Here is a 113724-nt window from a genome sequence, read left to right as displayed (position 1 = left end):
AGCCACTTCGGCGCCGAGCACCACTTCGAACGGATCGGTGGCAAAGGCACGGCCATCGGCCAGTTCCAGGTGTTGTTGATGGCCGTACTGGTAATGCTCGAAGTACGCCTCGGTGGTGCCCATCACCCGATAACCGCGATGGGAATCGCCGAGGGACATCGGGATCGCCCACTTCACTTTCGGGTTGTTGGCGAAGTGTTCGAAGCTGTCCCAGCGGATGTTGTTGGTGGCGTTGCCGATGCGGAACACCGAGTACAGCAACAGGTTCACCGAGCCGGAGCGGGCGCCGACGATCAGGTCGGTGCCGCTGATGGTGCTGGCGAAACTGGCCTTGGCTTCGGTGCGCACGCGTTCCACGGCCAGCAGCAGGCAGACCGACAGGGCGATGGCGAATGCAGTGAGGATCGCGGTGAAACGGCGGTTAGCCAGGCTGGCCATGGCTAGACGAAACAAATACATCTCAGACCTCGGACGGAGTGGCGGCGCGATTGAGATCGGCCAGCGACAGGTGGCGATCGAACAGCGGCGCGAGGCTTTGGTCGTGGCTGACAAACAACAGGCTCGACCCGGCTTCGCGGCATTCGGCGAACAGCAAGCGAATGAAGTTTTCGCGGGCGTCGTAATCCAGGGCGGAAGTCGGTTCGTCGGCGATGACCAGTTCCGGCTGACCGATCAAGGCGCGGGCGGCAGCGACGCGTTGTTGCTGACCGATGGACAGCGAATCGGCGCGGCGGCTGAGGATGCTTTCGTCCTTCAGGCCCAAGTGGGCGAGGAGGGTGGCCGCCGCCTGATCGACGCTGCCATGGCGCTGGATCGCCCTCTGGGCGCGCAGCTTGGAGAAGTGGCAGGGCAACTCGACATTCTCGCGCACCGAGAGAAACGGCAGCAGGTTGAACTGCTGGAAGATGTAGCCGGTGTGATCCACGCGAAAGCGATCACGCGCGCCGGCGCCGAGTTCAGTCAGTTCCTGGCCGAGCAGGCGAATGCTGCCGCGATCCGGCTTTTGCACGCCACCAAGCAAGCCGAGCAGGGTGGTCTTGCCGCTGCCGCTGGGGCCTTTGAGGAACAGGGTTTCACCCGGTTCCAGGCGAAACGCCGGGATGTCCAGCAGTGGCGGGTGACCGGGCCAACTGAAGCCCAGGTCGGACAGTTCGATGAGTGCTTGGGTCATGGCGCCGGTTTCATTGGGTTTAGTTACTTGTCTCAATCTCAAATCCAACACACCTCCTGTAGGAGCGAGGCTTGCCCGCGAAGGCGATTTACCAGCCGACATCAATGTTGAATGTGATGGCCTCTTCGCGGGCAAGCCTCGCTCCTACAGGGGATCTTCGGTGGATTCAAAATTTGAGGGCAGCAGCCTTGGCCGTCACTTCAACCCCTTGCTGCCCGCTTGGGCTGATCAGTTGTACCTGAATTTTCTGGGTCGCCGGGAAGGTGTTGAAGATGTTCGCCAGGTCCAGGGTTTTCAGCGCACCCGGCGCCGCGCAGGTGAATTGATAGTGCGCGTGGATTTCGCTGTGATCGTGGTGATGTGCGTCTTTGGCATCGTCGTTGTCGTGATCGTCATCGGCGTCTGGCTTGTCACCAAACAGCGGGCTTTCCAGTTCCTGGGTCGCCACCACACAACCGGCGGCTTTCGGCAGGTTGAACAGGGCCAGCGGTTTTTCCAGCTGCGCGCGGACGGCGGCGACTTTGGCCTTGTCGGCGTCGGTGGTGGCCGCGTGCTCGAACCCCACCAGGTTCATCGCCGGGCTTTCCAGTTCCAGCTCCAGGGTCTGACCGTCGAGCGCTGCGTTCAGACGACCGACGCCATGTTCGTGGGCGCCAAGGCTGCCGTGCTCATGGTCATGTTCATCAGCGGCGTGGGCGACAGCCAGCGGCAACAGGGCAAACGGCAAAGCGAGCAGCAGACGACGCATGGCGGGTCTCCGAAAGTAAAATGAATAAATTGTTATGTAATCTTATAACGTAAGTGCGGAGAGTTTGACCGCCCGCTTGGCGTTGCACAAGTCCCATGGGAGCATGTGGGTCAGAAATGTGCAGGAGCAGACTTATGTTGCGGATACGCGGAAGCATCGGCGACTGGCCGGTGGATTTGACCCTGGAGATGGACGACGGTGACTGGGCACGGCTCGGCGCGCAATTGCAGGTGGTCAAGCCTGAAGCCAGCGTAGCGCCGGCAAAACCGATCAATCAGGATGATGCGCAGTGGCAGATCGCAAAGGATTTGCTGCGCAAGGCCGGGCAGTTGAGCGGGCCGGATTTGCTGGAGCAGTTGGAAGGGCTGACAGGCAGCGCTGCGTCGGGCAAGCGTTTGTTGGTGCGTTTGCGCCATTGCGCCGATGTGAAGGTATCGAGCGGCGGGGATACGCCGCTCTACAGCTGGATCGAACCAAATTTGTAGGAGCGGAGCTTGCTCGCGAAGGCGATCTCAAGGACGCCTTCGCCGGCAAGCCGAGCTCCTACAAAGTTGCGGTCAATACAGCGCGGCAAACAGCTTGCGGCGATACGTGGTCACCAGCGGGTGATCATTGCCCAGCAGTTCGAACACCTGCAGCAAGGTCTTGTGCGGCAAGCCTTCGTTGTAGCTGCGGTTGCGGATGAACAGCTTGAGCAACGCATCCAGCGCGGCGTCGTACTGCTGACGGGCCAGTTGCTGGATCGCCAGTTGATACACCGCTTCATCGTCCTGCGGATTCTTCGCCAGACGCGCTTTCAGGTCCGCGGCGTCCGGCAGGTCTTTGGCCTGGCCGAGAAACTGGATCTGCGCTTTTGCGCCGGCCAATGCAGCCTTGTGTTCGTCGCTTTTCACCGCGTCGAGCACGGTTTGCGCTTCACCCAGTTCGCCGCGTTCAGTCAGGCAGCGGGCATAAAGTATCAGCGCCTTGGCATTGGTGTTGTCTTCGCCCAGCAGCACTTTGAGAACGGCCTCGGCGTCAGCGAAACGACTCTCGTCGAACAGCGCCTGAGCCTGTTCGAACGGATCAGCCGCCGCCGGTGGCGGCATTTGTACGTGAGGCTCAAGCATCGCCCGTACGGCGGATTCTGGTTGTGCACCGGCAAAGCCATCCACCGGCTGGCCATCCTTGAACAACACCACGGTCGGCAGGCTGCGAATGCCGAAGCGGGCGACGATGTCCTGTTCGAGGTCGCAGTTGACCTTGGCCAGCAGCAACTCGCCCTGATAGCTCTCGGCGATGGTCTGCAGCATCGGCATCAGCACTTTGCAGGGCGCACACCATTCGGCCCAGAAATCCACCAGCACCGGTTTGTGGAAAGAGTTCTCGATCACCGACTGGTCGAAATCGGCAGTCGTGGCGTCGAAGATGTACGGCGTTTCCTGACTCATGGGGGATCTCGTAAAAGCGTGAATGGGGCAACTATACGGCTTGGCGGGGTGTGGCCGGAAGCGGGGTGGCCTATGAGAGGTGTGTTGCCTGACCGGACGCCTTTGTGGGCAAGCCTCGCTCCTACAGGTCCGCGTCGTTATTGAGAGCGGCGCTGGACCTGTAGGAGCGAGGCTTGCCCGCGAAGCTTTTAAGCGCGCCGCGCGTGATACAGGCTCACATGCCGAAACTCTTCCGGCTCACACAGATCCGGCAAAGTCATCGCTTCCAGCATTTCAATGCGCCGATACAACGGATGACGAAAATCCCGCACCCGCGAATCCGCCACCAGCGCTTCCCGCCCACGGCTCAAAAACTCGTCGAGCAGCGGCAGGTTCGCCCGGTCATACAACACGTCGGCCACCAGAATCAGATCAAACCGATCCGCCTCGGCGAAAAAGTCCGTCGAGTAGCTCAGTTCCACTTCATTGAGTTCGGCATTCGCCCGGCATGCGGCAATCGCCAGCGGATCCAGGTCGCAGGCCACTACTTCCAGCGCCCCGGCCTTCACGGCGGCAATCCCCGCGACCCCGGAACCGGCACCGAAATCCAGTACCCGCTTACCTTTGACCCACTCGGGGAATTCGGCGAGATAGCGCGCCACTGCGAGCCCGCTGGCCCAGCAGAAACTCCAGTACGGCGGTTCATGCAGAATCCGTCGGGTTTCTTCCGGACTGAAGGCGCGATCCATGTTGTCGCCGTCGATCAGCCAGAGTTTCAGCTCGGTATCGGGCAATGCGACAGGGACAAGCTGGGCGTCACCCAGCAGTTCACTTAATGCCTGTTGCAGGTCGAGCGGTGAAATCATGGCGCTTTGACGAATTGCAGCTGACCCAATACCTGCGTGGTTGGCTGTGTAATGGTCTGTGACGGCAGATGCAAAATCAGCTGGCCGGACTGGCTGGCGCGACCCCGCAGTTCAACGCGGGCGCCGACCGGGAAAGATTCCGGGTTGAAACGCAGATGAAACGGCAACACTTGATTGGTGCCGATCAGGCTCGAACTGGCGAGCAATTGCTGCGGGCGGTCCTTTTCGTCGATCACCAGCAGCGCCAGTTCGACTTCGGCGCCGGCCGGCACGCCTTGCAGGGTGCCGCTCAATTCACGCTGATACGCGGGCAGCGGGCCGAGGTTGGCGGACTCTTTGGCTTTCTTCTGCGCCGCCTGCGGGGCAGGCCCTGGCGTCGGCGGCTGGGGCTTGGGTGCATCGCTGCTGCAGGCCACCAACAGGCTGAAAAGGCTGAGCAATACGAGCGGTCTGAGGGACATTTGCGGCTCCAGCAAGGTGAAATCCATGGATCGTTCTATATAGCCAGTCTGTATACCGCAAACCCTATGGCTTGTCTTGCCACCGGGATGCGCTACCATGGCCCTCCCTTTTTTTGTTGCCTGCCACCATGCACTGTCCCTTCTGCGGTGCCAACGACACCAAGGTCATCGACTCGCGTCTGGTCGCCGAGGGCGAACAGGTGCGCCGCCGGCGCGAATGCCTGGCCTGCGGCGAGCGTTTCACGACGTTCGAAACCGCTGAACTGGTGTTGCCGCGCCTGATCAAAACCGATGGCAGCCGCCAGCCGTTCGACGAAGAAAAACTCCGTGCCGGCATGCAGCGTGCGCTGGAAAAGCGCCCGGTGAGTGTCGAGCGCCTCGAATCGTCGCTGGTGCACATCAAACACAAGCTGCGCGCCACCGGCGAGCGTGAGGTCAAGTCCCTCGTGGTCGGTGAACTGGTGATGGCCGAGCTGCAAAAGCTCGACGAAGTCGCCTACATTCGTTTCGCCTCCGTGTATCGGCGCTTCCAGGACCTCAACGAGTTCCGCGAAGAGATCGATCGCCTGGCCCGTGAGCCGGTGAAAGAATGACCACCTCCCCAGAACTTGCCATCCTCGACGCCCATTACATGGCCCGCGCCCTGGAACTGGCGCGCAAAGGCCATTACACGACACACCCCAACCCGCGTGTTGGCTGTGTGATCGTGAAGGACGGGCAGATTGTCGGCGAAGGCTGGCACGAGCGCACCGGCGAACCCCACGCCGAAGTCCACGCCCTGCGCGCCGCCGGTGACAAGGCCCGTGGCGCTACCGCTTACGTGACCCTCGAACCGTGCAGCCACCACGGCCGCACGCCGCCTTGCGCCGATGCGCTGGTGAATGCAGGCGTGGCACGCGTGGTCGCGGCGATGCAGGACCCGAACCCGTCGGTGGCCGGTCGCGGCATGCAGCGTCTGGCCCAGGCGGGCATCGCTATCGAAAGCGGCGTGCTGGAAGGGGAGGCGCGCAAGCTCAATCAAGGCTTCCTCAAACGCATGGAGCACGGGTTGCCGTTCGTGCGGGTCAAGTTGGCCATGAGCCTCGACGGCCGTACGGCGATGGAAAGCGGCGAGAGCCAATGGATCACCGGCCCGGCTGCACGCTCGGCGGTTCAACGCCTGCGCGCCCAGGCCAGCGTGGTGCTGACCGGCGCCGACACGGTGCTGGCGGACAACGCCCGTTTAACCGTGCGCGCTGACGAGTTGGGACTGGACGCCGGGCAAACCGCTTTGGCCATGAGCCGTCCGCCGCTTCGCGTGCTGATCGACGGCCGTCTGCGAGTGCCGCTGGACGCGCCGTTCTTCAAGGCCGGCCCGGCATTGGTCGCCACTTGCATGGCAATCGAAGAGCAATACGCCAACGGTCCGGAATGCCTGATCGTGGCGGGCGAGGATGGTTTGGTTGACCTGCGCAAGTTGCTGGTCGAACTGGCCAATCGCGGCGTCAATGAAGTGCTGGTCGAAGCGGGCCCGCGTCTGGCGGGTGCATTTGCCCAGCAAGGTCTGGTGGATGAATTCCAGATCTTCATCGCCGGCAAGTTCCTGGGTTCTTCAGCCCGGCCGCTGCTCGACTGGCCGCTGGCGCAGATGAAAGACGCGCCCGAGCTCAAAATCACCGAAATCCGCGCGGTTGGCGATGACTGGCGAGTCATTGCCATTCCTGCGCCAGCGGCGAGCGTATAATTCCGGGCCTGCGCCACGCGACGGCCCTGTTCTCGAGGAGGACTCCATGTTTACCGGCATCATCGAATCCATCGGCAGTATTCGTGCATTGACCCCAAAAGGCGGAGATGTGCGGGTACACGTAGAAACCGGCAAGCTCGATCTGAGCGACGTCAAACTGGGCGACAGCATCGCGGTCAACGGCGTGTGCCTGACTGCCGTTGAATTGCCGGGCAATGGCTTTGCCGCGGACGTCAGTCGCGAAACCCTCGACTGCACCGCCATGAACGACCTGAAAAGCGGCAGCCCGGTCAACCTGGAAAAAGCCCTGACCCCGACCACTCGCCTCGGCGGGCATCTGGTCAGCGGTCACGTCGATGGCGTGGGCGAAGTGGTTGCCCGCACCGAGAATGCGCGCGCCGTGGAATTCCGCATCCGTGCGCCGAAGGAACTGGCCAAGTACATCGCCCATAAAGGCTCGATCACCGTCGACGGCACCAGCCTGACCGTGAATGCGGTCGATGGCGCCGAGTTCCTGCTGACCATCATTCCGCACACCCTGAGCGAAACCATCATGGCGTCTTATCAGCCAGGTCGCCGGGTGAATCTGGAAGTCGACTTGCTTGCCCGTTATCTGGAACGCCTGCTGTTGGGCGATAAGGCCGCAGAGCCTACGAAGTCCGGGAACATCACTGAAAGCTTTCTGGCCGCCAACGGCTACCTCAAATCCTGACCCAAGGGGGTGCCTTGTGGCGCTCAATAGCATCGAAGAACTGGTTGAAGACATCCGCCAAGGCAAGATGGTCATCCTCATGGATGACGAAGACCGCGAGAACGAAGGCGACCTGATCATGGCCGCCGAGTGCTGCCAGCCAGAACACATCAACTTCATGGCCAAGCACGCCCGTGGCCTGATCTGCATGCCGATGAGCCGCGAGCGCTGCGAACTGCTGAAGCTGCCGCTGATGGCACCGCGCAACGGTTCCGGTTTCGGCACCAAGTTCACCGTGTCCATCGAAGCCGCCACCGGCGTGACCACCGGCATCTCCGCCGCCGACCGTGCGCGTACCGTGCAGGCTGCCGCCGCGAAAGACGCCAAGGCTGACGACATCGTCAGCCCGGGCCACATCTTCCCGCTGATGGCCCAGGCCGGCGGCACCCTGGCCCGCGCTGGCCACACTGAAGCTGCCTGCGACCTCGCGCGCATGGCCGGTTTCGAGCCGAGCGGCGTGATCTGCGAAGTGATGAACGACGACGGCACCATGTCCCGTCGCGCTGAACTGGAAGCGTTTGCTGCCGAGCACAACATCAAGATCGGCACCATCGCCGACCTGATTCACTACCGGATGATCCACGAACGTACCGTTCAGCGGATTGCCGAGCAGCCGCTGGACAGCGAACTGGGCCAATTCAACCTGGTGACCTATCGTGATTCCGTGGAAGGCGACGTGCACATGGCCCTGACCCTGGGCAACGTGTGCGCCGAAGAACCGACCCTGGTTCGCGTGCACAACATGGACCCGCTGCGCGACTTGCTGATGGTCAAACAGCCTGGCCGCTGGAGCCTGCGTGCCGCCATGGCCGCGGTTGCCGAGGCTGGCAGCGGTGTGGTGCTGTTGCTCGGTCACCCGCTCGATGGCGACGTGTTGCTGGCGCACATCCGTGAAACAGCGGAGCACGCACCGGCGAAAAAACCGACCACCTACAGCATTGTCGGTGCCGGTTCGCAGATCCTTCGGGACCTGGGCGTGCGCAAAATGCGCCTGATGAGTGCGCCGATGAAATTTAATGCGATATCCGGTTTCGATCTGGAAGTTGTAGAATACGTGCCCTCCGAATAAGACACCGGGTTTCGGCATCGTTGTTCACTTGAAGCTTGTTTGATTTACTGTGGCGAGGGAGCTTGCTCCCGCTTGGGTGCGCAGCGCCCACAAGAGGGGCCGCTACGCCCGAGCGCGGACCGGCCCCGCGGGAGCAAGCTCCCTCGCCACAAAGTGAACGTCGTTGCGGAATTTCCGGCGCTGTATTCGCGGTTCAAATATCACTGAGGGACGCGTAGAAGACGCGTCCCGGCTCTTTAAGAGATCTAACGAATGACCCTGAAGACCATCGAAGGTACCTTCATCGCCCCTAAAGGCCGCTACGCTTTGGTAGTAGGCCGTTTCAACAGCTTCGTCGTTGAAAGCCTGGTCAGCGGTGCAGTTGATGCCCTGGTTCGCCATGGCGTGAGCGAAAGCGACATCACCATCATCCGTGCGCCTGGCGCCTTCGAAATCCCGCTGGTTGCGCAGAAAGTCGCTCAGAAGGGCGAGTTCGCAGCCATCATCGCTCTGGGCGCGGTCATTCGTGGCGGTACTCCGCACTTCGAATACGTGGCGGGCGAATGCACCAAGGGCCTGGCCCAGGTGTCCATGGAATTCGGCGTACCGGTCGCTTTCGGCGTGCTGACCGTTGATTCCATCGAGCAAGCCATCGAACGTTCCGGCACCAAGGCCGGTAACAAAGGTGCTGAAGCTGCCCTGTCCGCTCTGGAAATGGTCAGCCTGCTGGCGCAGTTGGAGGCCAAGTGATTAGCGACGATAGCGATCGTTTCAACCCGCGCGATCCAAAGCCTGCGGATGCCGGCAAGCCATCGAAAAGCGTCAAGCGTCGCGAAGCCCGTCAGCTCGCGACTCAGGCGCTGTACCAATGGCACATGGCCAAGCAGTCGCTGAACGAGATCGAAGCGCAGTTCCGGGTCGATAACGATTTCAGCGATGTCGACGGCGCCTACTTCCGCGAAATCCTCCACGGAGTTCCCGCGCAGAAGGACAAGATCGACGCCGCGCTCAAGCCTTGCCTCGACCTGACCATCGAAGAGCTGGACCCGGTTGAACTGGCGGTATTGCGTCTGTCCACCTGGGAACTGCTCGAGCGCGTCGACGTGCCGTACCGCGTTGTGATCAACGAAGGTATCGAGCTGGCGAAAGTCTTCGGTTCCACCGACGGTCACAAATTCGTCAACGGTGTACTCGACAAGCTGGCCCCGCGTCTGCGTGAAGCTGAAGTGAAGGCGTTCAAGCGCTGATCGGCGCTTGAACTCTTTGTCTCAGCCATGGGTGAGTTTGAGCTGATCCGCAATTTCTTCGCCGCCGCGCCCTGTGCGCAGGGCGGCGAAGGCGTTGCCCTCGGGATCGGCGATGACTGCGCCTTGCTCGCTGTTCCCGCAGGGGAGCAGTTGGCGATTTCCACCGACACGCTCGTGGCCGGTGTACATTTCGCAGACCCTTGCGACCCGTTTCTGCTCGGTCAGCGCTCGCTGGCCGTGGCCGTCAGTGACCTGGCTGCCATGGGCGCCACCCCCATTGCCTTTACCCTTGCCCTGACCTTGCCTTCGGCGACCGCCGATTGGCTGCAAGCGTATTCCCGTGGTTTGAGCCTCATGGCGCAGAGCTGCGGCGTGGCGCTGGTGGGCGGCGATACCACCCGTGGGCCGTTGAGCCTGACCATGACAGTGTTCGGGCGTGTGCCGAGTGGTTTGGCGCTGACCCGCAGCGGTGCGCAGCCAGGCGACCTGCTGTGTGTCGGCGGTGAGCTGGGCAACGCCGCCGGTGCCTTGCCGCTGGTACTCGGTCAGCAAACCGCCGAAGCCGCCATTGCCGATCCGTTGCTGGCGCATTACTGGTCGCCGCAACCGCAACTCGCGTTGGGTCAGGCTTTGCGCGGCAAGGCGACTTCGGCGCTGGACATCTCCGATGGCCTGCTGGCCGACTGCGGGCACATCGCGTTGGCGTCGAAGGTGGGCATTCAGGTTGAACGGGACCGATTGCCGCTGTCGAAGGCTTTAGTGGCCTTCCTCGGTCAATCGGGCGCCGAACACGCCGCCCTGAGCGGCGGAGACGATTACGTGCTGGCCTTTACCTTACCGTCCGTCGAGTTGCCGCAACTGGTGGCCGATGGCTGGCCGATCCATGTGATCGGGCGCGTGGTGACGGGGCAGGGCGTCGTGCTGCTGGATGCTGCCGGACAAGACATCACCCCGCAGACACGGGGCTATCAACATTTTCGGGAGACACCGTGACAGATCATCCCAAACAGGTTCCGGCGGAATTCGTACCGCCGTCGGTCTGGCGCAATCCATGGCATTTCCTGGCGTTCGGCTTCGGTTCGGGCACCTTGCCAAAGGCACCGGGCACCTGGGGTTCGTTAGTTGCGCTACCCTTTATTCCGTTGTGGCAGATGCTGCCCGACTGGGGTTACTGGCTGATGCTGGGCATCACCATGCTGTTCGGCTTCTGGCTGTGCGGCAAAGTGGCCGACGATTTGCGGGTGCACGACCACGAAGGCATCGTCTGGGACGAAATGGTCGGGATGTGGATCACCCTGTGGCTGGTGCCGGAAGGCTGGTACTGGCTGCTCGCGGGTTTTGTGGTGTTCCGATTCTTCGACATTCTCAAACCGTGGCCGATTCACTGGATTGACCGGCATGTGCACGGTGGTGTCGGGATCATGCTTGACGACGTATTGGCCGGGGTGTTCGCGTGGTTGGCGATGCAGGGGCTGGTATGGATTTTCGCCTGATGCTTGGCGGAGCCGGAGACTAGGATGGCTCGACGCTGGTTGGCTGTGATGGGTTTCGCCCTGTTTGCTTCGCTTGCCCAGGCGGGGGAGGCCGTGACAACGCCATCGGTGATTCATCTGGCCAGCGAAGACTGGGAAGACTACACCGCCGCCGATGGCCATGGCCTGGGTTGGGACGTGCTGCGTGAAGTCTTCGAGCCGGCCGGGGTCAAACTGGACATCCGCACCGAACCTTACATTCGCGCCATCGGCCTGGCCCAGCGTGGCGAAGTGGACGCCTGTGTCGGCGGCTATCGCGATGAAGTCAGCGACCTGCTGTATCCGCGCTGGAATTACGACACCGATCACATCTATGCCCTGGGGCTGGCCAGTAATCCGGCACCGACTCCGGAGACCCTGGGCAATTATCGACTGGCCTGGGTCCGCGGCTACGATTTCCAGAATTACCTGCCCAACGTTAACCGCTATAACGAAGTTGTTCGGCGCACCGGCATTCTGTCGATGCTGACCCACAACCGCGCCGACTACTACATTGATGCGCTGACCGAAATTGATTACGTGGTCCGCCGGGCCAAGGATCCGTCCCAGTTCCGGCGCACGCATATAGCGGAATTGCCGCTGTACCTGTGCTTTGCCGATACGCCCAAGGCGCGGAAGTTGATGGCGTTGTTCGACCAACGAATGGAGGTGTTGGTCAAAAACGGCCGGCTGAAACCGATCTTCGAACGCTGGAAACAGCCTTATCCGCTCTACACGAACTGAACACCAATGAACCCTGTAGGAGCAGAGCTTGCTCGCGAAGGCGTCCGTACCGTCAACATCAACGTTGAATGTCGGGACGCCTTCGCGAGCAAGCTCTGCTCCTACGGGTTTAGAGGCGGGCCTGAAATCAAACTTTTAGATCGTTATGCTCCATAATTCAGCCTAAGCGTCTGTAGGAACGTGCTGTTACAATGCCGCGTCTGCGAATCTCCAGTACTTATTGATCAGGAGCACACCGGTGCCTGTCGTTTTTGTCGCCGCTTCCAAGCTGCCAACGCCTTTTGCGCAATTCACCATGCACGGCTTTCTCGATGAAGAAAACGGGCGCGAACACGTCGTGCTGAGCCTGGGTGAGTTCGACGACGGTGCTCCGGTACTCGGCCGCTTGCACTCCGAATGCCTGACCGGCGATGCCTTGTTCAGCCAGCGCTGTGACTGCGGCTCGCAACTCGAAGCCGCGTTGCAGGCCATCGCCCGTGAAGGCCGTGGCGTGTTGCTGTACCTGCGTCAGGAAGGCCGCGGCATTGGTCTGCTGAACAAGATCCGCGCCTATGAATTGCAGGACGGCGGCGCCGACACCGTTGAAGCCAACGAGCGCCTGGGCTTTGCCGCCGACCAGCGAGACTACGCCATGTGCCTGCCGATGCTTGAGCACTTGGGCGTGAAATCCCTGCGTCTGATGACCAACAACCCACGCAAGGTCAAAGCGTTGACCGACATGGGCATCGTGGTCGCCGAACGCGTGCCGTTGCACACCGGCCACAACCCGCACAACAAACTCTACCTGGCCACCAAGGCCAGCAAGCTTGACCACATGATGGGCAACGAGCACCAGGGCGAGGTAGACCGGGCGTGACCCGCGGTCAGGTGCGGCGGCGACTGTCCGTCAACTGGTGGCAATACCTGGCGCTGGCCTTGTTGCCGCTGTTCGTGATCAACGGCGTATTCGGCCAGGGCGAGGCACTTCTGCCGGTGTTGGCAATGCCGTTGTTCATCGCCGGTGTGGCCTCGATGTTTGTCAGCCTGAAGTTTTTCGGTGGCTACAAACACGCGCTGATCGCCACCCAGAAATCCCTCGATACCCCTGAAGAGCCTGCCGCGTGGATTGTCCTGGCTGCCAAGCGCCGTACTGCGTTTCTGGCCGCCGCTTTACCGGCCTGGATCGGTGCGTTGGCTGTCTTCGTGGGGCTTGAAGCGGTGCCGTTGGTGCTGTTGGCGCTGTCGACGACGGTGCTGTTCTACCTCTACCGTATTCCGCGTCAACTCGGCTGATGTGTCGCATCGGGCTGGCGGTTTTGCTGCTGGCCGTCAGCGGCCTGGCCTCTGCTGTCGAGCGCGTCGTCAGCCTCGCGCCATCTCTGTCTGAAATCGTTGTTGAACTGGGTTCGACTGATCTTCTGGTCGGTGTGCTCGATGCCGGTGATCGTCCTGCTGAACTCAAAGACCTTCCTTCCGTTGGCCGCTACGGCCAGTTGGACATGGAACGGCTGCTCAGCCTGAAACCCGATTTGCTGCTGCTCTGGCCCGCAAGCGTCGGCCCGGCGCAGCGTGAACAACTCAAGCGCTTGAACATCCCCACGTACGTAGCCGACTCCCACAATCTTGAGCAACTGACCGCGCAAATCGAGACGATCGCCCTGCAACTCGGTCGTCCCGAGCGTGGCATTGCATTGGCCAGCGATCTGCGTCAGCGCCTCGATGCACTGCGCCAGCGCTATCGACGGGACGAACCGTTGCGGGTGTTTTATCAGGTCTGGGATCGGCCCCTGTACACCGTCGGCGGGGGGCAGATCATCAGTGATGCGCTGCAAGTGTGCGGTGCGCGCAATGTGTTTGCCGACCTGACGCTGCCGGCGCCGCAGGTCAGTGTGGAGGCGGTGTTGCAGCGTAACCCCGAGGTGATTCTGGCCAGCGATCAGGCGCAACTGGAGGCGTGGAAGGCCTGGCCGCAGGTGGCGGCGGTGGCGCAGGGGCAATTACGGTTGGTGACCGACAAGGGCCTGGAGCGGCCGAGTGGGCAGATGATCGAGGCGACGGCCAAGCTTTGCCAAGTCATCGCGCCTGACCGCTGACCTGTGGTGAGGGAGCTTGCTCCCGCTGGGCTGCGAAGCGGCCCCAAATCTGTCAGTGGGTTACTTCAGATGGGATTGCGTCGGCCGGTTTTGCGACTGCTGCGCAGTCGAGCGGGAGCAAGCTCCCTCGCCACAGGTGACCGAGTTGCTCTTAGAGCTCCGGCGTCCAGGTCACCCCAAACATCCACGCCCGACCTTCCTCGCGATACCCGAACTGGCTGCCGTCATGACTGTACAGCGCCCGGCTGTAACCCTTGTCCAGCAGGTTGTCGACCTTCAGCTCAAGCTTGATCTCACGATTCAGCGCCCAACTGCTGCGCAATCCCAGCAACGCATAACCGCCTAACGGCTGCTGATTGTTCTCATCGTCATAACTGCTGCTCACCGCTTGCCAACTGGCGCCGAGACCCAGTCGATCGAACTGCCGATCCAGATCCAGGCTTAGCGTCCGCCGAGCTCGACGCGCCAGGGTGTGGCCACTGTCGCGATCCCGCGGGTCGATGATCGCCACGCCAAGAGCGCTCTGCCAGCCGAACAGCTCCTGCTTCAACGCCGCTTCAAACCCGTTGATCCGCGCCGAGGCGACGTTCTGTGGGCGGTTGTTGCTGCCGAAGATAATCGCGTCCTTGAGGTCGGTGCGATACAGCGAGGCTTCGAGGCGGCTGATATCGGTCAGCTGACTGCGCCATTGCAGCTCATAGCTTTTCGAGGTTTCAGGCTTCAGGTCCGGATTGCTGTATTTCGGGTAATACAAGTCATTGAACGTCGGTGCGCGAAAGCCTTCGCTGTAGGTCAGCAGCACATCGTTGTCCGGGTTCAACGGCAGGGTGAACGTGCCGCTCCAGCTGTTCTGACTACCGAACTGCTGGTTCTGGTCGCGGCGCAGGCCCAGTTCCGTGGAAAAACTGTCTGCCTGATAGCGATGCTGGATAAACGCCGCGCGGTTCCAGCGGCTGTCCTCGTCGAACGCTGTGCTGCTGTTGATGCGGTCTTCGTACCAGTCACCGCCAAGGATCAGGCTGTTGCGCGCGTCGAGCGTCAGGTCGTTCTGCCAGTTCAGCGAGTCGCGGTAAGTGTTGAACACGCCGCGTTCGTCGCTGAGCTTGTCGAAGGACTTCTCGCGGTTTTCGCTGTGGCCGAATTCGACGCGGGTTTTCCACAGGTCGTTGATGCGCGCATCGACGTAACTGCTGAGGCTGCTCACCGTGAACTCGTTGTAAGGCTGCTGCTGGACCGATTTGAAGGTGGTGCTGTCGAAGCGGCCGAACGGGTTGTCGAATGCACTCTTGCCACGGTTATCCAGCAGGTTGGCGCCGATTTCGATGTCATCGGTGAGGGCGTGACTCAGGCTCAGACTCAACGACTTGTTGCGATACTCATCGTGATCGCCATCGCTCGGGTACGACTCGTGGGTGCGATTGATCCCGGCGGTTTCATCAAGGCTGGCACCCAGGTTGAAGCGGGTTTGCTCATTGCCCCCGGACACGCCGAGGCTGCGCTCCCAGGTCTGGTTGCTGCCGAAACCCGCATGCAGACGCGGTTGCAGGCCTTGTTCGGTGCCACGACGGGTGAAAATCTGGATCACCCCGCCAATCGCATCGCTGCCGTAAATTACCGAACGGGAGCCGCGCAGCACTTCCACGCGCTCGACCTGTTCGATGTTGAGGTGTTGCAGGTTGCTGTCGCCGGAAGTCGAGTTGCCGATGCGTTGACCATCCACCAGCACCAGACTCTGCGCCGACTTCGTCCCCCGAATGTAAATCCCCGGCAGGCTGCCGCGCCCGCCGGTTTGCCCGACTTGCACGCCCGGCACACGAAGCAGCAGGTCAGTGACGCTGCCGGGTTGCAGACGGTCGATGTCTTCGCGGGTGAACACGGTGTTGGCGGCGCTGCTGTCGTTGCGGGCCTCGACCTGGCGGTTGGCGCTGATCAGCACGTCGGGCAGCTTCAGGGCCTGGTCGCGTTCGAAAGTGTCAGCCAGGAGTGGGCCGGACGGCAGAAGCGTCAGCGTCAGGGCGAGGGGGGAGAGTTTCATGGGTAGTCCGTTGACGCTTTAAAGCGAACACTTTTTAGAGGTTGCACACACTCATGTGGGAGCGGGCTTGCCCGCGATGACGGTGTAACAGTCAAAGAATCAGTTGACTGTCACTCCGCTATCGCGGGCAAGCCCGCTCCCACAGGGTTTTGTAGATGTCTGGTGTTTAGATGTTCAGCAATTGCAGCCGCTGACGCACCGATGCTTCAATCCCGGCTTCATCCAACCCGCACTCGGCCAGCATTTGCGCAGGCTTGGCGTGCTCGACATAGCTGTCCGGCAAGCCCAGGTGCAGCATCGACTTGAGGATGTTTTCCCGGGCGAGGAATTCGCTGACGGCGCCGCCGGCACCGCCCATGATCGCGTTTTCTTCGATGGTCACCAGCAACTCATGGCTGCCGGCAATCTCGCGAACCAGCGCTTCATCCAGCGGTTTGACGAAACGCATGTCGACCACGGTGGCATCCAGCGTCTCGGCGACTTTCAGCGCTTCGGCCAGTTGCACGCCAAACACCAGCAGGGCGACTTTGCTGCCCTGGCGGCGAACCACGCCTTTGCCGATTTCGATCGGTTGCAGGTCTTTCTCGATCGTTGCATTCGGGCCATTGCCGCGCGGGTAACGCACCGACGCCGGGCCGTTGTACAGGTGGCCGGTGGTGAGCATTTTGCGCAGCTCGTTTTCATCGCTCGGGGTCATCACCAGCATGCCGGGGATGCAGCGCAGGAACGACAGATCGAAGCTGCCCGCGTGTGTCGGGCCGTCTTCGCCCACCAGACCGGCTCGGTCGATGGCGAACAGTACGTCGAGGTTTTGCACCGCGACGTCATGGATCAGTTGGTCGTAGCCACGCTGCAGGAATGTCGAATAAATCGCCACCACCGGTTTCGCGCCTTCGCAGGCCATGCCGGCGGCGAGGGTCACGGCGTGTTGCTCGGCAATGGCCACGTCGAAATAGCGCAGCGGAAAACGCTCGCTGAACGCCACCAGATCGGAGCCTTCCTTCATGGCCGGCGTAATACCGACCAGGCGTGGATCAGAAGCGGCCATGTCGCACAGCCATTCGCCGAACACGCCGGAATACTTCGGCCCGCCAGCCTTTTTCGGCGCAGCGGCGGGTGCATCGACGGGTTCGAGTTTGGTGATGGCGTGGTAACCGATCGGGTCGACTTCCGCCGGGGCGAAGCCTTTGCCTTTCTTGGTGACGACGTGCAGGAACTGCGGGCCTTTCAGATCGCGCATGTTGCGCAAGGTAGCGATCAGTGTTGGCAGGTCGTGGCCATCGATCGGGCCGATGTAGTTCCAGCCCAGCTCTTCGAACAGCGTGCCGGGGACCAGCATGCCTTTGGCGTATTCTTCGGTGCGGCGGGCGATTTCCCAGGCGCCGGGCAGGCGCGACAGGACCTTTTTGCTGCCTTCACGCATGCTCGCGTAGGTGCGGCTGGAAAGGATTTTCGCCAGGTAATTCGACAGGCCACCGACATTGCGCGAGATCGACATGTCATTGTCGTTGAGGATCACCAGCATGTTGGCGTTCACTTCCGGCGCGTGGTTCAGCGCCTCGAACGCCATGCCGGCGGTCAACGCGCCGTCGCCGATCACCGCAATCGCCTTGCGATCGCTGTTCTGCAGGCGGGCGGCAATGGCCATGCCCAGCGCTGCGCTGATCGAAGTGCTGGAGTGGCCGACGCCAAAGGTGTCGTACTCGCTCTCGGAACGACGCGGGAAGGCGGCGACGCCGTCCTTCTGGCGCAGGGTGCCCATGCGTTCGCGACGGCCGGTGAGGATTTTGTGCGGATAAGCCTGATGACCCACGTCCCACACCAGCCGGTCGTCCGGGGTGTCGAAGACGTAATGCAGCGCGATGGTCAGCTCGATGACGCCCAGGCCTGCACCGAAATGCCCGCCGGTCTGACCGACCGTGTAGAGCAATTCCAGGCGCAACTCATCGGCCAGGGTTTCCAGCTCGGCTTCGCCTAACCGGCGCAGGCCGTCCGGCGTGTTGGCACGGTCGAGCAGGGGCGTGGTCGGGCGCTTGCGGGGAATCTCATGAAACGTCGTGGGCATCAGGCGAATCGTTATAGGTATAAAAGATGCGGCAGTTTACCTGATGCATCGCCCCCTGCCCACGCGTTGCTCTTTTTTGGCGGATACGCTGTCAGCTGCGGCGTTCGACGATATAACGGGCCAGATCGCGCAACGGCTCGGCGGCAGCGTCAAACGGTCGCAGCGCGTGCAGGGCCTGGTCGCGCAGTTCCAGGGCGTAGGCTTTGGCTGCATCGAGGCCGAGCAGGGCCGGGTAGGTCGGCTTGTCGCGAGCGATGTCGGCGCCCTGGCGTTTGCCGAGGGTTTCGGTGTCACTTTCGACGTCGAGAATGTCGTCCTGCACCTGGAACGCCAGGCCGATGGCCTGTGCATACGCCTGCAAGGACTTCAGTTCGTCCTTCTCGGCACGGCCACTGGCGAGGGCGCCGAGTTTGACGCTGACCTCGATCAGCGCGCCGGTCTTGTGCCGGTGCATGGTTTCGAGGGCTTTTTGATCGAGCTTCAAGCCAACCGAACCGAGGTCGATGGCCTGACCGCCGACCATGCCCGCCGGACCGGCCGCCAACGCCAGTGCGCTGACCATTTGCAGGCGAATCTCTGCGTCCGATGAGCTCAGGCGCGGGTCGAGCAGGGCGCTGAAGGCCAGGCTCTGCAAGCCGTCGCCGGCGAGAATCGCGCAGGCTTCATCGAATTTCTTGTGGGTGGTCGGCTGGCCGCGACGCAGATCGTCGTCGTCCATCGCCGGCAGATCGTCGTGAACCAGCGAATAAGCGTGGATCAGCTCCACCGCGCAGGCTGCGCCGTTGGCTTGCTCAGCCTTGCCGCCCAACGCTTCGCACGCGGCGTAGGCCAGCAATGGACGAACGCGTTTGCCGCCGTTCATCACGCTGTAACGCATGGCTTCGTACAGCCGCGCGAGTTCAGGGCTTGGTGCGATGAACAAGGTTTCCAGTGCCGCATTGACGCGGGCCTGGCTGGTCGCCGAATACGCTGCAATCATTCTGGTTGATCCGCGTCGAAGGGTTCCTCGGCCAGCTCGCCATCACGCTCGAGCAGCACTTGAACCTTTTGCTCGGCCTGGGCCAGCGCTGCCTGGCAATCGCGGGTCAGACCGATGCCCTGCTCGAAAGCCGTCAGCGAGTCTTCCAGCGACAGTTCGCCGTTCTCCAGTCGCTCCACCAGCGTTTGCAGGTCGGCGAGGGATTGTTCGAAATCCAGTGCAGCTTTTTTGCGGGCCATGGCGGCGATTTCCGGTTGACGTTAAACCGGCGCGACACTAGCAGACATGGGGGTTATGGGCAAATCAGCGGCCATTGGGTAGCCGTGATCATGAGGAGGAAACGCAGCCTGCGGTGTTCGCTTGGGGTGGGTGTTTATTTGATTGGTGTGTATATCCGTTTCTTCGCTAACGGCGGCTGGCGGTTCCGCTCTTACAGCGGGTCACTTGGAGAAGCGCCAAGTAACCAAGCGCTTTTGCCCCTTTCGTTCGGTGCCTCGCTGTGGCTCGGCATGCCCTCGTTCCGGTCCTGCTCCGTGGGCCCGCCGCGATCGGCCATCCATGGCCGTGCGCGGCTAACCCGGCATCCATGCCGGGTTGCCCACTGCGCAGAACCGGAACGAAGCCTCTCGAAGGGGCGACTACCGCCAATGCAACCGAGGCGGCCTACCGGCCGACCTGGTTCTTCAGGTGTATGCGTTCCCCTGTGGGAGCTGGCTTGCCAGCGATGGTCGTTAACGATAACGCGTGCGGTCTGAATGAACGCGGTGTCTGGGCGTTCATCGCTGGCAAGCCAGCTCCCACAGGGGATTGTTGGGGGGGATGACATTGGTGTTCACCCCCGATGATCCTGACGAACTTCAGGCCGGCTCTCAGGCCGCCTCGCTTTGTTTTGGATCTTGATCTGCCCCGTCGGAAGGCCGAGCGCAGGTTCTGCGCAGTGGGCAACCCGGCATGGATGCCGGGTTAGCCGCCCCCGGCCATGGATGGCCGATGGCGGCGGGCCCACGGAGTAGGACCGGAGCGAGGGCATGGCGAGCCTAGGCGAGCCACCGTACGTCAGGGGCGCTGGGCGCTTGGTTACTTGGCGCTCTTCCAAGTAACCCGCCGTAAGGGCGGAACCAATAGCCGCCGTTACCGCAGGAATGGATATGTAAACCATCAAAACACCCACCGCCTGATACACCGTCATCGCAGGCAAGCCAGCTCCCACAGGGTTTCGGGTACATCCGCGAGCACAGGATTATTTGGCGAATAAGGCCGCTATTCGGCTCACGCCCCACAATCATCGTGATATCCCCCGCAAATCAAGACGCATACGATTGTTAAAAACCCGCCAAATGGCTAACCTTCGCGCCTTCAACGACCCAATAGTCACGGGTCTTTCTGACGAAACGCAGTTTTTTGATCTGTAACGCGCCGAGGATCAGGCGCAAGGTTTCGTTATGCATGGCAGGAGGCGTCACATGCGTTCATTTTTTCTATGCCTGATAGGGTGGGTCTGCGCGACCGCTGCCTGCGCCGAGCCGACAGCCGAACTGTCGGAACCGGTGGGCGGCTGGCGCTACAACGGCCTGCTCGATCGCAGCGAAAACCCCCAAGTCGCCTATCCCACCCCCCATCGACCGGGGCGTGCAGCGCAATCGCACGATGATCGAAGGCCAGCTCAAGGCCATCGGCGCGCAACGCGGGCCGCACACGCTGGCAGTCAACGGCAATCCACTGAACCTCTACACCGACGACCAGGGGCGTTTCGCCCGGCCGTACGCATTCGGCGCGGGCTCCAACAGTGTCGAAGTGCGCAGTGTCGAAGGCAAATCCCTCAAGCGCGTCCAATTCTATGAAGCCAACAACCTGCGCACCCCGGCGCGGATTCGCGTGGTGCTGGGTTGGGACGATCCGAAAGCCGAACTCGACCTGCACATCATTACCCCCGACGGCCAGCACGCGTTCTGGGCTCGCCCGGCGATGAGTAACGGCGGCGGTCTGGACCCGGATGGCGTCGACGGTCCCGGCCCGGAAATGTTCACCATGACCGCGCCGCTGCATGGCACCTATCTGGTTTACGTGAACTATTGGGGCAACTTCGGCAGCGGCGGCTATAACTTCGATGAGACCAGCAACCAGCACGAGGTGATCACCTCGCAAATCAATCTGGTGCTCAACGAAAACACCGTCGACGAAAAACGCGAGACCTTCATCGTGCCCCTGCGCGCGATCGGTGACCTGCTGCTGGTCAAGACTTTCAACTATTAAGCATCCCGCACCACGGATGAATTGCTGAGCTTTGGGAAAATGAGCGTGAACATGAGCGATAACACTGTTTCTCCTGCCGCTGACGCACCCGCAGCCAAACCTTCCCGGCGTTGGCCAGTGCTGCTGGGCGGGCTGATCCTTGTGGCTGGCGTGGCGGCCGGACTGGGCTGGTTCATGCACAAACCCAAGGCGCCGCCCGCAGCGTTGGCCAGCGATAAACTGGGCATGAGCCGCCCGGACGGCCTGCTCGAAACCCACTCCTTGAGCCAGTTGCCCAAGGATTTGCTGGCGGTGCCGTTCCTCAAGGAAACCCTCACCGAAGATTTCGTCTTCTATTACGAAGCGCATGCCGATCGTCTCGGCTTGATCGGCAGTCTGCGGCGGATCATTTATGAACATGACCTGAAGCTGCAGGACAGCCTGATCGAGCAGCTTTTCGATCAACCGGCGGACGTGGCGCTGTGGCGCGGGGCGGACGGGCGGCTCAAGGATTTCTTGCTGGTGATGGATCGCGGTGGACTGGCCAAGGTGCTGGAGCCGCTGGCGAAAGTGGCGCTGGATGATTCGCAGCTGACGCAACTCGGTGACATCAAGGTCGCCGGCGATACGGTGCCGCTGTATCAGCTCACCTACAACAACAGCAAAGCGCTGCTGTTTGCCTCTCATGGCGACAAGCTGGTGGTGCTGTCCAATCCTTCGAAACTGTACGACAACAGTAATGGCCCGATCGATGAGCGCGGCATGGTTTCGACTCAATCGCTGGAAGCGCTGCTTGGCGGCCAGAAACTGTTCCCCGAAGCCTTCGGCCTGCCACCCCGCGCGCCGGAAGTGAAACAACGCCTCTCGGTCAATTCCAGTGTCCTGGCCATGGGGTATCAGCGTTTCATCCCGAACTTCGCCGGCCTGCGCTTCGATATGGACGACAAGGGCTGGCACAGCTTCCTGGCCATGGACGAACTGGAAAACCAGCCAGACTTCGATTTCAAACCGATCTGGCAAGCGATGCCGATGGGCGCCAGTGCTTGCGTGGCGCTGCCGCTCGCCGCCGAACAACAGAAACCGCTGCTGGTGAAACTCGGCGCCGAAGAAACCGTGGCCCAGGCCCTGACCGAACACATGGCCGGCGCCGCTGGCCTGTGCTGGTACGCCGATTCGCGGCTGTACACGCCGCTGCTGGTGGCCAGTCTGAACGATGATGACAGCGCCAAACTCGACGGCGACCTGGGCAACCTGTTCAGCTCGATGGTCGGTGCCTACGAAGGCAACGTCGAAGAACACGCGTTCCCGGTGGTGGAAAAACAGGAAGGTGAAACCCACCAGTGGCAGCGTCAGGTCAGCTCCAACTTCGGCCCCTACAAAGCCAAGGATGCCGAGAACCCGGACGCGATCACCGGCAAGGCCTTCATGAAAGTCAGCCTGGCGCGCCACGGTTCGACGCTGCTGTTTTCCCTCGACGACAAGCTCGTGGACAAAGCCCTCGGCACCCTCGACAAACGCTTCCCGCCGATGGCCGATGTGGTGCCGAAAGACCTGCTGATGCCGGTCTACTTCGGCCCGGATTCCATGGCGCAACTGATGCAACAGGAAACCCTCGACAGCCTGCCGCAGGACATGGAACCGGTGTTCTACAACGCCGCGCAAACTTACCTGATCCCGAAACTGCGCAAGCTCGGCGGCTATGGCAAATATGCGCTGACGTTGCCCGAAGGCAGCGAGCCGGACGGCCACTGGCAATGGCTGCCACTGGAATGGAAAGCCCTGTGACTGCACTCATCCGAGGCCTCGGCCTGCTGGCGTTGTTGCTGGGCAGTCGCGTATTTGCCAGTGACTCCGCGCCGCTCGACCCGCAGCAATCCCAGGTGTTCCGCGCCTGGTTCGTGCGCATCGCCCAGGAACAACTGACCCAAGGCCCGAGCCCGCGCTGGTATCAGCAGGACTGCGCGGGGCTTGTGCGTTTTGCCGCCAACGAAGCGCTGAAAGTCCATGACGACAAATGGCTGCGCAGCAATGGCCTGTCCAACCGCTACCTGCCGCCGGAGCTGCAACTGAGTGATGCCCAACGCGGCCTCGCCCAGCAATGGCAGCAGGGTGGCGGCAAGGTCGGGCCGTACGTCAACGCGATCAAACTGATTCAGTTCAACAGCCATCTGGTTGGCCGTGACCTGGCGCAAGCCCGGCCCGGCGACCTGATGTTTTTCGATCAGGGCGACGACCAGCACCTGATGATCTGGATGGGCCGCTACATCGCCTATCACACCGGCACCACCACCCCCACTGACAACGGCATGCGATCCGCGAGCCTGCAGCAACTCATGACATGGAAGGACACCCGATGGATACCCGACGCAGCCAACCCAAACTTCATCGGCGTCTATCGACTGAACTTTCTCTCCCAATGACCGGTGCCCGCATGCTGCGCTTTATGTCTCTACTGTTGGTATTGGTGCTGCCTTTTTCGGCAGTGAATGCCGAAGACACCGTCGAGCCGAGCGGCTACACGCCGGTGGCCGGTGAAAGCTTTTTTCTGCTGGCCGACAGCAGTTTCGCCAGCGACGAACAGGCGATGGTCCGTCTCGAAGCGCCGGGCCGCGACTATCGCCGTTTCCGCATGGAGCCTTACGGCGGCGCCGACATTCGCGTGTACCGCATCGACAAACCGCTGGATTTCCTCAAGCGCCAGAAGAACCTGCACCGCGTGGTCAGCGACGGTCAGTTCAAGGGCGAAGGCCTGTCGAACACCCTCGCGTACCTGTGGGACAACTGGTATCGAAAATCCCGTCGGGTGATGCAGCGGGCGTTTTCCTACGAGTCGCGCAAACAAGTCACCGAGGAAGTGCCGGAACTGAAGATGGGCACCGCCATCGCCGCGCCAACGCCTTACGACGCACAGCCGCAATTCGCGCTGATTCCGGGCCTGCCGGTGGTCAGCCAGTTCCGTTATCCGCTGTGGCAAGCCAAACCGATCCAGCCGCCAGAAGGCGTGAATCTGGCCGGTTCTTCCAGCGAGTTCGTCACTGTCGCGCCGGGCAACGTGTACATCCCGTTGGGCAATCTGAAGCCGGGCCTGTATCTGGTGGAAGCGCTGGTCGGTAAGTACCGCGCGACCACCATGGTTTTCGTCTCCAACACCGTGGCCGTGAGCAAGATTGCCGGTGATGAACTGGTGGTCTGGGCCGCACGCAAACACGAAGGCAGTTCGGTGCCGAAGGTGAATGTGCTGTGGACCGATGGCCTCGGCGTGATGAGCAGCGGTGCCACCGATGCTGATGGTTTGTTGCGTCTGAAACACGTCAGCCCGGAGCGTTCGTTCGTGATCGGCGAGGACGAAGAGGGCGGGGTGTTTGTCTCCGAGAACTTCTATTACGACAGCGAAATCTACGACACCAAACTCTATGCGTTCACCGACCGGCCGCTGTATCGGCCGGGGGATTGGGTGTCGCTGAAAATCGTTGGTCGCGAGTTCAAGAATGCTCGCGATTCGGTGCTGCCAACCGCTGCCGACGTCAACGTGACGGTGCTCGATGCCACGGGCACCGCGCTGCAAACGCTGGCGCTGAAACTCGATTCCAAGGCTGGCACTCAAGGTCGTTTCCAGTTGCCGGACAATGCCGTGGCGGGCGGTTATGAATTGCGTTTCAGCTACAAGGATCAGGCCTACAGCAGCGCCTTTCGCGTAGCCGAATACATCAAGCCGCACTTCGAAATCTCGTTGAACCTGGCCAAAAAGGACTACCGCACCGGCGAACCGGTCAAAGGCAATCTGGTGCTGCTGTACCCCGACGGCAAACCGGTGGCTGACGCCAAATTGACCCTGAGCCTGCGCGCCCAGCAACTGTCGATGGTCGATAACGAGCTGCAATACCTCGGGCAATTTCCGGTGGAACTGACCAGCACTGAACTGACCACTGACTCCAAAGGCAACGCGACCCTCGACCTGCCGGCCGCCGAGAAACCGAGCCGTTACATGCTCACCGTTTTCGCCAGCGATGGCGCGGCGTATCGGGTCAGGACCACCAAGGAAATCCTGATCGACCGGGGTGCCGCGAGTTTCAGTCTGCGGGCACCGCAGCGTTTCAGTGCGGTGGGCGATAAGGTTGTTTTCAGCTACGCCAACGAAGGTGGCAGCGAGCAAAGCAAAACCGTCACGCCGAGCAGCTACAGCTGGGTGCGGCTGGAAGACCAGAGCACCGGCGAAGACAAACTCGCCGCATCCGATAAAAGCTTCACGTTGGCCTTCGAGCGCCCTGGCACCTACAACCTGACATTAAAGGATGAGCATGGTCGTGTGGTCGGTGCGACCGGTCATTCGGTCACCGGTGACGGCGTCAAAGCCGTGCCCGGCACCGTGGAAATCGTCCTCGACAAACCCGAGTACAAGGCCGGCGACGAAGCCCTCGCGCTGATCACTTTCCCTGAGCCAATCAGTGATGCACTGCTGTCGCTTGAGCGCGACAAAGTCGAAGCCACGGCGCTACTGTCCAAGGGCGGCGACTGGCTGAAGATGGAAAAACTCAGCGATACCCAATACCGCGCACGCATCCCGGTGAAGGACAATTTCGCGCCGAACCTGACGTTCTCGGTGCTGTACACCAAGGGCGGTCAATACAGCTTCCAGAACGCCGGGATCAAGGTGATTGCGCCGCAGATCGACGTGGCCATCACCACTGATAAAGAGGTTTATCAACCGGGTGATACCGTGTCCGTCGACCTCACCACCCAGTTCGCCGGCAAGCCGATACCGGCGCACCTGACGGTCAGCGTGGTCGACGAAATGGTCTACGCGCTGCAACCCGAAGTCGCGCCGACCATCGACCAGTTTTTCTACCACCCGCGCCGCAACAACGTGCGCACCAGCGCCAGTCTGTCGTTCATCAGCTACGACGTCGCGTTGCCGGGCAGCCCTGGTGCACCGGGCAAAGCCAACCGCAGCGAGCGCGGCGTGAAAGTGCTGGAGCGGCCGCGTCGTGAAGACGTCGACACCGCGGCGTGGCAGCCGGAATTGATCACCGACGCCAATGGCAAAACCCGCTTCACCTTCAAGATGCCCGACTCGCTGACCCGCTGGCGCATCACGGCGCGAGCCATCGCCGACGACGGTCAGGTCGGGCAGAAAAAGCAATTCCTGCGCTCGGAAAAACCGCTGTACCTGAAGTGGAGTGGCCCGAGCAAATTCCGCACGGGCGACAAACCGGACCTCGGTGTGTTCGCCTTCAGTCAGGCGGAAAAACCGGTCAAGGCTGAGCTGGTGATTCATTACGCCGGTGCCGAACAGCGCGTGCCCGTCACCCTGAACAACGGCATCAACTACATCGCACTGCCGGCGTTTGCATTGGCCACTGGCGAGTGGACCGCCGAGCTGGTGCAGGACGGCAAAACCGCTGACGCGCTGGCCGTGCGCCTGACCGCGACCGGCGAAGGCTGGCAGGTCACGCAAAGCCAAAGCCTGGACGTGGCCAGCGGTGATACACCGCTGAGCTTGCCGGCGGACGCAACGGACATTCGCCTGCGTCTGGATGACAGTCCGCAAGCGCTGTTCCGCTCGGCGCTCGATGATTTGCTGAGCTATCCGTACGGCGGCGTCGAACAGACGGCCAGTCGTTTGCTGCCGTTGAGCATCGCGTACCCGACCTTGTCGTCGAATCTGCAGATCCGCGATCGATTGCGCCTGATCATGCAGAACAGCCGTCTGCGCCTGGTGCAAATGGCCGGGCCATCCGCGAGCTTCACGTGGTGGGGCATGGACGGTGAGCCGGATGCGTTCCTCACCGCGTACGCCTACTACGCCGACTGGCATGCCAGCAAAGCGCTGGAGCTGAGCCTGCCGCCGGAGCATTGGCAGCGGGTGCTGGAGGTCTATTCGAAACAGGCGCAAAACACGCCACTGCTGCAACGGGCGTTGATCCTGTCGTTCGCCAAGCAGATGCAATTGCCGGTGAACACCTTGCTCAGCGGCTTGATGGATGACCTGGCGAAAGCGGGTGAGGGCAATGCCGCGAATCTGATGGAGGATGGTGAAGACAGCATCGTCATGAGCGATCCGGATTCGGCGCTCGGGTTGGCGGCGGCGCGTGCGTTGACGGCATCGTTGGCTCGTCAGTCCAAGGTGACGTTGCCCGACGCTTTCAATCGTCATTTACCCGATGCGCAACAGCGTCTGGCTGTGAGTTCTCAGCCGTTTGCAGAAGCGCTGAACCTGTCGCTGCAAGCCTTCGATCAGGCTCACGCACAAGCCCTGTTGCAACGTCTGTTGCCACAGCAATCGACCCTGGAACGCGCGTTGGCGCTGACCTGGTTGCAACGCAGCATCGAGCAGGCCTCGCCCACCATCGCCCTGGCACCGGGTGAAGGCTGGAAGAAAAACTACGGTGATACCGGCGAGATGTACTGGACGTGGCAGGGCGCTTCGCCAGTGCCCGCCGTGTTGTCGCTGACCGGGACGCAAGAACGCCCGTTGCGTGCAGCGCTGAGCTTCCAGACCCGGCAACCGCCGGTTGATCCGATGGCTGTGACCATCACCCGTCGCCTGTCGCGACTGGTGCCGGGTGACGAAGCCTTCACGTTCAAACTCGAAGCGGTCGGCACCAAGCCGTTGTCCAGCGACAGCCTGTATCTGGACGAAGTGATCATCACCAGCAAAGCCGCCAAACCGCTGCGCTACGGGATGATCGAAGTGCCGTTGCCACCGGGCGCGGACGTCGAGCGCACCACGTGGGGCATCAAGTTGATGGGCAAGGCCGGCACTGAACCGACGGCGCTGGAGAAGGCGCGCTTCGAACCGGGTCAGATGGCTTACGCGATTCCGGTGGATGCTCTGAGCGGCGAATTGCGTCTGCGTCACTTGGTGCGCTTCTCGCAAAAAGGCCAGTTCAACCTGCCGCCGGTGCGTTTCACTCAGGTCTACGCGCCGCAGCATCAGGCCCAGGAACAGAAACCGGCGCTTGGTCAGGTCACGGTCAACTGACATGACCCGACGTTTGGTCTGGTGGCTACTGTGTTTGATCCCTGCGCTGGCGACAGCGCAGGACGAACCGTTGCGACTGGGCCTCAAGGGTGAATTGCTGTCGCTGAGCCGGACCCAGGTGATTTCTCGCGAGCCGTTGCCTGACTCCTTGCAGACGCCGTTGGGTAGTGTGTGGAAATTGTTTGTCTACGTCTGGCTGGTGGACACCGATGCCCGAGAGCCGGCGTATGAATGTCGGGGGCAGTCGAAAGAAGAAGTTTATTGCTGCATCGCGGGCGGCAAGATTGAGCGTGATCAGGCGCTGGTGAAGTCCTGCGGGTTGTACTTTGAGCCTGCGCGTTTGGGCATTGTTGGCGCAGATTGGCGCACGTATTGGCAGGCGCGGAAAGCGCCGGAGTGGCTGCTTGATTTGCCTTCGTTGCAGCCATCCACTCGGGTCTCGGTGGTGGAGTTGCTGCGAATGTTGGCCGTGATGCCCGCGCAGGATCAGGCGCGGAGGGTGTTGCTGGACGTGGTGTTGAATGCCGCTGATGGCAATGTCGTGGGCGAACTCGGTGGCCGGTTGCGGGTGAAAACCTGGAGCTGGTTGGAGGATCAGGATCCCTCGTCGCGTCAGGGAGGTTTTGCGGGTTGGCTGACGGATGGCACGCCGATCTGGGCCGGTGGACGGGGGACCAGTCAGATGGTTCTGCGCAATTACGGTCAGGCGTTGGCTTCGGTGTTGCCGGTGGGTTGGCCTGTTGATGCGGGGCGTTGCGTCGAGGTCGGGCTGTTTTCTCGCTATCCGATTGGACGCGTTTTGGCGGGGGATCGGGTTGTTTCTTCCGGGCCTCTGCAGGGCGACTATCGCGTTGATTTCGCCAACGGCAATCAACTGGATATCCACAGCGACGGTGAGCTGTTTTTGGTGGGCGACAAACTGGTCGCACGCCTGGACCGAGAAGAGTACGTCGCCCGCGTCCTGCAGCGCGAAGCCAAACCCGAACCCGCTGAAGCCGCCAAAGCCCTGGCCGTCGCCATCCGCACCTATCTGCTGCAAAACGCCGCCCGCAACGGCGACTGCCTGAGCATCGATGACAGCAGCAGCCGTCAACGCGTCGCGCCACGCCCGGCCACCACCGAGTCGCGCAACATCGCCGCGTGGACCAGCGACCTCGTCCTCGCCGGCAGCACCGTCACCTACCACTCCGACCAGCCCGGCCCGGACAAACTCTCATGGCAGCAAGCTGTCGAACAAGCCAACGCCGGCCAACGCTACGACGCGATCCTGCTGCACGCTTACCCACGCGCCAGCCTCAGCCGCTGGGACAACCCCGTCGCCTCCTGCGAAGCGCTGCCCGCCGCGCAAGACTGGCTGCAAACCCAACGCCGCGGCTGGCGCCAACGCCTCGAAAGCGAAACCGGCTACAACGAAGTCAGCACTTTCGCCGTCTGTCGCCTCGCCTTCGGCCGCCCGTACGTCGACCGCGAGCGTCAGCGCATCTATGTGCGCGGCGTGCTGTCGCTGCAAGACCGCCTCGACCTGACCCACGAATACCTGCACTTGGCCTTCGAAGCACACCCCAACGGCCAGGATGAAACCTACATCGAAGGGCTCGCCCGCCACCTCTTGCTGGAATAGGCCATGAAACTCCGTTATCCACAGGTCCTCCTGTTCCTTTGTTCTGTTTGCGTGCTGCCGACGGTTTCCGCGGCTGAAAGCGCCGTCAAACTCGACACCCCCGTCGGCGGCTGGCGCACCGGTGCGGTCGAGGGCGAAGGTGAAAACTTCCGCCAGACCGTCAACTACCCGGCTTCCTCGGTGAATACCCCGGCAGGGCAAGCCAACACCGCACGCATCACCGGCCAGATCAAAGCCACGCCCAAGTCCACTGAACCGGGACGATTGATCGTCAATGGCGTCAGCATGCCGCTGAAAATCGATTCCGCTGGCCGCTTCGATCGACCGTTCTCATTTCCCAACGGCAGCAATAGCGTCGAAGTCCGCAGCCCCGATGGCCTGCAACGCCATCGCACGCAATTTCTCAATACCAGTGGTGGCGCCACCCCGGCGAAATTGCGAGTGTTGCTGGCCTGGGACAGCGACGGTACGGATCTGGACTTGCACCTCATCACGCCTGATGGGGCACACATTTGGTATGGCGATCGTGTTGTGCCGAATGGTGCTGCGCTGGACGTGGACGTGACGACGGGGTACGGCCCGGAAATTTTTGCCATGCCGGCGCCGATCAAAGGTCAGTACCTCGTTTACGTGAATTACTTCGGGGGCGGGTATCGGAGTGATGAGGACGGGCAGGAGGACGCGGTTCAACCGCTGACGACGGCGCAGGTGACGGTGATAACGGAGGAAGGGACGCCGAATGAGAAGATGGAGACTTTTCTGGTGCCGATGCGGGCGGTGGGGGAGTTGACGTTGGTTAAGGGGTTTAGTTATCCGTAATGGGTCAGCAGGCTGCTGACCGATTCTGCATTGCATGCGTTGATGCTGCGTGCTTTCTTCCAGACGTTAAAAAGCCGGCTTGTGGCCGGCTTCTCGGGGACTGGCTTGGTTCATTTTTGGTAAACCGCGCCAGCCTTCAAAACGTACACCCGGATCTTGCGTCCGGCTGTGGGACTCGGCGAGAAAATCATCTGCCTTGTCGGTGCGATCAGAGCCGCGGGGCGGGTCGATGCGCAAATGTGGGGCGCAGCATACTGATTTTTTTGGAGAATTCCCAGCGTGGTGTGTTGAGTGGTGCTGTCGGGTGCTCGGGCCAGGTGATCGACCCTGAGAATGAGGGTGAGTGTTCGGACGCCTTCGCGGGCAAGCCTCGCTCCTACAGGGATTGTGTGAGGCCTGGAGGTGGGGATTGCCCGTCGAGGTGTTACAAAAACGGCACCGGCGGCCTGCGTTTGTTAAGCGTCGACCACCAGAACACCCATCCCAGCACCCTGATGTTTTCTTCTTCGATTTGCGCGACTCTGAAGATCTCTTCGGGGTATTCGGCGCTGTTGTGGCTGCGCATGCGAATCGCGTTGCCCGGCACCCGACTCAGGTATTTGATGCGCAACATGCCGTCGTGCTCGATGGCGTAGATCTCTCCGTCGACAATTTGTGTGAGCCCACGATCAATGGCGACGATGGAGCCGTCTTCGATTCTTTCGGCCATGCTGTTGCCGACCATCCGGGCGCAGATGGCGTCGACGTGATTGATTTCCAGGGAGTCGAGATTGCTACGCGGCAGGCGGATCGATTCGCTGGGGTCTTTGATGACATGGGTTTTGTCAGAGCCGGGTGTGATGGCCGTTTCTTTGTAAAAGGGCAGTTCGATATCGACTGGTTCGATGACCCGATAGGTGCCGCGGAGCGACTGGGCGTCGAAGGCGTTGCCGGAGTCGTCGATCAGACGTAATTCCCTGGCGTCTTTCGGCCCTTCGCCGGTTTTCAACCATTCGCTGTTCACGGAGAGTCTTCTTGCGACATCTTCCATGCGGTAGTCGGGCACTCCGCGGGAGTACCAGTTGTGGACAGTTTGAGGGTCGGAAATACCCAGGAATTCGGCAAATCTCGTGGTCGTGATTTTGACCTCTACCAGGAGCATTCTGAATCGTGGGCCGCAGGTTTTGTTCTTTTTCATAAACACGAGTCTAGCCGCGCGGCATAAGGCTTTGATTCAACAAACCGTTCAAATTTGGTGTGAATTTTAAGTCTTGATGTAAGACGTCTTTGGTAAGAATTAAACAAGAAAAAACCGGTGTGCCCGCCGGGTAAACGTGCTGTTTAAACTGATTCAAACACGCACAAAAAACCCCGGATAAACCGGGGTTTTTTCAAGTCGTCAGTGGCGCAAGGCCAGTGGCGTCTCAGCCTTTATAGGCAGCAACCGACTTGGTGATCGCTTCGCGGGCGGCGTCTGCACCGGCCCAACCTTCGATTTTCACCCATTTGCCTTTTTCGAGATCTTTGTAGTTCGCGAAGAAGTGCTCGATCTGCTGAATCAGCAGGGGTGGCAGGTCGGTGTATTCCTTCACGTCAACGTACAGCTGGGACAGCTTGTCGTGTGGGACTGCGATGACTTTGGCATCGCCGCCGCCGTCGTCGGTCATGTTCAGGATGCCGACCGGACGGGCGCGGATGACGGAGCCTGGAGCAACCGGGTAAGGGGTCACGACCAGCACGTCGAGGGGATCACCGTCGTCAGCCAGGGTGTTCGGGATGTAACCGTAGTTGGCCGGGTAGAACATCGGGGTGGCCATGAAACGGTCAACGAACAGGCAATCGCTGTCTTTGTCGATTTCGTATTTGATCGGCGCGTGGTTGGCCGGAATCTCGATCGCGACGTAGATGTCGTTCGGCAGGTCTTTGCCAGCCGGAATCTTGCTGTAGCTCATTGGGCGGTGCCCCCCGTTAGTTGACCAAAAACACTTGGCCGGATTGACCAAAAAGTGGCGGCGATTATAGGCATATTCCTTCGTCGACGCCACGTACCAGAGGTCGTAGAGACCTTAGTCGCGTGCCTGATAGACCGGGTCTTCGGCCAGAAGTTGCCGCAGCCGTGTCAGTGGGTCCTGCCGGTAAAACAGCTTCAGCTGTTCATACACCTGAGGATACGCCTCGTGCAGCAAATCCGGGGCGCTGAAGAAGTATTCACTGGTGACCGCGAAGAACTCGGCGGGATTTTCCGCGGCGTAGGGATCGATGGCGGTTTCGGCGTCCGGATCGCGGTCCAGTTGTCGGTCGAGGTCGTCGTAGGCCGCTTGCATGACGCTGGCCCAGTCGCTGACGCGCATGTCGGCGTGCAGCGGCGGCAGACCATTGGCATCGCCATTGAGCATGTCGAGTTTGTGCGCGAGTTCGTGGATCACCAGGTTGTAGCCTTCCCAGCCGCCGCTGGCTATCACGCCCGGCCAGGCGAGGATGATCGGGCCTTGCTGCCAGGCTTCACCGCTGTGTTCGCCGTCCCACTCGTGCTCGACGCCGCTGGCGTCGCGATGACGCTGGGGGCTGAGGAAGTCGTCGGGGTAGAGGACGATTTCGTGAAAACCCTGATACCAGTTCAAATCCCCCAGGTTCAGCAAGGGCAATTGCGCCTGGGCCGCGAGCAGCAAGCGCTGCTCCTGGTGGAGTTCGACACCGGGCAAGGCGGTCAGGTGTTTGTCTTCGATGAACAGCACACTGGCTTCACGCAGCCATTGGTCTTCAGCGGCACTGATGCCGTCGAGAAAACTCAGGTGATGGCGCACCCGCTGCCACATGTCGTCGGCAATCGGGTGTCTGGCCAGGATGCGCCGGCGACGCCAGGCGCTGAGCGACCACATCGCTCAGCGGGGTTCGGCTTTGGACGCGCTACTGCCGAAGCGGCTGCGCACCACACCAATGATCATCGGTACCAGCGACAGCAGGATGATGGCCACCACCAGCAGCGACAGGTTTTGCTTGATGAACGGTACGTTGCCGAAGAAGTAACCGAGGGTCACCAGGCCGCCCACCCAAAGAATGGTGCCGAGGACGCTGAAGGCAAAGAAACGCGGATAAGGCATTTTCGCCACGCCGGCGACGAACGGTGCGAAGGTGCGGATGATCGGCAGGAAACGCGCCAGGGTCACGGTTTTGCCACCGTGCTTGTCATAGAAATCGTGGGTTTGTTGCAGGTAGTCGCGACGGAAGATTTTCGAGTTCGGGTTGCTGAACAGGCGCTCGCCCGCCGTTCGTCCGATGATGTAGTTGGTGCTGTCACCGAGGATCGCCGCGAGCATCAGCAAACCGCCCAACAGCACAGGGTCCATGCCGCCACCGGCCGCCACGGCACCCGCAATAAACAGCAAGGAATCACCCGGCAGAAAGGGCATCACCACCAGGCCGGTTTCGCAGAAGATCACCAGAAACAGAATGGCGTAGATCCATGGCCCGTAGTTGTTTACCAGCAAGTCGAGGTAAACATCGAGATGCAGGATCAGGTCGAGCGGGTTGAAATCCATGGGGGCACCTGTGGTGACGGCGAGACTCGGCAGGCCTGTGCGGATGACTTCGTGTAAGGCTACAGACGGGTGTAGTTTTTCTTACAAGCCGGAAAGGTCGGCATTATACGGGCTGACAAGTGAAAAGCGCGTCGAGTTTGTCGCGGGGGATGTCGCGAGATTTGGCCATTACACCATTCATTGTGGCGAGGGAGCTTGCTCCCGCTGGAGGGCGAAGCACTCCCAAAGCCTGAGCTCGCGGTAGGTCAGGGGAATTGCATTGGCTGATTTTGCGACTGCTGCGCAGCCGAGCGGGAGCAAGCTCCCTCGCCACAAGAGCTCGCCTCAGCACAGCGGCGTTACAGCTCGTCGCTGATTGGCAACACGTAGTTCTTGAACTCGGTGTCTTCCTTGAATCCGATGGATTCGTAGGTTTTCTGGGCGATTTTGTTGTCGCTGCTGGTGGAAACGCGCATGCGCACGGCGTTGGTTTCCTTGGCCATTTTTTTCGCGGTGCGCATCAGGTTGTCGGCGACCAACTGACGGCGGGCGTCTTCAGCGACATAGATGTCATTGAGGATCCACACGCGTTTAAGCGAAAGCGACGAAAAACTCGGGTACAGCTGACAGAAACCCATCAGCTTCTTGTCGTCGTCATCGGCCAGGGCCAGGTAGATCACCGATTCCTTGCGGCGCAGGCGTTTCTCGAGGAACGCCCGGGACGAGTCCGGATACGGCAGGGAACCATAAAACTCGCGATATTTGACGAACAACGGGGTCAGCAGGTCCAGGTGTTCGAGGGTCGCTTGAATAATCCGCATCGATAGGTCTCGTCTTCAAGTGGCTGTCTTCACGTGCTCTGACGGCGAACGGTTCTTCACTCGGGCAGCCGTGTTTCGATCCTGCCTGAAATCGAATCAGAAACGCAATGCGGAAACGGTTCAGGTTTTCGGCGAATTCAGTAGGAAATTACCTTTCATATCCGCTCCTGCGTCGGACTCCAGCGTCTGAAGCTGCGCTTCGTCCTTCAGGTTTACCCCCGACAGCTGCCGCCGACAGGCTTCACGCATCAGATAAAGCAAGCGGTGTGCCGCCATGCCATAACTCAAGCCTTCCAGTCGCACATTGGAGATGCAGTTGCGGTAAGCATCCGTCAGGCCGACCTTTGGATTGTAGGTGAAATATAACCCCAGGCTGTCTGGCGAGCTGAGTCCAGGGCGTTCGCCGATCAGGATGACCACCATTTTGGCGCCCAGTAACTCGCCGATCTCGTCGCTCACCGCGACCCGGCCTTGCTCTACCAGAATCACCGGAGAAACCGTCCAGCCATCGACTTCGATCTGTTCTCGCATGCGCGCAAGGAAGGGCACAGTGTGACGGTGCACAGCCAGTGCCGACAAACCATCGGCCACGACAATCACCAGATCAACGCCGCCGGGATGGGCTGAAGCATGGTTGCGCAAGATTTGCGCCGACTCATTGCTCAATTTCCGCCCCAAGTCAGGGCGCTGCAAATAACTGTCCCGGTTTGTGGCGGCGCTGTGCAGGAGCACACTTTCGTATCCGCACTCCGCCAATTGCGTGCTAAGCCCTGCATGGTCGAAGGGCAGGTGCACCGCGTCCCGGGCCTGGGCGTGGGCGTACTGGAAATCCAGCTGCGCGCTGGTGGGCATGCTGGTGCCGGTGCGGCCCAGGGCAATCCGCGCCGGGGTCAGGCGCCGCAGTTCCAGCAATGGGTTTTCTGCATCAACACGCGGTTTATCCATTTCGACACTCATCCCAGTTGCCCCATCGCCTGGCGGAAGGCGGGCGGCAGTCTGTCGCCGAAATGAATCTTGCCGTCTGCCTGGGTGAAGATGCCCATTTTTGCCAGCCACTGTTCGAACTCCGGCGCCGGCTTCAGCCCCAGGGTTTGTCGGGCATAGAGCGCGTCGTGGAACGAGGTGGTCTGGTAATTGAGCATGATGTCGTCGGAACCGGGGATGCCCATGATGAAGTTGATCCCGGCCACGCCCAGCAGGGTCAACAGGGTGTCCATGTCGTCCTGATCGGCTTCGGCGTGGTTGGTGTAACAGATGTCGCAGCCCATGGGCACGCCCAGCAATTTGCCGCAGAAGTGGTCTTCCAGGCCGGCACGGATGATCTGTTTACCGTTGTAGAGGTACTCCGGGCCGATGAATCCTACAACTGTGTTCACCAGGAACGGTTTGAAATGTCGCGCCACGGCGTAGGCGCGGGTTTCGCAGGTCTGTTGATCGATGCCGTGGTGGGCGTTGGCCGACAGGGCGCTGCCCTGACCGGTCTCGAAATACATCAGGTTTTGCCCCAACGTGCCGCGGTTCAGGCTCAAACCGGCGTCGTAGCCTTCCTGCAAAACGTTCAGGTTGATGCCGAAGCTGGCATTGGCCGCTTCGGTGCCGGCGATCGACTGGAACACCAGGTCCAGCGGAACGCCGCGATTGATCGCTTCGATGGACGTGGTGACGTGGGTCAACACGCAGGCTTGTGTAGGAATTTCGTAGCGCTGGATGATTGCGTCGAGCATTTCCAGCATCGCGCAAATCGAGGCAATGCTGTCGGTGGCCGGGTTAATGCCGATCATCGCGTCGCCGTTACCGTACAGCAGTCCGTCGAGAATGCTCGCCGCGATACCCGCCGGTTCGTCGGTGGGATGGTTGGGTTGCAGGCGTGTGGATAAGCGTCCGCGCAGGCCCATGGTGCCGCGAAATTGCGTGACCACGCGGATTTTCTGCGCGACAAGCACCAGGTCCTGCACGCGCATGATTTTCGACACGGCCGCGGCCATTTCCGGCGTCAGTCCGGGGGCGAGGGCGCGCAGGCTCTGTTCGTCGGCGGCATCGCTGAGCAGCCAATCGCGGAATCCGCCGACAGTCAGATGGCTGACCGCGGCGAAGGCTTGTTTGTCGTGGGTGTCGATGATCAGACGGGTGACTTCATCGGCCTCATAGGGAACCAGCACTTCCTGCAGGAAATGAGTCAGCGGGATATCAGCCAGGGCCATTTGCGCGGCCACACGCTCGCCATCGTTGAGGGCGGCGACGCCGGCCAGAAAGTCCCCGGAGCGCGCCGGGCTGGCCTTGGCCATGACCTCTTTGAGGCTGGCGAAGCGGTAGGTCTGGGCGCCGACGGAATGGGCAAATGTGGCCATGGGACGGTGTCCTCCTGATGTGTAGAAGTCTTGATTACCCTGACATTCCCTTTGGGAGCCAGCCTGCTGGCGATTGCAGTGTGTCATTCAAAATCTGTGCTGACTGTCAGACCGCAATCGCCAGCAGGCTGGCTCCCACAGGGGATCTGTGTGCACTTCAATAAAGCAGGCGCAAGGCAATCAGCCCGGCGCCGGTGCAACTCAGACGCCTTCGAGCATCGCATCCGCCGGCGCATCGAAGCGCTGCTTGGCGGTCAGTTGGAAATACAAATAACCGGCCGCCATGAATCCGAGGAACACACAGCCGATCAGCGGGTTGAACCATGCCATCGCTATCAGGCACACCACTGCCAGGAACAGCGCAATGCCCGGGACGATCGGGTAACCCGGCGCGCGGAAGCTGCGTTCCAGATTTGGCTCGGTTTTACGCAGCTTGAACAGGCTCAGCATACTGATGATGTACATCACGATGGCACCGAATACCGACATGGTGATCATTGCTGCCGTCAGGGTCATGCCTTGCAGGTTGACCAGACCGTCGCTATAGATCGCCGCGATGCCGATCACGCCGCCGGCCAGGATCGCCCGGTGCGGAGTCTGGAAGCGCGAGAGCTTGGCCAGGCCGCGAGGCAGGTAACCGGCCCGGGCCAGCGCAAAGAACTGCCGCGAGTAGCCAAGAATGATCCCGTGGAAACTCGCCACCAGACCGAACAGGCCGATCCACACCAGCATGTGCATCCAGGTCGAATTGTTGCCGACCACGGCTTTCATCGCCTGAGGCAGCGGGTCGTTGATGTTCGACAGTTGGCGCCAGTCGCCCACGCCGCCCGCCATCACCATCACGCCGATCGCGAGGAACACCAGAGTCAGAATGCCGCTGACGTAAGCCCTGGGAATTGTGCGTTTCGGGTCCTTGGCTTCTTCGGCCGCCATCGCCGCGCCTTCAATCGCAAGGAAAAACCAGATCGCAAAGGGGATCGCCGCAAAGATGCCAGGGATCGAGCCGATGGTGAACTCGTTGGCGCCCGACCAGCCGTTAAGCGCGAAATTACTGAAGCTGAAGCCCGGCGCAACGACGCCCATGAACACCAGCAATTCGGCGACCGCCAGCACGGTGACTACCAGTTCAAACGTCGCGGCGATGCTGACGCCGAGGATATTCAAGCCCATGAACACGAAATAGGCGCCAACAGCTGCGATCTTGGGATCAAGCTCCGGGTACTGCACGTTCAGATAAGCGCCGATGGCCATCGCAATGGCCGGCGGCGCAAAGACGAATTCGATCAGGGTGGCGATGCCGGCGATGAGTCCGCCTTTCTCGCCAAAGGCCCGCCGGCTGTAGGCGAATGGCCCGCCAGCGTGGGGAATGGCGGTCGTCAATTCGGTAAAACTGAAGATGAAGCAGGTGTACATCGTCGCCACCATCAACGCGGTGACGAGGAAACCCAGGGTTCCTGCGGTGCCCCAGCCGTAACTCCAGCCGAAGTATTCGCCGGAAATCACCAGGCCGACGGCAATGCCCCATAAATGCAGGGTGCCGAGTGTGGGTTTGAGCTGTGTGGAAGAAGTCATAAGTCCTCGCTGTCTTTTTTATTGTTTGATCTGTTGGACTGTCGGGAACTGCATTTGCCTGTAGAGCGGGCACGCAAAGCCCGTGCCAGAGCGGCAGGGCGATGTTTGATGTGTCATTGAGGGCGCCTTCGCTGGCAAGCCATGCTCCTACAGGTACGGCGTGATCCTGTAGGAGCCGAGCTTGCTCGCGATAGCCGTTACGCGGTATCGCGTTGAGTTAGAAGAACCCCAACGGATTGATGTCGTAGCTCACCAGCAGGTTTTTGGTCTGCTGATAGTGATCGAGCATCATTTTGTGAGTTTCACGACCGACGCCGGACTTTTTGTAACCGCCGAACGCGGCATGCGCCGGGTACAGGTGGTAGCAGTTGGTCCACACGCGACCGGCCTTGATGGCGCGGCCCATGCGATAGGCGCGGTTGATGTCGCGGGTCCAGAGACCGGCGCCCAGGCCGAACTCGGTGTCGTTGGCAATGGCCAGGGCTTCGGCTTCGTCCTTGAACGTGGTGATGCTCACCACCGGGCCAAAGATTTCTTCCTGGAACACGCGCATCTTGTTGGTGCCCTTGAGCAGGGTCGGCTGGATGTAATACCCGGTCGCCAGGCTGCCTTCGAGTTTTTCGATCTTGCCGCCGGTCAGCAGTTCGGCGCCTTCGCCCTTGGCGATTTCCAGGTACGAAAGGATTTTGTCGAATTGCTGCTCGGACGCCTGGGCGCCGACCATGGTGTCGGTATCCAGCGGGTCGCCACGTTTGATTTGCAGGACTTTCTTCATCACCACTTTCATGAAGTCATCGTAGATCGACTCTTGCACCAGTGCGCGAGACGGGCAGGTGCAGACTTCGCCCTGGTTGAAGAACGCCAGCACCAAGCCTTCGGCGGCTTTTTCGATGAAGGTTTCTTCGGCTTGCATGATGTCGGCGAAGAAGATGTTCGGCGACTTGCCACCGAGCTCCACGGTGGACGGAATGATGTTTTCGGCGGCGCATTTCATGATGTGCGAGCCGACCGGGGTCGAGCCGGTAAAGGCGATCTTGGCAATGCGTTTGCTGGTGGCCAGGGCTTCGCCCGCTTCTTTGCCGAAGCCTTGCACCACGTTAAGCACGCCCGGCGGCAGCAGGTCGCCGATCAGCTCCATCAGCACGGTAATGCCCAGCGGGGTTTGCTCGGCAGGCTTGAGCACCACGCAGTTACCGGCAGCCAGGGCCGGGGCGAGTTTCCAGGCGGCCATCAGGATCGGGAAGTTCCACGGAATGATCTGTCCGACCACGCCCAGTGGTTCATGGATGTGATAGGCCACGGTGTTGCCGTCGATCTCGGCGGCGCTGCCTTCCTGCGCGCGGATGCAACCGGCGAAGTAGCGGAAATGGTCCGCGGCCAGCGGGATGTCGGCGTTGAGCGTTTCACGCACGGCTTTGCCGTTGTCCCAGGATTCGGTGATTGCCAGGACTTCCAGGTTCTGTTCGATGCGGTCGGCGATTTTCAGCAGCACCAGCGAGCGAGCCTGGGCGGACGTGGCGCCCCAGGCGTCGGCAGCGGCGTGGGCAGCGTCCAGGGCCTTGTCGATGTCTTCGGCCGTGGAACGCGGGAATTCGGCAATCGGTTGGCCATTCACTGGCGAGGTATTGGTGAAGTACTGACCTTTGACAGGCGCGACGAACTCGCCGCCGATGTAGTTACCGTATTTGCTCTTGAACGAAACGATAGCGCCTTCAGTACCGGGGTGAGCGTAACGCATGGTGATTTCTCCTTGGCTTTTGTGCTTATAAGGGAGAGCGCTTGTGCGCTTGCTATAAGCGTAGAGCAAAGGTCGGGCCACTGCCCTGCAGGTCAGGCAAATCAAGGCCTTGCGCGATTTTTGTCGGACGGGCGGGCGGCGTCTGTGACGCTTTCGGTACGGTGCCCGTGACACTTTGTACCGCTTGTGGCACAGCGTGTGACCGAGCGGTCTTGCCAGCATTGCAATGCGCCGATGGCTGGAGGATGCTGGGCCAGCATTGCCATCAGGTATTCCTCTGTGGCGAGGGAGCTTGCTCCCGCTGGGCTGCGAAGCGGCCCCAAAAATGTCTACCGGTCATGGTTTGGCGAGCGCTTCGCACTCGAGCGGGAGCAAGCTCCCTCGCCACAAGATGTGTGCCTGCCTTAACGGGGTTTGAGCACAGCTCTCGGGGAGAATAATAAGAAATGCACGACAACCATTTGAGTCGCCATGCCCAGCAAGTGCTGACCGTGACCCAGGGCAAATCCCACCTGCACGGTCCCGGCAGCGATCCGTCCATTGCCCGGTCCTGGCTGCGTTGTCTTGAGGACTATCACCTCGACCCGGCTCTGACCATGGCGCCGACGGTGCTGGAACATGGTCGCGTCCTCGAAAGCCGCGAGCGCCTGCAGCAAGTGCTGCACATCGCCGGCAACGAAATGAGCAGCCTGCATCAGCAACTTTCCGGCGCCGGTCATGCGGTGCTGCTGACCGATGCGCGCGGCGTGATCCTCAACTGCGTGACCGCGCCCGCCGAGCGCAAGATTTTCGAGCGCGCCGGCCTCTGGCTCGGTGCCGACTGGAGCGAAGCCTGCGAAGGCACCAACGGTATCGGCACCTGCCTGGTGGAGCGCCAGTCGCTGACCATCCACCAGGACGAACACTTTCGCGGCCGCCACACTGGCCTGACCTGCTCGGCGAGCCCGGTGTTCGACCCGCATGGCGAGCTGCTGGCGGTACTCGACGTGTCTTCCGCGCGTCACGAAGTCTCGCGGCAAAGCCAGTTCCACACCATGGCGCTGGTCAATCTGTCGGCGAAGATGATCGAGAGCTGCTATTTCCTGCGTTACTTCGACAATCAGTGGTTGCTGCGTTTCCACCTGCAGGCTGAATCTGTCGGGCTGTTCAGCGAAGGGTTGCTGGCGTTTGACGGGGAAGGGCGGATCTGCGCGGTCAACCAGAGTGCGCTCAACCTGCTGGGGCATGTTCGCGGCGGACTGCTGGGCAAACCGGTCGAGGCGTTTTTCGACTGCTCGCTGGACGAGTTGCTGGGCCGCGCGAGTGTGAATGCCAGCGCCAGTTGGCCGCTGCGCACCCGTGACGGGCGAAGTCTGTTTGCCGTGTTGCGCGGTCAGCCGCGCAGCATTCCAGTGCCCGTGGCACCCGCTCCGGCGATTGCCGAGCCGTCGCGGTTGTCGGGCATTTGTCTGGGGGACGCGGGGTTGCAGGAAGATTTTCGCAAGTCCCTTCGCGTCTTCGAGCGGGACGTACCGCTGCTGATCAACGGCGAAACCGGGTCCGGCAAAGAGGCCTTTGCCAAAGCGGTGCATCAGGCCAGTCAACGGGCGGAAAAGGCCTTCGTCGCGCTCAATTGCGCGGCCATCCCCGAAAGCCTGATCGAGAGCGAACTGTTCGGTTATCGCGGCGGCAGCTTCACCGGCGCGCGCAAGGAGGGCATGCGTGGCAAGTTGCAGCAGGCCGATGGCGGGACATTGTTTCTGGATGAAATCGGCGACATGCCCCTGGCGTTGCAGACCCGTCTGTTGAGGGTGCTGGAGGATCGGCAAGTGGTTCCGATTGGCGGTGAACCGGAGTCGGTCAACGTGCGGATCATCAGCGCCACTCACCGTAATTTGCTGGCACGGGTGCAGGACGGCAGCTTCCGCGAGGATTTGTACTACCGGCTCAACGGTTTGGAGATCGCACTGCCGGCGTTGCGCGAGCGCAGTGACAAATCACAGTTGCTTGATTTTCTGCTGGCGGAAGAGGCGGGCGGGGAGACGGTGCTGATTGATGAACCGGCACGCCAGGCGTTGCTGGGTTTTGCCTGGCCCGGAAATGTGCGGCAGTTGCGCAATGTGCTGCGCACGCTGGCGGCGTTGTGTGACGGCGGGTGGATCGGTCTGGAGGATTTGCCTGCGATGATTCGGCAGACGCGACCGATGCCGGTTGTTGCCGTTGAACAGCCTTCCGAACATCCCCTGGATGATGCCGAGCGGCTGGCATTGTTGAATGCGCTGGAGCAAACCCGTTGGCATATGACCCATACCGCCGAGCAACTTGGCGTCAGCCGCAATACCCTTTATAGAAAACTGCGTAAACACGGAATCGAACGCTAACCCGCTTTTGTGGCGAGGGAGCTTGCTCCCGTTCGACTGCGCAGCAGTCGCCTGTCGTTGTTGCAGAATTAACGAGACTTCAGGTTTTGGGGCTGCTGCGCAGCCCAACGGGAGCAAGCTCCCTCGCCACAGTGGTCGTGGCAAGTCTCAGCTAAAGAGTGCGATTTTCGCCTCCCTACGCTAACCTGCGGCCATGTTTTACGAGGTCGACTATGCACATTCATATTCTTGGTATCTGCGGCACTTTCATGGGTTCGATGGCGGTTCTGGCCAAAGAGCTGGGCCATCACGTGACCGGCTCCGATGCCAACGTCTATCCGCCGATGAGCACTCAGCTTGAGGCTCAGGGCATTCAGTTGACCCAGGGTTACGACCCGGCGCAGCTCGATCCGGCCCCGGATCTGGTGGTCATCGGCAACGCCATGTCCCGCGGCAACCCGGCTGTCGAATACGTCCTGAATAAAGGCCTGCCATATGTCTCCGGCCCGCAGTGGCTGGCCGATCACGTGCTGCAAGGTCGCTGGGTGCTCGCCGTCGCCGGCACGCACGGCAAAACCACCACCAGCAGCATGCTCGCCTGGGTGCTGGAGCACGCGGGCATGAGCCCTGGCTTCCTGATCGGCGGCGTGCCGCAAAATTTCTCGGTGTCGGCGCGTCTGGGCGGCACGCCGTTCTTCGTGATCGAAGCCGACGAATACGACAGTGCGTTCTTCGACAAGCGCTCCAAGTTCGTTCATTACCGCCCGCGCACGGCTATCCTGAACAACCTGGAGTTCGATCACGCCGACATCTTCCCCGATCTGCCCGCTATCGAGCGTCAGTTCCACCATTTGGTGCGTACGATCCCGAGCGAGGGTCTGGTGATTCATCCGACCACCGAGCCGGCATTGCTGCGCGTAATCGAGATGGGTTGCTGGACCCCGGTGCAAACCACTGGTGCTGGCGGTCAGTGGCAGGTCAAGTTGCTGAGCGAAGACGGTTCGAAATTCGAAGTGATGTTCGAAGGTGTCGCTCAAGGCGTGGTCGAGTGGGACATGACCGGTCAACACAACGTTGCTAACGCCTTGGCCACCTTGGCGGCAGCGCGGCATGTCGGTGTTGTGCCGTCCATGGGCATCGCTGCATTGAGTGCGTTCAAAAGCGTGAAGCGCCGGATGGAAAAAGTCGCCGAAGTTCGTGGCATCACCATCTACGACGATTTCGCTCACCACCCGACGGCCATTGCCACGACCCTCGACGGTCTGCGTAAACGCATTGGCGACGCGCCGTTGATCGCCATCATCGAGCCGCGCTCCAACTCCATGAAACTCGGCGCTCACCGTGACGGTTTGCCGGAAAGCGTGGTCGATGCCGATCAGGTGATCTGGTACGCACCGGCCAACCTCGGCTGGGACCTGGGCGCTACCGCGGCGCTGTGCACGGTGCCGTCGATTGTCAGCGATTCCCTGGAAGGCATTATCGAGCGCGTGAAAAGCCAGGCTCAGCCCGGCACTCACGTGGTGATCATGAGCAACGGCGGCTTCGGCGGCCTGCACGGCAAACTCGCCGAGGCGCTTAAATGAACAACGGCCCGGAACGCATCACGCTGGCGATGACAGGCGCTTCGGGCGCCCAGTACGGTTTGCGCCTGCTGGACTGCCTGATCCGCGAAGATCGCGAGGTGCATTTCCTGATCTCCAAGGCTGCGCAGCTGGTGATGGCCACCGAGACTGACGTTACGTTGCCGCCGAAAACCCAGATGATGCAGGCCTTCCTCACCGAATACACCGGCGCTGCCGCCGGGCAGATTCGGGTGTACGGCAAGGAAGACTGGATGTCGCCAGTGGCCTCGGGCTCCGGCGCGCCGGCAGCGATGGTGGTAGTACCGTGTTCGACTGGCACGCTGTCGGCCATTGCGACCGGGGCCTGCAACAACCTGATTGAACGGGCCGCTGACGTCACGTTGAAGGAGCGCCGCCAGCTGATTCTGGTGCCGCGTGAAGCGCCGTATTCGAGCATTCATCTGGAGCACATGCTCAAGTTGTCGAATATGGGCGTGACGATCCTGCCGGCGTCGCCGGGCTTCTATCATCAGCCGCAAACCATCGATGACCTGATCGACTTCGTCGTGGCGCGGATTCTCAACCTGCTGAACATTCCGCAAGACATGCTGCCGCGTTGGGGCGAACACCATCTGACCAGCGATGAATAAGCTGCTGATGATCGTGCTGGCGCTACAACTGACGGGTTGTGCCACGGCGCGCACGCTGGATGCTGCGAAGCCGGGGGCACCGGTGGTGTATGCGGGGACGCGGCTGGATTTGTATGCCATGAACGGCGGTTGTTGCGCCATGGATCGCTTTGGCGCTGAGGCGCCGAGCTATCCTGGCGTGGATCTGCCGGCTAGCGCTTTGCTGGATACGCTGTTGTTGCCGTTGTCGGTGTTGACGGTGATCGGCGTGAGTTTTCAGGCGACTGGCGGGTTGTAAGAGTAAGAGAGGCTTTTGTGGCTAGGGAGCTTGCTCCCGATGGGTCGCGAAGCGGCCCCATAAATTGGGACTGCTACGCAGTCCAGCGGGAGCAAGCTCCCTCGCCACAGGTCCGCGGATTATTTGCCTAACTTGCGCAACTCATCCGACTCAACAATCCGCAGCCCATCCTGCTCCTCCAGCGCCAGCCGCCACATCGCGCGAGCCAGTTGGCAGGCTTCGATGCCATGGTATTTGCCCGGGATCAGGCGGGACAACGGACCGGCGAACAGCTCGGCCGGCCGTGGCTCGATACGATCGCCCAGCAACACCGAAGGTCGGCAAATGGTTAGCTGCGGCCAGTTTTGCGCGCGCAATGCGTATTCCATCTCGCCTTTAACCCGGTTGTAGAAAATCGAGGATCTCCGATCGGCCCCCAGGGCGCTGATCACGATCAAGTGCCGCGCGCCCATTTCCCGCGCCCGTTTGGCGAAAGCCACCACCATGTCGAGATCGACCGCGCGAAACGCCTCTTCCGAGCCTGCCTGTTTGATCGTGGTGCCGAGACAGCAGTAGGCGATGTCGACGCGACCGTTCAGCTGCGGCAGGAACTCTGCCGGGTCGCCGACCGGGTTTTCCAGATGGGGGTGCTCGGCCAGCGGCCGGCGTGAGGGGGCCAATACGCGCGTGATCGTGGGCTCGTTGAGCAGGCGATCAAGCAAATGTTCACCGGTCAGACCGGTAGCTCCGGCAAGCAGTACATGCTGAGGCGTCAAGTACATAGTGTGTCCCCCTTGATACTGATCAGCTTAGTTGCTCTTTGCATCCTTGTTGCTGATAGAGACACTTTGTAGCGCTTTTCGTGCCTGCTGTTTGCGTAACAGCTGCCAGTGGGAGAGAACGGTTTTCGGCGCCCAGATCTGCGGTTCAGAGGCTTCGAAGCTGTCTGCCAGTTCCCGCTCGGCCACGGTGGCCTTGGCCAGCTTGAAGGCTTGTTCCAGATCGTCGGTCTGATTCAGGGCCTGGGCGAACAGCGCATCGCCGAAGTACGTGAAGTTGGCTTCTTCCGAGCACCCGAACGACACGCGGTCGGCGCGTGAGGCCGTCATGATCAGCGTGCGTTCGTCCTTGAGAGCGGGGATGAAACCACCGGAGTAGCAGGACGAGATCACGATGATCTTGTCGCGGTTTTTCAATGGTGCGAGCACCGCAGCGAGTTCGTCGGCCGGCAGGTCGGACAGTTCCATGCGCGGCTGATCGAGCACAAGTTCGTGTTCGCTGGTGCCGTGGCTGGTCAGGTAGATGAAGATCAAGTCTTCCGGACCGCTGCGTTCGGCCAGCGTCAGCGCGGCGCGACGCAGGTTTTCCCGGGTGGCCATCGGCCGATCGACGAGATGGTCGCGGTGGTTCACCAAACGAATCTGGCCAAACGCACCGAAACGGCTGGTGAGCATGTTGCTGACGTAATCGGATTCGCGCAGGAACACACTCTGCTTGCCGTCACCGCCGAGGGTCAGGGTGTACAGCTCGATCGCCGGGGTCGAGGCCGGCACATTGGCCAGCGCGTCTTCAAGCAAGCGGCCCTGGGCCAGCAAACCGAGCTCAAGACTATCGGGCAGCAGCTTGCCATCGGCATCGCGCACTCGCTGACCATTGACCCAGGTGCCGCTCTGCACGGTGCCGTCGGTCAGTACCAGCGTGCCACGACCTTGATAACTGTCGCCGTCGAACTGACCGATGTAGAAGCTGCCGTCGGGCAGGTTCAGGCGGCCCTGACCGGTGAAGCGCCAGTCGCTGAACTGACCGATGTAGTGGCTGCCGTCGGCGCCGATCAACTCGCCCTTGCCGTTCAGCGAACCTTCCTTGAATTGGCCCAGCCAGACATCGCCGTCGGCATTCTCGTAGCGGCCTTTGCCGTGCAGTTGGTTGTTCTTGAAACCGCCGACGTAGATATCGCCATCAGCGCTGTTGAATGTTCCGTTGCCTTCCAGCTGACCGTCCTTGAAGTGCCCGGTGAACTGATTGCCGCTGCCGTCGCCGCGCTGGCCTTCGCCATTGGGTTTGCCATGGGCGAACTGACCTTGGTACGAACTGCCGTCATCGAGTTCCAGACGGCCGAGCCCCGAATATTGATCGGCCTTGAATTCGCCGCGGTAGGTCATGCCGTTTTCTTTGAGGGTGCCTTCGCCTTCGCGCCGACCCGCTTTGAAGCCGCCGGTGTAGCTGCTGCCGCTGGTGGTCAGCGTGCCCTGGCCGTCGAACAATCCCAGGTTGAAACTCCCGCGATACACTTCGCCGTTGCTGCCGTGCCATTCGCCCTGGCCATGCCACTGGCCCTTGTCGAAACTGCCGGCGTACCAGCTGCCGTTCGGGTAATCGACGCGGCCCTGGCCTTGCAGCAAGCCGTTGACCAAATCACCGCGATAGCGTCCACCGTCCGGCAGGCGGGCGTCGGGAGGCAACAGCGATTCGCCGTCGCCGCAAGCGGTGAGCATCAGGGTCAAGGCAATGAGTGCAAGTGAGCGCATAGCGGGATCCGGGCAATTAGGCGACCGAGTATGCCGCAGCTCTATGACCTTAAATAGAGAGAGGTCGCGAAACAGCATGAGCTGCTTCGCATCCGGGAGGGTTTACACGAAGCAGAGCGACAGCGGCTCGGCGATAAAGGCCGGTTTGTCCGAACCTTCAATCTCGAGCGTGGCGGTGGCTTTGAGCAGCCATTGGCCGGGTTTCTTCTCGGTGACTTCGTTCATGTCGACCTTGAGGCGAACCCTGGAATTGACCTTCACTGGCTGGATGAAACGAACGCTATCCAGACCATAGTTGATCACCATCTTTGCCCCTTCAGGCAGGATGAGGATGTTCTCCATCAGTTTGGGGATCAGCGACAGCGACAGGAAACCGTGGGCAATGGTACTGCCAAATGGCGTTTGCGCGGCTTTGACCGGGTCGACATGGATGAACTGATAGTCCCCTGTGGCTTCGGCGAACAGGTTGATGCGCTCCTGATCGATGGTAAGCCAATCGGAACGTCCAAGTTCCTTGCCGACATAATCTTTGAGCTCTGCAACGGGAACATAGGGCATTGAGACTCTCCTTGGGTTCATCGGTTTTATAGTTTTGAGGTGGGGGGATTTGACCTCCCGGATTACCACTTTAGATCAACATGGCAAATTGCTCCGGTCAACTGACCATGCTTTTGGCGAATGCCGGTCCATAGTGTTGGCATGCTTATAATGCCGGGAGCGAATTTGCAGGGGAGAGGACGGATGTTGTTACGTGGCCTGACCTGGCTGGTGTTGTTCCAATTGCTGGGCACAGCCATCAATCATTTGTTTTTGCCGGTGCTGCCGGGGCCGATTATTGGCCTGCTGCTTCTGCTGGTGTACCTGATCTGTCGTGGCCAGGTGGGCGAACCGCTGAACCTCGCCGCGAGCAGCTTGCTGCGTTACCTGCCGTTGCTGCTGGTGCCGCCGGCCGTGGGCGTGATGGTTTACGCCAAGGACATTGCCGCGGACTTCTGGGCCATTGTGGGTGCGCTGGTATTGTCGCTGCTGTTGTCCATGGCGTTCGCCGGTGTGCTGATGCAGCGCATGGTCAAGCGCCACGCGCACCGCGAGGACCCGCAATGATTTTTGACTGGCAAGGCGCCTGGGCGTCGGTGATTCATCATCCGTTGTTCGGCATCGGCATCACCCTCGGCGCCTATCAACTGGTGCTCGCGGCGTTCGAGAAAACCCGCTGGATCTTTCTGCAGCCGGTGCTGGTCTCCATGTTGCTGGTGATTGGCGTTTTGGTGGGCTGCGGCCTGACGTACGCCGAGTACCGCAAAAGCACCGAGATCCTCAGTATTTTGCTCGGCCCGGCCACGGTCGCGCTGGCTGTGCCGCTTTACCTCAATCTGCGGCGGATCCGGCAGTTGTTCTGGCCGATATTTACTACGCTGGTGATAGGCGGTGTCGTCGCCACCGGCATGGGCGTGTTGCTGGGTTGGTCGTTCGGTGCCGAACACATGATCCTGATGACCATGGCGCCGAAGTCGGTGACCTCGCCGATTGCCATGCTGGTGGCCGAGCAGATTGGGGGTGTCGCGGCGCTGGCGGCGGTGTTCGTATTGATTACCGGCGTGATCGGAGCGATCTTTGGGCCGAGCCTGCTGAACCGGCTCGGCGTCCACAGCCCCGAGGCGCGCGGCATGGCGCTGGGCATGACCGCCCATGCCGTTGGCACCGCGGTGGCCATGCAGGAAAGTGAAGAATGCGGCGCCTTTGCGGCGCTGGCAATGAGTCTGATGGGCGTGGCCACGGCGGTGTTCCTGCCGTTGGCGGTGTCGATGGTGGTGTAAGGAAATGTCTATGAGCTTGCCGCTTTTCCCGCTGAACACGGTGTTGTTTCCTGGCTGCATCCTCGACTTGCAGATCTTCGAGGCGCGCTACCTGGACATGATCAGCCGCTGCATGAAACAGGGCGGCGGCTTCGGCGTGGTGTGCATTCTCGACGGAGAAGAGGTCGGCATCGCCCCGGCGGGTTATGCGCTGGTCGGGTGTGAAGCGCGGATCACTGATTTCAAGCAGCAGGACAACGGTCTGCTGGGCATTCGGGTGCAGGGCGGACGGCGTTTCCATGTGTTGCGCACCGAGGTTCAGCGCGATCAGTTGACCGTCGCCGAGGTCGAGTGGCTGGAGGACGAACCCGAGCAGCCGTTGCAGGATGAAGACGCCGATCTGGTTGCATTGCTCAAGGCCCTGGCCGAACACCCGATGGTCGAAGCCTTGAACATGGGCACCGAGGCGACCGGGCAACAATCGCTGGCCAATCAGTTGGCGTACTTGTTGCCGTTCGCCGAAGTGGACAAGATCGACCTGCTGCAACTCGATGATCCGCAGCAGCGACTGGATGCGATTCAGGCGCTGCTGGATGAATTGCAGGGTGAGTTGTTCGCCTGATCAGTAAGCGTATCTCAGCATCGCATGCGGTAAATGCCGCAACGCAAAGAACCCGAACAGCGCCACCATCGCCGGCAACACCAGCCACCAGATCCTGGGTGGCATGGCGTTGAGCGGTGTTTGTCGCTGACTCAACCCCAGGCTCGCCGCACAGACACACGCCGCCAGCATCGCGCCGGCCAGTACATCCGTTGGCCAGTGCGCCCCCAGATAGACGCGTGACAACGCAATCGCCAGCGCCGGCAGGCAACCCACCAGCAGCCAGGTCAGGCGCATCCGCGGTGGTTGTCCGCGACCGGCCAGAACGGCGAGGGTCAGAAACAGCGCGAAGGAACCCGACGCGTGACCGCTGGGCATGCTGTAGCTCACCAGCGGATCACTCAATACTTCCGGGCGCACGCGGGCGAAAAACTGTTTGGTGAAGGTGTTGCCGAGTGCGGTGACGAGCAGGGTGCTGCCCGCGAAAATCGCCTGTCGCCATTGTCGGGTCAGTAGCAGCAAAGCGGTCAGCAGGGCGCTAAACAGCAGCATGTTGCGGAACTCGCCGATCAGCGTGAAGGTGACGGCGACTTCATCGAGCGTCGGGCTGCGATGCTCCTGCACCAGGGTCATCACACCCTGATCGAGGGCGGTCAGGTGCGGGTAGCCGATAAACAGGCCCGTCAGGATCAGAAAACTCATGCCGCTGATCAGTATTGTCGCTTTGCGATGGCGGCGCAGGCTGCTGGTTGCGCTCAAGCCCAGCATCACCGCGATGCTGCCGGCGACGATCCCGGCTTCAGGCCAGAAACCTTCCGGCAGCGGCAAACGGATCGCTGCCCCCGTGGCCCAGCCGGGCAGCAGGTAGGCGACGCTCCAACCGGCAGCGGCCAGGAGGCTGACGGCGACGAAACGCGGGAAGGGCATGTCGAACATCCCGGCGACCATCGGCAGCATGGGTCGCAGCGGACCAATGAAGCGTCCGACCAGCAGGCTGGCGATACCATAGCGCTGGAAATACGCCTCGGCTCCGGCGATCCATTCCGGGTGATGGCGCAGGCCGGGCAGGCGCCGGATGTTTTGGTGGAAATGTCGCCCAATGAAGTACGAAACAATGTCGCCCAGCACGCCGGCGACGAATCCCAGCAACAGTGTTTCGCTCAATGACAACGCACCACTGCCGGCCAGCACCGCGACAGCAAACAGCAGCACGGTGCCGGGTACGATCAGTCCGGCAATCGCCAGGCACTCCACGAAGGCCACAATGAATACTGCCGCGGCCAGCCACTGCGGATTCGCCGCCAGCCATCCGGTCACGCTATCGAGCCATGGGCCCATAAAAACAACTCCATCGAATGTTCAAATGGTCCCCGTGGACCCATGCATATCTCGAAGCACAATTGAATACTGTGGGAGCGGGCTTGCCCGCGATAGCGGTATAACAGGCGACATTGATATCAACCTGCATGGCCTCATCGCGGGCAAGCCCGCTCCCACAGGGATTGTGGATGCTTCAAATTCTTTTGATTGTTCATGTCAGCAAAAAATAATCGCGACCTTCGACCTGCCCCCGTCGCAGCGGGTTCCGCGTGCAATACGGCGCGTAAGCCGCGTCGACGAAGCGGTACATCAAGTGTTCGTCGCGCCCATGGGGAATGCCCAGGCGCGTGGTTTGAATGATGTGGCCAGGCGCCGGGCCGACATCCTCCACCAGCAGCACTTCATGATCGAAGCGCTTGGCGTCCCAGACCGGCACCTTCAAACCCAATGCCTTGCACAGCAGCGTTTGCCCGGCGCAAAGCTTTTGCGAGGGACGAGGGCGGCCCTGGGCGTCAGGATTGTTCAACAGCATCTGCGCCAGGCTCGCCGGCCCGCTCAACTCATCGACCCACGGATACGCGGATTTGATCAGCACCGCATTGCCCGGACCTTGAGCGCTGAAATTCAGGGAGTCACCGCCCCGGGCGTAATACATGTAGATGTGGCCACCATCCAGAAACAAAGCCTTACGCTTTTCTGTGTAGCCGAGAGAGGCATGGCTGCCTTTTTCTTCGAAGTAATAGGCTTCGGTCTCGATGATTCGGGCGCTGAGCCACAAGTCGCCGACCCGATGACGGATGACTTTGCCGAGTAAATCCCGGGCCAGTGTCTGGGCGTCTCGGTCGAAAAACGCGTCCGGGAGCCCCTTGGGCAGGCTCGCGACGGACGCTCGAACAGTCAGGTTGGTCATGATGAACGGTGTTTATCAGGGCTGATTGAGTCGTGATGATAACAATTTGCAGCTTAATCCCGGCTGAACGTCGGCAAATTGCCCTCCATTTCGACCATCCGCCCGTCACCGCTGTTAGTCGGGAGACGCGACAGCTATAATCTGCCGCTTTACTCTTTACCAAGACCTTAGCAAAGACCACCACAGACCATGACTGAGTCCGTTCTCGACTACATGACCCGCCTGGGTCGCGCCGCCCGCGAAGCGTCGCGCATCATCGGCCGTGCCAGCACCGCGCAGAAAAACCGCGCCTTGCAGGCCGCTGCCAATGCGTTGGACGCCGCGCGTGTCGAGCTGACGACGGCCAATGAACTGGATCTGGCCGCGGGTCGCGCCAATGGTCTGGAACCTGCGCTGCTGGAGCGTCTGGCACTGACCCCGGAACGCATTGACGGTATGATCGTCGGTCTGCGTCAGGTTGCAGCGTTGCCGGACCCGGTTGGCGCCATTCGCGACATGAGTTTCCGTCCGTCGGGAATTCAGATCGGCAAGATGCGGGTGCCGCTGGGCGTGATCGGGATCATCTACGAATCCCGCCCCAACGTGACCATCGATGCTGCCAGCCTGTGCCTGAAGTCGGGCAATGCGACCATCCTGCGCGGCGGTTCCGAAGCGATCAATTCCAACCGTGCCATTGCAGCCTGCATCCAGCGCGGTCTCGCCGAGGCCGATTTGCCGGCCGCTGTGGTTCAAGTGGTCGAAACCACTGAGCGTGCCGCTGTGGGTGCGCTGATCACCATGCCTGAGTACGTCGACGTCATCGTGCCCCGTGGCGGCCGTGGCCTGATCGAGCGCGTCAGTCGTGACGCACGCGTTCCGGTCATCAAGCATCTGGACGGCATCTGCCACGTTTACGTCAGTGCCCATGCCGATCTGCCGAAAGCCCAGCGCATCGCCTTCAACGCCAAGACTTACCGTTATGGCATCTGCGGCGCGATGGAAACGCTGCTGGTGGATCAAACCGTTGCCAAGGATTTCCTGCCGTCGATGGCTGCACAGTTCCGCGAAAAAGGCGTTGAACTGCGTGGTTGCGAACGCACTCGGGCGATCATCGATGCCGCGGTGGCCACTGAAGACGACTGGAACACCGAATACCTGGCGCCGATCCTCTCGATCCGTGTGGTCGACGGGCTGGACCAGGCCATCGAGCACATCAACAAGTACGGCTCCCATCACACCGATTCGATTGTCAGCGAACACCAGGGCGACACCCGGCGTTTCGTGGCTGAAGTCGATTCGTCGTCGGTCATGATCAATACGCCGACCTGCTTCGCCGATGGCTTCGAATACGGATTGGGTGCCGAGATTGGCATTTCTACTGATAAGCTGCACGCCCGCGGCCCGGTGGGCCTTGAAGGTCTGACCTGCGAGAAGTACATCGTGGTCGGTGATGGCCAGTTGCGCGGCCAGGCGTCGGTCTGACTTGGGCGACCTTAATCCGTCGGCCCCGGTAACCGCCAGCGAACCTGCGCCTCGACGTATCGGCATGCTGGGCGGGACGTTCGACCCGGTGCACATCGGCCATTTGCGCGGTGCGCTGGAAGTCGCCGAATCGCTGGCGCTCGATGAGTTGCGCCTGACACCGAGTGCCCGGCCGCCTCATCGCGGTACGCCGCAGGTGTCGGCGAAGGACCGTCTGGCGATGGTCAAGTGCGCGGTGGACGGTGTTGCACCGCTGGTGGTGGATGCCCGCGAATTGCAGCGGGACAAACCGTCCTACACCATCGACACCCTGGAACTGATGCGCGCCGAACTGGCCGCTGAAGACCAGGTTTTTCTACTTTTGGGCTGGGACGCATTTTGCGGCCTGCCCACTTGGCACCGCTGGGAAGAGTTGCTCCAGCATTGCCACATCCTGGTGCTGCAACGCCCGGATGCCGACAGCGAACCGCCGGATGCCTTGCGCAACCTGCTGGCAGCGCGCTCGGTGAGCGACCCGCTGGCCCTCAAAGGGCCGAGCGGACAGATTGCATTCGTCTGGCAGACGCCGCTCGCGGTATCCGCCACCCAGATCCGTCAACTGCTGGCCAGCGGTAAGTCGGTACGTTTCCTGGTGCCCGACGCGGTCCTGGCCTACATCGATGCGCACGGACTCTACCGTGCGTCGAACTGAAAAAGGGTGCGCTTCTAGGCACGTGAATGCGTGTATCGAAGCGCCCGAACATACGAGCAAAACGAGTTTTATATGACTGACAAAGACGTAGCTAAAGTAAAGCGCAAAGGCACATTCAAGAGCGCCCCGCTGCCAGTAGAAGCTCCAACCGGCCCTGAGCTGGTCGGCGAAGAACTGGTGAAGGTTGCCGTAGCGGCCCTGGAAGACGTCAAGGCCCAGGACATTCAGGTGATCGACGTTCGTGAAAAGCAGAGCATCACTGACTTCATGATCATCGCCACCGGTACTTCCAACCGTCAGATCGGCGCGATGCTGGACAAGGTCCGCGAAGCGGTCAAGGCTCAGGGCGTCAAGCCGCTGGGTGAAGAAGGCAAGGGCGACAGCGACTGGGTTCTGCTGGATATGGACGACGTCATCGTGCACATGATGACCGCCTCGGCACGCCAGTTCTATGACCTGGAGCGCCTGTGGGCCGGTGCCGAGCAGAGCCGTTCGGCCAGCGCTGCGCACCACAGCCCGGAAAACACCCATGAGCACTTCACCAAGCTCAACAAAGACCAGCAATAAGGGACCGCTGTGCGACTGCGACTGATCGCCGTCGGTTCACGCATGCCCAAATGGGTGGAAGAAGGCTGGCATGAATATGCCAAGCGTCTTCCGTCCGAGCTGGCGCTGGAACTGGTGGAAATACCGCTCAACACCCGTGGCAAGAACGCCGACGTGGCACGCTTCATCCGTCAGGAAGGCGAAGCCATGCTGGCCAAGGTCGGGCCGAACGAGCGTATTGTGACCCTCGAAGTCCACGGCAAGCCCTGGAGCACCGAGCAGTTGGCGGTCGAACTCGATCGCTGGCGGCTCGACTCGCGCACGGTGAATTTCATGGTCGGCGGCCCCGAAGGGCTGGCGCCGGAAGTCTGTGCGCGAGCCGATCAGCGCTGGTCGTTGTCGCCGTTGACGTTGCCGCACCCGCTGGTGCGGATTCTGATCGGCGAACAGCTGTACCGTGCCTGGACAGTTCTGTCCGGCCACCCTTACCACAAGTAGTTCTGCCTCATGTCCCAGCCGATTCGCATCAAGGACCACGAAAAAGACGCCCGTCTGGTGCGTGGCCGCGTCGTGTTCGGGGCAATTGCAGTGGTGACGCTGATCGGCGTGCTGATCGCGCGCCTGTATTTCCTGCAGGTGATCCAGTACGAGTACCACTCGACCCTGTCGGAAAACAACCGCGTCCATGTGCAACCGATTCCGCCAACGCGTGGGCTGATCTTCGACCGCAATGGCGTGGTAGTGGCCGACAACCGGCCGAGCTTCAGCCTGAGCATGACCCGCGAGCGTTCCGGCGACTGGCAGCAAGTGCTCGATGTGATCGTCGAAGTGCTGGAGCTGACGCCCGAGGATCGGGTGATCTTCGAGAAACGCATGCGGCAGGGGCGTCGGCCATTCGAGCCGGTGCCGATCCTGTTCGAGCTGACTGAAGAGCAGATCGCCCGCATCGCCGTGAACCAGTTCCGTCTGCCGGGCGTGGAAGTCGTCGCGCAGTTGGTGCGTCACTACCCGCAGGGCGCGCACTTTGCGCACTCGGTGGGTTACATGGGGCGGATCAACGAGAAAGAGCTGAAGTCCCTCGATCCGGTCAACTACAGCGGCACCCATCACATCGGCAAAACGGGCATCGAGCGTTTCTACGAGCCCGAACTGCACGGTCAGGTGGGTTACGAAGAAGTCGAGACCAACGCTCGGGGCCGCGTATTGCGTGTGCTCAAGCGTACCGATCCGATACCCGGCAAGGACATCGTCCTGAGCCTGGACATCAAATTGCAGGAAGCCGCCGAAGCGGCGCTCGGCGGTCGCCGTGGCGCAGTGGTGGCGCTGGACCCGAAAACCGGCGAAGTGCTGGCAATGGTCAGTCAGCCGAGTTTCGACCCCAACCTGTTCGTCACCGGCATCAGCTTCAAAGCCTATTCCGAGTTGCGCGACTCCATCGACAGGCCGCTGTTCAACCGCGTGCTGCGTGGTTTGTACCCGCCGGGTTCGACCATCAAGCCGGCGGTGGCGATTGCCGGTCTGGATTCGGGCGTGGTCACCGCATCGACCCGGGTCTTCGACCCCGGTTACTACATGCTGCCCAATTACGATCACAAATACCGCAACTGGAACCGTACCGGCGATGGTTACGTGGACCTGGACACGGCGATCATGCGGTCCAACGACACCTATTTCTATGACCTGGCCCACAAGCTGGGGATCGATCGGCTGTCGGCGTACATGGGCAAGTTCGGTATCGGGCAGAAGGTCTCCCTGGACATGTTCGAAGAGTCGCCCGGGCTGATGCCGTCCCGTGAGTGGAAACGCGCGACCCGTCGCCAGGCCTGGTTCCCCGGCGAAACGCTGATTCTCGGGATCGGACAGGGCTACATGCAATCCACGCCGCTGCAACTGGCCCAGGCCACGGCGCTGGTGGCCAACAAAGGCGTGTGGAACCGCCCGCACCTGGCCAAGACCGTCGAAGGCGAGCGACCGAAAGATGACAATCCGATGCCGGACATTGTCCTGCGCGATCCGTCCGACTGGACCAAGGTCAATCACGGCATGCAGCAGGTGATGCACGGTGCTCGCGGTACGGCGCGCAAGGCGTCGATCGGCGCGCAATACCGGATCGCCGGCAAAAGTGGTACGGCCCAGGTGGTCGCGATCAAGCAGGGAGAGAAGTACGACCGTTCCAAGGTTCAGGAACGCCACCGCGACCACGCCTTGTTCGTCGGCTTCGCGCCGGCCGACAACCCGCAAATCGTGGTGTCGGTGATGGTCGAGAACGGCGAGTCCGGTTCCGGCGTCGCCGCGCCGGTGGTGCGCCAGGTCATGGACGCCTGGCTCCTGGACCAGGACGGCCGACTGAAAGCCGAATACGCCAGCCCTATCAGTGCGGAGGCTACGGCCCGTGAAGAGTAATTTCGATCGCATCCTATCCAGTGAGGATGTGATGCGTCGCCGCGCGACGCTGTTGCAACGCATGCACATCGACGGCCCGTTGCTGATCCTGCTGCTGACCCTCGCCGCCGGCAGCCTGTTCGTGCTGTATTCGGCCAGCGGCAAGAGCTGGGATCTGCTGGCCAAGCAAGCCACGTCGTTCGGCATCGGCCTGGTGTCGATGATCGTCATTGCCCAGTTCGAACCGCGTTTCATGGCCCGTTGGGTGCCGGTCGGTTATGTGCTCGGCGTGCTGTTGCTGGTGGTGGTGGACGTCATGGGCCACAACGCCATGGGCGCCACGCGCTGGATCAACATTCCGGGGGTGATCCGCTTCCAGCCTTCGGAGTTCATGAAGATCCTGATGCCGGCGACCATCGCCTGGTACTTGTCCAAGCGCACCTTGCCGCCGCAGCTCAAGCATGTGGGCGTCAGTCTGTTTCTGATTGGTTTGCCGTTCATTCTGATCGTGCGCCAGCCCGACCTCGGCACTTCGTTGCTGATTCTGGCGGGCGGTGCGTTCGTGCTCTTCATGGGTGGCCTGCGCTGGCGCTGGATCCTCAGCGTGCTGGCCGCCGCCGTGCCGGTGGCCGTGGGGATGTGGTTCTTCATCATGCACGACTACCAGAAGCAGCGAATCCTGACGTTCCTCGACCCGGAAAGCGATCCGCTGGGCACGGGCTGGAACATCATTCAGTCGAAAGCGGCCATCGGCTCTGGCGGCGTATTCGGCAAAGGCTGGCTGCTGGGCACCCAGTCGCACCTGGACTTTCTGCCGGAAAGCCACACCGACTTCATTATTGCGGTCATGGGCGAGGAGTTCGGTCTGGTCGGCATCTGCGCGCTGCTGCTGATTTACCTGCTGTTGATCGGCCGCGGGCTGGTGATTACCGCCCAGGCCCAGACATTGTTCGGCAAATTGCTCGCAGGCGCCCTCACCATGACGTTTTTTGTTTACGTTTTCGTCAACATCGGTATGGTCAGTGGCCTGTTGCCGGTTGTGGGGGTGCCGTTGCCGTTCATTAGCTACGGAGGAACTTCGCTGGTAACGCTGCTGTCAGCGTTTGGGGTTTTGATGTCGATCCATACCCATCGTAAGTGGATCGCACAAGTTTGAATAAGGTGAAGATTTCAATGCAAGTAATGCGTGGCTGGGCGACTCGATATGCGCCATGGGTCGGCCTGGTAAGCATCCTTGGCATCGCGCAGGACGCGTTGGCCGGCGATTACGAAGGCACACCCCAGGTGGCCGAATTCGTCGGTGAAATGACCCGCGACTACGGCTTTGCCGGTGAACAGCTGATGGGCGTGTTCCGCGAAGCCGAGCGCAAGCAAACGATTCTGGACGCGATCTCGAAACCCGCCGAGCGGGTCAAACAGTGGAACGAGTATCGCCCGATGTTCATCACCGACGCGCGCATCGCCCGCGGCGTGGATTTCTGGCGGCAGCACGAGGCGGTTCTGGCCCGTGCCGAGCAGGAATACGGTGTGCCGGCCCAGGTGATTGTCTCGATCATCGGCGTTGAGACATTTTTCGGTCGCAATACCGGTAATTACCGGGTAATCGACGCCTTGTCGACCCTGGGTTTCGACTATCCTCCCCGTGCCGAATTCTTCCGCAAGGAATTGCGTGAATTCCTGCTGCTGGCCCGGGAAGAACAGGTCGATCCACTGACCCTCAAGGGCTCCTACGCCGGAGCGATGGGCTTGCCGCAGTTCATGCCGAGCAGCTTCCGCGCCTATGCAGTGGATTTCGACGGTGACGGCCACATTAATATCTGGACCAATCCGGACGACGCCATCGGCAGCGTCGCCAGCTATTTCAAGCGTCACGGCTGGGTGGCCGGTGAACCTGTTGTCAGCCGCGCCGATGTGCGTGGCGGGCAGGTCGACGAAGGTTTGACCACGGGCATCGAGCCGACTAAAACCGTCGGGGAGTTGCGGGCGCTGGGGTGGTCAAGTCATGATGCGCTGCGCGATGATATGCCGGTCACGGCATTCCGCCTGGAAGGTGACAATGGCCCTGAATACTGGATGGGCCTGACGAATTTTTACGCAATCACGCGTTATAACCGCAGCGTGATGTACGCCATGGCCGTACATCAACTGTCTGAACAGCTGGTCCAAGCACGGGGCGTCAAGTAATGCGGGCATTGCCTATGAATAAACCCCTGAAGCTGATGGCATTCGCCACGTTGGCGGTGCTGGTCGCCAGTTGTTCGACCAGCCGCTCGCCGACACAGAAGTCTTCTTCCACCGCCGTGCGCTCGGCGCCGGGGCTGGACATCAACCGCGCTCACAAAGATGGCGCACCGTGGTGGGATGTCGACGTATCGCGCATCCCGGATGCCACGCCAACCCTGCACACCGGTCCTTACAAGGCCAACCCGTACACCGTGCTGGGCAAGACTTACTTCCCTCTGCAGGAATCCAAGACCTACGTCGCCTCGGGCACGGCGTCCTGGTATGGCACCAAGTTCCACGGCCAGAACACCGCCAACGGCGAGGTGTATGACCTGTATGGCATGAGTGCCGCCCACAAGACCTTGCCACTGCCTAGTTACGTTCGGGTGACCAACCTGGACAACAACAAGACCGTGATCCTGCGGGTCAACGACCGTGGCCCGTTCTACTCGGACCGCATCATCGACTTGTCCTACGCTGCCGCGAAAAAACTCGGCTATGCCGAAACCGGCACTGCACGGGTCAAGGTTGAAGGCATCGATCCTCAGCAATGGTGGGCCGCCAAAGGCCGTCCGGCGCCTTTGATGCTCAATGAACCGCAAGTCGCGCAAAATACCGCGCCGACGATTACCGCTTCGGCCGGCACGGTCGAACAATGGACACCGCCGCCGCAGCAACACGCCGCGGCCGTCGTGCCCGTGCAGATCGATGCAAAAAAAAACGCTTCTGTACCAGCCTCTGGCCAGTATCTGCAGGTGGGCGCGTTCGCCAACCCGGACGCTGCAGAACTCCTGAGATCGAAGCTCAGCGGGATGGTGAGCGCTCCGGTGTTCATCAGCTCGATCGTGCGCAATCAACAGACACTGCATCGGGTGCGCCTGGGGCCGATCGGCTCGCCGGGTGAAATCCAGCAAGTGCAGAACAGCGTGCGCCTGGCCAATCTCGGTTCGCCGAGCGTGGTCACCGCCGAGTAATACGTAGTACTTGATTGACGGTTCACTTGCGGTTTCGGGGGGTGAACCTGGTTGTTGGCTCGTTGAAGAACAAAAGCCCGGCAAGGGTTCTGAGTGAACGACTGAACACGCGATGGCCCGTTAGAAGGCCATCTAGATTAGTTTTGCCTTCGGGCAGTTTCCATTAGCGATTTCGAGAGACGGATGAACATCACCACCTTTGCCAAACGCCTGTGCCTTCTAGTCCCGCTGCTCCTCTCGCCTGCCGCTTTCGCGGTCGAGATGATGCCGTCGCCGCCACAACTGGCCGCCAAAGCCTATGTGCTCATGGATGCCAGCAGCGGCAACGTGCTGGTCGAGAACAACGGTGACCAGCGTCTGCCGCCTGCCAGCCTGACCAAGCTGATGACCGCGTACATCGCGACCCTGGAAATCCGTCGTGGCCAGATCGGCGAAAACGATCCGGTGACCGTCAGCGAAAACGCCTGGCGTACCGGCGGTTCGCGGATGTTCATCAAGGTCGGCACGCAGGTGACGGTCAGCGACTTGCTGCACGGCATCATCATTCAGTCGGGCAACGACGCCAGTGTTGCGCTGTCCGAGCACATTGCCGGCAGCGAAGACGCTTTCGCCGACATGATGAACAAAACCGTGGCCGACCTGGGCATGACCAACAGCCACTTCATGAACCCGACCGGTCTGCCGAACCCTGAGCACTACTCGTCGGCTCACGACATGGCCGTGCTGGCTCGCGCGATCATCCACGAAGACCCGGCCCACTACGCGATCTACTCGCAGAAAGAGTTCTTCTGGAACGGCATCAAGCAACCTAACCGCAACCTGCTGCTGTGGCGCGACAAAACCGTCGACGGTCTGAAAACCGGCCACACCGACGAAGCCGGCTACTGCATGGTGTCTTCGGCCGTACGTGATGGCATGCGCCTGATCGCCGTGGTGTTCGGCACTAACAGCGAAGTGGCTCGTGCGTCTGAAACCCAGAAGCTGCTGACCTACGGTTTCCGTTTCTTTGAAACCCAGACCTTCTATCAGAAAGGCGCCGAGCTGGCTCAGGCCCCTGTGTGGAAAGGCAGCACCAATCAAGTCAAGGCCGGCCTGGCTGAAGACCTGACCATGACCCTGCCAAAAGGCCAGCTGAAAAAGCTCGCCGCCAGCATGACCATGAACCCGCAACTGGTTGCGCCAATCGCCAAGGGCGACGTGATCGGTAAAGTCGAAGTGAAACTGGACGACAAGGTGGTGCACAGCGCTGACCTGATCGCCCTGGACGCGGTCGACGAGGGTGGTATCTTCCGTCGCATGTGGGATAGCATCCGTCTATTCTTCTACGGCTTGTTCAACTGAATTAGTGTGGACTCTCATGGCCCCGCTCCAATCCGGAGCGGGGCCATGTCCGTTGCCACGGCTTACGAGGCCGTTACGCCATGACAGACACCGAAGTAAAGGCGCCAAAGATCGAATTCCCCTGCGCGGATTACCCGATCAAGGTGATCGGCGACACCGGCGTGGGTTTCAAGGACAAGATCATCGAGATCCTTGAGAAACACGCGACCGTTGACCATAAGACCCTGGCCGAGCGCCAGAGTACCAACGGCAAGTACACGACCATCCAGCTGCACATCATCGCCACCGGTCAAGAACAGCTGTACGACATCAACAGCGAGTTGCGGGCTACCGGTTTCGTGCACATGGTGCTGTGATGTCTGGCACGCTGGGCTTTCGCGAGCTCGGCCAGATGGCTTACGAGCCGGTCTGGCATGCCATGCAACGCTTCACCAACGAACGTGGCAGTGATGCCGCTGACGAGATCTGGCTGGTGGAACACCCGCCGGTGTTCACCCAGGGCCAGGCCGGCAAGGCCGAGCATTTGCTGCTGCCGGGCGATATTCCGGTGGTGCAGGTCGATCGCGGTGGTCAGGTGACTTATCACGGTCCCGGTCAGTTGGTGGCCTACCTGTTGCTGGATGTACGCAAGCTCGGTTTCGGCGTGCGTGACCTGGTTACCCGCATGGAACATTGCCTGATCGAGTTGCTGGCCAGTTACGGCGTCACTGCCGCGGCCAAGCCGGATGCGCCGGGTGTCTACGTCGACGGGGCGAAAATCGCTTCCCTGGGTTTGCGGATTCGCCACGGTTGTTCCTTTCATGGCCTGGCCCTGAACGTGGACATGGACCTGGAACCGTTTCGACGGATTAATCCCTGCGGCTACGCCGGGCTGGCGATGACCCAGCTGAGCGATCACGCAGGATCGATTGAATTTGCCGAGGTAAGTGCCCGGCTGCGCGCGCAGCTCGTCAAACACCTCGACTATGCTGAGCAGACGACCCTAACGGGCGGAATCGACTGATATGACTACTGATGCAGTGCAAACCATGATCCCGACGCTGGATGTCACCGAGCGTCCGGCCCCGCGTGCCAAGGTTGAAGCCGGCGTCAAGCTGCGCGGCGCCGAGAAGGTTGCACGCATCCCGGTGAAGATCATCCCGACCACCGAACTGCCGAAGAAACCCGACTGGATCCGCGTGCGCATCCCGGTTTCCCCGGAAGTCGACCGCATCAAGGCCCTGCTGCGCAAGCACAAGCTGCACAGCGTGTGCGAAGAAGCGTCCTGCCCGAACCTGGGCGAGTGCTTCTCCGGCGGCACCGCGACGTTCATGATCATGGGCGACATCTGCACCCGTCGTTGCCCGTTCTGCGACGTTGGCCACGGCCGTCCGAAACCACTGGACGTCAATGAGCCGGAAAGCCTGGCCATCGCCATTGCCGACCTGAAACTGAAATACGTGGTGATCACCTCGGTTGACCGCGACGACTTGCGTGACGGCGGTGCCCAGCACTTTGCCGATTGCATCCGCGAGATCCGCAAGCTGTCGCCGAACGTGCAGCTCGAAACCCTGGTCCCGGACTACCGTGGCCGCATGGATGTCGCACTGGAAATCACCGCTGCCGAGCCACCGGATGTGTTCAACCACAACCTGGAAACCGTGCCGCGCCTGTACAAGGCTGCGCGTCCGGGTTCGGACTACCAGTGGTCGCTGACCCTGCTGCAACGCTTCAAGCAGATGATGCCGCACATTCCGACCAAATCCGGCCTGATGCTGGGTCTGGGCGAGACTGACGAAGAAGTCATCGAAGTCATGAAGCGCATGCGTGAACACGACATCGACATGCTGACCCTGGGCCAGTACCTGCAACCGTCCCGCAGCCACTTGCCGGTGCAGCGTTTTGTGCACCCGGACACCTTCGCCTGGTTCGCCGAGGAAGGTTACAAAATGGGCTTCAAGAACGTCGCGTCCGGCCCGTTGGTACGTTCCTCGTACCACGCCGACGAGCAGGCGAAACTGGTTAAAGCCGAGCTGATGTCGTCCTGATCACACGGTGAGAAATACAAAATGCCCGCACGGCTTTCCGGCCTTGCGGGCATTTTTTCGCCTTGCCTACGGCGATCACCGTTTTTTCCTGCAACCTGCGGGGCAACGGACCCTCTTCTGTTTGTCCCCGTTCCTGACTACTGTGTGCTGAAGATTTCGCGCAGGGAGATTCATGGATGACCGTTCGACCGACCCACACACTGTTTCCACATACGCCGGTGCCGGCCTTGCCCCGGGAAGGGATGATCGGGGTGATCGCGCCTGCCGGTCCCGCTGCCCTGGATACCGACAAAGCCATTGCCTGGATGCGAGCTCGTGGTTACGCGCTGCGAATCTTTCCCGGTGTCTACGAGCAGGATGGCTACCTGGCCGGCAGCGACGATGTGCGCCTCAATGACCTGCACGCGGCGTTCGCCGACTGTGAAGTCGATGCAATCATTTGTCTGCGCGGCGGTTACGGCACACCGCGTTTGCTCGACCGCATCGATTTCGAGTTGCTGCAAAACAACGCCAAGCCGTTCATCGGCTACAGCGACATCACGGCGCTGCACCTGGCAATCAGCCGTTATGCGGGGTTCGTGACCTTTCATGGTCCGTTGCTCAATGCTGATCTGTTGGGTGACAAGCAAAAGCCTACCGAGGCCTCGTTTTTCAACATGCTCAGAGGGCAGGTGAAGGCGGGCAGTGTGTTGACGCACCCGGTGGCCTACCCGTTGACCACAATCGAGCCTGGTATCGCTCACGGGCGCTTGCTGGGAGGCAATCTGGCGATGATTGCCGCGACCATGGGCACGCCTTACGAAATGGATGCCGAGGGCGTCATTCTGTTTATCGAGGACATTAACGAGCCGTTGTATCGGATCGATCGGCTGCTGACTCAACTGCGTTTGGCTGGCACGCTGGGAAAATTGCGTGGGGTTCTTGTAGGGGACGTGGCCGGGGTTGATACGGTTGCGCTTGGACGATTGCTCAAGCAGACCTTTGAGCCATTGCGCATACCGGTGCTGTCGGGGTGGCGCAGCGGGCACTGCGATCCGAACCTGACGTTGCCGATGGGGGCGTTGGTGAGGCTGGATGCGGGGAGCAAGGAGTTGGTGCTGGAGCAGGATGTGGTGGTCAAGGCTTAGATGTTCATCGCCTGACAGTCCGCCTTCGCGGGCAAGCCCGCTCCCACAGGGATTGCGAATAACCTGTGGGGGCGGGCTTGCCCGCGATGCTTTTAGCGGTTACGCAGGCCTTCGAGCAACTTGTGCGTCGGATACCCATCCGCCGGCCAGCCAAACGACTGCTGTGCACTGCGGATCGCCTTGCGGGTGTTGGCGCCGATGATGCCGTCGGCGGTGCCTGCATCGTATTTCTGGGCGCTGAGCAGATTTTGCAGCTCGATCCGCTCGGTGCGGCTCAGCGGCAAATCATCCTTGGGCCATGTGCCGTTGATCAGGCCCGCGCCGTTGAAGCGCTCGGACAACAAACTGACCGCCAGCGCGTAGGACGAGGAGTTGTTGTACTTGAGGATCGCGCGAAAGTTGTCGAGCACAAGGAACGCCGGGCCGCGATAACCCGCCGGCAGCAACAGCGCTGCGGACAGGTGTTCGGAGCCCGCTGGAACCTGTCCGCCGTTAGGCAGCGTCACGCCCAGTTGCCGCCATTCGGCGACACTCTTGCGGATCGTGCCATCGGCCAGCAGGTAGTTGAAGCTGCCCGGTAGCTGAACTTCAAAGCCCCACGGCTGACCTTTTTGCCAACCAGAGCTTTGCAGGTAGTGCGCGGTCGAGGCCAGGGCGTCGGCGGAGCTGCCCCAGATGTCGCGGCGACCGTCGCCATCGAAATCCACGGCATGGGTGTTGTACGTGGTCGGGATGAACTGGGTCTGGCCCATGGCGCCGGCCCAGGAACCGAGCATCTGCTCCGGCTCGATATCGCCCTGCTGCAGGATCTGCAGGGCCGCGATCAATTGCGCATGGGCAAAGCCTGGGCGTCGGCCTTCATAGGCCAGGGTCGCCAGGGAGTTGATCACCGATTTGCTACCCTGGAACTGACCGAAGTTACTTTCCATGCCCCACACCGCGACGAGTGCCTGACGATCAACGCCGTAACGCTGCTCGATGCTTTGCAGGATGTCCGCGTGCTGGTTGACCAGCGCCTGGCCTTTGCGCACACGCAGCGGCGACAGGGCGCCGTCGAGGTATTCCCACACCGGGCGGGAAAATTCAGGCTGGCTGCGGTCGGCACGAATCACGCTGGTGTCCAGGCTGACATTGGCGAAGGCGCGATCAAACAGGTCGGCGCGGATGCCGGCGGCCAGCGCATCCTTGCGGAAACCCGCCTGCCATTCGGCGAAGGTTTGGGTCGGCTGGATATCGAGGTTCTCACCGGTTGGCACCACGGGCGGAATCACCGCTGGGGCTGTCGCGACGGGAAGGGTCTGAAGCGGTTGGGCGTCGGCGGCGGTCGGTTTTTCCGCGCAGGCGACAAGCAGAACGAGGCTGGAGGCAGCGATCAATTGGCGCAGTTGCCAACGACGGGAAATACAAAAGGGCATGCACGGGTCCAGGGAATACGAATCAGGTGCAGACCTTAACATGTTGAGCGCTGGCTTGCCTTTCAGGCCGCCAGAAAGTAAGAAGCCTCCCAGTTGTCAGACTGGAAGGCTTCGCGGCGGTAGCTGCCTTTGCCCTTGCCGGCTCGTTCCTGACGGCTGCGGAACAGTGGCTGGGCGATGATGGATTTGGCCCTGTTGTGGCCATTTTTAGATGGCTTTTTGCTCATGATGATTTCTCGCAAGTGAGTGGTTTTTGCGGGGGAAATCATCTGCCGAAGTTGGGGTTCTGTCTAGCCCCGCAATATGTGGGAAAAGTCGACCTGTGGCGAGGGAGCTTGCTCCCGCTCGGCTGCGCAGCAGTCGTAAAACTGTTGAACGCGGATTATCGATAAAACGCGGTGAATGGTTGGGGGTTGCTTCGCAACCCAACGGGAGCAAGCTCCCTCGCCACAGAGGATGGTGCTGGCCGAGAAAACAGGTTACTCGGCAGGCAATGTCAGCCGCTGCCCGGCCATCAACAACGACAACCGACTCAAACTCATCCACGGCGAACCCGCAGCCTGCCCCTTGATCTGTGCGTCAATACGCTGCGCTTCCAGCAACAGCTGTGCCCAGCGTTGCGCCGAGTAGCGTTGCAAGGCTTTGCTCATCAGCGGTTTGCGTTTGTCCCAGACCGGCGGTCGGGCGGAGCTGAAGGCTTTGTCCAGCGGCACGCCCTGACTGTATTGCAGGGAAATATTGGCCAGCAGACGCAGTTCACGGGCAAGAGCCCAGAGAATCACCGGTGGTTCGACCCCTTCACCGCGTAAGCCCTCGAGCATGCGCAAGGCATGTGCAGCTTCGCCGTTGAGAATCGCATCGGTCAGCCCGAAGACATCGAAGCGCGCACTGTCGGCCACGGCCGCTTGCACGGTCTCGACGGTGATCTGACCGCCTTCGGCCATCAGCTTGAGCTTTTCGATTTCCTGGGCAGCAGCCAGCAGGTTGCCTTCGACGCGCGCGGCGATCAGCTCGACGGCGTCCTGGCTGGCGGAGAGCCCGGCCTGAGACAAGCGTTGGCGGATCCAGCTCGGCAACTGGTTGGCATCCACCGGCCAGATTTGCACGAACTGAGTGTGCTGGCCTTCGACCAGCGCCTTGCCCCACTTGGTTTTCTGCGCGCTGCCGTCGAGTTTCGGCAGGCTGATCAGCAAAATGGTGTCTTCAGCCGGTCGCGAGCAGTACTCGATGAACGCGGCCGCCCCTTTGTCACCGGGTTTGCCGGATGGCAGACGCAGTTCCAGCAGGCGTTTTTCAGCGAACAACGACATGCTTGCGCCGGCTTGCAGCAACGTTCCCCAGTCGAAACTGGCGTCGGCGGCGAACACCTGGCGTTCGTCGAAGCCCTGTTGGCGAGCGGCTGCACGAATGGCGTCAGCGGCTTCCTGGCAGAGCAACGGGTCATCGCCACTGATGACGTAAACCGGCGCGAGAGCACCTTGCAAGTGTTTGGCGAGTTGGGCGGGTGCGAGCTTCATAAGAGAGGGCGAACGGGGCGCCTGAGCGCCCCGTAAGTCTTACTGCTGCGGGATTTCGATAGGCGACTGACGCGGCGTTTCCGCTTCAGCCTTCTGCGCGGCTTCCAGTGCCGCAGCTTCAGCCTTGGCCTTGGCCTCGGCGGTCTGTTGCAGCTGATCCAGCTGGGCCGGCGACAGTTGCTGCAAGCGCAGCATCATGCGTTGTACCAGTTCGCGACGGATCTCCTTGCGAGCATCGGTGGCTTCCTGATCGGAACCCACCAGGTTGTTGCCGTCGTGGATAAAGACTTTCTGCACTTCGAGCTTGTCGCTCAGCAGCGGCAGGTCGTGCTCACCACGGATGTCATAGTTGAGTACTGTAGTGACCTGGTACTCGCCAGTACGGCCGGCGCCTGCATAGCTGAGGATGCGCTGGCTTTCCTGCTCATCGGCCAGCACCAGTTTGTAAGGTGCGCCCGTGTGGATGTTGACGCCGCTGCTTTCCAGCAACTGACGCATCATGGTCACGGTTTCGCCATAGGAGTTGCGGGCACTCAGGTCGAGTTCCTTGAAGGCGAGTTCATAGGTGCCGGTGCCGCGCAGCTGGAAACCGCAGGCGCTCAACAGGACCGCAAGGCCCATCACCAGCAAATTGCGTTTGATCATCTTGTTGCTCCCCTTGAAACCATGTGGGCCGACTGCGGCCCGAAAGGTTTTACTCGGCACCAGGCTCACCTGGTGCCTGATCCAATTAGCTGGCGACGATATTGACCAGTTTCCCGGGCACTACGATCACTTTACGAATAGTCAGGCCGTCGACAAAGCGCAGCACGTTTTCGTTGATGCGGGCAGCGGCTTCGATTTCTTCACGGGTCGCGCTGGCCGGCATTTCGATCTGGCCGCGCAGCTTGCCGTTGACCTGGATGACCAGCGTCAGGCTGTCCTGCACCAGCGCGGTTTCGTCCACCACTGGCCAGCCGGCGTCGATCACCGGGTCTGCGTGACCCAGGTGATTCCACAGCTCGTGGCTGATGTGCGGGGTGATCGGTGCCAGCAGCAACGTCACGGCTTCCAGACCTTCGTGAACCAGAGCGCGATCCTGTTCGGTGCCTTGCGCGGCTTTTTCCAGCACATTCATCAGCGTCATCACCTGGGCGATGGCGGTGTTGAATTTGTGGTTCTGGCCGACGTCGTGGCTGGCCTGCTTGATGGCCAGGTGGATCGAACGGCGAATGGCTTTCTGCTCGTCGTTCAGGCTGGCGATGTTCAGTTTGCCCGGCAAGCCCTGAGTGACGTGGGCTTGAGCCAGACGCCAGACGCGCTTGAGGAAACGGTGCGAACCTTCTACTCCGGAGTCGGACCATTCCGCGCTCATGTCGGGTGGCGAGGCGAACATCATGAACAGGCGGCAGGTGTCTGCGCCGAACTGGTCAATCATCGACTGAGGGTCGACGCCGTTGTTCTTTGACTTGGCCATCTTCTCGGTGCCGCCGATTTCCACCGGCAGGCCGTCCGCGATCAGCTTGGCGCTGATGACCTTGGCCTTGCTGTCACGTTCGAGTTCGACGTCCGCCGGGTTGAACCAGGTGTAAGCACCGTTGGCTTCGCGACGATAGTAAGTCTCGGCGATCACCATGCCCTGGGTCAGCAGGTTCTTGAACGGCTCGTTGGAGCTCACCAGGCCTTCGTCACGCATCAGCTTGTGGAAGAAGCGCGCGTAGAGCAGGTGAAGAATTGCGTGTTCGATACCGCCGATGTACTGGTCCACCGGCAACCAGTGGTCGGCTGCCGATTTCTCGACCAGACCACCTTCATAGTGCGGCGAGGCGTAACGGGCGTAGTACCACGAGGACTCGACGAAGGTGTCCATGGTGTCGGTTTCACGCTTGGCCGGAGCGCCGCATTTCGGGCAACTGCACTCGTAGAACTCAGGCATGCGCGCCAGTGGCGAACCTGCGCCGTCCGGCACAACGTCTTCCGGCAACACGACTGGCAGCTGATCTTCCGGGACCGGCACATCACCGCAGGTGGTGCAGTGGATGATCGGAATCGGGCAGCCCCAGTAACGCTGGCGGCTGATGCCCCAATCGCGCAGACGGAACTGGGTGCGCGAGGCGCCGAGGTTCTTCTTGATGAGCGCGACTTCAATGGCGTCGAACGCACCTGCGAAGTCGAGACCGTCGAACTCGCCGGAGTTGATCAGCGTTCCGTGCTCGCCGTAGGCGTCCTGCCACGGCGCCGGGTTGGTGTCACCGGAGCTGGTGCGAACCACCGACTTGATCGGCAGGTTGTACTTGGTGGCGAATTCGAAATCACGCTCGTCGTGCGCCGGAACAGCCATGACCGCGCCATCGCCGTAGTGCATCAGCACATAGTTGGCGACCCACACCGGGAGTTTCTCACCGGTCAGCGGGTGTTCGACGAACAGCGAGGTTGGCAGGCCTTTTTTCTCTTGGGTGGCGACGTCGGCTTCGGCGACGCTGCCGCCCTTGCATTCAGCGATGAACGCCTGCAGCTCAGGGTTGTTCTGTGCGGCCAGGGTGGCCAGGTGGTGTTCGGCGGCCACGGCAACGTAGGTCGCACCCATCAGGGTGTCCGGACGGGTGGTGAAGACTTTCAGTGCACCGGTTTCGCCGATGGAGTCGACGTTGTACGGGAACTGCACTTCCATGCCGCGGGATTTGCCGATCCAGTTGCGCTGCATGGTCTTGACCTGTTCAGGCCAGCCGGTCAGCTCGTCGAGGCTCTCCAACAGTTCATCCGCGTAGGCGGTGATCTTGAAGTAGTACATCGGGATTTCGCGCTTTTCGATCAGCGCGCCGGAACGCCAGCCGCGACCGTCGATCACCTGTTCGTTCGCCAGGACGGTCTGGTCGACCGGGTCCCAGTTCACGGTGCCGCTTTTCTTGTAAATCACGCCTTTTTCGAACAGGCGAGTGAACAGCCATTGTTCCCAGCGGTAGTAATCCGGCTTGCAGGTGGTCACTTCGCGGGACCAGTCCACCGCCAGGCCCAGGCTGCGCAGCTGGGTTTTCATGTAGGCGATGTTTTCGTAGGTCCACTTGGCGGGCGCTACGTTGTTCTTCATCGCGGCGTTTTCCGCCGGCATGCCGAAGGCGTCCCAACCCATGGGTTGCAGGACGTTCTTGCCTTGCATGCGCTGATAGCGGGAGATCACGTCGCCGATGGTGTAGTTGCGCACGTGCCCCATGTGTAGCTTGCCGCTGGGGTAAGGGAACATCGACAGGCAATAGAAAGTCTCCTTGCCTGGCTGTTCACTGACTTCAAAGGACTTTTGCTCGTCCCAGAACGACTGGGCGGCGGCTTCGATTTCACGGGGCTGATATTGTTCGTGCATGGCTACTTTTGAACTGAATAGGGGTGGCCTAATCCTCTTCAATGCAACACTGGACGGTGATCACGCCAAATCGACGTTGCGGTGCCCAAGCGAGCTGGAAGTGGAGTTACAGGAAGCGCCGTAGCATACATGACCGCACTCTACCGAGGGAAACCCTGATTACTGCCGCGCGTCTTGCAGAAATGGCTGCGAGGGCCGTTTGTCGCGGCGTTCAGCCGGTTTGTTCATGGAAGCTAAGCTCTAAATGGGGAGCGAGTCTTATCTTCAATGAGGTGAGGGATGGTTGATTCACAGCAAAAAGTTACAAAACCGGAGCTGTACGAAAGACTGATCGATCGTCTGGGAATGGCCCTGGACGCGGCAAAAACAGCTGGCCGGTTGCGCGATGAACGTCCCCTGGAGCTGGAGTTGCGTGGCCTGAGCCCCGCAGAGTTTGCATTGGTCAAGGCGTATCTGGACCGCAGTGAACGTGAAACACACGGATGCTTGTCAGAAGCAGTGAAGCAACTAGACGCACCACGTTCGGCCAAGATCATCTGGCTCAAGGACAAAACACCGGGCAGGGACGCGGTAAAGGTCCGGTCTCTGCAATTCAAGTAAGGGCACTTATAGCCATGACGCATGGTTTTTTGAAGCATAGTCCTTCCGCATTTGTTGTCGCATTGCGTCAACCCACTTAGGCTTCGGGCATCTTCAGGAGATGCTCGATGCCTTTTCGTTACTTCGTAAAACAACTTCTGCTGCCGCCCGGCATTTTGTTGCTGTTGCTGGCGCTTGCCTGGTGGTTTCGTCGCTCAAGACCGCGGCTTGCGGGCGTGTGCTTTACGCTGGGCTTCGGCGGGTTCTGGCTGATGAGTTTGCCGGTGGTGGTGCAATGGAGCGCCAAGGCGCTGGAACGGGAGCCGGCGCTGGATCGCGCCGAATGGGCGACCCTGAGTCAGCGCGCTGATGCGATCGTTGTGCTGGGGTCCGGGCGCGAGCGAGGCGACCTGGCCTGGGGCGATGACCAGCCGACCGGTGTGGGTCTGGGGCGTCAGCGTTATGCAGCGAGACTGGCCAAAGTCTCCGGTTTGCCGATCCTCACCAGTGGCGGCCTGCATTTCGGCACGCCGCCCAGCGAAGCCAAATTGATGGCGGATTCGATGTTCGAAGACTCTGGCGTAACCGTGCGCTGGCAGGAAGGGCGGAGTCGTACAACCTGGGAAAATGCGCAGTTCAGTGCCGAGGTGTTGCTGCCACAAGGGATCAAGCGTGTTGTGGTCGTGACTCAGGCCTGGCACATGCCGCGGGCGGTCTGGAGTTTCCAGAAGGCGGGATTTGAGGTGGTGCCAGCGCCGGTGGGGTTTCTGGGCGTGGACAATGCCCGGCCATTGGGTGGCTGGATGCCTGAGTTCAAGTCGATCTGGCAGAGCGGGCAGTTGCTGAATGAAGCGGTGGGGCAGATCGGGTATTCGGTGTTCTATCGCTGATCCATTGTGGCGAGGGAGCTTGCTCCCGCTGGAGTGCGAAGCAGTCCCTTTTTTAGGGCCACTTCGTGCCCCAGCGGGAGCAAGCTCCCTCGCCACAAAAGCTCGTCAGTCTCAGACGGTCTTGGCCATCCGGTTGGCCACCAGCGCCCAGCCAAACAACAATACGCAGACAATGATCAGCGGCCACGAGCGCCATTGCAGGTAAGGCGTCAGGTTGCGCATCGGCACCACTTCGCCGTACAGGATGCCGCGTTCGAACTGCGGGATCTGCGTGGTGATCTGACCGAACGGGTTGATCAGGCCGGTCACGCCGTTGTTGGTGGCGCGGATCATCCAGCGGCCGGCCTCAAGCGCGCGCATCTGTGCCATCTGCAAGTGTTGCAACGGCCCGATGGAAGTGCCGAACCAGGTGTCGTTGCTGATGGTCAGCAACAGATCGCTGCGAGCTGCAAGGCTGGCGGCAAACTCCGGGTAAACCACTTCGTAGCAGATGTACGGGGCGATCTGATAGCCCTTGGCTTGCAGCATCGCCTGATCGGCGGGGCCACGGGCAAAGTCCGACATCGGCAGGTCGAAGAAGGCGATCAGGCCGCGCAGGACATCCTGCAATGGCACGTATTCGCCAAACGGCACCAGCTTCTGCTTGAGGTAAGTGCCGTCTCCTTCGCCGACGACAGTGATGCCGTTAAAGAAACGCTTTTCGTGACGGACGACTTCGCGGATGGGGACGCCGGTAATCATGGCCGAATCCCGCTCGGAAGCGAACTTGCCCATCATGTCCAGGTAGCCTTCGGCGGACTCCTTGAGCACCGGGATCGCGGTTTCCGGCCAGATCAGCAGGTCGACACGCTTGGAGCTGAAGCTCATGTCGCGGTACAGCGCCAGCTGCGCGTTGAGCTGCGCCGGGTCCCACTTCATGCTTTGTTCGATATTGCCCTGAATCGCCGCGACGCTAAGCGGTGCACCCGCCGGGCTGGTCCAGGCGTGGCCCTTGAGCGCGATGCCGGCGACCCAAGGGCCGACCAACAGCAGCACACCCGCCGCAATAAAGGCTTTGCGCCCCGTCTTGATCAGGCGCGAAGCGTTGTAGATCAGCGCGGCCGTCAGGGCCAGGGTGAAGGACACCAGCCACATCCCGCCCACGGGGGCGAGCCCGGCCAACGGGCCGTCTAGCTGGCTGTAACCGGAGTAAAGCCACGGAAAACCGGTGAGGAACCAGCCACGAAAGGCTTCCTGGCCTACCCACAGTGCTGCGAACGCCATGGCATCGGCCAGCGGTGCTTCGTTGCGACGCAACCAGCGCGCCCAGATCCAGGCGGGCAGGGCAAAGAACCAGGCAATCGCCGCGGTGAACAGCAGCATCAGGAAACCGGCGAGCAGTACCGAAGCGCCGCCAAAGTTGTGGATGCTGTAGTAGATCCAACTGGTGCCGGCGCCAAACAGGCCGAAACCGAAGCACCAGCCACGGCCGAGGGCCTGGCGGGGGCTCAGTTCGCGCAAACCGGCGTAAAAGAAGCCGACCGCCAGCAACGCCAACGGCCAGATATCGAACGGCGCCAGGGCCAGGGTGGTGATTGCACCGGCCGCCACGGCCAGCAGGTTACCGGGCCAGCCGGGGCGGGTCATACGACGCATTTCAATCCTTGGATTTAACGGGCGATAGGTGTCAGGCGCAGCAAGTGAATCCGACGGCTGTCGGCGTTCAGGATGCGGAAGCGATACGGGCCGATCTCGGTTATTTCGTTGCGTTTCGGCAGATGCCCGAATGCACTCATCACCAGGCCACCGACGGTATCGAACTCATCGTTGGAAAACTCGCTGTCGAAAAACTCGTTGAAGTTCTCGATCGGCGTCAGGGCCTTGACCAGGAAGTCACCGCTGGGCAGTGGCTTGATGTAGCTGTCTTCCTCGACGTCGTGCTCGTCTTCGATGTCGCCGACGATCTGTTCCAGAACGTCTTCGATGGTCACCAGACCCGCCACACCGCCGTATTCATCGATAACGATGGCCATGTGGTTGTGGTTGGCGCGGAACTCGCGCAGCAGCACATTCAGGCGCTTGGACTCGGGCACGAAGGTGGCCGGGCGCAGCAGGTCCTTGATGTTGAAGCTGTCGCCGTTCTCCCTGAGGATCAACGGCAGCAAGTCCTTGGCCAGCAACACGCCCATCACGTCATCGTGGCTTTCGCCGATGACCGGGTAACGGGAGTGGGCCGAGTCGACCACGGCAGGCAGGAACTCGCGGGGTGTCTGGGTCGCCTTGATGCTGATCATCTGCGAGCGCGGGACCATGATGTCCCGTACTTGCAGGTCCGCAACCTGGATGGCGCCTTCGACGATGGCCAGCGCTTCGCTGTCCAGCAACTTGTTTTGGTGTGCATCGCGCAGAAGCTCCAGCAGCTCCTGACGGTTCTTCGGCTCGTGGGCAAAAGCCTGGGTGAGTTTACCCAGCCATGACTTCTGCCCGTTGCTCGATCGATCTTCGCTCATAGCGATTACTCTGAATCCTTTGTTGTCACGATAGTGGATGTTTCGATTTCGTCGTCCGCGTACGGGTCGGGGTAGCCCAGTTCCGCAAGCAATGTGCGTTCCAACGCTTCCATTTCTTCGGCTTCGTCGTCATCTATATGGTCGTAACCCAGCAGATGCAAGCAGCCGTGAATGACCAGATGGGCCCAATGAGCCTTTGGTTCCTTGCCTTGTTCGGTGGCTTCACGCTCGACCACCGCCACGCAGATCACCAGATCGCCCAGCAGCGGGATATCGAGAAATTCGTCGGGCACATCGGCCGGAAACGACAGGACGTTGGTGGCGTAATCCTTCTGCCGCCAGGTGTGGTTCAGCTCGCGGGCCTCTTCTTCATCGACCAAACGGATGGTCATTTCCGAATCGGCGGTGCGCTGGCGCAGGGCCAGTTCGCACCATTGGCGGAACTCGGCTTCGCTGGGGGCGGGCGCTTCGGTAGCGAGTTGCAGATCAAGCTCAAGCATCGCGGCGACTGTCCTTTGGTGTTTCGTCTGCCACGCGATTCTCGAAGCGCTCGTAGGCTTCGACGATCCGCTGCACCAGTGGATGGCGCACAACGTCCTTGGGCATGAAATGGGTGAAGCTGATGCCCGGCACGTCTTTCAGCACTTCGATCACATGGTGCAGCCCTGATTTGGTGCCTTTCGGCAGGTCGACCTGGGTGATGTCACCGGTGATGACCGCTGTGGAGCCGAAGCCGATCCGGGTCAGGAACATTTTCATCTGCTCGACGGTGGTGTTCTGGCTTTCGTCGAGAATGATGAAGCTGTTGTTCAGCGTGCGACCGCGCATGTAGGCCAGCGGCGCAACTTCGATCACCTGGCGCTCGATAAGCTTGGCGACGTATTCGAAGCCGAGCATTTCGTAGAGTGCGTCGTAGAGCGGGCGCAGGTACGGGTCGATCTTTTGCGACAGGTCGCCGGGCAGAAAGCCGAGTTTTTCACCCGCTTCAACCGCCGGACGAACCAGCAGGATGCGGCGAATCTGCTCGCGCTCCAGCGCGTCTACCGCGCAGGCAACGGCCAGATAGGTCTTGCCGGTACCGGCCGGGCCGATGCCGAAATTGATGTCGTTACCGAGAATTTCCTTCACGTAGCGCAACTGATTCAAGCCGCGAGGGCGAATCATGCCTTTCTTTGTGCGCAGGGCCACGGAGGGTTCGGACGGCGAAACGTTGTCCAGCTCTTCGACGGCCGATTCCTGCAGGAACAGGTGAACCATGTCCGGCGACAGCTCGGTACCCTTGGTTTCCCGGTACAGGCGGCGCAGGAGGTTTTCCGCGGAGGTGGTGTGTTTGGGGTCGCCGATCAGCTCGAACTGGTTTCCGCGGTTGCGGATCTCGATGGTCAGGCGTTGCTCGATCAAGCGCAGGTGCTCGTCGAACATCCCGCACAGATTGGCGAAGCGGCGAGCCTCAAAGGGCTCGAGGATGAAACGATGTGGTTCTATGGGTGCGTTCAAGGTCGTATTTAGCCGCCCTGGGGCAATTAAGATGAAATCAAGGATAACGCCAGTAAGGCGGGTGCGAAAGCTCTTAAATAATCCAGCACCCGACACCGTCCCCTGTAGGAGCCGAGCTTGCTCGCGATGACGGTTTGGCATTCAGCATATGGGTTGCCTGACCTGGCCTCATCGCGAGCAAGCTCGGCTCCTACAGGGATGTGTGGTGTTACTGGATCAGCGAACCCCGCAGCGAGTGCGGCTGCGCGGCATCGATGTGCACATCGGCGAACTGGCCGATCAGGGTCGGATTGTCGCAGCGGAAGTTGACGATCCGGTTATTCTCGGTCCGGCCTTGCAGCTCGCCGGGGTCTTTTTTCGAGTAATCGGTGACCAGAATCCGCTGGATCGAACCGACCATTTGTCGGCTGATCTCGAAACCCTGCTGGTTCAGGCGATGTTGCAGGGCGTTCAGGCGTTCTTTTTTCAGCTCTTCCGGTGTTTCGTCGGCCAGATCGGCCGCCGGCGTGCCTGGGCGCTGGCTGTAGACAAACGAATAGGAGAAGTCGAAACCGACGTCTTCGATCAGCTTCATGGTTTGTTCGAAGTCTTTTTCGGTCTCGCCGGGGAAGCCGACGATAAAGTCCGAGCTGATGCAGATCCCCGGCACGGCCGCGCGCAGCTTGCGCAGTTTGGATTTGTATTCCAGCGCCGTATGGTTGCGCTTCATCGCCGAAAGAATGCGGTCCGAACCGGATTGCACCGGCAAGTGGAGGTGCTTCACCAGCTCCGGCACTTCGGCGTGAGCCTGGATCAGGCTGTCGGAGAATTCGAGCGGATGGGACGTGGTGTAGCGAATCCGATCGATGCCATCGACAGCCGCGACGACACGAATCAGTTCGGCCAGATCCGCCAGGCGACCGTCGTGGGTGGTGCCGCGATAGCCGTTGACGTTCTGGCCCAACAACGTCACTTCACGCACGCCGTTTTCAGCGAGGTGGATGATTTCGGCAATCACGTCATCGAACGGTCGGCTGACTTCTTCGCCGCGGGTGTAGGGCACCACACAGAACGTGCAGTACTTGCTGCAACCTTCCATGACCGACACGTAAGCGCTCGGGCCATCGATGCGCGGCTCTGGCAAATGGTCGAACTTTTCGATTTCCGGAAACGAGACGTCCACTTGCGGCAATTTGGTGGCGCGGGCGGCGTCGATCATTTCCGGCAAGCGGTGCAGTGTTTGCGGGCCGAAGACTACATCGACATACGGAGCGCGATCGCGGATGGCGGCGCCTTCCTGACTGGCGACGCAACCGCCGACGGCGATCACCATCTCCGGGTTCGCCAATTTCAGTTCGCGCCAGCGGCCGAGCTGGGAATACACCCGGTCCTGGGCGCGTTCGCGGATCGAACAGGTGTTGAGCAGGATCACGTCGGCGTCTTCAGCGCGAGCGGTGACTTCCAGGGCCTGATGTTCACCCAGCAGATCGACCATGCGCGAGCTGTCGTACTCGTTCATCTGGCAACCGTGGGTTTCGATGTAAAGCTTCTTGGCCATGGATACAGTCATCACGTGATTCAAAGAACCGCGCATTATAGGGAACATGTCCCCAGGTTCCTACCGCTGTGCGTCCGGTGGCTATGCTATAGTTCGCGCCCTCATTTTTATCCCCCGATGTGTTGCTCGCCCACCATGACCAAACGTGAAGCTCCAATCTACAAGGTGATTTTCCTCAACCAGGGCCAGGTGTACGAAATGTACGCCAAGCAGATCTATCAAAGTGATCTGTGGGGCTTCCTGGAAGTGGAAGAGTTCGTCTTTGGCGAGCGCACGCAAGTGGTCGTCGATCCGAGCGAAGAGAAGCTCAAGGCTCAGTTCGAAGGTGTCGTGCGCAGTTTTGTGCCGATGCATTCGATCGTGCGCATCGACGAAGTCGAGCGTCTTGGCACGCCGAAAATCAGCGAAGCCCGCGGCGCGGTCGGCAATGTCATGCCGTTTCCGATGCCGATGCCTGAGAAGTAAGCAGGAAGGTCTTTGAGATGAACTGGGCTTTTTGTGGCGAGGGAGCTTGCTCCCGCTGGGGCGCGAAGCGGCCCTAAACCCGGCAAGCACAGTTTTTCTGACTCACCGCATTGTCTGACTTTACGACTGCTTCGCAGCCGAGCGGGAGCAAGCTCCCTCGCCACAGGGGTCAGTGTTCAGGTCAGGGCAGTGGAGAAAAAGGCGTACGCCCATCGGCGCTCTGCAATTCCATCAGATACTTGCGGAAGATTTGCCCAAGCACCTGAGTCGCAACCTCAAGTTCTTCGCGAGGCATCTTCTCGGCGACTTCGTCCGCTGTATCCAGCGCCTCTTCCGCACCATTGACCGCCGCCATTTTCAGCACGATATACGCCTGAACGTTGTTGGCCGGTACGCCTTCGCCGTGGAAGAACATGGTGCCGAGTTTGAATTGCGCCTGGGCGTGGCCTTGCAGCGAGGCCTTTTCGAAGTAGGAGAGGGCCAGTTTGAGGTCGCGCGGGTTGTATTTGCCATCGTAGTAAAACTCACCCAACTCGTATTGCGCTTGCGCATCCCCTTCATCCGACGCTTTCTGGCAGGCGGCGAGCGCCTGTGCCAGGTCTTGCGGCTGGGTATTGAGGGTGCAGCGACCCATCGCTGGGATTAACAACGAGTTGCCGCCTGCTTGTGCGAGCGCGAGCAGGGGCTGAAGGAGCAACAGGCAGCCCAATGCAAGGGCGCGGCCGGTGCGGTTCATGGGAATCGACTTACCTCTGAGGGGCGCGCGGACCCATCGAGGGATCCAATAAGCGCGCATTATGAAATAAGCAGGGCCAACCTTACAAAGTCTTTACTCGTTTTTCTGCTGCGCGGGGAATATATCGCCCGGTTTACGGGGGATTATCGGCAGATGAATAAGAAAAGACGCTGGAATGTAGGTAAAAGCTGACGCTGGCAATCGACAACGTCAGCGGCACAGCGTTATTTCAGTGCGGCAAATGCGCGTTCGGCGGCATCCAGCGTCAGTTTCAACTCGGCTTCGCCGTGGGCAATCGAGGTGAAGCCGGCTTCGAATGCACTTGGCGCCAGGTACACGCCGCCTTCGAGCATCAGGTGGAAGAAGCGGCCGAACAGCTTCGCGTCGCTGGCCATCACATCATCAAACGTGACGATGTCGTCGGCGCCGCTGAAGTACAGGCCGAACATGCCGCCGGCCTGCGTGGTCACGAACGGAATGCCGGCGGCATCGGCGCGCTGTTGCAGGCCATCGAGCAGGCGGCTGGTGTAGTCGCTCAGTTCGGCGTGGAAGCCAGGGCGGCTGATCAGGCGCAAAGTCGTGAGACCGGCCGCCATCGCAAGCGGGTTACCCGACAAGGTGCCCGCCTGATAAACCGGGCCCAGTGGCGCGATGTGCGACATGATTTCGCGTTTGCCGCCGAAGCAGCCAACCGGCATGCCGCCACCGATGATCTTGCCAAATGTGGTCAGGTCTGGCGTAACGCCGTAATGCGCTTGAGCGCCGCCGAGGGCGACGCGGAAACCGGTCATCACTTCGTCGAAAATCAGCACCACGCCGTGCTTGTCGCACAAGGTCCGCAGGCCTTCGAGGAAGCCCGGCGCCGGCGGTACGCAGTTCATGTTGCCGGCCACCGGCTCGACGATGATGCAGGCCACGTCCTGGCCGACTTCGGCGAGCATGGTTTCCACGGCATCAATGTCGTTGAACGGCAGGGTCAGGGTGTGTTCGGCGAAGGACGCCGGTACACCGGCCGAGCTCGGCACGCCTTGGGTCAATGCGCCGGAACCTGCTTTGACCAGCAGGCTGTCGGAGTGACCGTGGTAGCAGCCTTCGAACTTGATGATGCTGTCGCGGCCGGTAAAACCACGGGCCAGGCGAATCGCGCTCATGGTCGCCTCGGTGCCGGAGCTGACCATGCGCACCATTTCCATCGACGGCACGATCGAGCAGACCAGGTCGGCCATCTCGGTTTCCATCGCGGTCGGAGCGCCATACGACAAACCGTGTACCAACTGTTTACGCACCGCGTCCAGCACGTCCGGATGGCTGTGGCCGAGGATCATCGGGCCCCAGGAACCGACGTAATCCACATAACGCTTGTCGTCTTCGTCGGTGACGTAGGCGCCTTCCGCGTGCTTGAAGAACAGCGGCGTACCGCCAACGCTCTTGAACGCGCGAACAGGCGAGTTCACGCCACCGGGAATGTGTTTCTGGGCATTGGCAAACAGGGTTTCGGAACGAGACATGATCGGGCTCTCAAATCAGATTTTCAGTAATTCGTTGAATGCGCGGGCGCGGCGGGTGACTTCAGCCGTGCTCTCGGCGCCAAACAGGCCGTGGACCACCGCCAGCAGATCGACGCCGTGGGCCACCAGTGGCGCGGCGTTTTCCAGGGTGATGCCGCCGATCGCGCAGATCGGCAGGTGCAGTTTGCTGCGGGCCTGATCGAGCAACTCAAGGCTGCAAGTCGGTGCGCCGGGTTTGGTGTTGGAGTTGAAGAAGCGGCCGAAGGCGACGTAACTGGCGCCTTCTTTGGCGGCTTGTTCAGCGAGTTCGAGTTGCGCGTGGCAGGTCGACCCGATGAGCGCCTGACGACCGAGCAGTGCCCGAACCGGCATCAGTGGGCCATCGGTCTGGCCCAGGTGCACGCCGACGTTCAGGCGTGCGGCCAGTTCGGCGTCGTCATTGATGATCAGCTGGGTCTTGTAGCGTTCGCACAGATCGCGCAGGGCTTCGGCCTCGCGCAGACGGCGGGCCTCGTCGCTGCTCTTGTCGCGGTATTGCAGCAGGGTGACGCCGCCTTCCAGCGCCGCCTCCACGTACGACAGGAATTTACCGGCCAGCAGCTGGCTATCGGTAATGGCGTAAAGGCCACGTAGTTTCATCGGACATGCCTCATGGCGTTACGAACAGAAATCCAGTGGCAGGCGGCGCGGCACGAACTGACCTTTGCCCAGCTGCTCTGCATCGCGCAGGGTGCGCCACGTGTAGTTAAGCGCGGTCTGCACGGCGCTGACGAGGTTTTCACCCTGAGCCAGACGACCGGCGAGGGCGCTGGCCAGTGTGCAACCGGAACCGTGGTAACTGCCGGGCAAGCGCTGGCAGGTGAAGGTTTCGCGGCGACCGTCGCGGCTGTACAGGCGATTGTGGATTTCGTCTTCATCGCCATGACCGCCGGTGATCAGCAGGTGTTTGACGTAGGGCAGGAGTTTTTCAGCGCACTCGTCCGCGGTGCCTTCTGGCAGTTCGGCGAGGATGCGGGCTTCGGGAAGGTTAGGGGTGGCGATGATGGCCAGGGGCAGCAGGCGTTCGCGCATGGCGTAGCCGACTTCATCCTTGCCCAGTCGTCCGCCACCGCCGGCGCGCAGCACCGGGTCGCAGACCATCGGCAAATGCGGGTGCGCCTGCAGCAGTTCGACGACGGTGTCGACCATTTCCAGGGAACCGAGCATGCCCAGTTTGACGGCAGCGACTTCGGAGTCGTTGAGCACGGCGTTGGCCTGGGCCAGCACCCACTCGCGGTCGAGCACGCGAAAGTCAGTGACGTTGACCGTGTCTTGCACGGTCAGGGCGGTGACGGCCGGGGCCGCATGACAACCCTGAGCAAGCAGGGCTTCGATATCTGCCTGCAAGCCGGCGCCACCACTTGGGTCGTGGCCGGAGAGACAGAGGACAACGGGGCGAGAGCTGTAGATATTCATGGTGCGCGAGCTTACCACCAAACATCGATTTTCGGGTGCAGTGCCCGCCAGGTCTGCCGATAGAGAGTCAGGGGCAGGCAATGCAACCGGCCGGGACTGTCACAATCTGACCGAGTCAACAGTTTTACCTCAATTTGCAAGCTGGAACGCCCGTTCTAGAGCCTTTGTAGGAAAAGTTTCAATGGTGTTCAATGGCCATCAACGGCTATGCTAGAGTGGATCCAAACCAATAACAGGTAATGCCGGTTTTACGTCTACTCAAAAGGAATGAGGGGCTTCCTTAGATAACCGGACAGGCCACGCTGGGGCTTAAATGCGCTATTTGCTGATGTTGCTGTTTTGCTTGCCCCTCATGGCGAGCGCAGTCGAGTTCGATGAATTCACTCAAAGCCTGCCCCTGGGCCGAACCCTGCAAGTGTTCGAAGATGCCAATGGTCAGGCAACCATCGATGATATCCGTGCGCAAGCGGCGGCCGGACACTTCAAGCCCCACGATAAGGCCACCCTCAACGCTGGTTACTCGCGTTCGGTGTTCTGGCTGAAAATCGACCTGAATTACCGCCCGACCCATCCCGCTGCGCAACGGACCTGGCTGCTGGAACTGGCCTATCCACCCCTCGATCACCTTGATCTGTACTTGCCCGATGCTGTCGGTGCCTATCGATTGGCCCGGCAGACCGGCGATGCCTTACCGTTCGACAGTCGCGAAATTCGCCAGAACAACTATTTGTTCGATCTGAACTTCACCCCGAATCAAACGCAAACCCTGTACCTGCGCCTGCAGAGCGAAGGGTCGATCCAGGCGCCAGTCACGTTGTGGTCAAGCACAGCATTCCTTGAAGAACAGCCGGTGCGGCTCTACGTGCTGGGCCTGATTTACGGCGTGTTGTTGGGGATGCTGGTCTACAACCTGTTCATCTACCTAAGCGTGCGCGACACCAGTTACCTCTATTACATCTTCTACATTGCCTCGTTCGGCCTGTATCAACTGTCGGTGAACGGCGCGGCCGTGCAGTATTTCTGGCCGAACAATCCCTGGTGGGCCAACGCTGCGACGCCATTCTTCATTGGTTGCGCGGGGTTGTTCGGCAGTCAGTTCGCCCGCAGTTTCCTGCAAACGGCGACCCTCAGTCGCTGGCTCGATCGTTTGCTGCTGGCGTTGATTGCGTTCGGCGCGGTGGTGGTCGGCTTGTCGCTGTTGACCAGTTACGCCCTGGCCCTGCGTCTGGCGACGGCCCTGGCGCTGACGTTCACCGTGGTGATTTTCGCTGCGGGGATCTACGCCTGGTTGCGCGGTCTGCGGGTGGCACGTTATTTCATCATCGCCTGGTCGGCGTTTCTGCTCGGCGGCATCATCAACACAATGATGGTGTTGGGTTACCTGCCGAACGTGTTCCTGACCATGTATTCCAGCCAGATCGGCTCGGCCATCGAAGTGGCGCTGTTGTCCCTGGCCCTGGCCGACCGCATCAACGCCATGCGTGAGCAACAGGCGCAGACCTTGTTCGATGCCGGTCAAAAGCTCGAAGTGCTCAACCAGCAACTGGCGCACAGTAACAAGCTCAAGGATGAATTCCTCGCCACACTGACCCACGAATTACGCACGCCCATGAACGGTGTGATCGGTTCGCTGGAGTTGATGCAAACCGTCGAGATGGACCCGGAGCTGGAGCAATACCAGCAAACGGCCGCCGGTTCGGCACGAGACATGATGCGCATGGTCAACGGCATCCTCACCCTGACCGAACTGCAGGCCGGCAAGCTCAAGGCTAATGCGACCACCTTCAGTTTGCGCAGCGTGGTCGATGCCCTGCGCGTGCAGTTCGAAGGCAATGCCTCGGGCAAGTCACTGGACTTCAAGGTTGACGTCACGCCAGGGCTTGCGGACCGGGTGCACGGCGACAACATCAAGTTGGCGCAATGCCTGGAATGCCTGCTGGACAACGCGATCAAGTTCACCCGGGTGGGCGGTGTGGCGTTGCGGGTCACGGGTAAACCCGTAGGCCCTGATCGGCTGGCACTGTCCTTTGCTGTGATCGACACCGGTATCGGCTTCACCGATCTGGGCGAGGCGACGCTGTACCAGCGCTTCTTCCAGCTCGACGGCTCGATGACCCGAGAATATGGCGGTCTGGGCGTTGGCCTGGCGATTTGTCGGCAACTGGTCGATTTGCTTGGCGGGCATCTGACTCACCGCTCCGAGCCCGGTCGCGGCAGTCGCTTCCAGCTCGACGTCGAGCTTGAGTTGCCCGTGGTAGAGCAAGTTTCAACGCCCATGATGACACGGCCGCGTCTGCGCCAGCCGCAGGATTGCACCGTGCTGCTGGTGGATGAAAACAGCATCAATCAGTTGGTGATGCGCGGCATGTTGCTCAAGCTCGGGTTCCGGGTACGAACGGCCGACAATGGTGTGGCTGCGCTGGATCTCTTGCAGCGTGAAACCGTCGACGCTGTGCTGATCGATGGTCAGTTGCCGTCGCTGGATGGCGTGTCAGTGTGCTGCCAGATCCGCGCCTTGCCGGGCTGCGAGCAATTGCCGGTGTTCATGATTGCCCTGAGCGCTGATCGGGAGCGTTGCCCGACCGGTGCCTTGATTGATCACCTGAGCAAACCGGTGAAGTTCGAAGACTTGCAGGCTGCGCTGTACCGTCGGGTGCTTAGTCCAAAACAAGGCGAAAGCGCCGACAGTTAGGCGGATATGCCACTTTGTTCGGCCTCGGGGCAGTGATTAACTGAATTCCTTGGCTGACCAAAGGAGCCCCGTCATGAACCTGCATCAGTTCGCCGAAACCCACGAAGTCACCAACCAGCCACCGTCGCTGGACGGCACCAACCTGTATCGCATCGATTTGCCGTTGCAAGAGTGGTCGCGGCGTTTCGGGGCCGGTTGGGCCGAATCGCGGATCGATGCTTATGGCGCACTGGCCGGCGGGCCGCTGATGGAAGCGGGGTTTCTGGCCAATCAGAACAAGCCGGTGTTCAGCAGTCACGACCGTTATGGTCATCGCATTGATCTGGTGGAATTTCACCCGGCGTATCACGAGCTGATGCGCACAGCGATCGAACACGGGCTGACCTCGCTGCCCTGGGCACATCCGCAATCCGGCGCCCACGTCGCCCGCGCCTCCATGACCTACCTGCACAGCCAGGCCGAAGCCGGCAGCGGTTGCCCGCTGACCATGACCTTCGCCAGCGTCCCGGCGATGCGCCTGCAACCGGACTTGGCTGAACAGTGGCTGCCGAAAATCCTCGCCACCGAATACGACCCGCGCAACGTCGGCATGGCGCACAAGGCCGGTGTCACCATCGGCATGGCCATGACCGAGAAACAGGGCGGCACCGATGTGCGGGCCAACGCCACCAAGGCGTATCCGGTCGGTGCCAGCGGTCCCGGTCAGGCCTACGAACTGGTGGGCCACAAGTGGTTCTGTTCTGCGCCGATGTGCGATGCCTTCCTCACACTGGCGCAGACCGACAAGGGTTTGACCTGTTTCCTGCTGCCGCGCCACCGCCCGGACGACACACGCAACCAGTTCTACATCCAGCGCCTGAAGAACAAACTCGGCAATTGCTCCAACGCGTCCAGCGAAGTCGAATTCCGCGGTGCACTGGCGTGGATGGTCGGTGAAGAAGGGCGCGGCGTTCCGACCATCATCGAAATGGTGGCCATGACCCGCTTCGATTGCATGGTCGGTTCCAGCTCGCTGATGCGCCAGGCGTTGACCCAGGCGAGCCATCACTGCGCTCACCGTAGGGTTGGCGGCAAGTTGCTCAGCGAACAACCGCTGATGCAGAACGTGCTGGCCGATCTCGCGCTGGAAAGCGAAGCGGCCCTGGCGTTGAGCCTGCGCATGGGCAAGGCGCTGGATCACCTGATTGATGAGCACGAAGCGAAATTCGCACGCCTGGTGACGGCGGTGGGCAAGTACTGGATCTGCAAACGCGCGCCCGCGATGATCAATGAGGCTGCCGAATGCATGGGCGGCGCGGGTTATGTCGAAGACAGCATCCTGCCGCGCTTGTACCGTGAAGCACCGGTCAATTCGACGTGGGAAGGATCCGGCAATGTGCAGTGCCTGGACGTGCTGCGGGCGCTGTCGAAAGAGCCAGGCGTGCTCGATGTGCTGTTCAGCGAGTTGGGCGATGGGCATGGCGATAAACGACTGGCCGCGCACATCAGCCAATTGCAGACGGCTTTCAAGGACACCAGCGACATTCAGTATCGTGCCCGTCAGCTCACCGAAGACATCGCCTTGGGGCTGCAGGCCAAGCTGTTGCTGGAGGCTGGCAACTCGGCGGTCAGCGATGCCTTCATTGCCAGCCGTCTCAATGGCGGCGGCCGAGTGTATGGCGCGTTGCCGCGCGGGCTGGATGTGGAGGCCATTATCGCCCGATCGACCCCGCCTCTGTAACCAACACAAAACCCTGTGGGAGCGGGCTTGCCCGCGATAGCGGCGGATCAGACGACATCAATGTCGACTGTTGGTCCGTCATCGCGGGCAAGCCCGCTCCCACAGGGTTCATCTGTGTTTCAGAATTGGTGTGCAACCAGCACGCCACTGTTCCCGTGAAGCGACGATGCAGGCAAGATGAAGGCCTGCAAGTCAGAACACAGGATGCTGATCGTGACCGAAGCTTTTATTATCGTTCAAACCGCCGAGCAAGCCGTGGACCGGCTTGCGCTCTTGCACAATCGTGCCACCACCGCGCTGAACCAGGCGCTCAAGCGTTACCTCAAGGATCGTATTGAGCCGGACGCCGAACAGCGTGCGATGTTTCGTTATCCTGAACTGCGTCTGACCTACCACTGCCAGGGCGAGGTCCCACAGACCACGCGCGCCTACGCCAAGGTTCAGTTGCCGGGGACCTACAGCGTCACCGTCACTCACCCGGCGGCCTTTCGCAAATACCTGCTGGAACAACTGGTTCCCCTGATGCACGACTTCACCGTGACCGTGGAAGTCGGCATCAGCCAGCAGAACATTCCTTATCCCTACGTGGTCGAGCAGGGCGATGAACTGGCCGGCTCCGGCGTGACCGCTGCAGTGCTGGCGCGGGTGTTCCCGAGTACCGACCTGTCTGCCGCCACCGATGGCATCGCTGACGGTTTGTACGATTGGGAAAACACCGATCCGCTGCCGCTGGCCCTGTTCGATGCCGCACGGGTGGATTTCTCCCTGCGCCGCCTGGTGCATTACACCGGCAGCGACTGGCGCCATGTGCAGCCATGGATTCTGCTGACCAACTACCACCGCTACGTCGACCAGTTCATCGTCCATGGCCTGGAGCAGTTGCGCAGCGATCCGCGTTTCGTGCGCATGGTGCTGCCGGGCAACGTGATCATCGAAAAGAGCATGGACCACGGCGAAGCCTCGGCGATTGCGGCCGGTGTGGTTTGGCACCGCTATCAAATGCCGGCGTATCACCTGATCGCCAGTGACGGTCATGGCGTGACCCTGGTGAACATTGGCGTCGGCCCGTCCAACGCCAAGAACATCACCGACCATTTGGCCGTGCTACGTCCGCATTGCTGGCTGATGATCGGCCACTGCGGCGGCCTGCGTCAGTCGCAGACCATCGGCGATTACGTGCTGGCTCACGCCTACATGCGCCGCGACGGGATTCTCGACCGGGTCGTGCCGCCGAACATTCCGATTCCAGCCCTGGCCGAAGTGCAGATGGCGTTGCAGCAAGCGGCGGCCAACATCACCGGCGAGAAGGGCGACGAGCTGAAAAAACGCCTGCGCACCGGCACCGTGCTGACCTACGACGACCGAAACTGGGAGTTGCGCTGGGCCCAGGAGCGTCCGCTGATCAACCTGTCCCGCGCCGTGGCGGTGGACATGGAAAGCGGTACCATCGCCGCGCAAGGTTATCGCTTGCGAGTGCCGTATGGCACGTTGCTCTGTGTTTCGGACAAACCGCTGCACAGCGAAATCAAGCTGCCGGGTTCGGCCAACGCCTTCTATGAACGCGCGGTCAGCCAGCACTTGAAGATCGGTATCGAGGCGGTGGATCTGTTGCGCACCGAACTCAACTCGCTGCACTCGCGCAAACTGCGCAGCTTCGACGAGCCGCCGTTCCGGTAATAGTTGTCATGGTCATTTGGCGGTCGGGGCACTAGCATTGGCAGCCCTGACCGTTAGATGTTCCCTTTCCCATGTCTCGTCCTCAACGTCCCGTTTCCCGCCGCCCTGGTGTGAAACCAACGCCATCGTCCTCCGCCCCGCGCCGTATCGCCAAAGCGCCGCCGGCCGAGCCGAAGCTGATCCTGTTCAACAAACCGTTCGATGTGCTGACGCAATTCAGCGACGGCGAAGGGCGGGCGACGCTCAAGGACTACATCGAGATCCCCGGGATTTACCCGGCAGGACGGCTGGACCGCGACAGTGAAGGCTTGCTGCTGCTGACCAACGACGGCCAGCTTCAGGCGCGGATTGCCGATCCCAAACACAAACTGGCCAAGACGTATTGGGTGCAAGTGGAGGGCGAGCCGAGCGCCGAGCAGTTGCAGCGTTTACGCGAGGGTGTCGAACTGAACGACGGCATGACCTTGCCCGCTGAAGCGCGGCAACTGGATGAGCCAGAATTGTGGCCACGTAACCCGCCGGTGCGCTTTCGCAAAAGCGTGCCGACCAGTTGGCTGGAGCTGGTGATTCGCGAGGGACGTAACCGTCAGGTCCGGCGCATGACCGCAGCGGTCGGCTTGCCGACATTGCGGTTGGTGCGGGTCAGGATCGGCGACTGGTCGATCGAAGGGCTCGATCAGGGCCAGTGGAAGGAAGTGCCGGCGCGCTTATAGCGAGCCGGATTCGATCAGACCGATCACTACGCTTTTGATCACGAACGCGGCCACGCCCAGGCCGAGAACGAAGAACAGGATGAACGAGCCAAAGCGCCCGGCCTTGGATTTTTTCGCCAGATCCCAGACGATGAAACCCATGAAAATGATCAGAATGCTGACCAGTCCGGTCATCATCCACTCTTCGAATACTGCAGGATCCATCGGACAACTCCAGCGCGGGCGGGGCTAAAAGGCGCTGGAGTATACGACATGGGGGAGTGGCGCAGCATTGACCTGCGGCAGTGTGTCGCAGCTATTCGTCTGAAGACACTGTGGCGAGGGAGCTTGCTCCCGCTGGGGCGCGAAGCGGCCCCAAAACCTGCACCCGAGTTTAGCCAGGCACACCGCGTTCACCGGTTTTGCGTCTGCTTCGCAGCCGAGCGGGAGCAAGCTCCCTCGCCACAATCAGCTACGCAGATGAGTCAGCGGCAGTTCAGTGCTATTGAGCACCTGATTCAACACAAAACTCGAGCGCACACTCGTCACCCCTTCAATCCGCGTGAGATGCCCCAGCAGCAGTTTCTGATAGTGATCCATGTCCGGCACCACCACCTTGAGCTGATAGTCCGCATCCATGCCCGTCACCAGGCTGCATTCCAGCACTTGCGGCAAGGTACGAATGGCGGCTTCGAAGTTCTCGAACCGCTCCGGCGTGTGCCGGTCCATGCCGATCAGCACATAGGCGGTCAGGCTCAAGCCGAGCATCTTGCGGTCCAGCAGCGCCACCTGGCGGGTGATGTAGCCGTCGTCCTCCAGTTGCTTGACCCGGCGCGAGCACGGTGAAGGCGACAGGCCGATGCGTTCGGCCAGCTCCTGGTTGGAGATGCGCGCGTCGCGCTGCAATTCCGCCAAAATGCTCAGGTCGTATCGGTCGAGTTTGCTCATCAATCAGGCCTTTGTCGTATCAATTGCGGCAGATTATCTATCCAGGGTTAAAAATTGCGCAAGTCATGTTTATTTGAGCAATCTTAGCAATCATCTGTCGGCGCCTCAGGCCTATTCTTATCACCAGAATCACTGCTCGGACAAACAGTCCACAGCGGCTCGCCCAATCAGGCCAGCCGCGGCCGCCACCCCCACCGGGGATGTGCCGGCCCCCGAGCTGCACACTGTCCAGAAGACGGCGTGAGGTGAGCCGACGTCAAAAGCGTTGAGCACGGACGAAGTTCTCAAAGGGAGGCCGACGGGTCTCCCTTTTCTTTTGCCCGCAATTTATCGCCAGCCCCTCAATAAATAAGTTGCGCGACTGATAACCTGTTGCAGAACCGGCCTGTGCTTTCCCAGTCTTACGTACAGGCCCTAACCCGCAGTGAGGAAAAGCATGAAGTCGCGCATCTGGCGTTTGGCCGGTGTTGGTTTGCTGTGTATCAGTGTCACTGCGCAATCGCTGGCCGACGAGCCGCAGAACCGTGGTCCCGACAACGGGCAACGAGGCGACGGCCATCAGGGCAACAATCAGCCGCGCCCGCAAAACAATCCTCAGCAGAATCAACCACGCCCGCAGAACAACGACATCATTCGAGACGACAACAGTCGCCAGTTCGAGCACAACGGGCAGCCGCGCAATGGCGGTCAGTGGCAAAACAATCAGTCGCAATACAATCAGCCTCGCGACTTCAACAATCCCGTTCGGCCGCCACCGCCGCCGCCACAATTGCCTGCCAATGACCTGCCGATCCAGGGCCGGCCCGATACCGTGCGCCAGACCCAGCAGCCACAGCGTGGTTACTACAATGACGTGCCGCGGCGTAACGACAACAACCAGCACTGGCAGAACAACGGCCCGCGTCCCGATGATCATCGCTGGGCCGGTCGCCCGGACGGGCACGGTAACGGTTGGGGCCCAGGGCCGCAGTATCGTCCCGGCCATGTGATCGACCGCTTCCCGGATCGCGACTACCGCGTACCCTATCGGGGCCAGGATTATTTCTACTCCGGTGGCTACTGGTACCGGCCGCTGGGCCCGCGATATGTGGTGGTGCAGCCGCCGCGCGGGATTCGCGTCGGCTACCTGCCGGATTACGCCCGCGAAGTGTGGATTGGTGGTGCGCTGTTGTTCCTCGCGGCCGGGTCGTATTACGCCTACCAGGAAACCACTCAGGATTACGTGGTGGTCGAGCCGCCCGTGCAACCGCAGCCGCAACCGGTCAGCAATGGTTATGACGTGGTGGCGTATCCGGCCAACGGCCAGTCGCCGGAGCAGGTCAATCAGGACGGGTACGAGTGCTATCAATACGCGGTGCAGCAGAGCGGTTTCGATCCGCGCACGGCCACCTATCAACCGGACGCGTCTGTGGTGCAAGCCTACCGTCAGGCCCAGGGTAACTGCCTGAGCAGCCGCGGCTATCAGGTGAGTTTCTGATTGGCCCTGGCGGTCTTCACCACTTCCTGCGGGTCGGCGTGCACCAGCACTTCGGCTCGCGGGTAAGCGGCGTGAATCGCATCCGCTGCCTGATCGCTGATGCCGTGAGCCACTGACAGCGTCAAATCTCCCGGCAGTTCCAGGTGCAGTTGCACGAACCACTGATTGCCGGAAACCCGCGTGCGCAAGTCGTGCGCGCCCAATACGCCTGGAACGCTGCAGGCCAGTTCGAGCATGTGCTGGCTGACATCCAGCGGAAGCTCTTCATCCATCAACACCGTAAAACTTTCCCGGGCGATCTGAATGGCGCTCCAGAAAATGTACGCGGCGATCCCTAATCCGAACCACGCATCCACCTGATGCCAGCCGAACCCGGCCAGCACCAGCGCCACCAGAATGCTGCCATTGAGCAGCATGTCCGAACGGTAGTGCAGGGCGTCGGCGCGCACCGCGTTGGAACCGGTGGCCTTGACCACCCGGTGCTGCAACATCAGCAGGGCCAATGTCAGCGCCAGAGAGAACACAATCACCCCGATGCTGATCCACGGCGCACCCACCGGTTCGGGATGCTTGAGCCGGTCAAACGCCTGCAAGGCAATCAGCACCGCACTGCCGCCAATGAACAACGCCTGCGCCATGCCCGCCAGTGACTCGGCCTTGCCATGCCCGTAACGGTGATCGTCGTCGGCAGGACGCAAGGCGTAATGCACTGCCAGCAGATTGAGCAGCGAGGTGACGCCGTCGAGGGCCGAATCGGTCAACCCGGCGAGCATGCTCACCGATCCGCTCAGCCACCAGGCGATGGCTTTGGCGACGATCAACGTGCACGCCACCGCCACCGAGGCTCGGGTCGCCAGCCGCAGCAGGCGGGCGTGTTCGGAGCTGGAAATCATAGGTGTGGCTATTCCTTCATGTCCACGGATTACGCGGCAGGTTGCAGGCCGAGCAGGGCCAGTTGCTGGGTGCTGCCCTTGTGCTGGATCAGGCGTGGGTCATCCAGCGGGAAGCTGCGGCCCAGTTCGGTTTCCAGAATAGTCTGCAACTTGTGGGTATCGACCTTGCCGTCGGCGCCGATGGCTTCCTTGAGTTTTTCCGGTGCCACCTGCGCGGTTTCGCCGGGCGCGTAGTAGATCGCACCGGTGGCGAAGTCGACCGCAAACGCGATCAGGCCGGGGATGATGTAGAACAGCAGGCCCACGGCATCCAGTGCCGCGATGGCCGGGTCGATCTTGCCGTCGATCTGCCCGCGACGATCAGGGTAGAAAATCGATCCGCAAGCCGTTACTTGGGTCAGCAGGGTTGCAACCAGTACACCGCCAATCAGGCGAAAGGGAACACGCATATGAAATCTCCTGAGTAGTCTTGAAACGAAAGGGCGTCTCTATGAATTAGGACCCTGATAAACACCGAGCAGTTCGCCGTTATACTCGGCCCTCTGTTTGGGAGCCAGCATGATTTCTTTGCCGATTGATGAAGTTTTACCCGCCCTGCGTGAAGCCTTGGCTACACGCCACGAAGCGGTGCTCGAAGCACCGCCCGGCGCCGGTAAAACCACCCGTGTGCCACTGGCCTTGCTCAACGAGCCGTGGCTGGCCGGGCAGACCATTCTGATGCTCGAACCGCGCCGGTTGGCCGCGCGTGCGGCAGCGGAGCGGTTGGCCAGTGAGCTGGGCGAAAAGGTCGGTGAAACCGTCGGCTATCGCATTCGGCTGGACAGCAAAGTCGGCCCCAACACCCGTATCGAAGTGGTCACCGAAGGCATCCTCACTCGACGCTTGCAGGACGACCCGGCGCTGGAAGGCGTGGGTTTGCTGATCTTCGACGAATTCCATGAACGCAGTCTCGACGCCGATCTGGCGCTGGCCCTGAGCCTGAATGGCCGGGAGCTGTTCCGCGACGATCAGCCGCTGAAAATCCTGTTGATGTCGGCAACGCTGGAAGGCGAACGCCTGGCCGGGCTGCTCGACGACGCGCCAATCCTGCGCAGCGAAGGCCGCATGTACCCGGTGGCGATGCGCTGGGGCCGGCCGTTCCAGCCCGGCGAATTCATTGAGCCGCGTCTGGTGCAGACCATCCTTGAAGCCTTGAACGACGAAACCGGCAGCCTCCTGGTGTTTCTGCCCGGGCAGGCGGAGATCCGCCGGGTGCATCAACAACTGGCCGATGCGCTGGGCGAGCGCACGCAGGTGTTGCTCTGCCCGTTGCACGGTGAACTGGACCTCGCCGCACAACGCGCCGCGATTGATCCGGCGCCGGCGGGCTTTCGCAAAGTGGTGCTGGCGACCAACATCGCCGAAACCAGCCTGACCATCGACGGCGTGCGCGTGGTGATCGACGCCGGGTTGGCGCGGGTGCCGCGTTTCGATCCGGGCAGCGGCATGACCCGCCTCGACACGCAACGTATCTCCCGCGCCAGCGCCACTCAGCGCGCCGGTCGGGCAGGGCGGCTGGAGCCGGGCGTGTGTTATCGCTTGTGGTCGCAGGATCAGCACGAACAACTGGCGGCCTACGCCAGTGCGGAGATTTTATCGGCGGACCTTGCGGGGCTGGCTTTGCAACTCGGTCGCTGGGGCGTGTCGCCGGGGCAGTTGGTGTGGCTCGACGTGCCGCCCGCCGCGGCTTATGCCCAGGCTCAGGACTTGCTTGATCGACTGGGGGCATTGGACGGTGAAGCGCTGACCCGTCACGGTCAGGCCATGGCCGAACTGCCGGCGCATCCGCGCATCGCACATTTGCTGCTGCGCGGTCAGGCGCTTGGCTTGGCGGACATGGCGTGTGATGTCGCGGCACTGCTCGGCGAGCGGGATATCTTGCGCGGTGCCGGCGCCGATTTGCACAGTCGGTTGGTGTTGCTGTCCGGCGAAGAACGTGCCGCGCGCGGTGCTCAGGGCGGCGTGCAACGGGCTCGGCAACTGGCGCGTCAGTATCGTGGTTATCTGCGAGGCAAGGCGTCGGAGCCGGTCGGCGATCCGGATCATCCGCGTTGGCTCGGCGCACTGTTGGCGCTGGCTTATCCCGATCGTGTTGCCCAGCAACGTCGTGCGGGTGGCGCGGAGTATCGCCTGGCCAACGGTCGTGCCGCGTTGTTCGCCGAAGCCGACAGTTTGATGAAACAACCTTGGCTGGTGATTGCCGATCTGGGCAGTCGTCAGGGCCAGCGTGAAGAGCGGATTTATCTGGCCGCGGATTTCGATCCGGCGTTGTTCGATTCGGTGTTGGCCGAGCAGGTGCGCGTGGTCGATCAACTGGATTGGGACGAGCGTGAAGGCGTGTTGCGCGCCGAGAGGCAGCGCAAGGTCGGAGAGTTAATCCTCAGTCGAGAACCGTTGACCGGGCTTGATGAAATCGCTCGCAGTCAGGCGCTGGTGAATCTGGTGCGGCGCAAGGGACTGGAGCTGTTGCCGTGGACGCCGGAGTTGCGTCAGTGGCAGGCGCGAGTGGCTTTGTTGCGGCAGTTGGACCTTGATGGCAAGGATCAGAGTGAGTGGCCGGATGTCAGTGATGCTGCGCTGCTCAAAGGCCTTGAACACTGGTTGATGCCGTATCTGGGGAAGGTCTCGCGGCTCAGTCACTTTGCCAATCTGGACTTGTCGAACATCGTTCATAACCTGCTGCCGTGGCCGTTGCCGCAACGGCTGGATGAGCTGGCGCCGCATCATTTGAGCGTGCCGTCGGGGTCGTCGATTCGTCTGGATTACAGCGAGCAGCCGCCGATTCTGGCGGTGCGTTTGCAGGAGTTGTTCGGGCTTGCTGAAACGCCGCGCATCGCCGGTGGACGGCAGGTGGTGAAGTTGCATCTGCTGTCCCCGGCGCGGCGGCCGGTACAGGTAACGCAGGATCTGGCGAACTTCTGGCGCAGCACGTATGCCGAGGTGAAGAAGGATTTGAAGGGGCGGTATCCGAAGCATTATTGGCCGGATGATCCGTTGGTGGCCGAGGCGACCGCGCGGATCAAACCGCGTAAGTAATCCCTGATGCCGAACACAAACCTTGTGGTGAGGGGGCTTGCTTGTGGCGAGGGAGCTTGCTCCCGTTGGGTGGCGAAGCCGCCCCAAAACCTGCCACTGGGGTGTATCAGATACATCGCATGCAATGGTTTTGCGACTGCTGCGCAGTCGAGCGGGAGCAAGCTCCCTCGCCACAGGAGGGTTGCCTGGCTCAGGTTCTTGTCCCGGCCTTCGCGGTCAGTTGCTCTCGACAGTAATCCGCAAACAACTGCGCCGGTTTGGTCAGTTGCCCGCGTTTGAGCCACGCCGCCACCAGCCCTGAGCCGGTGACGTCTTCGACGATGTCCACGCACACCACTTTCTGCCCGTCGTAGGTGCATTCCGAATGCGGGCGGGTGACCAGGATCGAGAAGCCGAACCCTTGGCCGACCATGCCCCGGACCATCTCGATCGACGGTGAGCTGAAGGCGATGTGTGGCGTAAGACCAAGCTCTTCGAACAGGCTGACGAAGTAGGTCCGGCTCGGTTGCACGTCCAGCAGAATCATCGGTTCCAGGCACAGATCACGCAGGGACACTTGCTTGAGCTGGGCAAAGCGATGATCTGCCGGTAGCAATGCATAAGGCCGTTGCGCGGGCATCAGCGGTTCGGTCTGGATGGTGGCGTCGAGGTCGTGTTCATAGAGGATCGCCAGGTCGAAGGTGCCCGAGGTCAGGCCTTGCACCAACTCTTGCTGCTCGCCGTCGCGGATGCGGATTTTCACGCCGGGGTACAGCGCCGAGAACCCGGCAATCAATTGCGGCAGGTACAGCGGGGCGACGGTTTCAAAGCAGCCGATGTCGATCTGCCCGGCCACCACGTCGTTGTCGGCGAGGGCGTTCTGTTCGAACTCCTTGGCCATGCGCAACAGTTCCTGAGCCTTGCGGTAGAAGCGCGCCCCGCTGGGGGTCAGGGACACGCCTTGGGCGTGATGACGGATCAGCAGTTGCACGCCGAAGCTGTCTTCCAGGCCTTTGATCGCCGTGGAGATCGCCGGCTGTGCGATGTACAGCTTGCGCGACGCCTCGGCGACGCTGCCGCATTCGACGGTGGTGATGAAGTACTTCAATTGACGCAGGTTGTAGGCAGCCACGGCAAACCTCGGGGTGGATGGACTCGACATCCAGGCAATTTTTACGCCGACTGCATCCGTTCTGACGACGGTGTTGTTGTGCCTGAACAATAACCACATACCGCGCAACCGTGCAGATGGGCTGCCCAGTTTTTTCATGGTCTGCGAAGACATTTTTACTATTTTTCCTCGACACGGGCCTGGGCCACCATCCAGACACAAGAAAAGCCCATGGAGCATCTGAACGTGTTCGAGCTTGCATATTGGCAAAAAAAAGCCGCTGCGCTGCAGTTTCCCGACCTGGCCCTGATCGACGGCAAACCCCGTTCGGCGCAGTCGGGCCAGACCTTCGCCGCGATCAACCCAGCCACCGGCCAGCGCCTGGCCAACGTGGCCGCTTGCGGCGCTGAAGACGTCGACGCCGCAGTCAAAAATGCGCGTCAGGTGTTTGAGGCCGGCACCTGGGCGGCGCGTTCGCCTGCGGAGCGCAAACAAGTGCTGCTGCGTCTGGCCGACCTGATCATGACTCATCGCGAAGAACTGGCACTGCTCGATTCGCTGAACATGGGCAAACCGGTGATGGACGCCTACAACATCGACGTGCCGGGCGCCGCCGGGGTGTTTCGCTGGTACGCCGAAAGCCTCGACAAACTCTACGACCAGATCGCGCCGAGCGCACAAAACGTGTTGGCAACCATCACCCGCGAAGCATTGGGCGTGGTTGCCGCCGTGGTGCCGTGGAATTTCCCGCTGGACATGGCCGCGTGGAAACTCGCGCCAGCGCTGGCGGCAGGGAATTCGGTGATCCTCAAACCCGCCGAGCAATCACCGTTTTCCGCACTGCGTCTGGCCGAGCTGGCGCTGGAAGCCGGGCTGCCGGCGGGCGTACTGAACGTGCTGCCGGGCCTCGGTGAACAAACCGGCAAAGCCCTTGGTTTACACCCGGACGTCGATTGCCTGGTGTTCACCGGCTCCACCGAAGTCGGCAAATATTTCATGCAGTATTCCGCGCAATCGAACCTGAAACAGGTATGGCTGGAGTGCGGCGGCAAGAGCGCCAACCTGGTGTTCGCCGATTGTCAGGACCTGGATCTGGCGGCCGAGAAAGCCGCGTTCGGGATCTTCTTCAATCAGGGCGAAGTGTGTTCGGCCAACTCGCGGTTGCTGGTGCAGCGTTCGATCCATGACGAGTTCGTCGAGCGTCTCAAGGCGCAGGTCGAACGCTGGCTGCCGGGCGATCCGCTGGACCCGTCGAGCAGCGCCGGGGCGATTGTCGACAGCCGTCAGACCGCACGCATCATGAAGTTCATCGAGCAGGCCCAGCGCCAGGGCGCGACCAAGCTGTGTGGCGGTCGGCAGTCGATCTTTAACGGCTCCGACAACTTCATCCAGCCAACGATTTTCACCAATGTGAGCCCGGACATGCCGCTGTTTCGCGATGAAGTGTTCGGCCCGGTGCTGGCGGTCACCGCGTTCGATGACGAGGCACACGCCTTGCAACTGGCCAACGACAGCGTCTACGGTCTGGCTGCGTCGCTGTGGACCGACGACCTCAATCGCGCCCACCGCGTGGCGCGGCAATTGCGCGCGGGCACGGTGTCGGTGAACAGCGTCGATGCGCTCGACGTGACCGTGCCGTTCGGCGGCGGCAAACAGTCCGGTTTCGGCCGCGATCTGTCGCTGCACTCTTTCGATAAATACACCCAGTTGAAGACCACTTGGTTTCAGCTGCGCTAACAACAAAACGGAGAACTGGCGATGACCACACCACGTGAAACCCGCGACTACCAGGCCGCCGACGCTGCTCACCACATCCACGCATTCGTCGATCAGAAAGCGCTCAACGACGAAGGACCGCGGGTGATGGTCCGTGGCGAGCGCCTGCACCTGTGGGACAACGATGGTCGGCGTTACCTCGACGGCATGTCCGGGTTGTGGTGCACCAACCTCGGTTACGGCCGCAAGGACCTGGCCGCTGCGGCGACGCAACAGCTTGAGCAACTGCCGTACTACAACATGTTTTTCCACACAACCCACCCGCAGGTGATCGAGCTCTCGGAGCTGTTGTTCAGCCTGTTGCCGGGGCACTACAGCCACGCGATCTACACCAACTCCGGCTCCGAAGCCAACGAGGTGCTGATCCGCACCGTGCGTCGTTACTGGACGATCCTCGGCAAGCCCGAGAAGAAAGTCATGATCGGTCGCTGGAACGGTTACCACGGTTCGACCCTGGCGGCGACGGCGCTCGGTGGCATGAAGTTCATGCACGAAATGGGTGGCATGCTTCCCGACATCGAGCACATCGACGAGCCGTACTTCTTCGCCCATGAGGGCAACCTGACCCCGGCCGAGTTTGGCTTGCGGGCGGCGCAGCAACTGGAAGCGAAGATTCTCGAACTGGGCGCGGACAAGGTCGCCGGCTTCATCGCCGAACCGTTCCAGGGCGCGGGCGGGATGATCTTCCCACCAGAAAGTTACTGGCCGGAAATTCAACGGATCTGCCGCAAGTACGACGTGCTGTTGTGCGCCGACGAAGTGATTGGTGGCTTCGGTCGCACCGGCGAATGGTTCGCCCATGAGTACTTCGGTTTCGAGCCGGACACGCTGTCGATCGCCAAGGGTCTGACCTCCGGTTACATCCCCATGGGTGGGCTGATTCTGTCGAAGAAAATGGCGCAGGTGCTGGTGGAGCAGGGCGGGGTGTTTGCCCACGGCCTGACCTATTCGGGGCACCCGGTGGCGGCAGCGGTGGCCATCGCCAACCTCAAGGCGTTGCGCGATGAAGGCGTGGTGACGCGGGTCAAGGATGACATCGGCCCGTACCTGCAAAAGTGCTTGCGCGAGGTGTTTGGTAATCACCCGTTGGTGGGGGATATCCAGGGCGTCGGGATGGTTGCGGCGTTGCAATTGGCCGAGGATAAAACCAGCCGCAAGCGTTTTGCCAACGAGAACGACATTGCCTGGCGCTGCCGCACGATCGGGTTTGAGGAAGGGGTGATCATTCGTTCGACGCTGGGGCGGATGATCATGGCGCCGGCGTTGATTGCCAGTCGGGAAGAGGTGGATGAGTTGGTTGGCAAGACCCTGAAAGCGGTGGATCGTACAGCGCAGGAATACGGCCGGCTCTGAGATTGTCTGAAGGCCCTGCGGACCTTATCGCGGGCAAGCCTTGCTCCTACAGGTGATGTGTTGAACGCAAATTTTGCGGCCGACACAATCCCTGTAGGAGCAAGGCTTGCCCGCGATTGCGTTAGCCCATTCAACACACTTCTAACCTTTTGCACCCACCCCGTGCACCCCCGCAAACAGCGCTCATTTTCAGCGCACGCTACCCAGTTTTTTCATCACTCCCATCGACATATTTCCTAATTTTCCTAATCCCCACCTTGGTCCAACATCGACCTCGCCAGTCAGCAGAACGCTGCCCACAACAAGGTCCCTCAGAGACCACCCGTGGCAGCTCTTCTCCAAAGGCTGCTGGCCGTACTGCCCATGACAAAACTAAATCAACAGCTTTGGGAGTGCTCCATGATCAAGTCCTTGCTTACCCGCGTCGCTCATCCACTGGCGATCACCGCCATCGCCGCCACGGTCGCCACCAGCGCCCAGGCCGGCACCCTGTCCATCGGCCACACCACGTGGGTCGGTTACGGCACGCTCTACCTCGCCCAGGACCTGGGCTACTTCAAGGAAAACGGTCTGACCGTTGAATTGCCCGTCGTCGAAGAAGCCTCGATGTACATGGCCGCGCAAGCCTCGGGCGAATTGTCCGGCTCGGCGTCGACCATCGACGAAGTGCTCAAGTACCGTCCGCAATTCTGCTTCAAAGCGGTCGCTGCACTGGATGACAGCCATGGTGGCGACGGTGTTCTGGTAGGCAAGGACGTCAAGAGTCTGCAGGAACTGAAGGGCAAAGCGGTGGCGGTGAACGAAGGTTCCACCTCGCAGTTCTGGCTGTCGTACTTGCTGAAAAAACACGGCATGAGCATGAGCGACATCACCGTGCAGAACATGACGGCTGACGACGCCGCCACCGCGTTCATCGCCGGTCGCGTGCCGGCCGCCGTGACCTGGGAACCGCACCTGTCGATGGTGCGCAGCAAGCAACAAGGCAAAGTGCTGATCGACAGCAGCAGTACGCCGGGAGTGATCGTCGACGTGGTCGCGCTCAATTGCACGGTCATCGAGAAGCAGCCGGAAGACGTCAAGGCCTTGGTCGCCGGTCTGTACAAAGCGGTGCAGTACACCAAGGACCATCCGAAGGAAGCCTACAAAATCATGGCCAAGGGCGTCGGTGGTTACCTCGCCGATCCGAAGGAACTGGAAGCTGCCGCGCAAGGCGTGCGCTTCTACGATCAGGCCATGAGCGAAAAACTCCTAGGCTCGCCAGGCAAGCCGGGCGACAGCGAACCGCTGATCAAACTGGCCAATGAAACCGCCAGTGAATTGCAGGGCAAACCCTACAACGTCAGCAATGATGACCTGATCGACAACCGCTTCGTCACCCCGCTGTAGGAGGTTCGCATGTTCAAGCGCAATTCATGGCTGAGCCGCTGCATCACGCCCAAGACCGGTTTGCCAGTGTCGGTGATCTGGAGCGCGAGCGGCTTGGCCTGGGTGTTGTTGGTCGGTCTGTGGGCCGGGTTGTCTTACGGCGGCGTGGTGCCGGGCATGTTCCTCCCGACACCCGGCGCGGTGGTCGAAGCCGCCGTGCGTCTGGGCCGCGACGGCACACTCGGCCAGCATGTGTGGGCAAGTGTTGAAGTGGTGATGGTCGGTTTCATCGTCTCATCGTTGGTGGCGGTGCCGCTGGGGTTGCTGATGGGCAGCTTTCGCATCGTCCAGGCGTTCCTTGAACCGATGGTGAATTTCATCCGTTACCTGCCGGTGACCTCGTTCGTGCCGCTGTTCATTCTGTGGATCGGCATCGGCCTGGAGCAGCGTGTCTCGGTGATCATCTTCGGCGTGTTTTTCCAGCAACTGGTGATGATCGCGGACGTGTCCAAGGGCATCTCCAAGGACCTGATCAATGCGTCTTACACCTTGGGTTCGAACCGTCGCGATGCGGTGCTGCATGTGATCGCGCCGGCTTCTTTGCCGGGTGTGCTCGACACCTTGCGCGTGACTATGGGCTGGGCCTGGACTTACCTGGTGGTCGCCGAACTGGTGGCCGCTTCCAGTGGCCTGGGTTACCTGAGCCTCAAGGCCATGCGCGGCTTTCAGGTGGATGTGATTTTCCTCGCCATCGCGATCATCGGCCTGTTGGGCCTGGTCACCGATCAACTGTTCCGTTTCCTTCGTCTGAGGATTGCCGCATGGGCTCAGTAACCGCCGTCAACCCGCGTTTCGTCACCCCGGTGGCTGCCCCGGCGCACGCCGCGCCACGCCTGCAAGTGGACAAGGTCAGCCTGCGGTATCAAAAGCCCGATGGTGGCGTGTTCACCGCGCTGGATCAGGTTTCATTCGAAGTCCCGGATCAGCAGTTCGCCGTGCTGGTCGGGCCGTCGGGTTGCGGCAAGTCGAGTTTGCTGTACCTCACCGCTGGCCTGAACGAGCCCACGGAAGGCGAGATCTATGTCGGTGGTCAGCAAGTGCAGGGCCCCGGCGCGGATCGCGGCATGGTGTTCCAGAGCTATACGCTGTTCCCGTGGCTGACCGTGCGCCAGAACGTGGAGTTCGGCCTCAAGCGTCGTGGCATGGCGGCGGCGCAGCGCAAGGAAATTGTCGACTACTACGTTAATGAAGTGGGCCTGACGGGGTTCGCCGACAACTACGCCAAGCAGCTGTCCGGCGGCATGATGCAGCGCGTGGCGATTGCCCGGGCGTTGGCCAACGATCCGCAGATCCTGCTGATGGACGAACCCTTCGGCGCCCTCGACAGCCAGACGCGCCTGCAAATGCAGCAGCTGTTGTTGCGGGTCTGGGGCAACAGCAAGAAGACCGTGCTGTTCGTGACCCACGATATCGACGAGGCGATTTTGCTGGGCGACCGGGTCTACGTGATGGGCGCCAGGCCCGGGCGGATCAAGCAGATTCTGGACGTGCCGATCGAACGCCCACGGACCCTGGACATGGTCATGGAGCGCTCGTTTATCGAGATGAAACGCAATATCTTCGGGCTGCTGCATGACGATTTGGAGGAGGTGCATTGATGCCAGTCATGCACAAATCCCTGTGGGAGCGGGCTTGCCCGCGATAGCGGTGTGTCAGACAGCATGGATGTTGAATGTTGAACCGAATCGCGGGCAAGCCCGCTCCCACAGGTTTTGTGTACGGCTGAGCTACGGTGCGGCAGGTAGGAGAAACCGCGCTATCACCGGCAGATGATCGGAGATCCGCAAGGTATCGTCCTGCCGCACCATCGCCTCGACCCGTTTGATCCGCGGGCTGTAAAACAGGTAGTCGACGGTCCGGTCCGGGCCGTTCAAGCCCGGATCGTTCGGGTAATGCGTCAGCCACCGCGCCCGATCGATTCCACCGGCTTCATTGTTGGTCGGGATCATCGGGTACTTGTCCCACAACACATGCAAGGCGCTGTCGGCGGAGTAGGGCGTGCGTTGCTCGGTGGGCAGGCGTCGATATTGCCCCAGCGGCAACAGGTTGAAGTCACCACCGATCAGCCACGGCGTGCCTCGACTTTCGAACCTGTCGAGGACCTTGGCGACGGCGCTCACCTGGGCTTGCAGCGTGTCGTCAGGTTGAAGGGCGCGGTCCAGATGCGTGTTGAGCACTGCGATCTGACCGCCGTCGCTCAACGGCAGATACGTCGCCAGCAAAGCGTTTTTCGGATTGAACTGGCGGCTGATGAAGTTGGCCGGCAGGGTCGGCAGTTGCAGGCGTTCGGCGTGTTCGATCTGGTAGCGGCTGAGGGTCGCCAGTTGCCGGCCGACGCTGCCGAAGATGTGCGTTTGCGGCACGAAATCAGCTTTCCAGTCGAAGGCGGTTGCGCTGCACGGATACAGGTCGGCGACCCGTTCCTGAAGCAGTTTGAACTGGTTCTGGTAATCGCTGGCCTTGGCGCCGTCATCGAGCTCTTGCAGCAGCACGACATCCGGTTGCTCGTCGCGAATCACCCGCGCCACCTCATCGAGGCTGAAGGCCATGTCCTCGGTGGTCGGTTTTTCGTCGTTGCCGGCCGCCAGGTCATTCCAGAACACGTAGCGTTTACCCGCCAGGTACTGAACGTTCCAGGTCATCACTTTCAGGGCCTGGCCGGGCACCAGTGTCGGCGCCTGGGCGTTGCAACTGACCGGCAGCGTTTCCCTGGGCTCGGGGCGCCAGGTCAGGTTGTAGATCAGCAGGGCAATCAGGCCGATTGCAATCAACAGGCCCAGCAGGGTGTAGCGCAGTAGACGGGTCATGGCTCGGCTTATAGCGTTACAAAAGGTGGCCCCGAGCATAACCGAGAGCTGTGCCGAAGCCCACGGTCAGAGCGGCCGGTCGATTTTCTCGGGAACGTCGCTGATCAGCATGAACATGCGGAACAGCACCACGCTGGTGAACAACTGCAAAAAGCTGTGAGCGCTGTCGATCAGCAAGGAAATCACCGGGTTCTGCGGCTCCGGGTAAACCTGGAGGGTCAAGCCCTTGAGCACCCACAACGGCCCCATCACACACAGAATGCACACCAGGATGCGCAGGAAATGGCCGCGGGTCAGGCGCAGGCTTTCCTTCATCGCCGCCAGTGGCGCCAGGCCGCGCAGCACCAGCAGGTACTCGCCGAACGCAAGGGTCACCATCAGCCAGATGCCCGGCAGGAAATACAGCGACAGGCCGATCAGGATCAGCAAGGTATTGAGCGCAGTCAGCAGGGCGAAACGCGGCCACAGGTAGGCGGCCCTCGACAGCAGGTCACGGTTGCGCGGCGATTCACCCCGGCTGCGCGCATCGAGAAACAGGATCAGCGCGGCGGTGTACAGCGGATAGACCAGCAAACCGACAATCACGCTGATGCCGGGAAAACTGTCCGGCTCGGTCGAGTGATCGACCACTTGCTGCAGCAGCGCTTCGACGATCACCAGCGGCAGGCACAGCCGCACGATCTGGCCCAGATTGCGCTTGAAGAAATACAGAGAGTCACGCAGTACATCGAACGGATTCATCAGTCGGTATCGCAGGTTGAAAGCAGTGGCCCACTTTAACCGATGCAGCGCTTCGGGGCGCAAACGTAAACGTTCGGTAAAGGTCATTGAAACAACTTGTTTCAGCCTCCATTAAGGTCGAGCACCTTATCCTCCTTGGAGAAGGGCAACGATTTCCCCGGCAATCTACGAGGTCGCCATGAACAGCGAAGAACAAACCCTGATCGATGGACTGTTTTCCCGGCTGCAACAGGCCGAAACGGATTCAGCCCCGCGCGACGCCCAGGCCGAGGCGCGGATCAAGGAACACCTGACTCGCCAACCCGCGGCGGGCTACTTCATGACCCAGGCGATTCTGGTGCAAGAGGCAGCAATCAAGAGCCTCGATGCACAGAACAAGCAACTCGCCGAGCAAGTCCAGCAGTTGCAGGCCGACCTGCAATCGGCCAAGGCGCAGACGGCGGCTCCGGCACCGAGCGGCGGTGGGTTCCTGTCGAGTATTTTCGGCGGCAGCTCCCGTGAAACACCCGCGCCAAGTGCGCCGCCCTCCAGTGGTGGCTGGCGTGAGCCGGGGCGGCAGTCGTTCAACTCGCCGCCGCCACAGCCACAGCAGAATTTCGGTGCACCGCCACCGCAGCAGAACTACGCGCCGCAACAGCAACAGCCTGTCGGTGGTGGGTTCCTCGGTGGCGCGCTGAAAACCGCAGCGGGTGTCGCGGGTGGCGTGATGCTGGCACAGGGCATCAGCAGCCTGTTCCACCACAACCAGCAGCCGGAAGTGGTTGAAGTGATCAAGGAAGAGCCGGCTCAGGTCAGCGATCAGAGCGGTGACAAAGGCTGGGGCGATGATCAGCGTGTGGCTGACAACTCCAGCGATCAGGGCGGTTACGCCGATACTGATTACAGTGATGACAGCTCATCGTTCTTCGGCGGCGACGACGATTCCTTCGTCTGATTCAACATTACAGGTGTAACACTGAACCCGTGGCGAGGGAGCTTGCTCCCGCTGGGCTGCGCAGCAGTCCTATTTTGGGGCCGCTGCGCGACCCAGCGGGAGCAAGCTCCCTCGCCACAGGTTGCCATTCGTCCGAGGCTCCAAGAGGCTTCGGGCCGATTATTCGCGGAACAATCCTTCAGGCTGGCATACTGGGCAACTTTTCGGGCCCGGTGCCTGATTCAGCCTGCGCGCTTTAGCGCCGAGAGGATGTGCGGTGAAAAAAATTGCAGTGTTCGCCGATGTTCAAAACCTCTATTACACCGTGCGTCAGGCCTATGGTTGCCACTTCAACTACGCCGCGTTGTGGGCTGATATCAGCAAACAGGGCGAGATCGTCGAGGCCTATGCCTATGCGATCGATCGTGGTGACAGCAAGCAGCAGCAGTTCCAGCAGATCCTGCGCAACCTCGGTTTCACCGTGAAGCTCAAACCCTACATCCAGCGCAGCGACGGCTCGGCCAAGGGCGACTGGGACGTGGGCATCACTCTCGACATCATGGACGCGGCGGACCACGTCGACGAAGTGGTGCTGGCCTCCGGCGACGGTGATTTCGACATGCTGCTGGAACGCATCATCGCCAAGCACGGCGTGCAAGCGGTGGCCTACGGTGTGCCGGGCCTGACGGCCAACTCGCTGATCCGCGCCGCCAGCCGCTACGTGCCGATCGAAGGCGCATTGCTGCTCAAGAATTGATTTTTACGGAGTTGAAACAGGTTTGGAACGCATAGCAGTCATCGACTTTGAAACCACCGGGATCTCCCCGAGCAGCAGCTGCCGGGCCACGGAAATTGCCGTGGTGATCCTTGAACAGGGGCGCATCGTCGAGCGTTACCAAAGCCTGATGAACGCCGGCGTGCGCGTCCCGGCCTTCATCGAACAACTCACCGGCATCAGCAACGCCATGCTGCGCACCGCGCCATCGGCCGAGCAGGTGATGAACGAAGTCAACGAATTCGTCGGCACTACGCCGCTGCTGGCGCACAACGCCGCGTTCGACCAGAAGTTCTGGGACTTTGAACTGGGGCGGATCAAGCGCACGCGCTTGCAGAACTTTGCCTGCTCGCTGCTACTGGCCAGACGATTGATGCCTGCTGCGCCGAATCACAAACTTGGTACGCTCACCACCTTCGCCAAACTGCCGCATACCGGCCAGGCTCACCGGGCCATGGCTGACGCCGAAATGGCGGCCAACCTGACGGCGCATCTGGCGCAGGAGTTGCGGCAGAAGCACGGGTTGCGCGAGTTGTCCCATGATCTGCTGGTCAGCCTGCAGAAAGTGCCAGCAGCGAAGATCAACGAGCACCTCAAGCGCCATCGCGGGTTTTAGAAACACCCGAGATCCCTGTGGGAGCGGGCTTGCCCGCGATGAGGCCATCACATCCAACCTCTTTGTTGACTGACACATCGCTATCGCGGGCAAGCCCGCTCCCACAGGGTCGGTGTCGTATCAAACTTTTCCATTGCCTTCGATGTGCCCCAACGGCACGCGCTTCTCTATCGCGCTCGACAACACAATCGACGTCTTGCTGAAGCCGAACGTGGCAATCCGGTTAATCAATTCTTCCAGCTCCGGCATCGAGCCCACCGCCGCTTGCATGATCACGCACGGATCACCCGTCACCCGGTGGCATTCGGTCAGTTGCGGGATTTTGATCAGGTCGTCGTAGGCCTTCTGGTTGCCGTGCTGGTTCAGGCGCAGCTCGATGACGCACTGGATCGGCAGCCCAAGCTTGGCCATGTCGACTTTCGCCTGGTAACCGGTGATCACCCCGCTGGCCTCGAGTTTGGCCACGCGCTCGGCCACGGCCGGGGCGGACAGGTTGACCTTGCGTGCGAGGTCGGCGTAGGACGCGCGACCGTTTTCCAGCAGGGCGCTGAGGAGCATGCGGTCGTATTTGTCCATGGGCGGATTCCTGAAAAATGACTGACTTTCGAAAGCACGGTTTATAGCGCTGATCTCCGTGATTTGAAAAGTGTACCGGCGCTATAAACAGGTTTTGTAACTTATTTTATGCGGTTGGCCTTTCTAGAATAGCTGTTCATTTGTCCTTGCCTGTGAGCTGCCCCCATGCCTGGCCTGCGCCGTTTTCCCTTGCCGTTGATCGCTGCCTTTTTCGCCTTGTACGTGATTTGGGGCTCGACTTACCTGGTGATTCGTATCGGCGTGGAGTATTGGCCGCCCTTGCTGCTCGCGGGTATTCGCTTTGTCATCGCCGGGACTTTGATGTACGGGTTCCTGCGCTGGCGCGGGGCGCCGGCGCCGACCTGGGCGCAGTGGAAAGCGGCGGGGATCATCGGGATTTTGCTGTTGGCGTGCGGTAACGGCGGGGTGAGTGTGGCGGAGCACATGGGCGTCGCGTCCGGTGTTGCCGCGCTGGCGGTGGCGACGGTACCGCTGTTTACCTTGCTCTGCGGATATTTCTGGGGCGCGCGTAATACCCGTCTCGAATGGGCCGGGATTGTGCTCGGGCTGATCGGCATCGCCATGCTCAACCTCGGTTCCAACCTGCAGTCGAGCCCGCTGGGTGCCCTGTTGCTGATATTCGCGGCGGCGGCCTGGGCGTTTGGTTCGGTGTGGAGCAAACACTTGCCGTTGCCTCAGGGGGCGATGGCAAGTGCCGTGGAAATGCTGGTGGGTGGCGTGGTGCTGCTGATCGGCAGTGCGGTGAGCGGTGAACATCTGGACGCCATGCCGCCGATCGAAGGGTGGGCGGCGCTGGCCTATCTGACGTTCTTCGGTTCGATCATCGCCTTCAACGCCTACATGTACCTGTTGAAAAACGTACGTCCGGCGGCGGCCACCAGTTATGCCTACGTCAACCCGGCGGTGGCGGTGTTGCTGGGGATCGTGTTCGTCGGCGAAACCATCGGTATCGAAGAAGCGTTGGCCATGTTGGTGATCATCAGTGCCGTGGTGTTGATCGGTTTGCCGCAGTGGCGCCGGGCTCCGGTAAAGCCCGCTGCCGTGGTGCAGACAGAATCGAGCGTGAATTAGGGTAAACTGCGCGCCATTGCACACTTGTTTGCACACCCGCGCTGATTTTTCCTACGGTAATCCCATGACTTTCGCCTCCCTTGGCCTGATCGAACCCTTGCTGCGCTCTCTCGAGACGCTCGGCTACCAGACCCCGACGCCGGTTCAGGCGCAAGCCATTCCGGCGGTGCTGGCCGGTCGCGACCTGATGGCCGCCGCCCAGACCGGCACCGGCAAGACCGCCGGTTTCGCGCTGCCGCTGCTGCAATTGCTGGCCATGGAAGGGCCGAAAGTCACTGCCAACTCGGTGCGCGCGCTGATCCTGGTGCCAACCCGTGAACTGGCCGAACAGGTTCACGAAGCCGTGCGTCAGTACGCCGAGAACCTGCCGCTGAGCACGTACGCGGTGTACGGCGGCGTCAGCATCAACCCGCAAATGATGAAGCTGCGCAAAGGCGTCGACCTGTTGGTAGCGACGCCGGGCCGTTTGCTCGACCTGTTCCGCCAGAACGCGCTGAAGTTCAACCAGCTGCAAACCCTGGTGCTGGACGAAGCGGATCGCATGCTCGACCTCGGCTTTTCTGAAGAGCTGGGGAACATTTACCGCGTGCTGCCGAAGAAACGTCAGACACTGTTGTTCTCCGCGACCTTCTCCGATGCGATTCGCCTGCTGGCCGGGCAAATGCTCAACGATCCGCTGAGCATCGAAGTCAGCCCGCGCAACGTTGCGGCCAACACCGTGAAACAGTGGGTGGTGACGGTGGACAAGAAGCGCAAGCCGGAACTGTTCATCCACTTGCTGCGCAAGGGCAAGTGGAAGCAGGTGCTGGTGTTCGCCAAGACTCGCAATGGCGTGGACGCGCTGGTGGAGAAACTTCAGGGTCTGGGCATTAATGCCGACGGCATCCATGGTGACAAACCGCAGGCGACTCGTCAGCGTGCGCTGGACCGGTTCAAGGCCAGCGAAGTGCAGATCCTGGTCGCCACTGACGTCGCGGCCCGTGGTCTGGACATCGAAGATTTGCCGTTGGTGGTCAATTTCGACCTGCCGATCGTGGCAGAGGACTACATCCACCGGATCGGTCGTACTGGCCGTGCGGGTGCCACCGGGCAGGCTATTTCGCTGGTGTGCGCGGATGAAGTGAATCTGCTGTCGGCCATCGAGACGTTGACGCGTCAGACGTTACCTCGGCAGATGGAACATGACTTCGAGCCTGAGCACCGCGTGCCGGATACCGATGCCAGCGGTCAGGTGGTGAAGAAGCCGAAGAAACCGAAGAAGCCAAAGACGTCCAGTGGCGGTAAACGCAACTTGGGTAAATGGGTTGAGAGCGGGGATGCTTCGGCGCCGGAGCCTTCGATCAAGCCTGTGCGAAAAGTGCCGGTGTTTAATACTGGGCCGCGTAAGCGTAAGCCTTGATTCGCTGCGGCGTCTGTTAGGCCGCCTTCGCGGGCAAGCCTCGCTCCTACAAGGGCACCACCAATCCGTAGGAGCGAGGCTTGCCCGCGAAGGGCGCGCCTCGGTCTCAATCCTTGCGCCTGAGCCACTCCACCATCCCTAACCCCGCCGCCCGCCCACTGGCGAAACACGCGGTCAGCAAATAGCCCCCCGTCGGCGCTTCCCAATCCAGCATTTCCCCCGCGCAGAACACACCAGGCAGTTGCTTGAGCATCAAACGTTCATCCATCGACTCGAACATCACGCCACCGGCGCTGCTGATGGCCTCATCCAGTGGACGGGTTTTCACCAGCGTCAGTGGTAACGCTTTGATCGCTTTGGCCAACAACGCCGGATCGGCGAAGCATTCTGCTCGCGTCAGTTCGCGCAGCAACGCCGCTTTCACCCCATCAATGCCGAGCTGACTGTGCAGATGCTTGGACATGGAACGTGAACCGCGCGGTTTGTTCAGTGCAGCCTGTACTTTATCCACAGGCCTGCCGGGCAGCAGGTCCAGATGAATCGTCGCCGAGCCGTGTTGATTGATGGCTTCACGGATCGGCGCCGACAACGCGTAGATCAGACTGCCTTCAATCCCGGTAGCCGTAATCACACATTCCCCGAGCCGCGGAACATCGTCGTTGAGCCCGATGGCGATGTTTTTCAGCGGTGCGCCGGCGAATTTGCTGACCATCAATTCGCTCCAGGCCTGCACCTCGAAGCCGCAATTGCTCGGTTGCAAAGGCATAAGTCCTACGCCGCGTTGCTCCAATGGCAACATCCACGCGCCGTCCGAACCGAGGCGCGACCAGCTGCCGCCGCCGAGGGCCAGCAAGGTGGCGTCGGGTTGAATGGTTTTTTCACCTTCGGGACTTCCGATGAGCAATCCACCGTTTTCATTCCAGCCCAGCCAACGGTGGCGGGTGTGGATAACTACGCCGGCATCTCGCAAGCGTTTGAGCCAGGCGCGCAACAGCGGTGCGGCTTTCATGTCGGTTGGAAACACCCGGCCGGAGCTGCCGACGAAGGTTTCGATGCCCAGATCATGAATCCACTGGCACAGCGCCTCGGCGCCAAATGAGCGCAGCAGCGGTGCAATCTGCGGTGCGCGTTCGGCGTAGCGTGAGAGAAAAGCCGGATAGGCTTCGGAATGGGTGATGTTCATGCCGCCGACCCCCGCGAGGAGAAACTTCCTGCCCACCGACGGCATGCCGTCGTACAGGTCGACCTTGATCCCGGCCTGGCTCAACACTTCGGCAGCCATCAGGCCGGCGGGGCCGCCGCCGATGATGGCGACGTGAGGGGGGAGGGCAGTGGAGGTTTGGGTCATGGAGTGCGCTGCGGTCTGGCGGGATAAGCCGCGCATTCTACCAGCCCGATTCCCTGTGGGAGCGAGCCTGCTCGCGATGAGGCCTTCAGATTCGAAATCTATGCCGACTGAAACACCGCTATCGCGAGCAGGCTCGCTCCCACAGGGGATTGTGGGTGCTTCAAGAGCTGATCAAAAAACAACCACTCCTTTGCAGGCTATGCACAACGTGGCCTGCAGGCCCTTTCACTCAGGTTATCCACAGGCAGTTCCACAGGCATTGTGGGTAAAGACTCACACCTCAATGACAACCTGATGACGTCCAGACCCGCTGTGCGCTGTGATGGAGGATTCCATGGCGTCGCGCCAACGCCTTGCGGTCCTTGCTGTAACCGCCTCCAATCACCCCGACCACCGGAATATCCCGCCCGAGGCAATGGCGCATGACGCTTTCATCCCGCGCGGCCACGCCTTCGTCTGTCAGCTTCAGGTAACCGAGCGCGTCATCCTTATGCACATCGACCCCGGCGTCGTACAACACCAGGTCCGGTTGGTAGAGCGGCAGCAAGTAATTCAGCGCGTCGTCCACCACCTTCAGGTAATCGGCATCGCCCATGCCTTTGGGCAACGGGATGTCCCAGTCACTTTCGGCCTTGCGTGCGGGAAAGTTCTTTTCGCAGTGCAGGGAAACGGTCACCGCGTCCGGGGTGTTGTGCAGGATCCGTGCAGTCCCGTCGCCCTGATGCACGTCGCAATCGAAGATCAGCACCCGATTCACACGACCGCTTTCCAGCAGGTAACGGCTGATCACCGCCAGGTCATTGAAAATGCAGAACCCCGCCGGGTAGTCGTAATGCGCATGATGCGTGCCGCCGGCGAGGTGACAGGCCAATCCATGTTCCAGCGCCTGCTCAGCCGCCAGCAACGATCCGCCGACCGCCCGTACCGTGCGCCGGGCCAGTGCTTCACTCCACGGCAAACCAAGTCGCCGCTGGTCTTCACGGGACAACTCGCCGCTCATGTAGCGTTCGATATAAGCAGCGTCATGGGCGAGGGCGAGAATCTCCGGCGGGCAGAGTTCCGGACGCAGCAAATCGGCGTCCCGGGTCAGGCCGCTGTCCACCAGGTGGTCGCGCAGCAGGCGAAACTTGTCCATCGGGAAGCGGTGATCCGCCGGGAACTCGGGGCTGTAGTCTTCGTGGTAGATCAGTGGCAGCGGCATGGCAGGCTTTATCGAGTACGGCAGGTAGGAGTGAGTGAACGATCCTACCAGCGATGTAGACTTGCGGCATGGAAAGGGGGAGTAGACGATGGAGCCGATACTGGAACTCGAGAGCGCGCGACTGCTGTTGCGGCAGTGGCGAGATGAGGATTTGCCGGCGTTTGCGGCGATGTGCGCCGATCCGCAAGTGATGCGCTATTTTCCGGCGCCCCTGAGTCGGCTGGACAGTGCTTCGCTGATCGGACGTATTCGTGGGCATTTTGCCGAGCATGGTTTCGGCCTATGGGCGCTGGAGCGCAAGGACACGGGCACCTTCATCGGTTTTACCGGGTTGGGAGTGATCGGTTTCGACGCGCCGTTTACGCCAGCCATCGAAATCGGTTGGCGTCTGGCCCGCGAGCATTGGGGCCTGGGCTATGCCAGTGAAGCGGCATGGACCGCTCTGCGCTGCGGGTTTGACCGGCTGGCGCTGAAAGAAGTGGTGTCCTTTACCAGTGAAGCCAATCTGCCTTCGCAGAAAGTCATGCAGGCGATCGGCATGCAGCATGATTCAGTCGATGACTTCGAGCACCCGAAGCTCGCGGCCGATCATCCCCTGCGGCACCATGTGTTGTACCGCATCACCCGTGAACAATGGCTGCAAACCTTGCATGGATAAGCCGGCCCGGACGTTTACAATGGCGCCAATGATGGCCCCGGCCAGAACCTGAATCGACCGCCGCAGCCAAGACTGCGCGGCATAGCGTTGTGTGAGGAGAGTCTGAATGAGCCAAGTGTTGGATGATCTGGTCGACTTGCTGACCCTGGAACCGATCGAAG

The 113724-nt window shown here is 61.0% G+C and carries 109 protein-coding genes and 1 pseudogene (2 of these 110 running past the window's edge); 60 read left to right on the top strand and 50 right to left on the bottom strand.

What is annotated here, in order from left to right; genetic code table 11:
• The 3 genes from KJF94_RS23270 to KJF94_RS23260 all read right to left on the bottom strand — a co-directional run.
• A protein-coding gene (locus KJF94_RS23270) for an ABC transporter permease (protein WP_214379111.1) crosses the window boundary here: on the bottom strand, window positions 1–459 show its beginning. Its footprint begins 807 nt before the window's first position; the window shows 459 of its 1266 coding nt (coding positions 1–459); the start codon lies at window positions 457–459; the stop codon falls past the left edge of the window.
• A gap of 1 nt (window position 460) precedes the next feature.
• Entirely contained in the window at window positions 461–1171 is a 711-nt protein-coding gene (locus tag KJF94_RS23265; protein ID WP_084319667.1) for an ABC transporter ATP-binding protein, read from the bottom strand.
• A 166-nt stretch (window positions 1172–1337) separates the two neighbouring features.
• On the bottom strand, window positions 1338–1919 hold the full coding sequence (locus tag KJF94_RS23260) for a DUF2796 domain-containing protein (RefSeq protein WP_214379110.1): 582 nt from the start codon (window positions 1917–1919) through the stop codon (window positions 1338–1340).
• 134 nt (window positions 1920–2053) lie between these two features.
• Here KJF94_RS23260 and KJF94_RS23255 point away from each other — a divergent pair, with 134 nt between their 5' ends.
• The gene (locus KJF94_RS23255) at window positions 2054–2404 is read left to right on the top strand and encodes a hypothetical protein (protein WP_214379108.1); all 351 of its coding nucleotides are present in this window, start codon (window positions 2054–2056) and stop codon (window positions 2402–2404) included.
• Between the two features lie 72 nt (window positions 2405–2476).
• Here the strand turns inward: KJF94_RS23255 and trxA are convergent, their stop codons facing one another.
• The 3 genes from trxA to KJF94_RS23240 all read right to left on the bottom strand — a co-directional run bounded on the left by trxA (window position 2477) and on the right by KJF94_RS23240 (window position 4655).
• The gene (gene trxA, locus KJF94_RS23250; protein WP_214379106.1) at window positions 2477–3349 is read right to left on the bottom strand and encodes a thioredoxin; all 873 of its coding nucleotides are present in this window, start codon (window positions 3347–3349) and stop codon (window positions 2477–2479) included.
• Between the two features lie 188 nt (window positions 3350–3537).
• The gene (locus tag KJF94_RS23245; RefSeq protein ID WP_214379104.1) at window positions 3538–4194 is read right to left on the bottom strand and encodes a class I SAM-dependent methyltransferase; all 657 of its coding nucleotides are present in this window, start codon (window positions 4192–4194) and stop codon (window positions 3538–3540) included.
• Complete coding sequence (locus tag KJF94_RS23240) at window positions 4191–4655, bottom strand: YbaY family lipoprotein (protein WP_214379102.1); 465 nt, start codon at window positions 4653–4655, stop codon at window positions 4191–4193. Before KJF94_RS23240 ends, KJF94_RS23245 begins: the two co-directional genes overlap by 4 nt.
• Before the next feature lie 128 nt (window positions 4656–4783).
• Here KJF94_RS23240 and nrdR point away from each other — a divergent pair, with 128 nt between their 5' ends.
• The 12 genes from nrdR to KJF94_RS23180 all read left to right on the top strand — a co-directional run bounded on the left by nrdR (window position 4784) and on the right by KJF94_RS23180 (window position 13751).
• Complete coding sequence (gene nrdR / locus KJF94_RS23235) at window positions 4784–5248, top strand: transcriptional regulator NrdR (protein ID WP_003228656.1); 465 nt, start codon at window positions 4784–4786, stop codon at window positions 5246–5248.
• Complete coding sequence (gene ribD / locus KJF94_RS23230) at window positions 5245–6378, top strand: bifunctional diaminohydroxyphosphoribosylaminopyrimidine deaminase/5-amino-6-(5-phosphoribosylamino)uracil reductase RibD (protein ID WP_214379100.1); 1134 nt, start codon at window positions 5245–5247, stop codon at window positions 6376–6378. Before nrdR ends, ribD begins: the two co-directional genes overlap by 4 nt.
• Before the next feature lie 46 nt (window positions 6379–6424).
• Window positions 6425–7090, top strand: coding sequence for a riboflavin synthase (locus tag KJF94_RS23225; RefSeq protein ID WP_090179336.1), 666 nt, complete (start codon window positions 6425–6427; stop codon window positions 7088–7090).
• A gap of 16 nt (window positions 7091–7106) precedes the next feature.
• Window positions 7107–8198 (top strand): bifunctional 3,4-dihydroxy-2-butanone-4-phosphate synthase/GTP cyclohydrolase II, encoded by a 1092-nt coding sequence (gene ribBA / locus KJF94_RS23220; protein ID WP_214379098.1) that lies wholly within the window; start codon window positions 7107–7109, stop codon window positions 8196–8198.
• 252 nt (window positions 8199–8450) lie between these two features.
• A complete protein-coding gene (gene ribH, locus KJF94_RS23215; RefSeq protein WP_003228649.1) occupies window positions 8451–8927 on the top strand; it encodes a 6,7-dimethyl-8-ribityllumazine synthase in 477 nt (158 codons plus the stop codon).
• The gene (gene nusB / locus KJF94_RS23210) at window positions 8924–9424 is read left to right on the top strand and encodes a transcription antitermination factor NusB (RefSeq protein ID WP_214379096.1); all 501 of its coding nucleotides are present in this window, start codon (window positions 8924–8926) and stop codon (window positions 9422–9424) included. Before ribH ends, nusB begins: the two co-directional genes overlap by 4 nt.
• Before the next feature lie 27 nt (window positions 9425–9451).
• Complete coding sequence (gene thiL / locus KJF94_RS23205) at window positions 9452–10417, top strand: thiamine-phosphate kinase (protein WP_214379094.1); 966 nt, start codon at window positions 9452–9454, stop codon at window positions 10415–10417.
• Window positions 10414–10917: a phosphatidylglycerophosphatase A family protein gene (locus tag KJF94_RS23200; protein ID WP_131062001.1), complete on the top strand. Its 504-nt coding sequence runs from the start codon at window positions 10414–10416 to the stop codon at window positions 10915–10917. Before thiL ends, KJF94_RS23200 begins: the two co-directional genes overlap by 4 nt.
• Before the next feature lie 24 nt (window positions 10918–10941).
• Window positions 10942–11679, top strand: coding sequence for a substrate-binding periplasmic protein (locus tag KJF94_RS23195; RefSeq protein WP_214379092.1), 738 nt, complete (start codon window positions 10942–10944; stop codon window positions 11677–11679).
• Window positions 11680–11917: 238 nt separating this feature from the next.
• Window positions 11918–12535, top strand: coding sequence for a GTP cyclohydrolase II (ribA, locus tag KJF94_RS23190; protein ID WP_008033730.1), 618 nt, complete (start codon window positions 11918–11920; stop codon window positions 12533–12535).
• The gene (locus tag KJF94_RS23185; protein WP_214379090.1) at window positions 12532–12951 is read left to right on the top strand and encodes an MFS transporter; all 420 of its coding nucleotides are present in this window, start codon (window positions 12532–12534) and stop codon (window positions 12949–12951) included. Before ribA ends, KJF94_RS23185 begins: the two co-directional genes overlap by 4 nt.
• The gene (locus KJF94_RS23180) at window positions 12951–13751 is read left to right on the top strand and encodes a cobalamin-binding protein (protein WP_214379088.1); all 801 of its coding nucleotides are present in this window, start codon (window positions 12951–12953) and stop codon (window positions 13749–13751) included. The genes KJF94_RS23185 and KJF94_RS23180 overlap by 1 nt, the downstream gene beginning before the upstream one ends.
• Before the next feature lie 151 nt (window positions 13752–13902).
• Here the strand turns inward: KJF94_RS23180 and KJF94_RS23175 are convergent, their stop codons facing one another.
• The 5 genes from KJF94_RS23175 to KJF94_RS30410 all read right to left on the bottom strand — a co-directional run bounded on the left by KJF94_RS23175 (window position 13903) and on the right by KJF94_RS30410 (window position 20278).
• Window positions 13903–15786 carry a TonB-dependent receptor domain-containing protein gene (locus KJF94_RS23175; RefSeq protein ID WP_214379086.1) on the bottom strand — a complete coding sequence of 628 codons (1884 nt, stop codon included), beginning with the start codon at window positions 15784–15786 and terminating at the stop codon, window positions 13903–13905.
• A gap of 166 nt (window positions 15787–15952) precedes the next feature.
• Entirely contained in the window at window positions 15953–17851 is a 1899-nt protein-coding gene (dxs, locus tag KJF94_RS23170; RefSeq protein WP_214379084.1) for a 1-deoxy-D-xylulose-5-phosphate synthase, read from the bottom strand.
• Between the two features lie 91 nt (window positions 17852–17942).
• Window positions 17943–18830 (bottom strand): (2E,6E)-farnesyl diphosphate synthase, encoded by an 888-nt coding sequence (ispA, locus tag KJF94_RS23165; RefSeq protein ID WP_214379082.1) that lies wholly within the window; start codon window positions 18828–18830, stop codon window positions 17943–17945.
• Window positions 18827–19069: an exodeoxyribonuclease VII small subunit gene (locus KJF94_RS23160; RefSeq protein ID WP_007894317.1), complete on the bottom strand. Its 243-nt coding sequence runs from the start codon at window positions 19067–19069 to the stop codon at window positions 18827–18829. The genes ispA and KJF94_RS23160 overlap by 4 nt, the downstream gene beginning before the upstream one ends.
• A gap of 1083 nt (window positions 19070–20152) precedes the next feature.
• Entirely contained in the window at window positions 20153–20278 is a 126-nt protein-coding gene (locus KJF94_RS30410) for a hypothetical protein (protein ID WP_284681136.1), read from the bottom strand.
• A gap of 15 nt (window positions 20279–20293) precedes the next feature.
• On the opposite strand from KJF94_RS30410, the pseudogene KJF94_RS23155 reads away from it, so the two are divergent.
• From KJF94_RS23155 to KJF94_RS23140, 4 genes and pseudogenes are all read left to right on the top strand, one after another.
• A pseudogene (locus tag KJF94_RS23155) lies at window positions 20294–21083 on the top strand (YfaP family protein).
• A 51-nt stretch (window positions 21084–21134) separates the two neighbouring features.
• Complete coding sequence (locus KJF94_RS23150; protein ID WP_214379080.1) at window positions 21135–22847, top strand: DUF2138 domain-containing protein; 1713 nt, start codon at window positions 21135–21137, stop codon at window positions 22845–22847.
• Entirely contained in the window at window positions 22832–23482 is a 651-nt protein-coding gene (locus KJF94_RS23145; RefSeq protein ID WP_214384946.1) for a DUF1175 domain-containing protein, read from the top strand. Before KJF94_RS23150 ends, KJF94_RS23145 begins: the two co-directional genes overlap by 16 nt.
• Window positions 23479–28044, top strand: coding sequence for an alpha-2-macroglobulin family protein (locus KJF94_RS23140; protein ID WP_214384947.1), 4566 nt, complete (start codon window positions 23479–23481; stop codon window positions 28042–28044). Before KJF94_RS23145 ends, KJF94_RS23140 begins: the two co-directional genes overlap by 4 nt.
• A gap of 25 nt (window positions 28045–28069) precedes the next feature.
• On the opposite strand, the gene KJF94_RS30695 is transcribed toward KJF94_RS23140, so the two are convergent.
• Window positions 28070–28339 carry a hypothetical protein gene (locus KJF94_RS30695; RefSeq protein WP_431768165.1) on the bottom strand — a complete coding sequence of 90 codons (270 nt, stop codon included), beginning with the start codon at window positions 28337–28339 and terminating at the stop codon, window positions 28070–28072.
• On the opposite strand from KJF94_RS30695, the gene KJF94_RS23135 reads away from it, so the two are divergent.
• Both KJF94_RS23135 and KJF94_RS23130 read left to right on the top strand, forming a co-directional pair.
• Entirely contained in the window at window positions 28244–29665 is a 1422-nt protein-coding gene (locus tag KJF94_RS23135) for a DUF2300 domain-containing protein (RefSeq protein ID WP_375379888.1), read from the top strand. The genes KJF94_RS30695 and KJF94_RS23135 overlap by 96 nt on opposite strands.
• Before the next feature lie 3 nt (window positions 29666–29668).
• The gene (locus KJF94_RS23130; protein WP_214379076.1) at window positions 29669–30484 is read left to right on the top strand and encodes a YfaP family protein; all 816 of its coding nucleotides are present in this window, start codon (window positions 29669–29671) and stop codon (window positions 30482–30484) included.
• A gap of 424 nt (window positions 30485–30908) precedes the next feature.
• Here the strand turns inward: KJF94_RS23130 and KJF94_RS23125 are convergent, their stop codons facing one another.
• The 9 genes from KJF94_RS23125 to exaC form a co-directional block, all read right to left on the bottom strand.
• Complete coding sequence (locus tag KJF94_RS23125; protein ID WP_214379074.1) at window positions 30909–31661, bottom strand: S24 family peptidase; 753 nt, start codon at window positions 31659–31661, stop codon at window positions 30909–30911.
• Window positions 31662–31887: 226 nt separating this feature from the next.
• On the bottom strand, window positions 31888–32415 hold the full coding sequence (gene ppa, locus KJF94_RS23120; protein ID WP_003205933.1) for an inorganic diphosphatase: 528 nt from the start codon (window positions 32413–32415) through the stop codon (window positions 31888–31890).
• Window positions 32416–32529: 114 nt separating this feature from the next.
• On the bottom strand, window positions 32530–33342 hold the full coding sequence (locus tag KJF94_RS23115) for a M90 family metallopeptidase (RefSeq protein ID WP_214379072.1): 813 nt from the start codon (window positions 33340–33342) through the stop codon (window positions 32530–32532).
• Window positions 33343–33345: 3 nt separating this feature from the next.
• A complete protein-coding gene (locus KJF94_RS23110) occupies window positions 33346–34002 on the bottom strand; it encodes a DedA family protein (protein WP_214379070.1) in 657 nt (218 codons plus the stop codon).
• A gap of 338 nt (window positions 34003–34340) precedes the next feature.
• Complete coding sequence (locus KJF94_RS23105) at window positions 34341–34802, bottom strand: GNAT family N-acetyltransferase (protein ID WP_008042983.1); 462 nt, start codon at window positions 34800–34802, stop codon at window positions 34341–34343.
• A 120-nt stretch (window positions 34803–34922) separates the two neighbouring features.
• Window positions 34923–35747: an ethanolamine ammonia-lyase subunit EutC gene (gene eutC / locus KJF94_RS23100; protein ID WP_214379068.1), complete on the bottom strand. Its 825-nt coding sequence runs from the start codon at window positions 35745–35747 to the stop codon at window positions 34923–34925.
• 8 nt (window positions 35748–35755) lie between these two features.
• Window positions 35756–37150: an ethanolamine ammonia-lyase subunit EutB gene (locus tag KJF94_RS23095; RefSeq protein WP_214379066.1), complete on the bottom strand. Its 1395-nt coding sequence runs from the start codon at window positions 37148–37150 to the stop codon at window positions 35756–35758.
• A gap of 201 nt (window positions 37151–37351) precedes the next feature.
• Window positions 37352–38722, bottom strand: a complete 1371-nt coding sequence (gene eat, locus KJF94_RS23090; RefSeq protein WP_214379064.1) for an ethanolamine permease — start codon at window positions 38720–38722, stop codon at window positions 37352–37354.
• Window positions 38723–38939: 217 nt separating this feature from the next.
• Complete coding sequence (gene exaC, locus KJF94_RS23085) at window positions 38940–40460, bottom strand: acetaldehyde dehydrogenase ExaC (RefSeq protein ID WP_214379062.1); 1521 nt, start codon at window positions 40458–40460, stop codon at window positions 38940–38942.
• Window positions 40461–40906: 446 nt separating this feature from the next.
• Here exaC and KJF94_RS23080 point away from each other — a divergent pair, with 446 nt between their 5' ends.
• From KJF94_RS23080 to KJF94_RS23065, 4 genes are all read left to right on the top strand, one after another.
• Complete coding sequence (locus KJF94_RS23080; protein WP_214379060.1) at window positions 40907–42820, top strand: sigma-54-dependent Fis family transcriptional regulator; 1914 nt, start codon at window positions 40907–40909, stop codon at window positions 42818–42820.
• A gap of 212 nt (window positions 42821–43032) precedes the next feature.
• Window positions 43033–44382, top strand: coding sequence for a UDP-N-acetylmuramate:L-alanyl-gamma-D-glutamyl-meso-diaminopimelate ligase (gene mpl, locus KJF94_RS23075; protein WP_214379058.1), 1350 nt, complete (start codon window positions 43033–43035; stop codon window positions 44380–44382).
• A complete protein-coding gene (gene ubiX, locus KJF94_RS23070) occupies window positions 44379–45011 on the top strand; it encodes a flavin prenyltransferase UbiX (protein ID WP_128871424.1) in 633 nt (210 codons plus the stop codon). The genes mpl and ubiX overlap by 4 nt, the downstream gene beginning before the upstream one ends.
• Complete coding sequence (locus KJF94_RS23065) at window positions 45004–45288, top strand: YceK/YidQ family lipoprotein (RefSeq protein ID WP_214379056.1); 285 nt, start codon at window positions 45004–45006, stop codon at window positions 45286–45288. The genes ubiX and KJF94_RS23065 overlap by 8 nt, the downstream gene beginning before the upstream one ends.
• A gap of 119 nt (window positions 45289–45407) precedes the next feature.
• On the opposite strand, the gene KJF94_RS23060 is transcribed toward KJF94_RS23065, so the two are convergent.
• The 3 genes from KJF94_RS23060 to KJF94_RS23050 all read right to left on the bottom strand — a co-directional run bounded on the left by KJF94_RS23060 (window position 45408) and on the right by KJF94_RS23050 (window position 48353).
• Window positions 45408–46049 (bottom strand): oxidoreductase, encoded by a 642-nt coding sequence (locus tag KJF94_RS23060; RefSeq protein WP_214379055.1) that lies wholly within the window; start codon window positions 46047–46049, stop codon window positions 45408–45410.
• Window positions 46050–46076: 27 nt separating this feature from the next.
• Entirely contained in the window at window positions 46077–47795 is a 1719-nt protein-coding gene (locus KJF94_RS23055; protein ID WP_214379053.1) for a C13 family peptidase, read from the bottom strand.
• Between the two features lie 102 nt (window positions 47796–47897).
• Window positions 47898–48353: a MaoC family dehydratase gene (locus KJF94_RS23050; RefSeq protein ID WP_214379051.1), complete on the bottom strand. Its 456-nt coding sequence runs from the start codon at window positions 48351–48353 to the stop codon at window positions 47898–47900.
• Window positions 48354–48536: 183 nt separating this feature from the next.
• Between KJF94_RS23050 and KJF94_RS23045 the strand changes: the two genes are divergently transcribed.
• Genes KJF94_RS23045 through KJF94_RS23035 form a run of 3 tightly spaced genes read left to right on the top strand, consistent with a single transcriptional unit; the run spans window position 48537 to window position 50213 of the window.
• Window positions 48537–48899, top strand: a complete 363-nt coding sequence (locus tag KJF94_RS23045) for a CidA/LrgA family protein (protein WP_214379049.1) — start codon at window positions 48537–48539, stop codon at window positions 48897–48899.
• Entirely contained in the window at window positions 48896–49612 is a 717-nt protein-coding gene (locus KJF94_RS23040) for an LrgB family protein (RefSeq protein WP_084319699.1), read from the top strand. Before KJF94_RS23045 ends, KJF94_RS23040 begins: the two co-directional genes overlap by 4 nt.
• Window positions 49613–49622: 10 nt before the next feature.
• Complete coding sequence (locus tag KJF94_RS23035) at window positions 49623–50213, top strand: LON peptidase substrate-binding domain-containing protein (RefSeq protein WP_214379047.1); 591 nt, start codon at window positions 49623–49625, stop codon at window positions 50211–50213.
• On the opposite strand, the gene KJF94_RS23030 is transcribed toward KJF94_RS23035, so the two are convergent.
• Entirely contained in the window at window positions 50214–51530 is a 1317-nt protein-coding gene (locus KJF94_RS23030) for a bifunctional DedA family/phosphatase PAP2 family protein (protein WP_214379045.1), read from the bottom strand.
• A 193-nt stretch (window positions 51531–51723) separates the two neighbouring features.
• Window positions 51724–52422 (bottom strand): DNA-3-methyladenine glycosylase, encoded by a 699-nt coding sequence (locus KJF94_RS23025; protein ID WP_214379043.1) that lies wholly within the window; start codon window positions 52420–52422, stop codon window positions 51724–51726.
• Window positions 52423–52611: 189 nt separating this feature from the next.
• Here KJF94_RS23025 and KJF94_RS23020 point away from each other — a divergent pair, with 189 nt between their 5' ends.
• The 13 genes from KJF94_RS23020 to KJF94_RS22960 all read left to right on the top strand — a co-directional run bounded on the left by KJF94_RS23020 (window position 52612) and on the right by KJF94_RS22960 (window position 65194).
• Window positions 52612–53883 (top strand): glutamate-5-semialdehyde dehydrogenase, encoded by a 1272-nt coding sequence (locus tag KJF94_RS23020; protein ID WP_214379041.1) that lies wholly within the window; start codon window positions 52612–52614, stop codon window positions 53881–53883.
• 1 nt (window position 53884) lies between these two features.
• Window positions 53885–54574: a nicotinate-nucleotide adenylyltransferase gene (gene nadD, locus KJF94_RS23015; RefSeq protein WP_284681135.1), complete on the top strand. Its 690-nt coding sequence runs from the start codon at window positions 53885–53887 to the stop codon at window positions 54572–54574.
• Window positions 54575–54646: 72 nt separating this feature from the next.
• Window positions 54647–55141, top strand: coding sequence for a ribosome silencing factor (rsfS, locus tag KJF94_RS23010; protein WP_084319705.1), 495 nt, complete (start codon window positions 54647–54649; stop codon window positions 55139–55141).
• A 9-nt stretch (window positions 55142–55150) separates the two neighbouring features.
• A complete protein-coding gene (gene rlmH / locus KJF94_RS23005; RefSeq protein ID WP_003185785.1) occupies window positions 55151–55618 on the top strand; it encodes a 23S rRNA (pseudouridine(1915)-N(3))-methyltransferase RlmH in 468 nt (155 codons plus the stop codon).
• 9 nt (window positions 55619–55627) lie between these two features.
• The gene (mrdA, locus tag KJF94_RS23000) at window positions 55628–57523 is read left to right on the top strand and encodes a penicillin-binding protein 2 (RefSeq protein WP_214379038.1); all 1896 of its coding nucleotides are present in this window, start codon (window positions 55628–55630) and stop codon (window positions 57521–57523) included.
• 31 nt (window positions 57524–57554) lie between these two features.
• Window positions 57555–58658: a rod shape-determining protein RodA gene (gene rodA, locus KJF94_RS22995; RefSeq protein ID WP_050558263.1), complete on the top strand. Its 1104-nt coding sequence runs from the start codon at window positions 57555–57557 to the stop codon at window positions 58656–58658.
• Between the two features lie 17 nt (window positions 58659–58675).
• Entirely contained in the window at window positions 58676–59686 is a 1011-nt protein-coding gene (gene mltB, locus KJF94_RS22990; protein ID WP_214379036.1) for a lytic murein transglycosylase B, read from the top strand.
• Complete coding sequence (locus tag KJF94_RS22985) at window positions 59686–60699, top strand: septal ring lytic transglycosylase RlpA family protein (RefSeq protein ID WP_214379034.1); 1014 nt, start codon at window positions 59686–59688, stop codon at window positions 60697–60699. The genes mltB and KJF94_RS22985 overlap by 1 nt, the downstream gene beginning before the upstream one ends.
• A gap of 183 nt (window positions 60700–60882) precedes the next feature.
• Window positions 60883–62040 (top strand): D-alanyl-D-alanine carboxypeptidase family protein, encoded by a 1158-nt coding sequence (locus KJF94_RS22980; protein ID WP_214379033.1) that lies wholly within the window; start codon window positions 60883–60885, stop codon window positions 62038–62040.
• 80 nt (window positions 62041–62120) lie between these two features.
• Window positions 62121–62396, top strand: coding sequence for a DUF493 domain-containing protein (locus KJF94_RS22975; protein WP_131063093.1), 276 nt, complete (start codon window positions 62121–62123; stop codon window positions 62394–62396).
• Window positions 62396–63043 (top strand): lipoyl(octanoyl) transferase LipB, encoded by a 648-nt coding sequence (gene lipB / locus KJF94_RS22970; RefSeq protein WP_157712737.1) that lies wholly within the window; start codon window positions 62396–62398, stop codon window positions 63041–63043. The genes KJF94_RS22975 and lipB overlap by 1 nt, the downstream gene beginning before the upstream one ends.
• A gap of 1 nt (window position 63044) precedes the next feature.
• Window positions 63045–64067: a lipoyl synthase gene (gene lipA / locus KJF94_RS22965; RefSeq protein WP_007946663.1), complete on the top strand. Its 1023-nt coding sequence runs from the start codon at window positions 63045–63047 to the stop codon at window positions 64065–64067.
• A gap of 176 nt (window positions 64068–64243) precedes the next feature.
• On the top strand, window positions 64244–65194 hold the full coding sequence (locus tag KJF94_RS22960; RefSeq protein WP_214379031.1) for a S66 peptidase family protein: 951 nt from the start codon (window positions 64244–64246) through the stop codon (window positions 65192–65194).
• 92 nt (window positions 65195–65286) lie between these two features.
• Here the strand turns inward: KJF94_RS22960 and KJF94_RS22955 are convergent, their stop codons facing one another.
• From KJF94_RS22955 to leuS, 5 genes are all read right to left on the bottom strand, one after another.
• Window positions 65287–66609, bottom strand: coding sequence for a lytic murein transglycosylase (locus KJF94_RS22955; protein WP_214379029.1), 1323 nt, complete (start codon window positions 66607–66609; stop codon window positions 65287–65289).
• Window positions 66610–66671: 62 nt separating this feature from the next.
• Window positions 66672–66836, bottom strand: coding sequence for an alternative ribosome rescue factor ArfA (arfA, locus tag KJF94_RS22950; protein WP_214379027.1), 165 nt, complete (start codon window positions 66834–66836; stop codon window positions 66672–66674).
• Between the two features lie 252 nt (window positions 66837–67088).
• Window positions 67089–68126 carry a DNA polymerase III subunit delta gene (gene holA / locus KJF94_RS22945; RefSeq protein ID WP_214379025.1) on the bottom strand — a complete coding sequence of 346 codons (1038 nt, stop codon included), beginning with the start codon at window positions 68124–68126 and terminating at the stop codon, window positions 67089–67091.
• A gap of 39 nt (window positions 68127–68165) precedes the next feature.
• On the bottom strand, window positions 68166–68771 hold the full coding sequence (locus tag KJF94_RS22940; protein WP_214379023.1) for an LPS-assembly lipoprotein LptE: 606 nt from the start codon (window positions 68769–68771) through the stop codon (window positions 68166–68168).
• 85 nt (window positions 68772–68856) lie between these two features.
• Window positions 68857–71463, bottom strand: a complete 2607-nt coding sequence (gene leuS, locus KJF94_RS22935; RefSeq protein WP_214379021.1) for a leucine--tRNA ligase — start codon at window positions 71461–71463, stop codon at window positions 68857–68859.
• A 279-nt stretch (window positions 71464–71742) separates the two neighbouring features.
• Here leuS and KJF94_RS22930 point away from each other — a divergent pair, with 279 nt between their 5' ends.
• Complete coding sequence (locus KJF94_RS22930; protein ID WP_214379019.1) at window positions 71743–72063, top strand: hypothetical protein; 321 nt, start codon at window positions 71743–71745, stop codon at window positions 72061–72063.
• Window positions 72064–72170: 107 nt separating this feature from the next.
• Window positions 72171–72932: a YdcF family protein gene (locus KJF94_RS22925; RefSeq protein WP_214379018.1), complete on the top strand. Its 762-nt coding sequence runs from the start codon at window positions 72171–72173 to the stop codon at window positions 72930–72932.
• A 111-nt stretch (window positions 72933–73043) separates the two neighbouring features.
• Here KJF94_RS22925 and lnt read toward each other — a convergent pair whose 3' ends face one another.
• The 5 genes from lnt to miaB all read right to left on the bottom strand — a co-directional run bounded on the left by lnt (window position 73044) and on the right by miaB (window position 78455).
• The gene (lnt, locus tag KJF94_RS22920) at window positions 73044–74567 is read right to left on the bottom strand and encodes an apolipoprotein N-acyltransferase (protein ID WP_214379016.1); all 1524 of its coding nucleotides are present in this window, start codon (window positions 74565–74567) and stop codon (window positions 73044–73046) included.
• Between the two features lie 14 nt (window positions 74568–74581).
• The gene (locus tag KJF94_RS22915) at window positions 74582–75421 is read right to left on the bottom strand and encodes a CorC family transporter (protein WP_084319721.1); all 840 of its coding nucleotides are present in this window, start codon (window positions 75419–75421) and stop codon (window positions 74582–74584) included.
• Between the two features lie 5 nt (window positions 75422–75426).
• On the bottom strand, window positions 75427–75921 hold the full coding sequence (gene ybeY / locus KJF94_RS22910) for an rRNA maturation RNase YbeY (protein WP_214379014.1): 495 nt from the start codon (window positions 75919–75921) through the stop codon (window positions 75427–75429).
• Window positions 75914–76918: a PhoH family protein gene (locus KJF94_RS22905; RefSeq protein WP_214379012.1), complete on the bottom strand. Its 1005-nt coding sequence runs from the start codon at window positions 76916–76918 to the stop codon at window positions 75914–75916. The genes ybeY and KJF94_RS22905 overlap by 8 nt, the downstream gene beginning before the upstream one ends.
• Before the next feature lie 208 nt (window positions 76919–77126).
• Window positions 77127–78455 carry a tRNA (N6-isopentenyl adenosine(37)-C2)-methylthiotransferase MiaB gene (miaB, locus tag KJF94_RS22900; protein ID WP_031319146.1) on the bottom strand — a complete coding sequence of 443 codons (1329 nt, stop codon included), beginning with the start codon at window positions 78453–78455 and terminating at the stop codon, window positions 77127–77129.
• Between the two features lie 135 nt (window positions 78456–78590).
• On the opposite strand from miaB, the gene KJF94_RS22895 reads away from it, so the two are divergent.
• The gene (locus KJF94_RS22895; protein ID WP_007894425.1) at window positions 78591–78920 is read left to right on the top strand and encodes a DUF1820 family protein; all 330 of its coding nucleotides are present in this window, start codon (window positions 78591–78593) and stop codon (window positions 78918–78920) included.
• Window positions 78921–79101: 181 nt separating this feature from the next.
• On the opposite strand, the gene KJF94_RS22890 is transcribed toward KJF94_RS22895, so the two are convergent.
• The 4 genes from KJF94_RS22890 to KJF94_RS22875 form a co-directional block, all read right to left on the bottom strand.
• The gene (locus KJF94_RS22890; RefSeq protein ID WP_214379010.1) at window positions 79102–79656 is read right to left on the bottom strand and encodes a tetratricopeptide repeat protein; all 555 of its coding nucleotides are present in this window, start codon (window positions 79654–79656) and stop codon (window positions 79102–79104) included.
• Between the two features lie 224 nt (window positions 79657–79880).
• Complete coding sequence (gene hemL / locus KJF94_RS22885; protein WP_214379008.1) at window positions 79881–81164, bottom strand: glutamate-1-semialdehyde 2,1-aminomutase; 1284 nt, start codon at window positions 81162–81164, stop codon at window positions 79881–79883.
• Window positions 81165–81179: 15 nt separating this feature from the next.
• Complete coding sequence (gene thiE / locus KJF94_RS22880) at window positions 81180–81803, bottom strand: thiamine phosphate synthase (protein ID WP_214379006.1); 624 nt, start codon at window positions 81801–81803, stop codon at window positions 81180–81182.
• Between the two features lie 18 nt (window positions 81804–81821).
• Window positions 81822–82619 carry a hydroxymethylpyrimidine/phosphomethylpyrimidine kinase gene (locus KJF94_RS22875; RefSeq protein ID WP_214379004.1) on the bottom strand — a complete coding sequence of 266 codons (798 nt, stop codon included), beginning with the start codon at window positions 82617–82619 and terminating at the stop codon, window positions 81822–81824.
• 313 nt (window positions 82620–82932) lie between these two features.
• Between KJF94_RS22875 and KJF94_RS22870 the strand changes: the two genes are divergently transcribed.
• From KJF94_RS22870 to KJF94_RS22855, 4 genes are all read left to right on the top strand, one after another.
• Entirely contained in the window at window positions 82933–85311 is a 2379-nt protein-coding gene (locus tag KJF94_RS22870) for a hybrid sensor histidine kinase/response regulator (RefSeq protein ID WP_214379002.1), read from the top strand.
• Between the two features lie 73 nt (window positions 85312–85384).
• Window positions 85385–87031: an acyl-CoA dehydrogenase family protein gene (locus tag KJF94_RS22865; protein ID WP_214379000.1), complete on the top strand. Its 1647-nt coding sequence runs from the start codon at window positions 85385–85387 to the stop codon at window positions 87029–87031.
• Between the two features lie 177 nt (window positions 87032–87208).
• The gene (amn, locus tag KJF94_RS22860) at window positions 87209–88708 is read left to right on the top strand and encodes an AMP nucleosidase (protein ID WP_214378998.1); all 1500 of its coding nucleotides are present in this window, start codon (window positions 87209–87211) and stop codon (window positions 88706–88708) included.
• Window positions 88709–88854: 146 nt separating this feature from the next.
• Window positions 88855–89421, top strand: a complete 567-nt coding sequence (locus KJF94_RS22855; RefSeq protein ID WP_214384944.1) for a pseudouridine synthase — start codon at window positions 88855–88857, stop codon at window positions 89419–89421.
• On the opposite strand, the gene KJF94_RS22850 is transcribed toward KJF94_RS22855, so the two are convergent.
• Entirely contained in the window at window positions 89416–89625 is a 210-nt protein-coding gene (locus tag KJF94_RS22850) for a DUF2788 domain-containing protein (RefSeq protein WP_093229943.1), read from the bottom strand. The two genes, KJF94_RS22855 and KJF94_RS22850, sit on opposite strands and share 6 nt — an antisense overlap.
• A 243-nt stretch (window positions 89626–89868) precedes the next feature.
• Entirely contained in the window at window positions 89869–90348 is a 480-nt protein-coding gene (locus KJF94_RS22845) for an Lrp/AsnC family transcriptional regulator (protein ID WP_007894448.1), read from the bottom strand.
• A gap of 436 nt (window positions 90349–90784) precedes the next feature.
• On the opposite strand from KJF94_RS22845, the gene KJF94_RS22840 reads away from it, so the two are divergent.
• Window positions 90785–91825 (top strand): DUF6515 family protein, encoded by a 1041-nt coding sequence (locus KJF94_RS22840; protein ID WP_214378996.1) that lies wholly within the window; start codon window positions 90785–90787, stop codon window positions 91823–91825.
• Here the strand turns inward: KJF94_RS22840 and KJF94_RS22835 are convergent.
• Window positions 91810–92718: a cation diffusion facilitator family transporter gene (locus KJF94_RS22835; RefSeq protein ID WP_214378994.1), complete on the bottom strand. Its 909-nt coding sequence runs from the start codon at window positions 92716–92718 to the stop codon at window positions 91810–91812. The genes KJF94_RS22840 and KJF94_RS22835 overlap by 16 nt on opposite strands.
• Window positions 92719–92747: 29 nt before the next feature.
• Entirely contained in the window at window positions 92748–93167 is a 420-nt protein-coding gene (locus tag KJF94_RS22830) for a hypothetical protein (RefSeq protein WP_017340970.1), read from the bottom strand.
• Between the two features lie 109 nt (window positions 93168–93276).
• Between KJF94_RS22830 and hrpB the strand changes: the two genes are divergently transcribed.
• Window positions 93277–95793, top strand: a complete 2517-nt coding sequence (hrpB, locus tag KJF94_RS22825; protein WP_214378992.1) for an ATP-dependent helicase HrpB — start codon at window positions 93277–93279, stop codon at window positions 95791–95793.
• A 190-nt stretch (window positions 95794–95983) separates the two neighbouring features.
• Here hrpB and KJF94_RS22820 read toward each other — a convergent pair whose 3' ends face one another.
• Complete coding sequence (locus KJF94_RS22820) at window positions 95984–96904, bottom strand: LysR substrate-binding domain-containing protein (RefSeq protein WP_214384943.1); 921 nt, start codon at window positions 96902–96904, stop codon at window positions 95984–95986.
• A gap of 225 nt (window positions 96905–97129) precedes the next feature.
• Here KJF94_RS22820 and KJF94_RS22815 point away from each other — a divergent pair, with 225 nt between their 5' ends.
• From KJF94_RS22815 to KJF94_RS22795, 5 genes are all read left to right on the top strand, one after another.
• A complete protein-coding gene (locus KJF94_RS22815) occupies window positions 97130–98620 on the top strand; it encodes an aldehyde dehydrogenase (protein ID WP_214378990.1) in 1491 nt (496 codons plus the stop codon).
• Between the two features lie 21 nt (window positions 98621–98641).
• Complete coding sequence (locus KJF94_RS22810) at window positions 98642–100012, top strand: aspartate aminotransferase family protein (RefSeq protein ID WP_214378988.1); 1371 nt, start codon at window positions 98642–98644, stop codon at window positions 100010–100012.
• A gap of 399 nt (window positions 100013–100411) precedes the next feature.
• Window positions 100412–101398, top strand: a complete 987-nt coding sequence (locus KJF94_RS22805; protein WP_150630402.1) for an ABC transporter substrate-binding protein — start codon at window positions 100412–100414, stop codon at window positions 101396–101398.
• 9 nt (window positions 101399–101407) lie between these two features.
• A complete protein-coding gene (locus tag KJF94_RS22800) occupies window positions 101408–102211 on the top strand; it encodes an ABC transporter permease (RefSeq protein WP_046056581.1) in 804 nt (267 codons plus the stop codon).
• Window positions 102199–103035, top strand: coding sequence for an ABC transporter ATP-binding protein (locus KJF94_RS22795; RefSeq protein ID WP_214378986.1), 837 nt, complete (start codon window positions 102199–102201; stop codon window positions 103033–103035). Before KJF94_RS22800 ends, KJF94_RS22795 begins: the two co-directional genes overlap by 13 nt.
• A gap of 129 nt (window positions 103036–103164) precedes the next feature.
• Here KJF94_RS22795 and KJF94_RS22790 read toward each other — a convergent pair whose 3' ends face one another.
• Window positions 103165–104244 carry an endonuclease/exonuclease/phosphatase family protein gene (locus tag KJF94_RS22790; RefSeq protein WP_214378984.1) on the bottom strand — a complete coding sequence of 360 codons (1080 nt, stop codon included), beginning with the start codon at window positions 104242–104244 and terminating at the stop codon, window positions 103165–103167.
• A 66-nt stretch (window positions 104245–104310) separates the two neighbouring features.
• Complete coding sequence (locus KJF94_RS22785) at window positions 104311–104985, bottom strand: DUF7847 domain-containing protein (protein ID WP_214384942.1); 675 nt, start codon at window positions 104983–104985, stop codon at window positions 104311–104313.
• A gap of 178 nt (window positions 104986–105163) precedes the next feature.
• Here KJF94_RS22785 and KJF94_RS22780 point away from each other — a divergent pair, with 178 nt between their 5' ends.
• The 3 genes from KJF94_RS22780 to KJF94_RS22770 all read left to right on the top strand — a co-directional run bounded on the left by KJF94_RS22780 (window position 105164) and on the right by KJF94_RS22770 (window position 107289).
• Entirely contained in the window at window positions 105164–105919 is a 756-nt protein-coding gene (locus KJF94_RS22780) for a DUF2076 domain-containing protein (RefSeq protein ID WP_214378982.1), read from the top strand.
• A gap of 256 nt (window positions 105920–106175) precedes the next feature.
• Complete coding sequence (locus KJF94_RS22775) at window positions 106176–106655, top strand: LabA-like NYN domain-containing protein (RefSeq protein ID WP_064675757.1); 480 nt, start codon at window positions 106176–106178, stop codon at window positions 106653–106655.
• A 22-nt stretch (window positions 106656–106677) separates the two neighbouring features.
• Window positions 106678–107289: a 3'-5' exonuclease gene (locus KJF94_RS22770; RefSeq protein WP_214378980.1), complete on the top strand. Its 612-nt coding sequence runs from the start codon at window positions 106678–106680 to the stop codon at window positions 107287–107289.
• Between the two features lie 120 nt (window positions 107290–107409).
• Here the strand turns inward: KJF94_RS22770 and KJF94_RS22765 are convergent, their stop codons facing one another.
• A complete protein-coding gene (locus KJF94_RS22765) occupies window positions 107410–107865 on the bottom strand; it encodes an Lrp/AsnC family transcriptional regulator (protein WP_212626497.1) in 456 nt (151 codons plus the stop codon).
• A gap of 165 nt (window positions 107866–108030) precedes the next feature.
• Between KJF94_RS22765 and yedA the strand changes: the two genes are divergently transcribed.
• Complete coding sequence (gene yedA / locus KJF94_RS22760) at window positions 108031–108957, top strand: drug/metabolite exporter YedA (protein WP_214378978.1); 927 nt, start codon at window positions 108031–108033, stop codon at window positions 108955–108957.
• A 64-nt stretch (window positions 108958–109021) separates the two neighbouring features.
• Window positions 109022–110356 carry an RNA helicase RhlE1 gene (gene rhlE1 / locus KJF94_RS22755; RefSeq protein ID WP_214378976.1) on the top strand — a complete coding sequence of 445 codons (1335 nt, stop codon included), beginning with the start codon at window positions 109022–109024 and terminating at the stop codon, window positions 110354–110356.
• 106 nt (window positions 110357–110462) lie between these two features.
• Here rhlE1 and KJF94_RS22750 read toward each other — a convergent pair whose 3' ends face one another.
• Entirely contained in the window at window positions 110463–111704 is a 1242-nt protein-coding gene (locus tag KJF94_RS22750) for a TIGR03862 family flavoprotein (RefSeq protein ID WP_214378974.1), read from the bottom strand.
• Between the two features lie 280 nt (window positions 111705–111984).
• Window positions 111985–112905 carry a histone deacetylase family protein gene (locus tag KJF94_RS22745; RefSeq protein ID WP_214378972.1) on the bottom strand — a complete coding sequence of 307 codons (921 nt, stop codon included), beginning with the start codon at window positions 112903–112905 and terminating at the stop codon, window positions 111985–111987.
• An 88-nt stretch (window positions 112906–112993) separates the two neighbouring features.
• On the opposite strand from KJF94_RS22745, the gene KJF94_RS22740 reads away from it, so the two are divergent.
• Both KJF94_RS22740 and tesB read left to right on the top strand, forming a co-directional pair.
• Window positions 112994–113563 (top strand): GNAT family N-acetyltransferase, encoded by a 570-nt coding sequence (locus tag KJF94_RS22740; RefSeq protein ID WP_214378970.1) that lies wholly within the window; start codon window positions 112994–112996, stop codon window positions 113561–113563.
• A gap of 106 nt (window positions 113564–113669) precedes the next feature.
• Window positions 113670–113724, top strand: partial view of an acyl-CoA thioesterase II gene (gene tesB / locus KJF94_RS22735; protein WP_214378968.1) — the 5' portion only. It continues 815 nt past the right edge of the window; only the first 55 of its 870 coding nucleotides appear in the window; it begins with the start codon at window positions 113670–113672; the stop codon falls past the right edge of the window.

The organism is Pseudomonas hormoni, assembly GCF_018502625.1.
GTDB lineage: Bacteria > Pseudomonadota > Gammaproteobacteria > Pseudomonadales > Pseudomonadaceae > Aquipseudomonas > Aquipseudomonas hormoni.
This window is presented reverse-complemented; position numbering and strand designations above follow the sequence as displayed.

Excerpts from the sequence above, each read along its gene's own strand:
- KJF94_RS23265 (WP_084319667.1), bottom strand. The coding sequence starts at position 1,171 with ATGACCCAAGCACTCATCGAACTGTCCGACCTGGGCTTCAGTTGGCCC.
- KJF94_RS23260 (WP_214379110.1), bottom strand. The coding sequence starts at position 1,919 with ATGCGTCGTCTGCTGCTCGCTTTGCCGTTTGCCCTGTTGCCGCTGGCT.
- KJF94_RS23255 (WP_214379108.1), top strand. The coding sequence starts at position 2,054 with ATGTTGCGGATACGCGGAAGCATCGGCGACTGGCCGGTGGATTTGACC.
- trxA (WP_214379106.1), bottom strand. The coding sequence starts at position 3,349 with ATGAGTCAGGAAACGCCGTACATCTTCGACGCCACGACTGCCGATTTC.
- KJF94_RS23245 (WP_214379104.1), bottom strand. The coding sequence starts at position 4,194 with ATGATTTCACCGCTCGACCTGCAACAGGCATTAAGTGAACTGCTGGGT.
- KJF94_RS23240 (WP_214379102.1), bottom strand. The coding sequence starts at position 4,655 with ATGTCCCTCAGACCGCTCGTATTGCTCAGCCTTTTCAGCCTGTTGGTG.
- nrdR (WP_003228656.1), top strand. The coding sequence starts at position 4,784 with ATGCACTGTCCCTTCTGCGGTGCCAACGACACCAAGGTCATCGACTCG.
- ribD (WP_214379100.1), top strand. The coding sequence starts at position 5,245 with ATGACCACCTCCCCAGAACTTGCCATCCTCGACGCCCATTACATGGCC.
- KJF94_RS23225 (WP_090179336.1), top strand. The coding sequence starts at position 6,425 with ATGTTTACCGGCATCATCGAATCCATCGGCAGTATTCGTGCATTGACC.
- ribH (WP_003228649.1), top strand. The coding sequence starts at position 8,451 with ATGACCCTGAAGACCATCGAAGGTACCTTCATCGCCCCTAAAGGCCGC.
- thiL (WP_214379094.1), top strand. The coding sequence starts at position 9,452 with ATGGGTGAGTTTGAGCTGATCCGCAATTTCTTCGCCGCCGCGCCCTGT.
- KJF94_RS23195 (WP_214379092.1), top strand. The coding sequence starts at position 10,942 with ATGGCTCGACGCTGGTTGGCTGTGATGGGTTTCGCCCTGTTTGCTTCG.
- KJF94_RS23180 (WP_214379088.1), top strand. The coding sequence starts at position 12,951 with ATGTGTCGCATCGGGCTGGCGGTTTTGCTGCTGGCCGTCAGCGGCCTG.
- KJF94_RS23175 (WP_214379086.1), bottom strand. The coding sequence starts at position 15,786 with ATGAAACTCTCCCCCCTCGCCCTGACGCTGACGCTTCTGCCGTCCGGC.
- dxs (WP_214379084.1), bottom strand. The coding sequence starts at position 17,851 with ATGCCCACGACGTTTCATGAGATTCCCCGCAAGCGCCCGACCACGCCC.
- ispA (WP_214379082.1), bottom strand. The coding sequence starts at position 18,830 with ATGATTGCAGCGTATTCGGCGACCAGCCAGGCCCGCGTCAATGCGGCA.
- KJF94_RS23160 (WP_007894317.1), bottom strand. The coding sequence starts at position 19,069 with ATGGCCCGCAAAAAAGCTGCACTGGATTTCGAACAATCCCTCGCCGAC.
- KJF94_RS30410 (WP_284681136.1), bottom strand. The coding sequence starts at position 20,278 with ATGCATAACGAAACCTTGCGCCTGATCCTCGGCGCGTTACAGATCAAA.
- KJF94_RS23150 (WP_214379080.1), top strand. The coding sequence starts at position 21,135 with ATGAGCGATAACACTGTTTCTCCTGCCGCTGACGCACCCGCAGCCAAA.
- KJF94_RS23145 (WP_214384946.1), top strand. The coding sequence starts at position 22,832 with ATGGAAAGCCCTGTGACTGCACTCATCCGAGGCCTCGGCCTGCTGGCG.
- KJF94_RS23140 (WP_214384947.1), top strand. The coding sequence starts at position 23,479 with ATGACCGGTGCCCGCATGCTGCGCTTTATGTCTCTACTGTTGGTATTG.
- KJF94_RS23130 (WP_214379076.1), top strand. The coding sequence starts at position 29,669 with ATGAAACTCCGTTATCCACAGGTCCTCCTGTTCCTTTGTTCTGTTTGC.
- KJF94_RS23125 (WP_214379074.1), bottom strand. The coding sequence starts at position 31,661 with ATGAAAAAGAACAAAACCTGCGGCCCACGATTCAGAATGCTCCTGGTA.
- ppa (WP_003205933.1), bottom strand. The coding sequence starts at position 32,415 with ATGAGCTACAGCAAGATTCCGGCTGGCAAAGACCTGCCGAACGACATC.
- KJF94_RS23115 (WP_214379072.1), bottom strand. The coding sequence starts at position 33,342 with ATGTGGTCGCTCAGCGCCTGGCGTCGCCGGCGCATCCTGGCCAGACAC.
- KJF94_RS23110 (WP_214379070.1), bottom strand. The coding sequence starts at position 34,002 with ATGGATTTCAACCCGCTCGACCTGATCCTGCATCTCGATGTTTACCTC.
- KJF94_RS23105 (WP_008042983.1), bottom strand. The coding sequence starts at position 34,802 with ATGCGGATTATTCAAGCGACCCTCGAACACCTGGACCTGCTGACCCCG.
- eutC (WP_214379068.1), bottom strand. The coding sequence starts at position 35,747 with ATGGATAAACCGCGTGTTGATGCAGAAAACCCATTGCTGGAACTGCGG.
- KJF94_RS23095 (WP_214379066.1), bottom strand. The coding sequence starts at position 37,150 with ATGGCCACATTTGCCCATTCCGTCGGCGCCCAGACCTACCGCTTCGCC.
- eat (WP_214379064.1), bottom strand. The coding sequence starts at position 38,722 with ATGACTTCTTCCACACAGCTCAAACCCACACTCGGCACCCTGCATTTA.
- exaC (WP_214379062.1), bottom strand. The coding sequence starts at position 40,460 with ATGCGTTACGCTCACCCCGGTACTGAAGGCGCTATCGTTTCGTTCAAG.
- KJF94_RS23080 (WP_214379060.1), top strand. The coding sequence starts at position 40,907 with ATGCACGACAACCATTTGAGTCGCCATGCCCAGCAAGTGCTGACCGTG.
- mpl (WP_214379058.1), top strand. The coding sequence starts at position 43,033 with ATGCACATTCATATTCTTGGTATCTGCGGCACTTTCATGGGTTCGATG.
- ubiX (WP_128871424.1), top strand. The coding sequence starts at position 44,379 with ATGAACAACGGCCCGGAACGCATCACGCTGGCGATGACAGGCGCTTCG.
- KJF94_RS23065 (WP_214379056.1), top strand. The coding sequence starts at position 45,004 with ATGAATAAGCTGCTGATGATCGTGCTGGCGCTACAACTGACGGGTTGT.
- KJF94_RS23060 (WP_214379055.1), bottom strand. The coding sequence starts at position 46,049 with ATGTACTTGACGCCTCAGCATGTACTGCTTGCCGGAGCTACCGGTCTG.
- KJF94_RS23055 (WP_214379053.1), bottom strand. The coding sequence starts at position 47,795 with ATGCGCTCACTTGCACTCATTGCCTTGACCCTGATGCTCACCGCTTGC.
- KJF94_RS23050 (WP_214379051.1), bottom strand. The coding sequence starts at position 48,353 with ATGCCCTATGTTCCCGTTGCAGAGCTCAAAGATTATGTCGGCAAGGAA.
- KJF94_RS23045 (WP_214379049.1), top strand. The coding sequence starts at position 48,537 with ATGTTGTTACGTGGCCTGACCTGGCTGGTGTTGTTCCAATTGCTGGGC.
- KJF94_RS23040 (WP_084319699.1), top strand. The coding sequence starts at position 48,896 with ATGATTTTTGACTGGCAAGGCGCCTGGGCGTCGGTGATTCATCATCCG.
- KJF94_RS23035 (WP_214379047.1), top strand. The coding sequence starts at position 49,623 with ATGAGCTTGCCGCTTTTCCCGCTGAACACGGTGTTGTTTCCTGGCTGC.
- KJF94_RS23030 (WP_214379045.1), bottom strand. The coding sequence starts at position 51,530 with ATGGGCCCATGGCTCGATAGCGTGACCGGATGGCTGGCGGCGAATCCG.
- KJF94_RS23025 (WP_214379043.1), bottom strand. The coding sequence starts at position 52,422 with ATGACCAACCTGACTGTTCGAGCGTCCGTCGCGAGCCTGCCCAAGGGG.
- KJF94_RS23020 (WP_214379041.1), top strand. The coding sequence starts at position 52,612 with ATGACTGAGTCCGTTCTCGACTACATGACCCGCCTGGGTCGCGCCGCC.
- rsfS (WP_084319705.1), top strand. The coding sequence starts at position 54,647 with ATGACTGACAAAGACGTAGCTAAAGTAAAGCGCAAAGGCACATTCAAG.
- mrdA (WP_214379038.1), top strand. The coding sequence starts at position 55,628 with ATGTCCCAGCCGATTCGCATCAAGGACCACGAAAAAGACGCCCGTCTG.
- rodA (WP_050558263.1), top strand. The coding sequence starts at position 57,555 with ATGCGTCGCCGCGCGACGCTGTTGCAACGCATGCACATCGACGGCCCG.
- mltB (WP_214379036.1), top strand. The coding sequence starts at position 58,676 with ATGCAAGTAATGCGTGGCTGGGCGACTCGATATGCGCCATGGGTCGGC.
- KJF94_RS22985 (WP_214379034.1), top strand. The coding sequence starts at position 59,686 with ATGCGGGCATTGCCTATGAATAAACCCCTGAAGCTGATGGCATTCGCC.
- KJF94_RS22980 (WP_214379033.1), top strand. The coding sequence starts at position 60,883 with ATGAACATCACCACCTTTGCCAAACGCCTGTGCCTTCTAGTCCCGCTG.
- KJF94_RS22975 (WP_131063093.1), top strand. The coding sequence starts at position 62,121 with ATGACAGACACCGAAGTAAAGGCGCCAAAGATCGAATTCCCCTGCGCG.
- lipB (WP_157712737.1), top strand. The coding sequence starts at position 62,396 with ATGTCTGGCACGCTGGGCTTTCGCGAGCTCGGCCAGATGGCTTACGAG.
- lipA (WP_007946663.1), top strand. The coding sequence starts at position 63,045 with ATGACTACTGATGCAGTGCAAACCATGATCCCGACGCTGGATGTCACC.
- KJF94_RS22960 (WP_214379031.1), top strand. The coding sequence starts at position 64,244 with ATGACCGTTCGACCGACCCACACACTGTTTCCACATACGCCGGTGCCG.
- KJF94_RS22955 (WP_214379029.1), bottom strand. The coding sequence starts at position 66,609 with ATGCCCTTTTGTATTTCCCGTCGTTGGCAACTGCGCCAATTGATCGCT.
- arfA (WP_214379027.1), bottom strand. The coding sequence starts at position 66,836 with ATGAGCAAAAAGCCATCTAAAAATGGCCACAACAGGGCCAAATCCATC.
- holA (WP_214379025.1), bottom strand. The coding sequence starts at position 68,126 with ATGAAGCTCGCACCCGCCCAACTCGCCAAACACTTGCAAGGTGCTCTC.
- KJF94_RS22940 (WP_214379023.1), bottom strand. The coding sequence starts at position 68,771 with ATGATCAAACGCAATTTGCTGGTGATGGGCCTTGCGGTCCTGTTGAGC.
- leuS (WP_214379021.1), bottom strand. The coding sequence starts at position 71,463 with ATGCACGAACAATATCAGCCCCGTGAAATCGAAGCCGCCGCCCAGTCG.
- KJF94_RS22930 (WP_214379019.1), top strand. The coding sequence starts at position 71,743 with ATGGTTGATTCACAGCAAAAAGTTACAAAACCGGAGCTGTACGAAAGA.
- KJF94_RS22925 (WP_214379018.1), top strand. The coding sequence starts at position 72,171 with ATGCCTTTTCGTTACTTCGTAAAACAACTTCTGCTGCCGCCCGGCATT.
- lnt (WP_214379016.1), bottom strand. The coding sequence starts at position 74,567 with ATGCGTCGTATGACCCGCCCCGGCTGGCCCGGTAACCTGCTGGCCGTG.
- KJF94_RS22915 (WP_084319721.1), bottom strand. The coding sequence starts at position 75,421 with ATGAGCGAAGATCGATCGAGCAACGGGCAGAAGTCATGGCTGGGTAAA.
- ybeY (WP_214379014.1), bottom strand. The coding sequence starts at position 75,921 with ATGCTTGAGCTTGATCTGCAACTCGCTACCGAAGCGCCCGCCCCCAGC.
- miaB (WP_031319146.1), bottom strand. The coding sequence starts at position 78,455 with ATGGCCAAGAAGCTTTACATCGAAACCCACGGTTGCCAGATGAACGAG.
- KJF94_RS22895 (WP_007894425.1), top strand. The coding sequence starts at position 78,591 with ATGACCAAACGTGAAGCTCCAATCTACAAGGTGATTTTCCTCAACCAG.
- KJF94_RS22890 (WP_214379010.1), bottom strand. The coding sequence starts at position 79,656 with ATGAACCGCACCGGCCGCGCCCTTGCATTGGGCTGCCTGTTGCTCCTT.
- hemL (WP_214379008.1), bottom strand. The coding sequence starts at position 81,164 with ATGTCTCGTTCCGAAACCCTGTTTGCCAATGCCCAGAAACACATTCCC.
- thiE (WP_214379006.1), bottom strand. The coding sequence starts at position 81,803 with ATGAAACTACGTGGCCTTTACGCCATTACCGATAGCCAGCTGCTGGCC.
- KJF94_RS22875 (WP_214379004.1), bottom strand. The coding sequence starts at position 82,619 with ATGAATATCTACAGCTCTCGCCCCGTTGTCCTCTGTCTCTCCGGCCAC.
- KJF94_RS22870 (WP_214379002.1), top strand. The coding sequence starts at position 82,933 with ATGCGCTATTTGCTGATGTTGCTGTTTTGCTTGCCCCTCATGGCGAGC.
- KJF94_RS22865 (WP_214379000.1), top strand. The coding sequence starts at position 85,385 with ATGAACCTGCATCAGTTCGCCGAAACCCACGAAGTCACCAACCAGCCA.
- amn (WP_214378998.1), top strand. The coding sequence starts at position 87,209 with ATGAAGGCCTGCAAGTCAGAACACAGGATGCTGATCGTGACCGAAGCT.
- KJF94_RS22850 (WP_093229943.1), bottom strand. The coding sequence starts at position 89,625 with ATGGATCCTGCAGTATTCGAAGAGTGGATGATGACCGGACTGGTCAGC.
- KJF94_RS22845 (WP_007894448.1), bottom strand. The coding sequence starts at position 90,348 with ATGAGCAAACTCGACCGATACGACCTGAGCATTTTGGCGGAATTGCAG.
- KJF94_RS22840 (WP_214378996.1), top strand. The coding sequence starts at position 90,785 with ATGAAGTCGCGCATCTGGCGTTTGGCCGGTGTTGGTTTGCTGTGTATC.
- KJF94_RS22835 (WP_214378994.1), bottom strand. The coding sequence starts at position 92,718 with ATGATTTCCAGCTCCGAACACGCCCGCCTGCTGCGGCTGGCGACCCGA.
- KJF94_RS22830 (WP_017340970.1), bottom strand. The coding sequence starts at position 93,167 with ATGCGTGTTCCCTTTCGCCTGATTGGCGGTGTACTGGTTGCAACCCTG.
- hrpB (WP_214378992.1), top strand. The coding sequence starts at position 93,277 with ATGATTTCTTTGCCGATTGATGAAGTTTTACCCGCCCTGCGTGAAGCC.
- KJF94_RS22810 (WP_214378988.1), top strand. The coding sequence starts at position 98,642 with ATGACCACACCACGTGAAACCCGCGACTACCAGGCCGCCGACGCTGCT.
- KJF94_RS22805 (WP_150630402.1), top strand. The coding sequence starts at position 100,412 with ATGATCAAGTCCTTGCTTACCCGCGTCGCTCATCCACTGGCGATCACC.
- KJF94_RS22800 (WP_046056581.1), top strand. The coding sequence starts at position 101,408 with ATGTTCAAGCGCAATTCATGGCTGAGCCGCTGCATCACGCCCAAGACC.
- KJF94_RS22795 (WP_214378986.1), top strand. The coding sequence starts at position 102,199 with ATGGGCTCAGTAACCGCCGTCAACCCGCGTTTCGTCACCCCGGTGGCT.
- KJF94_RS22790 (WP_214378984.1), bottom strand. The coding sequence starts at position 104,244 with ATGACCCGTCTACTGCGCTACACCCTGCTGGGCCTGTTGATTGCAATC.
- KJF94_RS22785 (WP_214384942.1), bottom strand. The coding sequence starts at position 104,985 with ATGAATCCGTTCGATGTACTGCGTGACTCTCTGTATTTCTTCAAGCGC.
- KJF94_RS22780 (WP_214378982.1), top strand. The coding sequence starts at position 105,164 with ATGAACAGCGAAGAACAAACCCTGATCGATGGACTGTTTTCCCGGCTG.
- KJF94_RS22765 (WP_212626497.1), bottom strand. The coding sequence starts at position 107,865 with ATGGACAAATACGACCGCATGCTCCTCAGCGCCCTGCTGGAAAACGGT.
- yedA (WP_214378978.1), top strand. The coding sequence starts at position 108,031 with ATGCCTGGCCTGCGCCGTTTTCCCTTGCCGTTGATCGCTGCCTTTTTC.
- rhlE1 (WP_214378976.1), top strand. The coding sequence starts at position 109,022 with ATGACTTTCGCCTCCCTTGGCCTGATCGAACCCTTGCTGCGCTCTCTC.
- KJF94_RS22750 (WP_214378974.1), bottom strand. The coding sequence starts at position 111,704 with ATGACCCAAACCTCCACTGCCCTCCCCCCTCACGTCGCCATCATCGGC.
- KJF94_RS22745 (WP_214378972.1), bottom strand. The coding sequence starts at position 112,905 with ATGCCGCTGCCACTGATCTACCACGAAGACTACAGCCCCGAGTTCCCG.
- KJF94_RS22740 (WP_214378970.1), top strand. The coding sequence starts at position 112,994 with ATGGAGCCGATACTGGAACTCGAGAGCGCGCGACTGCTGTTGCGGCAG.